Source organism: Pseudomonas kermanshahensis, from assembly GCF_014269205.2.
Lineage (GTDB): Bacteria > Pseudomonadota > Gammaproteobacteria > Pseudomonadales > Pseudomonadaceae > Aquipseudomonas > Aquipseudomonas kermanshahensis.
The window spans coordinates 5,245,859-5,361,201 of record NZ_JABWRY020000001.1 but is presented as its reverse complement, the minus strand read 5'-3'; the positions used below and the strand labels follow the sequence as shown (position 1 = coordinate 5,361,201).

Below are 115,343 nucleotides of genomic sequence, written 5' to 3'. Positions count from 1 at the left end.
CACATCGACAACGGCAGCTGGCCGCCTCATCACCGGGTCCCTTCGGAAAGCGAACTGGTCAGCCAATTGGGCTTCAGCCGCATGACCATCAACCGCGCCCTGCGTGAGCTCACGGCCGAAGGTTTGCTGGTGCGCATGCAAGGGGTCGGCACGTTCGTCGCCGAGCCCAAGAGCCGCTCGGCGCTGTTCGAGGTCAACAACATCGCCGACGAAATTGCCGGGCGTGGCCACCAGCATAGCTGCCAGGTGATCACCCTTACCGAAGAAGCGGCCGGCTCCGAGCGCGCACTGGCGCTGGACATGCGCGAAGGCCAGCGGGTGTTCCATTCGCTGATCGTGCACTACGAAAATGGCATCCCGGTGCAAATCGAGGACCGCTACGTCAACGCAGCGATCGCCCCTGATTACCTCAAGCAGGATTTCACCCGGCAGACGCCTTACGCCTACTTGTCCCAAGTCGCCCCGTTGACCGAGGGTGAGCACGTGGTCGAGGCGATCCTAGCCGAGCCGCACGAGTGCCAGTTGCTGCAGATCGAGCGGGGCGAGCCATGCCTGCTGATTCGCCGCCGCACCTGGTCCGGTCGCCAGCCGGTCACCGCTGCGCGGTTGATCCACCCCGGTTCCCGTCATCGCCTTGAAGGACGTTTCAGCAAATGAGCCAGATGCAGGTGTTGCGTGCGCAGGGGTACCCGCGCATGCCGTGGAAGAACGGCGGTGGCTTTACCGAGGAAATCACCCGCGACAGTGGCGAGGGCCTCGATGGGTTCGGCTGGCGTCTGTCGATTGCCGATATCGAAGAGTCAGGCGGGTTCTCGTCGTTCACCGGTTACCAGCGGATCATCACCGTGCTGGAGGGTGATGGCATGCGCCTGTTGGTCGATGGCCAGGCCAGTCGGCCGCTGTTGCCGTTCGATGCCTTTGCGTTTGCTGGCGAAAGCCAGGTCAGTTGCAAGCTGCTAGGTGGGGCGATTCGTGATTTCAACCTGATCTATTCGCCGCAGCGGTATCGGGCGCGGTTGCAGTGGCTCGATGGTACCCACCGGCTGTTCAGCTCGGCGTCGACGCTGTTGTTGTTTGCGTCCAGTAGCCAGGTCGAAGTGGCAATGGCGGGGCGTGAGATGCAGCGGCTGGGGTTGTATGACTGCCTGCGGCTTGAGGGTAACGATGAGTTGCTGGGGCTGGAGGTTCAGGGGCGTTTTTGCCTGATAGAGCTGACAGCGCGCTGAGGGCTCGCCAGTAGATTTTTGGCGCCTGTGAGATCGAGCGCCGCCCGCGCGGCGCATCGCGAGCAACGCTCGCTCCTACGTTTGTTTTTGGCCAGTAACACCTGTAACAGACGCACGCGATCGCCTTTGCGCATGGCGCGATATCGCGTCGAACAAACAAGGCGGTCGCGCGCGTTTGCCCCAGGAATAATTGGCCCGAAACAAACGTAGGAGCGAGCGTTGCTCGCGATGCGCCGCGCGGGCGGCGCTCGGTCTATGCACCACCGCACAACTCAAGCCAGGAGCGAACAGGTCCAAATATTTTGGTTGTCCATGCTTGTACATACAAGTAAAGGTGTGTTTGTATATTGACCACGACACACCTGCCCGCGGACGACCGCAGAGGACCCTTCCCGTGACCGACAACAACAAATACCGTGACGTTGAAATCCGTGCCCCACGTGGCAACAAGCTGACCGCCAAAAGCTGGCTGACCGAAGCGCCACTGCGCATGCTGATGAACAACCTCGATCCGCAGGTCGCCGAAAACCCGAAAGAACTGGTGGTCTACGGTGGTATTGGTCGCGCTGCCCGCAACTGGGCCTGCTACGACAAGATCGTCGAGACCCTGACCCGCCTGGAAGACGACGAAACCCTGCTGGTGCAGTCGGGCAAGCCGGTCGGCGTGTTCAAGACCCACAGCAACGCCCCCCGCGTACTGATCGCCAACTCCAACCTGGTGCCGCACTGGGCTAACTGGGAACACTTCAACGAACTGGATGCCAAGGGCCTGGCCATGTACGGCCAGATGACCGCCGGCAGCTGGATCTACATCGGCAGCCAGGGCATCGTCCAGGGCACCTACGAAACCTTCGTCGAGGCCGGCCGCCAGCACTACGGTGGCAGCCTGAAAGGCAAGTGGGTACTGACCGCAGGCCTCGGCGGCATGGGCGGCGCCCAGCCACTGGCCGCGACCCTGGCCGGCGCGTGCTCGTTGAACATCGAATGCCAGCAGAGCCGTATCGATTTCCGTCTGGAAACCCGCTACGTCGACGAGCAGGCCACCGACCTCGACGACGCCCTGGCACGCATCGCCAAGTACACCGCCGAAGGCAAGGCCATCTCTATCGCCTTGCACGGTAACGCCGCTGAAATCCTGCCTGAGCTGGTCAAGCGTGGCGTGCGCCCGGACATGGTCACCGACCAGACCAGCGCCCACGACCCGCTCAACGGCTACCTGCCGGCCGGCTGGACCTGGGAGCAGTACCGCGACCGCGCGCAGACCGAACCGGCTGCGGTGGTCAAGGCTGCCAAGCAGTCCATGGCTGTGCACGTACAGGCCATGCTCGATTTCCAGAAGCAGGGCATCCCGACCTTCGACTACGGCAACAACATTCGCCAGATGGCCAAGGAAGAGGGCGTGGCCAACGCCTTTGATTTCCCAGGCTTCGTACCGGCCTACATTCGCCCGCTGTTCTGCCGCGGCGTAGGCCCGTTCCGCTGGGCCGCGCTGTCTGGCGAAGCCGATGACATCTACAAGACCGACGCCAAGGTCAAAGAACTGATCCCCGACGACGCCCACCTGCACCGCTGGCTGGACATGGCCCGCGAGCGCATCAGCTTCCAAGGCCTGCCAGCGCGTATCTGCTGGGTCGGCCTGGGCCTGCGCGCCAAGCTGGGCCTGGCGTTCAACGAAATGGTCCGCAGCGGCGAGCTGTCGGCGCCGATCGTGATTGGCCGCGACCACCTGGACTCCGGTTCGGTATCGAGCCCCAACCGCGAAACCGAAGCCATGCGTGACGGCTCCGACGCCGTCTCCGACTGGCCGTTGCTCAATGCCCTGCTCAACACCGCCAGCGGCGCCACCTGGGTGTCGCTGCACCACGGCGGCGGCGTAGGCATGGGCTTCTCGCAGCACTCCGGCATGGTCATCGTCTGCGACGGTACCGATGAAGCCGCCGAGCGCATCGCCCGCGTGCTGACCAACGACCCAGGCACCGGCGTTATGCGCCATGCCGATGCCGGCTACGACATCGCCGTCGATTGCGCCAAAGAGCAAGGCCTCGACCTGCCAATGATCACGGGCTGATCGCTGCACTTTGAGAGATACTGAACAACAAGAAGGGGCCTGCGGGCCCCGACAGAATGGAGTAGCGAAGTGACCGAACTGACCCTCAAGCCTGGCACCCTGACCCTGGCCCAGCTGCGCGCGATCCACGCCGCACCCGTGCGCCTGCGCCTGGATGCCAGCGCCGACCAGCCGATCAACGACAGCGTTGCCTGCGTCGAACAGATTCTTGCCGAAGACCGCACCGCCTACGGCATCAACACCGGTTTCGGCCTGCTGGCCTCGACCCGCATTGCCAGCCATGACCTGGAAAACCTGCAGCGCTCGCTGGTGCTGTCCCACGCCGCCGGCATCGGCGCGCCGTTGGACGACGACCTGGTGCGCTTGATCATGGTGCTCAAGATCAACAGCCTCAGCCGTGGTTTCTCCGGCATCCGCCGCAAGGTGATCGATGCCCTGATCGCCTTGGTCAACGCCGAAGTCTACCCACACATCCCGCTCAAAGGCTCGGTCGGTGCTTCCGGCGACCTGGCACCGCTGGCGCACATGTCGCTGGTGCTGCTCGGCGAAGGCAAGGCGCGCTACAAGGGCCAGTGGCTGTCGGCCACCGAAGCCCTGGCCGTTGCTGGCCTGGAACCTCTGACCCTGGCCGCCAAAGAGGGCTTGGCCCTGCTCAACGGCACCCAGGCGTCCTCGGCCTACGCCTTGCGCGGGCTGTTCTACGCCGAAGACCTGTATGCCGCCGCCATTGCCTGCGGTGGCCTCACCGTGGAAGCGGCGCTGGGCTCGCGTTCGCCGTTCGATGCACGGGTACATGCCGTGCGTGGCCAGCGTGGCCAGATCGACACCGCCGCGTGCTTCCGCGACCTGCTGGGTGAAACCAGCGAAGTCTCGCAATCGCACAAGAACTGCGACAAGGTCCAAGACCCGTACTCGCTGCGCTGCCAGCCACAGGTCATGGGCGCTTGCCTGACCCAGCTGCGCCAGGCTGCCGAAGTGCTGGGCATCGAAGCCAACGCCGTGTCCGACAACCCGCTGGTGTTCGCTGCAGAAGGTGACGTGATCTCGGGCGGTAACTTCCACGCCGAACCGGTGGCCATGGCTGCTGACAACCTGGCCCTGGCCATCGCCGAAATCGGCTCGCTGAGTGAGCGCCGCATTTCGCTGATGATGGACAAACACATGTCCCAACTGCCGCCGTTCCTGGTGGAAAACGGTGGGGTCAACTCCGGCTTCATGATCGCCCAGGTCACCGCTGCTGCGCTGGCCAGCGAGAACAAGGCGCTGTCGCACCCGCACAGCGTCGACAGCCTGCCCACCTCGGCCAACCAGGAAGACCACGTATCGATGGCCCCGGCGGCGGGCAAGCGCCTGTGGGAAATGGCCGAGAACACCCGTGGCGTGCTGGCCATCGAATGGCTGGGCGCTTGCCAGGGCCTGGACCTGCGCAAAGGGCTGAAGACCTCCGCCAAGCTGGAGCAGGCGCGTCAGGCGCTGCGCAGCGAAGTGCCGCACTACGACCGCGACCGGTTCTTTGCGCCGGATATCGAGAAGGCTGTCGAACTGCTGGCCAAGGGCAGTCTGACCGGGCTGTTGCCGGCTGGGGTTCTGCCTAGCCTGTAATGCCTTTGGGGCCGCGTTGCGGCCCATTCGCAGCACAAGGCTGCTCCTACAACGGCAACGCTTTCCCTGTAGGAGCAGCCTTGCGCTGCGAAAGGGCTGCAACGCAGCCCCCTCGATCTCACGACCACAAAAACAAAATTAGGACGTGACATGCAACAAGCTCAAGGTCTCAAGCGCGGGCTATCGGCCCGGCACATCCGTTTCATGGCGCTCGGCTCCGCTATCGGTACCGGGCTTTTCTACGGTTCCGCCTCTGCCATCCAGATGGCCGGCCCCGCCGTGCTGCTGGCCTACCTGATCGGCGGCGCCGCCGTGTTCATGGTCATGCGCGCCCTCGGCGAGATGGCCGTGCACAACCCGGTCGCCGGCTCCTTCGGCCACTACGCCACGACCTACCTCGGCCCTATGGCCGGCTTCATCCTCGGCTGGACCTACGCCTTCGAAATGGTCATTGTCGCCATCGCCGACGTGACCGCCTTCGGTATCTACATGGGCTTCTGGTTCCCTGAAGTGGCCCGCTGGATCTGGGTACTGGGCATCGTCTTCCTGATTGGCGGCCTGAACCTGTGCAACGTCAAAGTGTTCGGCGAAATGGAATTCTGGCTGTCGCTGCTCAAGGTCGGCGCCATCGTCGCGATGATCCTCGCCGGCCTCGGCATCATGGCCTTCGGCTTCAGCCAGGTGGGCACCGGGCATGCCGTCGGCTTGAGCAACCTGGTCGAGCATGGCGGCTTCATGCCTAACGGTGTCGGCGGCCTGATCGCCTCCTTCGCGGTGGTCATGTTTGCCTTTGGCGGTATCGAAATCATCGGCGTGACCGCCGGTGAGGCCAAGGACCCACAACGGGTCATCCCCAAGGCCATCAATGCCGTGCCACTGCGCATCCTGCTGTTCTACGTGCTGACCCTGTTCGTGCTGATGTGCCTGTACCCGTGGCCGCAGATCGGCAGCGAAGGCAGCCCGTTCGTGCAGATCTTCAGCAACCTGGGGATCGGTTCGGCAGCGGCAGTGCTGAACGTGGTGGTGATTTCCGCTGCGATTTCGGCCATCAACAGCGACATCTTCGGCGCCGGCCGCATGATGTATGGCCTGGCCCAGCAAGGCCACGCCCCGCGTGGTTTCAGCAAGCTGTCCAAGCACGGCGTGCCGTGGATGACCGTGGTGGTCATGGGCGCGGCGCTGCTGGTTGGGGTGTTGCTCAACTACCTGATCCCCGAGAACGTGTTCCTGCTGATCGCTTCGATCGCCACCTTCGCCACTGTGTGGGTGTGGCTGATGATCCTGGTCACTCAGGTCGCCATGCGCCGCAGCATGAGCCGCGAAGAAGCCGCGCAGCTCGCGTTCCCGGTACCGTTCTGGCCCTATGGCCCCGCCATGGCCATCGCGTTCATGGTGTTCATCTTTGGCGTGCTCGGTTACTTCCCGGATACCCAGGCCGCGTTGTTGGTCGGTGTCGTCTGGGTGGTGTTCCTGGTCGCGTCCTACCTGCTGTGGTGCAAGCCGCGGGCAGGGCAGGGCAAGGCGGCCCAGGCGCCGGCCGAGCTGCACCGCTAGTACAGGAGATTTGCAAATGAGAACCCTCTGGCAGCACTGCCATGCGGCAACCATGGTGGACGGGCGTTACGCGATCATCGAGGACGCGGCGATCGTCACCTGCGCCGGGCTGATCGAATGGATCGGCCCCCGCAGCGAGCTGCGGCCGGTCGAGGCTGAACGTACGGTGGACCTGGGCTACGCCTGGGTCACCCCTGGCCTGATCGACTGCCACACCCACGCCGTGTTCGGTGGCAACCGCAGCGGCGAGTTCGAGCAGCGCCTGCAAGGCGTGAGCTATGCCGAAATCGCGGCGCAAGGCGGCGGCATCGCCAGCACCGTGCGGGCCACCCGCGCGGCCAGCGAGGATGAGCTGTTCGCCAGTGCTCGCCAGCGGGTTCAGGCGTTGATGCGCGATGGCGTGACCACGCTTGAGGTCAAGTCCGGCTACGGCCTGGACCTGGCCAACGAGCGCAAGATGCTGCGCGTGGCCCGGCGCCTGGCCGACGAATTGCCGCTGGCGGTGCGCGCCACCTGCCTGGCGGCCCACGCCCTGCCGCCGGAGTACGCTGGCCGGGCCGACGACTACATCACCCACATCTGCGACGAGATGCTGCCGGCCTTGGCCGCAGAGGGCCTGGTGGATGCCGTGGATGCCTTCTGCGAACACCTGGCGTTCTCCCCGGCCCAGGTCGAGCGGGTATTCATCAAGGCGCATGAGTTGGGCCTGCCGGTCAAACTGCATGCCGAACAGTTGTCGTCGCTGCACGGCTCCAGTTTGGCTGCGCGCTACCAGGCGCTGTCGGCCGATCACCTGGAGTTCATGACCGAGGAAGACGCCATTGCCATGGCCGCGGCCGGCACTGTCGCCGTGCTGCTGCCGGGCGCCTTCTACTTCCTGCGCGAGACCCAACTGCCCCCGATGGAGGCCTTGCGCCGCCACGGGGTGAAAATTGCCCTGGCCAGTGACCTCAACCCCGGCACTTCGCCAGGGCTGTCGCTGCGCCTGATGTTGAACATGGGCTGCACGCTGTTCCGCATGACCCCCGAAGAAGCCCTGGCCGGCGTGACCACCCATGCCGCTACGGCCCTCGGCCTGGGCGACAGCCACGGCTCGCTTGAAGCCGGCAAGGTGGCCGACTTCGTCGCCTGGCACATCGAACGCCCTGCCGACCTGGCCTATTGGCTCGGCGGCGACCTGCCCAAGCGCGTGGTGCGCCGGGGCCATGAACTTTCCAACTGAGCGAGGCGCAATGGACAAGGTACTGAGTTTTCACCAGGGCCGCCTGCCCCTGCTGATCAGCATGCCCCACGCCGGGCTCGGCCTGACTCAAGCCGTGCGTGAGGGCTTGGTCGACCAGGCGCAGAGCCTGCCCGACACCGACTGGCACATCCCGCGCCTGTACGATTTCGCCCGTGAGCTGGGTGCCAGCGTGGTGGCGGCGGAGTATTCACGCTTCGTCATCGACCTGAACCGCCCGGATGACGACAAGCCGCTGTACGCCGGGGCCACCACGGGGCTGTACCCGGCCACGCTGTTCGAGGGTGAGCCACTGTTCAAACACGGCAAGGAACCCTCCGCGGACGAGCGCAAGGCCTACCTGGAACAGATCTGGCGGCCTTATCACGAGACGATCCAGCGCGAGCTGGCGCGCCTGCGCGAGGCGTTCGGCTACGCCTTGCTGTGGGATGCCCACTCGATCCGCTCGCTGATCCCGCACCTGTTCGACGGCAAGCTGCCGGACTTCAACCTGGGCACCTTCAACGGCGCCAGTTGCGATGCCGAGCTGGCCGAGCGGCTGCAGGGGGCGTGCGCTGAGGCACAGGGTTACAGCCATGTGCTGAATGGGCGCTTCAAAGGCGGGCATATCACCCGGCATTACGGTAACCCGGCCGAGCACATTCATGCTGTGCAGCTGGAGCTGGCGCAGAGTACCTACATGGAAGAGGTGGAACCCTTCGCGTACCGCGAAGACCTGGCGCAGCCGACCCAAGCGGTGCTGCGCGCGCTGCTTGAGACACTGCTGGCCTGGGGCCGGGAGCGCTACGGAAAGTAAGCGGATGTCGAGCGGCGCAGCGCGCCGCTCAACGGGGCGTCAAGCGTACCTGTAGCTTTCGGCAATGGTCAGTTCGCGTATCAGGTGGGCGACCTTTTGTTCGTATTCGAGCTTCAGGCGTTCGAACAGCGGCGCCAGTGCTTCCAGGGTCGGGCTGGCACCGCCGGGCTCCCGTGTTTCATCTGGCGCATCCAGCACGCGCTGTTGGTAGTCTTGCTCAAGTAAGGCGAACCGTTCTGCATAGGTTTCCCGCAGGTAGTCGACCCAGGCATCCTGCCGGGCGGCGAATAGCAGGAACGGGTCGCCATTTTCATCGGCAAGTACCTGCGCCCGAGCAGCATCCAGCTCTGCGGGGCTGACGTTGGCGCAGGCCTGGTAGAGCATCTTTTTGGGTGCCAGCGGCAGTTCCAAAGCCTCCGCCAGGTTCAGCTTGTAGGCCATGCGCACTTCGGCTTCGTCGCGGGTACCGGCCCGTTCGCGGGCGATGGTTTCGACGGCCTCCAGCCGATAGAGGCGCAGTACCAGCCGATACAGCGCCTGGCCGCGGGACTGCTCGGGCAGCGCCTTGAGTGCCTGCTCGGTGAACACTTTGATTTCCATCTGGTTGAACACCAGCCAGGCGCCGTCGTGGCAGGTCTGGTATAGCCCTTGACCATTGCGCTCGACGCCCGCGTGGGCCATGCCGTTGAACAGTGCACGTTCCTCGGCGCTGTTGCCGGCGACCTCCAGAATGCGCCAGACGCGCGCGACGAAATCGGCGCGGGTGCCCAGCGTTCGGTATGAGGCCGTGTGCGCCAGGCGGCCTACCAGTTCGAGCAATGCCGGCGCTTCGCCGCCCTGCTGCAGCGTCTCCCACACCGTGCGGTGCGCTTCGTTTTCCTCCACGCTTGCCAGGAGCCAGTCGTCGACGTCGGGGGCATCCATTTCAGGTTCCAGGGCGGGGCTGTGGGCATGGCCATGGTCGCCGGAACCGACGCTGTCATCATCGTCGCTGTCATCGGACTCGCTGTCCGAGTCGTGACGCTCGCGCCAATGCTCCTGAAGAATTTCGTCGGGCAGGTCCATCAGAAAACTGTACGACCTATTACGCGCTTCAGAGCCATGGGCGCGGGACATCGTGAAATCGCTCAGCGGGTTGCCACGCAGGGATATTTCCGTGTGCGCATGGTCATTGCGCGGGTTGTACAGGATGTTGTCCGGCAGGTTGACGATCTGGTTATCGTCGAGGTCCAGAATGTCCAGGGGCAGAAGGGTCTCTACCCACGCTGGCCACGCGTGCAGGCCGGTGTTGGACAAGGTGAGCCGGGTCAGGTGATCGCTCAGGGTTTGCAGGTTCTCATTATCGAAAGAGGCGGCCAGGCGGTTGCCTTCCAGATTGAGCGATTCTAACTGGGGCATGCGCGCGAACATTGCCATGGCCTGATCATCGATCTGACCGCCCTCTATACGTATTGTCAGGTGCTGTAGGTCCGGTAAGGACGCTAGCAAGTTAGGAAGCGCGCCAGTCGGTGCAACGTGGCCGTCGAGGGTGAGTGCCTCCAGTTGTGTGAAGTGCCCCAGGAGCCTATTGAGCTGCTCACGGGTGGCGGTCATGCGCAGCAGCTGTAGTTCGCGCACGCGGGCGTACAGGTGAGGCGGCAATTGCGGTGGAAAGTTAGCCAGCGAAATGTCGGTTAATTGCAACGGGCCCATGGCCCCCAGGAAGTCAGTGCGCATGAATGCGAGCCATGCCTCGCCGATTTGCCTTCTGGCTACGGTTGCCTGTTCGCTCAGGGGGTTGGACGAGCTTGAGGCATTGGCCCAGTTGTCGAAGATGGCCAGCACCTGCTGTTGATCTCGCCGGTAGGCCTGAACGCTTTGCTGAATGCTGGGAGGGGTGTCGAATGCCATGTCGAACTGTCTGGCCTCGGAGGGTTGATCTGCCAACAGCGTCAGGATAGTTCGACGCGACAGCAGGTTACCTTGCAAGGATATGCGCCGACGTGGCTGTGCAGTTCGTGGCGCAAGGGCGAGTTCGTCGGGCACGCTGGTCAGTGCGTTGTCACGCAGGGAGAGGTGATCGATCGTGGTGAGCGACTGACTGTTGAGCCAGGCAGGCCAATCCACCAGGCCCGTGCGGTCTAGCCCGAGATAACGTAAACGGACATTGCCGATGTGCGGCCTGTCGTCAACATAGTTGATCGGGCAGCCACTCAGGTCCAGCACCTCCAGGTTTGGGAAACGGTCACTCAACCCTGCGATATAACCGCCACTCAAGCCCAGGCGCGTGTCGTGTAGCCGCAGCTCGCGCAGTGTCGCAAACACCTGTCGGGGTTGCAGGTTCAAGGTGCTGTAGGTGAGCCCTTGAGGGCTGCTGACTTCCAGGGATGTGAGGTGCCGGAAGCGTTGCAGGAAGTTGTCTACCGCCTGCAGTTCCGGGCCGATGTTCGCGCCCAGGGTGTGTGAGTTCATAAGGCCCGTGCCTTGGTAATCAACCAGGTGCAAGCGCACGATGCGTTGCTCGAAAAAGGCGGGTAGCTGTGCGGGATAGTCGATCAGCAGGATGCGATCCAGGCGCAGCGTGGCAGCGCCCCGGCCGATTTCCGGTAGGTTGGTGGCCTGCCAATGCAGCCATAGCGCGTCCTGAATACGGGTTCGGCTGTCCAGACGCCTGTGCAGGTCGGGCAGCTCAAGGGCCGCGTCGCTCCAGGCGGTCAGGCTCTGGTCCAGGGCATCACGCTCGGCCATCAGCTCATTCAAGCGGTCGCTGATCTGCACGCGTGACAGCCCTGCGCCCTCCAGGGCGGCCAGCACCGCTTCGGCGCTCTGCGTGTCTTGCTCAAGCGCCAGCAGCCGAATCAGATACAGCAGGTCTTCCCTCAAAACTGTGCTGGCGAGCGAGCCGCGGCCGCTCAAGGGGTAGCCCACTCGCCCGTCAGCAAGGCGCATGGGCGAGTTTGCGCCTGGTTTAGCCGGTTGCATGTGGAGCACCTTGCGCAACTCGGGCCGTGGCAGTAACGGTAACTGCTGCACGCGCTGCTTGAGCGCAGGGCCCTCCCAGGTATTGGGAAAGCCTAATGCTGCCCGGTTCACGTCGGGCAATGCATGCAAGATGGCCGAGTAGATCGTGTCGCGCCCATGCAGTTCGTGCCCTTCGCCATCGTAGGTGTGGTAGCCATCGGCGTGTTGAGTCAGCACTTTGCGAACAGGCCCGTCTGGCGCGCCTACCTGATCGATCACGGGGCCGGTGAACCTGCCTTGGCGTAGCTCGATGCGGATTTCGTCAGCCCAGCCAGGCAAGCGCGCCACACTGTGCAAAACAAGCCTGTCGGTGTCCGGGTTGTTCACATTGTCGAGGTAGAGCCCCTCGTAGGCGCGCGCCAGGCGTACCTGCTGTTGGTAGGTATGGATTTCTTGAGCCAGACGCAACGGGACCTTGCCCGCCAGCAATTGCTCCAGCTCCGCTGGGCTGGCATGGCGCGCCAACTCATCCGCGATACCAACGGGCAGCGCGGGGTAGCGGCGGGTAATGGTCTGCGTGCTGGGGGCCTGATCGACGGGCGGTGTCTGGTAGCGCGCTTGAAAGGCAGTGATACGTGTGTTCGCGTCTGTGCCGGCCAAGTCCCGTGACACCTCATGGTCTAGCCTGAAGCGGCGCAGGGTGTCTTCCAGCAATGCTGGCGGGCGCTGGTTTTCGGTCAATACCTGGCGCAGGACGGTTTCATGGGTATCGCTGACGGCGAGGATGCGTCGGGCGGTTTCTTCAGAGAACCCGCTGGCCGAAGGCCCAAGTCGTCGGAACAGCGTGTGGCCCTGCCATTGGCGCGGGCGCTCGAACTCATGCTGCCAGGCACCGGCTTCGTTATGACGCAACAAGGGCTCGTAGCTGATGGCTTTGGTCGGGTGCTCGATGCGCTGTTGGGGTGGATTGCCTGGCGAGGTCTTGACCGAATAGACGCGGTCTTCCAGCGCCAGCCAAGTCTTGCCCTGATAGTGATAGAGGCCGAATTCGTCAGGCTTTAGCCCAGCAGGCAACAGGATGTCATGGGCAAAGGGCGTGATATTGGGCTTGATCAGGCGTGTCTTGCCATTGGCCAAGGTAACGCTTTGCAGCTCTTCGATGAACGATGGGGTTTCGACCGGTATACGCTCGAGGGCGGGCGTGGTGCCAGCACCGGCACCGGCGGCGCCGAGTGCGGCGAACAAGGCGATGTTCTCGACCACGTCCATGAGGTAGCCCAAGGCCTGCTCGCGCTCGCCACGGCTCCAGCTTTCGATACCCTCGTAACTTTCATAGGCCAGCTGAAAGGTGGTGACAACCATCATCACCTGGCCCAGCACGGGTACGAAGAAGGCGCCGATGTTCAGTGCCTGCAGCACCCCGCCAGCGAAATACGCGAGCCGCGCTTCCAGTGCCTTTTCGTCCATCACCGCGGTGGGCACGCCATGGTAAAGCGCATCCGTTTGCAGTTTTCGAACCTTGCGCAGGGTGAACTCGGTCAGGAATGACTGGCTGTAGTCGTGCATGCGCACGTGCAGCTTGGCCTGTCGGTCCGGGCGGCGAACCTTCAGTTGTCCGCCCTCGGCCCACACCAGCGGATAGAGGCGATCGGTAAGGGTGGCGAACAGGGCGTCGGCTTGCTCATCGGCCACCAGACCACGGAAAAAGTCCAGGTAGCCTGGGCTGAACATTCGGTCGCGCAAGTCGCTGACGAAGTCGAGCGTGGAGGCGTATTCCTTGAGAGGGCACACCGGGTCTTCCGGAATGTAGACAGTGAAGGGCCCGAGCAGGCCGCCTTGGTCGTCCGACGGGCCGATGGCTACCACGCCAGTCAGGTCGACATCCCGCAGTTGCAGGTTACGGCTCAGCAGCGGGCTGGCGTCTTGCATAACGCGCTTGTTATCCGCAACGTCCAGCAGCAAACCGTACGTGCGTTCACTGATGTGCTTTTTCATGTATGCCACGCAGGCATGCAGCTTCAGCGTCGAGCTTTCGCACCGTTTGAGCAGGCCGAGCTGATTGAAGGCGGCTGCCCCCGGTGCTTGGTCGGCCGAAGAGGTGGGGTTGAACACGGCTTCGAGGGTTTTCTGGTACTGCGCGCCCAGGTCCAGTTCCCGGCACAGTGCGGCGAACTCATGGGGGGCGATCGCCAGGGTTTGGTCCTCATTGGCGGGGTCGTAGATGACTGCTTTCATACGCCTCAGGTCCATCCCCCCGGCCTGAGTGTCGCCAGCCACGAAGTTTTGCAGCGCGGCGGTCAGCAAGGGCTGGGTGGCTCGGCGCACGGCGGCGGCGGCCTCCACTGCTGGGTCTTTTGACAGGTTCGCGAAAGACCAGGGCGTTTCCGCAAGCCTGGGGTGGAACAGGACGGCCCGGCGAACGTCCACCTCCAGCCCAAAACGCTGTGTGATGGCTGTTTTGAGCAGGGGTTCGGCGAAGGCTTCAAGGGTGGTCAGTTGCCCCAAGGCGTGTTGCTTCTGGGATTCGAGCCAGCGGAAATGGGCATGCTCGGCGTGAAAGGTCGCGACGGTCTCCGGCATCTGCAGGCATGCCTGTTCATACCAGTCCAAAGGCTGCTGGGTAGCACTGCGCAAGGCCGCGTACTGGTGCGCCGGCAGTGCCTTGAACCAATCGGGGACGAGCCCTGTGATCAGTGAGTAGGCGGGGTTGATAGCGTCGTCGCCGACGATTCCGGCAGGGGCAGTGATGGCAGGCATGAGAGACTCCGATTGATTGGTCAGTGTCGGAGTCTGTCTGCGGGGGCTTATCGCCAAGTGGTAGTTAGTTACCTGTGGCGGTTGTCGGGTGGGGACTACTCAGTCGAGGAACGTGGCCTGCGGTCTGGATTGGCGAACGAGGTGAGTTCGCGAATCAGGCGTGCCTCGCGCGCTTGCTTGCTTCGCTCCAGGGCCGTGAATTCCTCGGTAAGGGTATCGAGGGGCCTGTCCGGAAACTGCTCCGGCAGGTCCACTACCTGAGCCTGGTAGCTTTGCTCGATTTCAGCAAAGCGACCGGCGTAGGCCTGCCGCAAATGTTGGACCCACTGAGCGTTGGCGGCGGCAAAATTCAGGAAATCCTCGCCAAGCTCGCCGCGCTGGACCTGCAGTTCAGCATGCGCCAACTCATCGATGCTGGCACTGATCGCGTAGCGCAGGGTGTCCTCGGGTTGGCCGAGGTCAAGCGGGGTGTTCAACTCGCGTCGGTAGGTGAGGCGCACCTCTGCTTCATCCCGGCGGGCAGTCTCGCTTTTGGCGATTTCATCCAGTGCCTGCAGGCGATACAAACGGCGCAGTTCCCGATAGAGGTTGCCCTCGGTATCTGCGGCATCGAACTGCAAACGCTGGTTGGCGATATACAGCTCGATATTCTGGAACACCAGCAAGGCGCCGTCGTGGCAGGTCTGGTCGCCGTTTTCCTGCAGCAGTGCCTCACTGGCCTGATGGTTGAACAGCGCAAGGTCGTCCGGGTTGACCACCGCACTCACCAGCACCTTGCGCACCCGTGCGCAGAACGCCACACGGCTTTTGCCATTCTGGTAAGGGGCGGCATTGCGCAGGCGGCCTACCAGCGCCAGAAGGTTTCCGGCATTGCCCGATGCCTGGAGGGCGTCCCAGCACTCTTTCAGGGCTTCGTTTTCGACGTCCGAGGCGAGCAGCCAGTCCTGCAGGTTGGGCGCATCGGCAGCGGGGTCCAGGAAGGGTAAGTGGAAATGGCCGCCCATCGCGCCTTCTGTCGAGGACTCGCTCATGCTGTCCGACAGGTCGATGCCAAAGGTAAAGCTGTGCTGGCTATCCGAGGACGCGCGAGCGCGCATGACGGCTTCGTCGCTGAGCGGGTTGCTGAACAGCAAGATCGAGCTGATGGGAAAGTTGTTGTCGAGGTTGGCCAGGATGTGCGCAGGCAATTCGGTGAGGCGGTTTTCACTGAGGTCCAACAGCTCAAGCGGCAGCAGGCTGTCCACCCAGCTCGGCCACTGCTCCAGGCCCATGGCGTTCAGGTCGAGGCGGCGCAGCGTTTGCAGCGCTGCCGGCGCCTGTGTGATCAGCCCCATGCGGTTGCCCGTGAGGTCCAGCGAGTTGAGCGTGGGCAAGCGCCCCAGCGTATTGATCACCTGCTGGTCGATCACCAGGCCAGCGTTGCGCAAGGCAATGTCAGTCAGCCCGGGCAGTCGTAGCAGGGCCGAAGGCAGTGTTTGCTCCGCCTGCTGGTAGGCATCTACAGACAGGCGCGTCACCTGTGGGAACTGACGGAACAGCCCGTCGAGCTGGGCGGTGGAGCCGCTTACCCGCTCAAGCGCAAGGTTATGCACCTGTTCGGTGAAAAATGCCGGCAACAGCCTGGGAAAATGCTCGAGCGCAATGTCGTTCAGGCGCAGGGCTGCCCGCGTCAGACCGATCTCCTGGTAATGCCAGAACTCGTTCAACGCCGTTGCCACACGGGTCCTGGTGGCCATCACGGCTTGGCTGACCGGTGCGCTGGAACTGGAGGCGTTCACGTAGTCGTCGATGGCGTTGCGTAGTAGCTGGCGACGTTCCAGCCGAAGGGCCAGGCGGGCGCTGAAGTCTTCGCTGCGGTCCACCTCAAAGCGGGAGGCGCGGCCATCTTCGCTCATCATCACGCGCAGCAGGTCATCCTCGAACAGGTCATTGCCCTGCAGTGAGAGCACAGCGTGATCGGCGAGGTTGATTCGGTTGTCCAGCAAGAAGCGTGGCAGCATCGTGATCTGATTATTGCGCAGCCCAATGTGACGTATTTGGGTCACGGCGTTGAAGCCCAAGCCTTCTGGCCAATGGTCCAACGCCAGGTTATCCAGGCCCAGGTAGTCCAGTGCGATTTCGTTGAAACGCGGCGGATACTGCTCGGACAATCGGTTGCCGCTCAGGTCCAGCCGGCGCAGGTGAGTGAGCCCGGCCAGGCTGTCGAGGTCGGTCGATGACAGCGAGATGTTCTGATGGGTCAGGCTCAGCGATTCCAGCGCTGGCAGGTGTTGGGCAATCACCGGCAGGCTGAACTGAAACGGCGAAGGCAAGGCCTCAGGCCGGTAGGCGCGGCTGATCTCCAGCGACCGAAGGTTTGCAAACTGTCGCAGCAGGGCATTGAGGTGGGGGCCGTGGTGGCTCCAGCCGGCGAAGTTTTCGGGGGCTGTTTCGATCAATTGCAGGCCAGTGACGCTGGACGTGAAGAAGTCCGGCAGGCTGAGCGGGAAGTCGTTCAGCGACAGGCGTTCCAGGCGAAGGGGGGGCGCGATGTCGGTGGGCGTCAAGAACGCGCGCTCGTACCAATGCTGAGCGATTGCATTCAATACTCGCTCTAAATCATCCGGGACCTGACGAGGCGTCAGTGCCGCTATTCGCCGCCAGTCGGCCAGCCGGCTGTGCAGCTCATCGCGTTGTTCCAGCAAGGTGCTGAGCCTGTCTGCGATCTCGGCGCGGGTGAGGGCCCTGTGCTCCAATGCGGTGAGAATCTGCTCGGCAGGCCGGGGGTTGGGGGCGTGTTGGCCTATCTGCCGAATCGAGCTGAGCAAGGTGTGCCGTGAAATGCTCGCGACGCGGGGGCGCATACCGCCGAGGGGATAGCCCAGCCGGCCATCGGCCAGGCGCAGGGGCGAGCGGAAGCCTGGACGCACGGCTTGCATGCCAAGCACCTTGCGCAAGGCCGAACGTGGCATCGGCGGGGCCTGTTGAACCAAGTGCCTGAGGCCTTGCTCGTCGACGATACTCAGCGCTTCGCGTTGAGCGGCAGTCAGTACCTCGAACAGCGCGCTGTACAGGGAAGTGTGCGCGACCACCCGTGCATCCGGTTGGTCATTGCCCAGCACGATATAGCCTGCTCTGGCGCTGACGATCGTGGTGTGGCCTAGCCCGTCCGGCCGCCCGATACGCGTGAGCTGGATGGGTGAGTGCTGGCGCTGTTCAAGCACGAGGCTGATCTCGGCTGGCCAGCCGGGCAGTTGCCCGAGCGTCTGCACGATCAGTTGATCGGTGTCCCAGTTGCGCAGGCTCTGCAGATACACCCCTTCATACGCACGCGTTAGCCGGACGTTCGCCTGATAAAGGTGGATCTCTTGCCCAATGCGCAGGGGCACTCGCCCGGCCACCAACTGTTGCAGCTCAAGCGGGTTGGCGTTGCGCAACAACTCTTGGGTGATGGCGTCGGGAAGCTGTGGATAAACGTGCTGGATCACACTGGCGCCAGGGGCCTGGGTGGCAGGTAGTTGGCGATAGCGGGTCTCGAACTCGGCACCTGGTAGGCCAGGCTCAGCATCCGCAGGCAATTGCCCGATCTGCTGGTCCAGGTTGAAACGGATCAAGGTATCTTCCAGCAGCGCGGGCAGGCGCTGGCTGTCAGCGACCGCCCTGCGCAACACCGCTTCGTCAATGTCGCAGGCCTGCAGGATTCGTGTTGCTGTGGCGTCATCGAACGCCCCAGAAAGGTGCCCGGCCCGCCGGAACAGCGCCAGGCCTTGCCACGCCAGGGGCCTGTCCAGCTCATGCAGCCAGGCGCCGGCGCCGTTGTGCTGCAAGGCAGGTGTGTAGGCCTGGGGCCTGCGCGGGTGTTCGATCCGGTATGCATTGCTCGGCTGGGCTTGCTTCACGGCATAGAGCTGGCCTTCCAGCATCAGCCAACGCTTGCCGGCATGGGTGTACAGCCCGGTTTCATCCGGCTCAAGGCCCTCCGGCAAGGGCGTATCGTGGGCGAAGGGCGCAAGGTCGGGCTTCCACAACCGAGTGTCGCCATCCGGCAAATCGACTTCTTCGAGTTCCTCGATAAAAGAAGGGGTATCCACTTCCGGAATTTCACGCACGGGAGCCTCTGGATTACCCGCCAACACAGCTCCGATCCCTTCTTTGACGACATAGCCCGCCGCCGCCCAGGCAGCCAGGGTAGCGGTGTTTTCCATCACATCGATCAGGTAGCGGTGGGCTTGCTCTCGGTCGTCGTTGGTCCAGCTTTCGATGCCCTCATAAACTTCGTAACCCAGCTGCGCGATGCACACTGCGAGCATCGCTTCGCCAAGGCCCGGGACGAAAAAGCCCGCGATGTTCAGCGTGGTCAGTACTTTCCCGGCGATGGCCTCGCGGTGACGCTTGGCAGACAGCAGGTCCACGGCCCAGGTGGGGACGGCATGGAAGAGGGCGTCCTTTTCATGACGGGCCACCTTTTGTGTCACCAAGGTACCTAGAAACGAGTACCTGGCCTTGTGCGGTATCGGTTCGAGCGTTGCCTGCGGGTCGGTGACCCGCTCATGCAGGCCGCGGGTGCTCCAGCCCATGGGGGTCAACCGGTCTTGCAGCTTTTGTTGGATCGACGGTTTGTCACGGGCCGCCAGGCAGTTGTCCAGGTAATGACTGTCGAGTAGGAGCGCGTCGCGCAAAGCGGCTTCCAGTGTGTCTAAAGACGCGTATTCCTTCAGCGGGGCGTGCGGGTCGTCGGGGTTGTACAGTGCGACCCTGGCGTTTTGCGAGCCACTGTCGGGCTGCAACTGCAGCACTGCCATGCCGACGATTTCGACCTCCCACAATGTCAGCAGGCTGAACGTGAGTGAGCTGCCTGTGTGCGGCAGAGGCGCGTCCAGCGGGGCGGCCAGCGCCGCGTCATAAAAGCCCTGGCTGATATGCCCCTGCAACCAGGCACTGTGCAGGCTTTGCCTGAACGCGGATTGCTCGGCACGGGCGAGTGTTTCGTACACCTGCAGGGCCGCCTCATGGGGCCCTTGGTCGCCGGTCGGGGCCGGGTAGTAAATGTCATAGACCTGTTTGTGATAGCGCCCACCGATGTCCAAGGTTCGGCACAGCTCGGCAAACGCGTGGGCGGGAATCGCCACGGTATTGGTCAAGGGCACGGTGCCCATGAAGCGCCGGTGGTCCAGTACCACCGACTTTTTCAGCAAGGCCTGCGGCGCATCCATGCCATCCGCTGCGCACGCGTCAGCATCAAAATTGTGCAATGCCCATTGCAGGAGCGACCGGGTTGCCCGGTCGACGGCTTGTCGGGCATCGATTGCGTGTTCGGTCTGGATCAGCCTGGCATCGACCAGGTAGGTGTTGGACACCTCAACATCCAGGTCGAAGCGTGCCTTGATGGCTTGTGTGAGTTGCTCGCTGGCGAAGGTGTGCAGGTCTGGCAGCGAGGCGAACAGCGCCTGGACCTGCGCCGCGTGGCTGCGGTGCTGGGCATGTTCCTGAGCCAGCGCGCGTGCGATGTCTGGTTGATCCTGCAGCGCTGCTTCAAACCACGGCGGTACCTTGCCCTGCGCGTCGCGTAGCGACTGGTACGCCTCGCTGGAGGCAGCCTTCAGCCATGGCGGGGTGGCTTGGCCTATCCGTGCGGCGTGCAAAGGCGTGTTGCGCGAGGGGGTAGGGGAAGACGGGTTCATACAAGAGCCTCCAAGCTTGGGTGGGCTCGCAAGTATGTTCAGCAGGCCGGGGCCACTGAGGTAGTTATGTGTTTTTGCCAGGCTGACGGGCGCCGCCATCCGTCTTGCGGATGGGATAGGACCAAGGATGGCAACAGGACATGCTCAAAGCGCAATTCAGGTTTATGATGCCCAACGGCAGACTTAATCCTCACACGGAGTGCGCAATGCAGACCCTCTACCCGCAGATCAAACCCTACGCCCGGCACGATCTGGCCGTGGAAGCGCCGCATGTGCTGTATGTCGACGAAAGTGGCTCGCCGGAAGGTTTACCCGTGGTATTCATCCACGGTGGCCCGGGCGCCGGTTGCGACGCGCAGAGCCGTTGTTACTTCGACCCCAACCTGTACCGCATCATCACCTTCGACCAGCGCGGCTGTGGCCGCTCCACGCCCCACGCGAGCCTGGAGAACAACACCACCTGGCACCTGGTCGAAGACCTGGAACGCATTCGCAAGCACCTGGGCATCGACAAGTGGGTGCTGTTTGGCGGCTCGTGGGGCTCGACCCTGGCCCTGGCCTACGCCCAGACCCACCCCGAGCGGGTGCACGGCCTGATTCTGCGCGGCATCTTCCTGTGCCGCCCGCAGGAAATCGAATGGTTCTACCAGGAAGGCGCCAGCCGCCTGTTCCCCGACTACTGGCAGGACTACATTGCGCCGATCCCGCCAGAAGAGCGCGGCGACCTGGTCAAGGCCTTCCACAAGCGCCTGACCGGCAACGACCAGATCGCCCAGATGCACGCCGCCAAGGCCTGGTCCACCTGGGAAGGCCGTACGGCCACGCTGCGCCCCAACCCGTTGGTGGTCGACCGCTTCTCCGAGCCGCAGCGGGCGCTGTCGATTGCCCGCATCGAATGCCACTATTTCATGAACAATGCGTTCCTCAAGCCGGACCAGCTGATCCGCGACATGCCCAAGATCGCCCACCTGCCGGCGGTGATCGTGCATGGCCGCTACGACGTGATCTGCCCGCTGGACAACGCCTGGGCCCTGCACCAGGCCTGGCCCAACAGTGAGCTGAAAGTCATTCGCGATGCTGGCCATGCGGCCTCAGAGCCCGGCATCACCGATGCCCTGGTGCGCGCCGCCGACCAGATGGCCCGGCGCTTGCTCGACCTGCCCCTGGAAGAAGCATGAAGGGGCTCTTGCAACGCGTGCGTGGCGCGCGGGTAGAGGTGGCCGGCGAGATCGTCGGCGCCGTCGACCAGGGCCTGCTGGTGCTGGTGGCCGTCGAACCTGAAGATACCCGGGAACATGCCGATAAGCTGTTGCACAAGCTGCTTAACTATCGCGTGTTCAGCGACGAACAGGGCAAGATGAACCTGTCGCTCAAGGATGTTGGGGGCGGTTTGCTGCTGGTGTCGCAATTCACCTTGGCGGCGGACACGCGCAGCGGCATGCGGCCGGGCTTCTCGACGGCGGCACCGCCTGCCCTCGGTGCCGAGTTGTTCGACTATCTTTTAGCGCAAGCGAAGGGCCAGCACGCCGAGGTGGCGAGTGGGCGCTTCGGTGCGGACATGCAGGTGCACCTGGTCAATGATGGCCCCGTAACATTTATGTTACAAATATGAGGTCAAAAACCCCTTGTTTGTAGGAGAACAAGGGGTTTTGTACGATAAATAGTTAGTCCAGCCTGATGCGTTGTCACGCGACCTGCTGGATAATCGCGCGCTGCATGGACCTGCGTTCGCAGGTTCGTTTCACTCTGACTCGAGCATTGTCTGGATCCGTTTGGGGAATCATTACGCCCTCACGGGGTCCGAACAGTGCTCGCCAACCCGGCATTAGTCGCTGGCCGTTGGTTTCATGATCTGTTTTCGGCGAGGGTTGCTCGTGATTGTTAGTCCCCATAAAGCATCAAGAATCCCCGGCATTCGGCTACGTAAGGCCCTGATGGCCAGTGTGGCACTGGTCGGCCTGATGAACGCGGGCCAGCTGTGGGCATTCAATCTTGACGATGTTGCAGCCAAGGCAAAGGATCTGGCCGGCCAGAAGTACGAAGCACCGAAGAGCAATCTGCCTGCGGTGTTCCGCGACATGAAGTTCGCCGACTACCAGAAGATTCACTTCCTGCAGGAAAAGGCCGAGTGGGCCAAGGACAAGACCCCCTTCAAGCTGTCGTTCTACCACCAGGGCATGCACTTCGACACCCCGGTGAAAATCAACGAAGTCACCGCCACCAAGGTCGAAGAAATCAAGTACGACCCGAGCCGCTTCGAGTTCGGTGACGTGCCGCACGACCCGGAAACCACCAAGAATCTGGGCTATGCCGGTTTCCGCGTGCTTTACCCGATCAACAAGGCCGACAAGCAGGACGAGATCATGACCCTGCTTGGCGCCAGCTATTTCCGCGTGGTCGGCAAGGGCCATGTGTACGGCCTGTCGGCTCGTGGCCTGGCCATCGACACCGCGCTGCCGTCGGGCGAGGAGTTCCCGCGGTTCACCGAGTTCTGGGTCGAGAAGCCGAAGGCTACCGACAAGCACCTGGTGATCTACGCCCTGCTGGACTCGCCGCGCTCCACCGGTGCCTACAAGCTGACCCTGCGTCCGGGCAGCGACACCGTGGTCGACGTCAAGTCGCGGGTCTACTTGCGTGACCACGTCAGCCGCCTGGGCATCGCGCCACTCACCAGCATGTACCTGTTCGGCCCTAACCAGCCTTCCCGGGTCATGAACTACCGCCCGGCCTTGCACGACTCCGAAGGCCTGTCGATCCATGCCGGCAACGGCGAGTGGCTGTGGCGCCCGCTGAACAACCCGAAACACCTGGCCGTGAGCAACTTCAGCGTCGAGAACCCGCGTGGTTTCGGCCTGATGCAGCGTCATCGCGACTTCAAGGACTACGAAGACCTCGATGACAACTACCAGAAGCGCCCAAGCGCCTGGATCGAGCCAAAAGGTGACTGGGGCAAGGGCACCGTCGACCTGGTCGAGATCCCGACTGCCGACGAAACCAACGACAACATCGTGGCCTTCTGGAGCCCAGAGACCCTGCCGGAGCCAGGCAAGCCGTTCGAGTACGACTACCGCCTGCACTGGACCATCCAGGAAGCCCAGTTCCAGGCCCAGGACCTGGCCTCGGTCACTCAGACAATGCGTTCCACGGGCGACGTCAAACAGTCCAACCTGATCCGTCAGCCTGACGGCAGCGTGGCGTTCATCGTCGACTTCGCCGGTGCCAACCTGGCTGCTCTGCCGGAAGACGCCGCGGTACGTAGCCAGGTCAGCGTTGGCGATAACGCCGAGGTGGTCGAGAACAACCTGCGCTATAACCCAGAAAGCAAAGGCTGGCGCCTGACCCTGCGGTTGAAGGTCAAGGAAGCCAACAAATCGACGGAAATGCGCGCTGCGCTGGTGCGCGACGTGCCTGTCGAGCCTGCCAAGCCTGCTGCCAAGGACGCCAAGCAGGACAAGGCCGCTGCCAAGCATGCCAAGGCCGAGAAAGACGCCAAGGCCGAACAACCTGCCGCCGATGCGGCGTCCACCAACGGTACCCCGGCCACCACCGAAAAAGTGCTGACCGAGACCTGGACCTATCAGTTGCCTGCCGATGAGTAACTCAAGCGCAAGGCCGGTATCGCTCGGCGAATACCTGGCCCACCTCCCACTGAGCGATGAGCAGCGCGCGGAACTCGCCAGCTGCACCTCGTTCAGTGAGCTGCACCAACGCCTGGCGGCCAACCCGGCCGCCAACGCCGCCGAGGCCGTGCAGGCTTCGGTGGGCCCGCGGTTGACCGTGGGCAGCGCCGCCGAACTCGAAGACGCCGAAATGCTCGGCGTCGACGGCAGCGGCCGGCTGTGCCTGAAAATCGCACCGCCGATCAAGCGCACCCGTGTCGTGCCCGAGCCTTGGCGCACCAACGTGCTGATCCGCATGTGGCGCCGCATGACCGGGCGCACCAACGCGCCGCAGCCAGAGCAGCGTGAGCTGCCCAAGGCCCGCTGGCGCACGGTCGGCTCGATCCGCCGTTATATCCTGCTGACCCTGATGATCGGCCAGACCATCGTTGCCGGCTGGTACATGAAGGGCATCCTGCCGTACCAGGGCTGGTCGTTCGTCGACCTCGACGAGGTGGTCAACCAGCCGCTGTGGGATACCGTCGTGCAGGTCTGGCCGTATGCCTTGCAGACGTCCATCCTGATTCTGTTCGGCATCCTGTTCTGCTGGGTGTCGGCGGGCTTCTGGACCGCGTTGATGGGCTTCCTCGAGCTGCTCACCGGGCGCGACAAATACCGCATTTCCGGCAGCAGTGCCGGCAATGAGCCGATCGCGCCCGAGGCACGCACCGCGCTGGTCATGCCGATTTGCAACGAAGATGTGCCGCGTGTGTTCGCCGGCCTGCGGGCAACGTTCGAGTCGGTGGCCGCCAGCGGCAACCTCGACCGTTTCGACTTCTTCGTGCTCAGCGACACCAACGACACCGACATCGCCGTGGCCGAGCAACAGGCCTGGCTGGACGTGTGCCGCGAGACCAAAGGCTTTGGCCGCATCTTCTACCGCCGCCGTCGGCGCCGGGTGAAGCGCAAGAGCGGCAACCTCGACGACTTCTGCCGTCGCTGGGGTGGCGAGTACAAGTACATGGTCGTGCTCGACGCCGACAGCGTCATGAGCGGCGAGTGCCTGAGCAGCCTGGTGCGCCTGATGGAGGCCAACCCGGACGCCGGCATCATCCAGACCGCGCCCAAGGCGTCGGGCATGGATACCCTGTATGCGCGCATGCAGCAGTTCGCCACCCGCGTGTATGGCCCGCTGTTCACCGCCGGCCTGCACTTCTGGCAGCTGGGCGAGTCGCACTACTGGGGCCACAACGCGATTATCCGCATGAAGCCGTTCATCGAGCACTGCGCCTTGGCGCCGTTGCCGGGTAAGGGTGCGTTCGCCGGTGCGATCCTCTCCCACGACTTCGTCGAAGCCGCGCTGATGCGCCGTGCCGGCTGGGGCGTGTGGATTGCCTACGACCTGCCGGGCAGTTACGAAGAGCTGCCGCCGAACCTGCTCGACGAGCTCAAGCGCGACCGCCGCTGGTGCCACGGCAACCTGATGAACTTCCGCCTGTTCCTGGTCAAGGGTATGCACCCGGTGCACCGTGCGGTGTTCCTCACCGGCGTGATGTCGTACCTGTCGGCGCCGTTGTGGTTCTTCTTCCTGGTGCTGTCGACGGCGCTGCTGGCGACCAACACCTTGATGGAGCCGCAGTACTTCATCGAGCCGTACCAGCTTTACCCGCTGTGGCCACAATGGCACCCGGAGAAGGCCGTCGCGCTGTTCTCCACCACCATCGTGCTGCTGTTCCTGCCCAAGCTGCTCAGCATCATCCTGATTTGGGCCAAGGGTGCGGTCGAGTTTGGCGGGCGCATCAAGGTCACCCTGTCGATGCTGATGGAGATGCTGTTCTCCATGCTGCTGGCGCCGGTGCGCATGATCTTCCACACCCGCTTCGTGCTGGCCGCGTTCCTCGGCTGGGCCGCGACCTGGAACTCGCCGCAGCGTGACGACGACTCCACGCCGTGGAGCGAAGCCGTGCGCCGCCATGGCCCACAAACCCTGCTGGGCTTTGCCTGGGCAGCGCTGGTGGCCTGGCTGAACCCGAGCTTCCTGTGGTGGCTGGCGCCGATCGTGGGTTCGCTGGTGCTGTCGATCCCGGTGTCGGTGATTTCCAGCCGTACCCGCCTGGGCCTGGCGGCCAAGGACGAGAAGCTGTTCCTGATCCCTGAGGAATACGCCACGCCGCAAGAGCTGCTGGCAACCGACCAATACACCCACGAGAACCGCTGGCATGCCCTGCATGACGGCTTCGTGCGGGCAGTGGTCGACCCACGGCAGAACGCCCTGGCCTGCGCCATGGCGACGGCTCGCCATGGCCAGGCAGCGCCGATCGAAGCGCTGCGCGCCGAGCGTGTGGCCAAGGCGCTGGAAGTGGGGCCGCAAGGGCTCGACCTCAGCACCCGCCTGGCCTTGCTCAGCGACCCGGTTGCCTTGTCGCGCCTGCATGAGCAGGTCTGGGCCGGGCAGAACGCGGCGTGGATCGATGTGTGGCGTGCGTCGATCGAAAACGACCCGCACTCGCCGTTGTTGCCGTTGCATCCAGAGAATGAAGGCCAACCGGCACTCGTCGGCGCCTGATAGACCCCGGGGCCGCTTTGCGGCCCATTCGCGACACAAGGCCGCTCCTACAGGATATGCATGCCTCTGTAGGAGCGGCCTTGTGCCGCGAAACGAGGGCGCAGCCCTCGCCAGCAATAGCCCCCTCTACTCGATTTTGGCCAACAAAGTCCCCCCCAGCTCTAGGTCCCCGGGCCGCCATGCGTTAGCATCCCTCTCCGATAGAACGCTTCGGCCGTACGGCCGTGCCAACAATAAGATTTGCTTCTTTTCTTGCTAGGGGACTTGGTGATGATCAAGAAATACCTTTCGCGACTGCTGGTCGGTGTCACCGCCCTGGTCGCGGTCTCGGCAGCCCAGGCTGGCGCCATCGAAGACGCGGTCAAGCGCGGCACCCTGAAAGTGGGCATGGACCCAACCTACATGCCGTTCCAGATGACCAACAAGCGTGGCGAGATCATCGGCTTCGAAGTCGATATCCTCAAGGCCATGGCCAAGTCCATGGGCGTCAAGCTGGAGACGGTCTCCACCGCCTATGATGGCATCATCCCAGCCCTGCTGACCGACAAGTTCGACATGATCGGCAGCGGCATGACCCTGACCCAGGAACGCAACCTGCGCCTGAACTTCAGCGAACCCTTCATCGTGGTCGGTCAGACCCTGCTGATCCGCAAGGAGCTGGCAGGCGAGATCAAGACCTACAAAGACCTGAACAACGAGAAGTACCGCATCACCTCCAAGCTCGGCACCACCGGCGAGATGGTTTCCAAGAAGCTGATCGGCAAAGCCAAGTACCACGGCTATGACAACGAGCAGGAAGCGGTAATGGACGTGGTCAACGGCAAGGCCGATGCCTTCGTCTACGATGCCCCGTACAACGTGGTGGCGGTGGAAAAGGCCGGCGCTGGCAAGCTGCTGTTCCTCGAAGAACCCTTCACCTACGAGCCACTGGCGTTCGGCCTGAAGAAGGGCGACTACGACAGCATCAACTTCATCAACAACTTCCTGCACCAGATCAAGCATGACGGGACCTACGATCGTATCCACGACAAGTGGTTCAAGAACAAGGACTGGCTGAAGGAAATGGAATAAGGCCCAGGCCACAAGCCCAGCCTTTGACCCCAACGCGCAGGCAAACCCTGCGCGTTCGCATTTACGGAAGTACCCCACGTGATCAAACACAAAAAAGCCCAGTGGCCCTGGCACGCGCTGACCGCGCTGGTGTTGGTGGGCCTGGCAGTCAGCCTGTACCTGGCCACCTCGATGATGTCTTACGAGTGGCGCTGGAACCGCGTCCCGCAATATTTTGCTTACCAGGCCGAAGAAGCCCAGCGCGCGGCCGGCTATGGCACCGTGCAGGACATCGTCGTTTCCGGTGACACTGCCCGCGTAACGCTGAAGGAAGAAGGGGGCGCCGAGCAGGTGCTCGACGTCGACAGCAACAGCCTGCTGCTGAGCCGTGGCGATGATGTGGCTGAGGGCGACCAGATCGGCGTGACCCGCCATTGGGCGGCAGGCCCGTTGGCGTGGGGCCTGTGGACCACGTTGTGGCTGTCGGTGGTGTCCGGTGCCCTGGGCCTGGTGATCGGCCTGTTCGCGGGCCTGTGCCGGCTGTCGAACAACCCGACCCTGCGTGACCTGTCGACCGTTTACGTCGAACTGGTGCGCGGCACACCGCTGCTGGTACAGATTTTCATCTTCTACTTCTTCATCGGCACTGTGCTCAACCTGTCCCGCGAGTTCGCCGGGGTGGCTGCGCTGGCGCTGTTCACCGGCGCCTATGTCGCCGAGATTGTGCGTGCCGGCGTGCAGTCGATTGCCCGCGGCCAGAACGAGGCGGCCCGTTCGCTGGGTTTGAACGCCAGCCAGTCGATGCGCCATGTGATCCTGCCCCAGGCCTTCAAGCGTGTGCTGCCGCCCTTGGCCGGCCAGTTCATCAGCCTGGTCAAGGACACCTCGCTGGTGTCGGTAATTGCCATTACCGAACTGACCAAGAGCGGCCGCGAGGCCATCACCACCTCGTTCTCGACGTTCGAGATCTGGTTCTGCGTGGCAGGCTTGTACCTGCTGATCAACCTGCCGCTGTCGCATTTGGCCAGCCGGCTCGAGCGGAGGCTTGCGCAAAGTGATTGAAGTCCGTGATCTGGTAAAAGTCTTCGACACCCGCGGCCACGTCGTGCGTGCGGTGGACAACGTCACCACGCGCGTGGCCAAGGCCGAAGTGGTGGTGGTGCTTGGCCCGTCGGGGTCGGGCAAGTCGACCTTCCTGCGCTGCCTCAACGGCCTGGAGCATTTCGACGAAGGCGTTGTCGCCATCGACGGCTTGCAACTGGCCGACCCGAAGACCGACATCAACGCCTACCGCCGCGAAGTCGGCATGGTGTTCCAGCATTTCAACCTGTTCCCGCACATGACCGTGCTGGAAAACCTGTGCCTGGCGCAAAAAGTCGTGCGCAAGCGCGGCAAGGCCGAGCGCGAGGCCAAGGCCCGTGCGCTGCTGGAGAAAGTGGGTATTTCGCAGAAAGCCAACGAGTACCCGTCGCGCCTCTCTGGCGGCCAGCAGCAGCGGGTGGCGATTGCCCGGGCCCTGGCGATGGAGCCGAAGGTGATGCTGTTCGACGAGCCGACCTCGGCGCTCGACCCGGAAATGGTCGGCGAGGTGCTGGACGTGATGAAGACCCTGGCCCAGGAAGGCATGACCATGGTCTGCGTCACCCACGAAATGGGCTTTGCCCGTGAAGTGGCGGACCGGGTGCTGTTCTTCGATCACGGCAAATTGCTGGAAGATGCCTCGCCGGCGCAGTTCTTCGATGCACCGAAGGACCCGCGCGCGCAGGCGTTTCTGCGTCAGGTACTGTAACGACAGCCCTGTAGGAGCAGCCTTGTGCTGCGAAGAGGCCGGTAAGCGCTGCGAAGATTATGGGTGGTTTACCGGCCTCTTCGCAGCACAAGGCTGCTCCTACAGGGAGGCGCATGAACACAAGCAGTTTTAAAGGCTGAACCGCCCCACCATCCCCCGCAACTGCCGCCCCAACTGCTCCAGCTCCCCGCTTGACGCCGCCGTCTGTTCGCTGGCCGCGCTGGTCTGGTCCGACACATCGCGCACATTCAGCACACTGCGGTTGATTTGCTCGGCCACCACGCTTTGCTCTTCACTGGCCGTGGCAATCTGCTGGTTCATGCCCTGGATACTCGACACCGTGTCGGTGATCTGCCCCAGCGCATGCCCGGCCTTGCGGCTCAGCTCCACGCTCTGCTCGGTCAGGCTCTTGCTGCTGTCCAGTAAACGGTTCACTTCGTCAGTACCGCTGTGCAGGCTGTCGATCAGCTGCCCGATCTCCTCGGTTGCCGTCGAGGTACGCTGGGCCAAACCCCGCACCTCATCGGCCACCACGGCAAAGCCACGCCCGGCTTCACCGGCCCGTGCGGCTTCGATCGCCGCGTTCAAGGCAAGCAGGTTGGTCTGTTCGGACACCGACTTGATCACATCGAGGATGCTGCCAATGCGTTGGCTCTCGCCCGCCAGGTGCTGCATGGCCGCCAGGCAATGGTCCATCTGCCCGGCCAGTTGCTCGATGCGGCCGATGGCTTCGGCCACCACCTGGTCGCCCATCTGCGCCTGCTGGTCGGCGTTGGTCGCGGCCATGGAGGCCTGCTCGGCATTTTGCGCGACTTCCTGCACCGTCGCGCTCATCTGGTTCATGGCGGTGGCGACCTGGTCGGTTTCTTCGCGTTGCTGGCTGATGCGCAGCTTGGTGTCTTCGCTGCTGGCCGCCAGCTGTGAGGCCGCCTGCGACAGGTGGCCGACGCCCTGGTCGATGCCGCCGATCAGCTCGCGCAGGCTCAAGGTCATGTCGCGCATGCTGGACTGCAACTGGCCCATCTCGTCGCGGCGCAGTACCGGCTCGACTTGGCTCAGGTCGCCCTTGGCGATACGGGCGGCCAAGGTCAGCGTCTGGCGCAGCGGTTGGGTGATCTGCAAGGTGATCAGCCAGGCGGCGAGCACGCCGACCAGCAGCGCCAGTACGGCCACGCTGGTCAGCAACGAGCGGGCGGCCAGGGCCTCGCTGTCGCGTTGTTCGACTTTGCGCTCGCCCAGCTCCACGCTGACGGCGCTGAGTTCATCGCCCATCTTTTCCATATTGCCTTGCAACTGCTCGACCCGTATGGCGACGCTGCGGTACTGGTCCAGGCTGGCGCGGTAGTTGGCCAGTTCGGTGCCGGGTTGTTCGGTCAATGTGCGCGACAGGCCCAAGGGCGCAAGGTCCTTGAGCAACTGCCCCAGGCTGCTGTCGGCGGCATTCAAGGCAGCGTCACCGACCTTGGCGAAGTCCTCGACGGGCGAGAAGGTATAGGCCGGCACCAGGCTCTGCTGGTTGGCAACGTCGACGTGACGGCTAAGGGTGTCCATCAGGCCCAATAGGCCGCTTTGCCGGTTATCGTCGGGCATCTTCAGCAAGGCTTGGGTCTGCAGCTCATCAATGACGTCGTTGAGCTTCTGTTCTTGTGCCTGCATCGCGTCGCGCCGCGCTTGGCGCTGGCCGACCAGGCGTTGCAGTTCAGCGAAGTCGTCGCGCACACGCTGCAGCAACTGCAGTTTCTGGGTGAGCATCTGGCGTGAGTCATCGACATTGCTGCGCTGCTGCAGGGTAGCCAACATGCCTTCCAGCTGATCGAGGATGCGCACGATACGCGACCTGCTGGCGTCATCACTGAGCACGCGGTAGGTGATGCGCTCTGCGCGGAGGTCTTTGACCAGGTCGTTGATCAGGCCGATTTCGCTGAGTTGTTCCGAACGGCTGATGGCGCCATCCAGCGCGCGCCAACCGCTGAGGGTGGTGGCCAGGGTAAGCAGCAAGACCACGGCGAAGCCGAGGGCGAGCTTAGCGCCGACACCGATGTTGCCGAGCCTGCGGTTAAGGTAACCGAGCATGGTGAGTCTCCGTCCATTTGAGAGAGGTCGTGCGGGCACAATGCCGGCATGACACTCCTGCCCATCGGCAGCGGAGGTGTAGGACTTGACCTGAAAATCAGGTAGGAAATTTCGCTGTAACTGGTAGGAAGGCTCTGCCTGTGGCGGCCTCTTCGCGGGTGAACCCGCTCCCACAGGCTTTGCGCTGGCTTTGAGGGTAGCGCTGTACCTGTGGGAGCGGGTTTACCCGCGAAGAGGCCGGCACACGCGCCGAAAATCGCTGATCAGAGCCGGAACCGTCCGACCAACCCCTGGAGGTGCGTACCCAACCGCGCCAACTCGACACTGGAACTGGCCGTCTCTTCACTGGCCGCCGACGTCTGGTCAGAGATGTCCCGCACATTCATCACGCTGCGGTTGATCTCCTCGGCCACGGCCGTCTGTTCCTCTGCCGCTGTGGCTATTTGCTGGTTCATCGCCTGGATCGACGATACCGTCCGGGTGATGGTCTCCAGCGAGCCGCCCGCGCGGCGGGTCAGTTCGACGCTGCTGTCGGTCAGCTGGCGGCTGTTGTCCATCACGCTGGCCACGCGCTGGGTGCCGCTTTGCAGGCCGGCGATCAACTCTTCGATTTCTTCGGTCGACTGTTGCGTGCGCTGGGCCAGGCTGCGCACTTCGTCCGCCACCACGGCGAAGCCCCGCCCGGCTTCACCTGCGCGTGCCGCTTCGATTGCCGCGTTAAGGGCCAGCAGGTTGGTCTGCTGGGCCACCGACTTGATCACATCAAGGACGCTGCCGATCTTGTCGCTCTCGGCCTTGAGCTGGTTCATCGCTTCGCTGGAGTTGGCCACTTCGCAGGCCAGGCGTTCGATCTGCGCCACCGCTTCACCCACCACCCGGTCGCCCTCGCGGGCCTGCTGGTCGGCCATCAGAGCCGCTTCCGAGGCCTGCTCGGCGCTACGCGCCACCTCGTGCACGGTGGCGGTCATCTGGTTCATGGCCGTCGCCACCTGGTCGGTCTCGACCTTCTGGTTGTTGACCCCGGCGCTGGTCTGCTCGGTGACCGCCGACAGCTCTTCGGCAGCGCTGGCGATTTGCGTGACGCCGTCGCCGATGCCGCCGATCAGTTCGCGCAAGCCTTGGGTCATGCGCTGCATGCTGGCCTGCAGTTGGCCCAGCTCGTCGCGGCGCTGCACCTGCAGGTCATGGCTTAGGTCGCCATTGGCCACGCGCTCGGCAGCGCTGAGGGTCTGGCGCAGCGGGATGATGATCTGCCGGGTAATCGCCCAGGCCGCCAGCAGGCCCAGGACTAAGGCCAAGGCGGTGGCGGCGGCGAGTAAGGTTTTGGCCTGGGTGGCGCCAGCGTCGCGCACTGCGGTTTGCGACGTGGTCATCGCCTGGCTGGCTTGCAGCAACACCGTGCCTTGGTCAGCCATGTGTTGCAGCGCTTGCTCGCTGGCCGTCTGCGCGTTGCTGAACTGGTTGACCGCATCACGGTAGCCGGCCATGGCGGTGGCGGCATCGTCAAGGCTGGCGGCATGCTCTGCCGGCACCTTGGCGGGCAGTGCCTTGAGTTCGGCCAGGGCTGCGTCGATGGCCTTCAGTGCGGTCTGTTGGAACTTGGCGTTGCCGCTGTAGGTGTAACCGCGGACCTGGAAGCGCGCCTGTTGCAGCAGCGCACTTACCTCGACCGCATACTGGTATTGCGCGATGTCGCCCCCTTTCAGCAGGCCCCGCTGCACGCGGGCGACCAGCTCGACGGCCTTGTCGGCACTGTCGCCGAGCACACTACGGCTGGCCTCGCGGCGCTGGCCGGCCTGCTTCAGGTCGTTGAACGCTTGCTGGTAAATGCGCACCGCCTCGCGTTGTTGTTCGAGGCGCTGACGGTCGGCGGGGTGGTCGATCTGGCCCAGCATCAACGTCACTTGGCGATCGAGGTTGGCCAGGGCCTTTTCCAGCTCGGCGACGGCGGCGTCATCGCGGTTGCGCTGGTAATGCTGGCGGGCGATGCGCAGTTCCTGGGTGTACTGCTGGATCACCGAAATATTGCCCAGCTTGTCACCGCGGTCGATGACGCTGTCCAGGCCGTGCCAGCCGGTCAGGGTAATGGCCAGGGTCAGGAGCAATACCAGGCCAAAGCCTAGCCCTAGCTTGCGATTGACGCTTACATTCCCCAGCGAGTGGGCTAACCATCGGTACATGTTCGACTCTCCGGTAACTTGGCAGCACGGATAATTATTGTGTTGCCAAGGCATCGGCCCGGGAGAGAGAAACTTGATGGGGGAAAAGACTGACTGATGCGTCAGAAAATGCGCGACAGCAGCGCGGTCACGGCAGTCTCTACGCGCAGGATGCGCTCGCCCAGTTGCACCGGTGCCAGGCCAGCCTTGCCCAGCAGCTCGACCTCGTAGGGGATCCAGCCGCCCTCGGGGCCAATGGCCAGGGTGACCGTTTGTTCGACGGCGCGCGGGCAGGCGGGGTAGGGGCCCGGGTGGCCCACCAGGCCCAGCGTGCCTTCGGCAATGGCGGGCAGGCGGTCTTCGACGAAGGGCTTGAAGCGCTTCTCGATGATCACCTCGGGCAGCACGGTGTCGCGTGCCTGCTCCAGGCCCAGGATGAGGTTTTCACGAATGCTGTCGGGGTTGAGGAACGGCGTTTGCCAGAAGCTCTTCTCGACCTTGTAGCTGTTCACCAGAATCAGGCGCGGTACACCCAGCGTGGCAATGGTCTGGAACAGCCGGCGCAGCATTTTTGGCCGCGGCACGGCCAGCACCAGGGTCAGCGGTAGCTTGGCGGGCGGTGGCTGGTCGAAGCCGACGTGCAGTTCTGCCTCATGGCCTTCCAGGCGCACCACGGTGGCGCGGCCCATCAAGCCGTTGACCTGGCCGACGCGCAGGCTATCGCCCACCGCGACCTTGTGGATCTCCTGCATGTGGGTGAAACGCCGGTCGGCCAGCACCACGCGGTCGGCCGCGATGAAATCGGCTTCTTCAAGTAGCAGCAGGTTCACGGTTGCGTCGCTGGCGGCTGGTCGTTGTGATCGTTGGCCGCTTCATCGTGCGCGCCGCGCTTGCGGATCAGGCTGCCACACAGCACGCCGACCTCAAACAACAGCCACATGGGCACGGCCAGCAGGGTCTGCGAGAAGATGTCTGGCGGGGTCAGGACCATGCCGACCACGAAGCAGCCGATGATCACGTAGGGGCGAACCTTCTTCAGGTACTTCACGTCGACCACGCCGATCCACACCAGCAGCACCACGGCGACCGGGATCTCGAAGGCGACGCCAAAGGCGAAGAACAGGGTCATGACGAAGTCGAGGTAGCTGGCGATGTCGGTCATCATCGACACACCCTCGGGCGTGGCGCTGGCGAAGAAGCCGAAAATCAGCGGGAACACCAGGAAATAGGCGAAGGCCATGCCGGCGTAGAACAGGAAGATGCTCGACACCAGCAGGGGTATGGCAATGCGTTTTTCGTGGCGATACAGGCCAGGTGCGATAAAGCCCCAGATCTGCTGAAGGATGAACGGGATCGCCAGGAACAGCGAAACGATCATGGTCAGCTTGAACGGCGTGAGGAACGGCGATGCCACGTCGGTGGCGATCATCGTTGCATTGGCCGGCAGGTGGTCGCGCAGCGGCGCGGACACCAGGGTGTAGATCTGCTGGGCGAAGGAGAACAACCCGGCAAATATCAGGAAGATGACGGCGACACAGCGCAACAGGCGGGTGCGCAGTTCAGTCAGGTGCGAGACCAGCGGCATGGGCTGGTCGTGTTCCGGATTTTCGCTCATGGGGCTCGCGGCGGTTGTGGCGGTTCAGAGGGGGCGGCCGGCGCTGTCGGGGCGGCCGGCGTAGCGTCTGGCGTGGCTTCGAGCCCAGCGGGCGGCTGCACCGTGGCCGTGGTGACAGGGGGCTGCACCGGCGGCGTCTGGGGGTTGAGGATGCGCCGGGCTTGCTCTTCCATTTGCAGGATGTGCTCGTTGTGCAGCTGGCGACGGATATCGTCGGCACCGATCTCGCGCTCGACTTCCATCTTGATGCTGTTGAAGCTGCGCTTGAGGCGGCCGATCCACAGCCCTGCCGTGCGGGCGGCGCCCGGCAGGCGCTCGGGGCCGAGCACCAGCAAGGCGACAAGGCCTACCAGCAGCAACTCACTGAAACTGATGCCGAACATGGGTCAGTCTTTCCGCTGCGGCTCTTGGACCGGTTGGGCCTGGCCTTCAATGGTGTGGCCCTGGGGCTGTTGTGCAGTGTTCTGCACCGGTGGCACGGGCTGGGCAGGCGGCGGGGTCTGCTCGGCCGGCTTGTTTTCTTCGTCGTTCATGGCCTTGCGGAAGCCTTTGATCGACTCGCCGAGGTCGCTGCCGAAGTTTTTCAGCTTCTTGGTGCCGAACACCAAAACGACGACGACCAGCAGGACAATCCAATGTTTCCAGTCAAAGATACCCATGTTGCTCTCCTAGAATTCTATACAGTCAGGCGGAAGGTTGACGCGCAGCCTTCTCGTCATGCCCGGAAAGCCCGAAACGGCGCTCCAGTTCATCGAGCACGGCCTGTGGGTGTTGCCCCAACGCGCTGAGCATGACCAAGCTATGAAACCACAGGTCGGCGGTTTCATAGATGACATCGCTGTAATCCTTGCTGACAGCGGCGTCCTTGGCGGCGATGATCGTTTCGATGGACTCTTCGCCGAGCTTTTCGAGGATCTTGTTCAAGCCCTTGTGATGCAGGCTTGCCACGTAGGAGCTGTCGGGTGCCGCGTGCTTGCGTTGTTCCAGCACGTCGGCCAGGCGGTTGAGGGTGTCGCTCATGTCAGTGTCCTGCGCTATAAATGGCGTCCGGGTCCTTCAGGACCGGGTCGACGGTTTTCCACTGGCCGTCTTCGAAGACGCGGTAGAAGCAGCTTTCGCGGCCGGTATGGCAGGCGATATGGCCCAGTTGCTCGACCATCAGGATGATCACGTCGGCATCACAGTCCAGGCGCATTTCGTGCAGTTTTTGCACATGGCCAGATTCCTCGCCCTTGCGCCACAGCTTGCCACGCGAGCGCGACCAGTAGATGGCGCGTTGCTCGGCGGCGGTCAGGGCCAGGGACTCGCGGTTCATCCAGGCCATCATCAGCACGCGTCCGGTCTTGTGGTCCTGGGCAATGGCCGGTACCAGGCCGTCGCTGTTCCACTTGATCTCGTCCAGCCAGTCTTTCATCGTCCACTCCAAAACGGGCCCGCTCCTGTGCCGGGCCCTTTGCGCTAGTGTGCCAGCCAGCGGGCCGGCTGGCTATTGGCGCACGATCAGGTAAAGGCCGGCGGCCAGCATCAGCCAGGCTGGCCAAGCGGCCGGGGCGGCCAGGCTGGCGGCCTCGGCGGCGCCTGCGGCCAGCACCGCGCCCCCCCCGAGCAAACCTGCGCCCAGCAGGCGCAGCGCCCAGCGGTCACCTTGGCGGCGGCGCTCGGGCAACTGCGGGTCGTGCAGGTGCGGTTGCGACAGGCGCTCAAGCAGGTCGCGGGTCATGCCGGCCAGGTGCGGCAGCTGCTCGGCCTGGCTGTACAGGTTGCCGACCATGGCCTTGGGGCTGTAGCGCTCGCGCATCCAGCGTTCCAGGAACGGCTTGGCGGTGCTCCACAGGTCCAGGTCCGGGTAGAGCTGACGGCCCAGGCCTTCGATGTTGAGCAAGGTCTTCTGCAACAGCACCAGCTGAGGCTGGACTTCCATGTTGAAGCGCCGGGCGGTCTGGAACAGGCGCATCAGCACCTGGCCGAAGGAAATATCTTTCAACGGTTTTTCGAAGATCGGCTCGCACACCGTACGGATCGCCGCCTCGAATTCGTTGACCTTGGTGTGCGCCGGCACCCAACCCGAATCGATGTGCAGTTGCGCAACGCGGCGGTAGTCACGCTTGAAGAAGGCAAACAGGTTGCGCGCCAGGTAGTCCTGGTCTTCCGACGTGAGGCTGCCGACGATGCCGCAGTCGATGGCGATGTACTGCGGGCTCCACGGCTTGACCGTGCTGACGAAGATGTTGCCGGGGTGCATGTCGGCATGGAAGAAGCTGTCGCGGAACACCTGGGTGAAGAACACCTCCACACCCCGTTCGGCCAGCAGCTTCATGTCGGTGCGCTGGTCGGCCAGGGTCGCCATGTCGGTGACCGGCACGCCGTAGATACGCTCCATCACCAGCACCTTGGGCCGGCACAGGTCCCAGTACACCTGGGGCACGTACATCAGCTCGGAGGCTTCGAAGTTGCGCCGCAGCTGGCTGGCGTTGGCCGCCTCGCGAAGCAGGTCGAGTTCGTCGTAGATGGTCTTTTCGTAATCGTTGACCACCTCCACCGGGTGCAGGCGGCGGGCGTCGGCAGACACCCGCTCGGCGCCCTTGGCGATCAGGAACAACCAGGCCAGGTCTTGAGCGATGACCGGCTTGAGGCCCGGGCGGACCACCTTGACCACGACTTCTTCGCCGCTTTTCAGGCGGGCGGCGTGTACCTGGGCCACCGAGGCCGAGGCCAGTGGCTCGACGTCGAAGCGGCTGAACAGCTCGCCGACCTTGGCGCCGAGCTGTTCTTCGATCAATGCAACGGCCTGTTTCGGGTCGAACGGCGGCACGCGGTCTTGCAGCCCCATCAATTCGTCGGCGATGTCGGTGGGCAGCAGGTCGCGGCGCGTGGACAACAGCTGGCCGAACTTGATGAAAATCGGCCCCAGGTCCTGCAGCGCCAGGCGCAGACGCGCACCGCGGCTGAGCGCGGAGGGCTTGCGCGGCAGCCAGCGCCAAGGCATCAGCAGGCGCAGGCTCATCAGCCACCAGGGCAGGGGCAGGTCGAACAACAGGTCATCGAGACGGTAGCGGATCACCACACGCTGGATGCGAAAGAGACGGCGGACGGCGAGCAGCTTCATGCGTTATCGCTGGTATCAAGGGATCGGGAGAGGCGCTGCAGGCGCGCCTCGAGGCGTTCTATATCGACCTTCAGGGTATCGAGCTCGCTGAAGGCGGCTTCGGCTTCGCGTTTGCCGACCAGGGTGCGCGACTCTTCGGCCAGGTACTCGGAGAGGTTCTGGCTGAAGCGCGTCAGGCCCTGGCGGGTCCAGCGCGCGCGCAGGCGGAGGTGGCCGGCCAGCAACGCTGTGGCCACCGGGCCGAGCCAGCGCTGCAGCTCGTGCTCCCAGTCCAGTTCAAGGTCTTGCAGCACGCCGAACAGGTCGAGCAACACAGCGCTATCGCCATGCAGCTCGACCTGCGGGCTGTGCAGCACGGCGGTCTTGTCCTTGGCCAGGGCCAGTTGCGCCAGGCTGCCGGCAGGGGCGCGCAGGCTACAGTCGACCTCGCCCTCCCAGTGCGCGGCCAGCATCAGGCCGTCTTCATCGGGCAGGATGAACACCTGCAGGGCCGGCTGACGGCAATCGATCTCGATGACCTTGCCTTCGAGCGCGGCCAGCCGCGGCAGCGCCGTGCTGTCCATGCGCAGGACGCGGTTCAGGCCATGTTCGACGCTGGCGAGCAGCCCGGCCAGCAGCATCAGGGCTTGATTCCCCGGTGCACGGCGACGATACCGCTGGTCATGTTGTGGTAGGTGACGCGGTCGAAGCCGGCGTCGACCATCATGGCCTTGAGGGTTTCCTGGTCGGGGTGCATGCGGATCGATTCGGCCAGGTAGCGGTAGCTTTCCGAGTCGTTGGTGATCAGCTTGCCGGCCAGTGGCATGAAGGCGAACGAGTAGGCGTCATAGGCCTTGGACATCAGCTTGTTGGTCGGCTTGGAGAATTCCAGGATCAACAGGCGGCCGCCGGGCTTGAGCACGCGCAGCATCGAGCGAATGGCTTCGTCTTTGTGGGTGACGTTGCGCAGGCCGAAGGCGATGGTCACGCAGTCGAAGTGGTTGTCCGGGAACGGCAGCTTCTCGGCGTCGGCCTGGACGAACTCGATGTTGCCGGCCACGCCACGGTCGAGCAGGCGGTCACGGCCGACCTTGAGCATCGAATCGTTGATGTCGGCGAGCACTACTTGCCCGGTCGGGCCTACAAGGCGCGAGAACTTGGCGGCCAGGTCACCGGTACCGCCGGCGATGTCCAGCACGCGGTTGCCGCTGCGCACGCCCGACAGCTCGATGGTGAAGCGCTTCCACAGGCGGTGCATGCCGCCGGAAAGCACGTCGTTCATCAGGTCGTACTTGGCGGCCACGGAGTGGAACACCTCGGCGACTTTCTTCGCCTTTTGGCTCTCCGGGACGTCCTGGTAGCCAAAATGGGTGGTGGGTTCGGCGTGTTCGCCTTTGCGCTGGTCGTTCATATCGCTTCACCGGAAAAAATTACCGCCATTCTAGGGCGAATGGGCGGATTTGTCTTGGCGGGGTGTGCCAGGGGGCAGGGGCGGGCATAATGCTGATTATGTCTTCATACCCAGGATCACCCGCATGACCCAGATCAGCGTCGAACGCAAACATTCCCTCGGCCGCGAGGCTGCCCGCGCCAAGGCCGAGGCGCTGGTAGAAAAGCTCAGCCGCGAATATGACCTCAAGGCCACCTGGAACGGCGACCGCGTCGACGTCGCGCGCAGCGGCGCCAACGGCAGCGTGCAGATTGGCGAAGACACCATCCGCGTCGAGCTTAAGCTCGGCATGATGCTGTCGATCATGGGCGCTAGCATCAAGAGCGAGATCGAGCGGGCGCTGGACAAAGCCCTGGCCTGACACCAGGGCTGTGCTGTTGACCGGCCCGTCAGTGGGCCGGAAAGGGGATGATGCCCTCTATCTGGTCCAGGCGCAGGTCGCCGCGGTAGATGTCGATCCGTTCAGCCGCTGTATGGGCGTGCTCAAGCCTGACCTCGCGCGCCTTTTCGGCCCTGCTGGCACGCGCGGGGCGCGGCTCCCAGTGCTTCAGGTGGCCTTTGACGAAGGTGCGGGGCGCCGCGTCGGCGCTGCGGTAGTGGAAGTGAGCCTCCCACAGCACCGCATTGGGCACCTGCACGTCCTTGATCTGGTAGACGTCCAGGTAGTCGTTGGCAGTGCGCAGCGGCTTACGCGATGTGCTCAGGGCGATCTCTATCCGCTGTTGCTGATACAGGTAACGTAACGCACTGCTGTCCGGGTGGCGGGTGTTGAGGTAGGCGTCGGTGAGCAGTCGGCGTTTTTCGGTGTTCAGCGAGGCGATGGCATCGCGCAGTTGACTCGCCAGGCCTTCGGACGCCCTGTCATCGGCAGCGCTTACGTGCTGCTCGACCTTGCGCATGTCCTCGATCTGCCAATCCATGAGGTCGGCCAGGCTGTTCGGCTCGTTCGCGTAGCGCGCTGCCAGCGCGACCCGGTCATTCACGTGCGCCAGCAGGTGTTGCGCGCGACTGCGCAGCTGTGCGGTGTCTTGCGCGGCGGGGCGCTCCTCGCCTGGGACTTCGAACCATTGGCCATTGCGCCGCTCATAGGCGCCCCCAGGTTGCTCGGTGGCCGGGTTGCGCTGAACGGCATGATCGCCTTCCTGGTCACGTTCGACCAGCACCGCGCGTCCTCGGGAGGTTCGGATCAGGGTGCGTTTGCCGGCCCTGACGCGGTGGGTCAGCTGTCGCGCAGGGGACGATGAGCCCTGCTCGGCATTCATCAAGGCGGTGCTCAAGTCGGTTTCTGCCAGGCGTTCCAGGCCCGTCATCGCCTCGATGTAGGCCTGCAGCATCGTGGTGTCCACGGCGGGTGCGGTGAACGATTGCATGTACCTGGCCCTGCCGATGACGGCCCGGTAAACGCGCAGGGCGTTGCCCAGCACCTCCGCTTGTTGGTCGGCAGGCAGGTTGGCAGAGGCAACGCCATCGTGGCTCCACAGCGCTGCTGACAGGTCCGTGTCGCTCAGGCTGTTTTGCAAGGGCAGCAAGTCAATGGCCGCTTCGGCAGTGAGCAGGGTCTTGTCCAGTGTCAGGTAAGCCAGGTCGCTGACAATCTGTGCGCGGACGATCAACGACGAGTAAGGGCGCAGCTTGATGGCGCGTTCGATCTTGGCTTTCTTGTCTGGGTAGGCGATTCGGGCATCGCTGAGCACGTCGGAAAGCGTTTTATCCAGTCGCTCGCTGACCACGAGCAGGCGGCGGCTGACCTTCAGTGCGTCTCGGGTCGATTCGCGAAATACGGCGTGTCGGCCCCTCTGCTCGTCACTGTCTGGCACCCCACGCAAGCCCACTGATTGCTCCTGCAAGTGTTCGTGGTCGACCAGTTCGAGCAGGCGCCGCACCAGCAGCATGTCATTGTCGATGGCGGCTTCTGTCCAGTTGCTGAGCCGGCGTGCAGTGGCGCCCGAAAGGTCGTACTTCAGGTAGCGAGGCTCGAGCATCTGCCGGTAGAGGTCGGCGTTGGCATGCAGCAAGCTGGCCTGCTTTTCGAGGTACAGCGACCCCGCGGCGATCTGCGGTAGGTGCTGCCTGCGCATTTCCAGCACTGCCTGGCGCTGCACCCGGAGCGCCGGCGGAAGTGCCTTGACGTCGGGGTTGGGCAACGCTTTGAACGCCAGGCTGAACGCAGCCGCCTCGTCGTCAAAGGCTTCAAGCTCGATGCGGTTGCGCTCCATGAAGGGCTCGAGCTGGGTCAGTTTGTCCTGGTTGGCTTGACCGGTCGTTTGCAGTGCATCGTAGTGCTGGCGATTCTGCGCGGTGACGGCTTCGCGGGTTCTTGGCATGCCGCCGGCCAAGTGCAAGTCCAGGACCCATTCGTCATTCCAGCGCCGCAGCCAAGGGCCTTTACTGCGTTCGCGTCCGACGATGTAATAGCCGTCGGGCGCGCCGCCCCAACGTGTGTGCCATTCGCCTTGGCTGGTGTCCGGGCCGATGATCTGGATTCCGCCCCAGGTTTCCTGCACCTCGTAGGCCACGTCCTGCAGGTTCACGTAGAGCCGCTCTTGCACCTTGTACAGCCCGCGCAGGCGGCCTTGTGTTTCAGCCGCATGGCCTTGCAGGGAAACGCCTGCGCGCAGTTCGCCCAGGCGCTGGCGGGCGTGGGAGGGCAAATTGCCCACCCGCTGGCTGTTGTGCCAACGGCTCACACTGACGTGGCCGGGGCGTTGCGCCTGGTGGGGCTCGACCCAGTCCGCTGTCTTGGGTGCCTCAACGGTTACCGGCGTGGAGGGTGCTCTGCGGGCGGGGCCCTCCAGGGCCATGGCGTCCACCGCTGCCGAGCTGACCCCCGCATGCGTTGGGGCTGTGGGGCCCTGCATCAACAACAGGGCCAGGTTGGTCAGCACATCTGCCGCTGCCAAGGCCTTTTCCTCTGCGCTGCCATCGGACAGGGCGGGCAGGTCATCCTTGAGCGTTGCCACGGCGGCGACCAGCCAGGCCAGCATGGCCGCAGGGCCACGCAGCAGGGGCGTGACCGTGTTGAACAGAACCCAGCCGCCCTGCACGATCAAGGCCCAGCGCTGTTGCGCATTCGAGCGGCTCTGCCGGGAGGCCAGCAGTAGCATTGTCCGAATGCGTGCGTTGTAGAGGTGGTTGTCCAAATCGTCCAGCCAAGGTGTGTGAACGGCTGTAACAGGGACCCTGAGGCGTTCCACTAGCGTGTCTACCAACGCCGACTGCGTGCCAATCAAGTGCGCCAGGACCGACAGGCGGCTATGCAGGTGCGGACGTTCGAATCCGCCGTGCTGGTAGATGCCCCTGGCGTCGTCATCCATCCAGGCCAGCAGCTGTTGCTGCAACGCCTGATCAGCCCGTATCTGCGCCATCAAACTGTCCAGGCTGGCAAACTCCGCCACGGCGTCATCCGCGAACAGGGGGCGATACAGGACCCAGCGCTGGTTGGCCTTTACCTTGATCAGGAACATGCCATGCACCGTGTTGCCTTCAGAGGCACCCGGTGCAGGCAGAAACGCCAGCGGTGAAATGCTGAGCGCATCAGGTGACGCGTGATTGGCACGGCAGAAATCGACGATTGCCTGGCAGGCCTGTGCGCTGAGCTTGGTTTCGATCCTGGCCCTGAGCGCGGCGAACTGCAGGGTGCTGCGCCATTCCGTGGCATGGCGCTGGAGGCGGCTGGCCTTGAGCGTGGCGTCTTGCAGTTGGTGGGCAACATAAGCGGGGTAACGCCCGCCGACATCCACGGTCGAGATCAAGCGGTTGACGTAATCCAGGTTCAGCCAGCTGCCCAGAGGCCGTGCGTGGGTGTCGAGCAGGCCGGACGCCACTTCGTCGCTGCCCGTGTGCAGGCGTGCAATGGCCAGTTCCGTCAGGGTCATGCTTTTCAGGTAATTCAATTGCGCGGGGCCGGACGACGACAGCGGTACCACCACCGAGATCTGCACGAGCAGCTGGTCGGGGTCCTGTGGTGTTTCGGCTGGGAAGTCCGCGTGCATCTGTTCGCGCAGCCGGCGAGCGGCATAGCGGCCCAGGGGTTCTATCGCATCGAGGGACGTCCTGCCCTGGGCGTGGGCCTGGCTGGCGGCGAGCTCCAGCAGGGCTTCGGCGTACAGCAGGTGGCCGGTGCTGTCTGCTTGGTTCAGCCAGGTGGGCAGGCTTAGCAGTGGCTGCTCGGTACTTGGCAGGGGCAGGTCGAGGAAATGGGACGAAGGGTCGCTCAACGTGCTGAAGGCCTCCTCAAGCGCGGGGACGCTGGTGAGCGTGGACAACCGCAGGCGGCCGACCCTGTCGAGGATGCCATTGAGTAGTTCAGTGGACTGGAAAGCGAACGGGTCTGTGTTCAGCGGTTGCTGTGCCCAGCGCAGCGTGTCGAATTGATACTGCTGCGCCAGTGCGTCGCGAAGGGCCTCGGCGAAGGCCGCAAGGTCAACGTAGCTGCGCACCGTGCCTGAAGGTTTGCACCACAGCACCATCCCAGCCTCGGCGATGATCAACAGGTCCGGTAAGGCCTGGGGTGGATGCTCATCGAGGGTGACCTGCAGCCGGTTGATCGCCAGGGCGCTGGCAGTGCCGTTGACCACGCCATACAGCACGGCTTTCACCGGTTCGGACAAGCCCTGCCGTTCCACGCCTAGCAGCAGGGCGGCCTTCAAGGTCTGCGCCAACCTGTGCACATGGGATAGGCCCGATGTGGCGTCGCTTGCAGCCCAGAAACCAATCTGCGCTTGCTGAAAGGCTTCGGTCAGGGCCGCTAACAGTTCATCGAAGTCGCGGTTGAGGTTGGCCATGTTCAGGCTGACTTCGGGCTGGGCGTTTGGGCCGACACCTGCTGCCTGCGGCAGAAAGGGCAGGGGCGGCGCAATGCTGAGCACGTCTGTGCGCGTGAGGGCCATGCCTTTGCCCGTCAAAAAATGGTCGAGCAGGGTGTTTACCAGGGAGACCTGTGCCGGTTGCTTGCCTGCGCTGTGGATGAGCGTGAAGGGCTCGAGGGACTGCAACTGCGGGTGGTTGCGGGTGATCCAGGGGTAGCGGTTGGCCAGGATCGTCAAGCCGGCCTTGGCAACCACCTCGCGCAGCGTGGGGCGTTGGGCGAATTGGCTGGCTACCCGTTGCTTGAACGTGGTGGGTTGCAGGGGCGGGGACGCAGGCATGAGGTGTGAGCTCCGGTGGCGGGAATGCTCGCACGCTAGCGCCGATGCCTGCGGCGGCGGCGGTACATGTTTGGCCCCCTTATGCCGCGTGAGCTTAGGGTGAGGTTTCTAATTTTCTTCCCTACCTTATGCTCAAGCCCAACCTCCATGGGCAGTTCCTCTCCACTCATGAGCATGAGGTACAGAGCATGGCCAAAGTGAATGTGAAGAAAAAGGACGATGCCCCAGGCACCCTGGGCGAAGTGCGCGGTTATGCGCGCAAGATCTGGCTGGCAGGTATCGGCGCCTATGCCCGCGTCGGCCAGGAAGGTTCCGAGTATTTCAACGAGCTGGTCAAAGCCGGCGAAGGCGTTGAAAAACGTGGCAAGAAGCGCATCGACAAAGAGCTCGATGCGGCCAATAACCAGCTGGATGAAGCGACCCAGGAAGTCAGCCGCGTACGCGGCAAGGTCGAAGTTCAACTCGACAAGATCGAAAAAGCTTTCGACGCACGGGTTGGTCGCGCCTTGAATCGCCTTGGCATTCCGTCTAAACATGACGTTGAGGCGTTGTCCATCAAGCTTGAACAGCTGCACGAGCTGCTTGAGCGCGTCGCGCACAAACCATAAGGAGAGCAGGATGGCTGGCAAGAAGAATTCCGACAAAGAAAGCAGCTCCTGGGTCGGCGGGATCGAGAAGTACTCCCGCAAGATCTGGCTGGCGGGCCTGGGGATCTATTCGAAGATCGACCAGGACGGCCCGAAGCTGTTCGATACGCTGGTGAAGGACGGCGAGAAGGCCGAGAAGCAGGCGAAGAAGACCGCCGAAGACGTGGCTGATAGCGCCAAGGCTTCGACCACGTCGCGCGTGTCCGGCGTGAAAGATCGCGCGCTGGGCAAGTGGAGCGAGCTTGAAGAAGCCTTCGACAAGCGCCTGAACAGCGCCATTTCGCGCCTGGGCGTACCAAGCCGCAATGAGATCAAGGCGCTGCACCAGCAAGTGGACAGCCTGACCAAGCAGATCGAGAAACTGACCGGTGCCTCGGTCACGCCGATCTCGAAGGCGGCAGCGAGCAAGGCCGCTGCCAAACCACTGGCCAAGGCGCCTGCCAAACCTGCTGCGAAAACCGCAGCAGCCAAGCCGGCGGCCAAAGCGGCTGCGGCAAAACCAGCGGCTAAACCTGCTGCGAAAACCGCTGCTGCCAAGCCTGCGGCCAAACCTGCTGCCAAACCCGCTGCCAAGCCTGTTGCGGCCAAGCCTGCAGCGGCGAAGAAACCGGCAGTGAAGAAGGCCCCGGCCAAACCGGCCGCCGCCAAACCGGCAGCACCTGCGGCCAGTGCGGCACCGGCTCCGACTGCTACAGCTGCAGCGCCAGCGCCAAGCGCGGCCCCGGCCAGCAGCACACCGTCGGCAGCGACCGGCACCGGGACCCTGATCTAGTCCCGCGTCGCCTTCTTCGCGGGGCAAGCCCGCTCCCACAGATTCAGCTCAGCTTGCAAACCCTGAGCTGGGTCTCTGTGGGAGCGGGCTTGCCCCGCGAAGAGGGCACCGCCGATGCGGCACTACCCCTCCAGATACCGCACCGCCAACTGCTCCGCCGCCGCCCGGGCCTGGGCCTGCAGGTGCGGCGCCACCAGCATCATCACCTGGTACACCACGATCCCCACATCCCCCTCCCGCCCCAGCACGCGCTGATAATCCAGCGAGAACATCAGTGTCAGGGTGATCTGCTCCACCAACTGCCCCAGCGCCTGGGTTTCGCTCACCACTTGCCCCTGGCCCTTGAGGCTGGCCAGTAACGCGGCAAGGGTTCGCTTCAGTGCGTTGATCAGGCTGCGCATGCCGCGGGCCAGCTTCGGCAGGCGCCCGGTCAGGTTGGACAGGTCCTGGAACAGGAAGCGGTACTGGGCCATGCGCTCGACGATCAAGTGCAGGAACAACCAGTAGTCCTCGGCCTCCAGGCGCACTTCAAGCGGTGGATCGAGCAGCGGCATCAGCGCCTCTTCGAAACGCTCGAAAAGCCCCAGCACCACAGGTTCCTTGCCATGGAAGTGGTAGTACAGGTTGCCAGGGCTGATGCCCAGTTCGTTGGCGATCTCCAAGGTCGAGACATTCGGTTCGCCTTGCTGGTTGAACAGTTGCAGGGCGCATTCAAGGATACGGTCGCGGGTCTTCATCCGGGCGGTGTGCTCATCGGGTCAGGACATAGGTGCCTGGCGCAGGGCCCAGCGGCGGATATGTGGTATTGCCAAGCGTGGTGCGTGGCGCTTTCAGCGGGCCGGAGCGCGGGGTGACCCACTCCAGCCACAATGGCCACCAACTGCCTTCGCTGCGTTGCGCGTCGTGGAACCAGGCACGCGGGTCGCTGGACAGCTTCGGGTTGGCCAGGTAGTAGGCCTTGGGGTTGCCAGGTGGGTTGATGATGCTCTGGATATGCCCGCTGTTGGCCAGCACGAAGCGTCGGTCGCCGCCTAGCAGCATGGCTGAGCGGTACACGGCATCCCACGGGGTGATGTGGTCGTTGCTGCCGGCCACGGTGAAACTGTCGAGGTCGACCTGCTTTAGGTCGATGGGCGTGCCACACACCTCAAGGCCTGCCGGGTGGGTCAGCGGGTTGTGCTTGAAGAAGTCCAGCAGGTCGCCATGCAGCGCCGCCGGCAGGCGTGTGCTGTCGGCGTTCCAGTAGAGGATGTCGAAGGCGGGCGGGGTCTTGCCGAGCAGGTAGTTGTTGACCCAGTAGTTCCAGATCAAGTCGTTGGGCCGCATCCAGGCGAAGATCCGCGCCACCTCGGCGCCGTCCAGCACACCGCGCTGGTACGAGCGGCGCTTGGCCGCCTCGATCGTCTGCTCGTCGGCGAACAGGCTGGCGGGGCTTTCGAACTTGCTGTCCAGCAGGCTGACCAGGTACGTGGCGCTGCGCACTCGGCGCAACTGGTGCTTGGCTTGCAGGTGGCCTTGCAGCGCTGCCATGGTCAGGCCGCCAGCGCAGGCGCCCATCAGGTTGGGGTCGCGGTTGCCACTGATGCTGCGGCAGGCGTTAAGCGCCTCTTCCAGGGCCTGAACGTAGCTCGACAGCCCCCACTCGCGGTGCCGTGGGTCGGGGTTGCGCCAACTGACCATGAACACCTGCAGGCCGTTCTTGAGCATGTACTGGACAAAACTGTTGGTCGAGCTGAGGTCGAAGATATAGAACTTGTTGATCTGCGGCGGCACCACCAGCAGTGGGCGGGCGTGCTGTTTTTCGCTCATCGGCTGGTACTGGATCAGCTCCAGCAGTTCGTTGCGAAACACCACGGCGCCGGGGGTTGCCGCGACGTTGCCACCCACTTCGAAGGCGCGTTCGTCCACCTGGCGAGGCAAGCCATCGTTGTGGCGCAAGTCGTCAAGCAAGTGCGCCACGCCACGCACCAGGCTTTGCCCGCCGGTGTTGAGCAGCTCCTTCACGGCCAGTGGGTTGAGCAGCGAATTGCTGGGCGCCAGGGCATCGTTGATCAGCGTGAACAGAAACTGCGCGCGGGCGCGGTCATCGTGGTCCAGGTGGCTTTCATCGATCCACAGGCGGGTCTGCTTCTGCCAGGCCAGGTAGGCTTGCAGGCCGCGCCGGTAGAACGGGTTCTGGCTCCAGGTGGGGTCGCTGAAGCGGGTGTCTCGCGGGCTCGGCTGGTAAGGGGTGTCGCCGAGCATCACGCGGCCCAGCTGGCCACTCAGGGCCAGCAGGTGGCGGGCGGTATGCAGTGGGTTGCGCAAGCCATGACGGCCGACACTGCGCAACGTGGAAATCAGGTCGCGACCGCGCAGGCCGAGGATGGCGTTTTGCACGTTCATGCTGGTGGCGGGAAGCGTTGGCGTTCCTTTGGCCGGTTTGTCTTTCATGGCAACACTCCCTCGTCTTGACCCTTGGCGCCTGCTGGCCCCGTCGCGGGCGAACCCGCCCCTACACGCCCGAAGCCGGGCGCGGATGCATGACCGCGCGCTGACGCTCTTGCTGGAGGAACTTCATGATGATCGGGGCGACGGCCTCGGCCCGGGTGATCAGAAACAGATGGCCGTCGTCGATAATGTGTAGCTGGGCATTGGGAATTCGCCAGGCCAGCAGGCGCATGTTGATCAGCGGGATCAACGGGTCGTCGTCGCCAGCCAGTACCAGGGTGGGCTGCTGGATCTTGTGCAGCCAATGAATGCTGGTCCAGCCAAGCCCGGCGAACAGTTGCCAGTAATAGCCCAGCTTGCCGCCGGAGCGCACCTTGGCTGCGTGTCGCATGGCCAGGTCTGGGTCGCGGCGAAAGCCACCGCCGTAGATCAGCGGGGCGATGCGGATGACATGCGAAGGCTGGATGTAGCGCCGGGGGCTGGCCATCATCCACAGCACCTTGGGCTTGCCCGGCACCATCACCGCGCCGGCGGCCGTGGCCGCCAGCACCAGCTTCTTGCAGCGCTCGGGGTAGTCGTGGGCAAACTGCTGCGCCAGGGCGCCGCCCCACGACACGCCGATCACATTCACCTGGCCGTAGTCGAGGTAATCGAGCATGCGTGCCGTGAGCTTGGCCAGCCCCGGAAAGCGATAGGGCTGGCGTGGCGTCGACGAGCCGCCTACGCCCGGTACGTCGAAGGCGATGACTTCCAGGTCCGGGTCCAGCGCCTCGATGAACGGAAACACCAGCTCCAGGTTGGCGCCGATGCCGTTGAAGATCAGCAGCGGCGTCAGGTGCGGCTTGCCCGGGCGCACGGCAGTGCGGATGGACTGGTTGTCCAGTTCGACGGTCCTGAAGATATAGGGTGACGGCATGCGCGTGGCTCTGTGGTGAAGTGAACACCGTGGCCCACCCGCAGGTGGCCACGGCGCTGCAACTCAACGTTCGTGAACGTAAGTGCCCGGAGATGCCTCGCCAGCGGCATAGGCGCGGTTGCCCAGCCGGGTCGGCGCTTTTTTCAGGTCGCCGGCACGTTCGCCCAGCCAGTTTTGCCAGTGCAGCCACCAGGAGTCGGCATGCTTGGTCGCGTTTTCCTGCCAGGCCACGGGGTCGCCCGGGCGATCGGCGCCGGTCATGAAGCGCGCCTTGGGGTTGCCCGGTGGGTTGAGGATGCTCTGGATGTGGCCGCTGTTGGACAGCACGAACTCGATCTTGCCGCCAAACAGGTGCGCCGAACGGTAGCAGGACGGCCACGGGGTGATGTGGTCGTTGGTGCCGGCCAGGCTGTAGATGTCGCAGGTGACCTGCTTCAGGTCGATCGGCGTGCCGCACACTTCCAGTGCACCGGGGCGGGTCAGTGGGTTGCTTTTGAACATCTCGATCAGGTCGCCGTGGAAGGCGGCCGGCAGGCGCGTGGTGTCGTTGTTCCAGAACAGGATGTCGAACACCGGCGGCTCGTTGCCGAGCAGGTAGTTGTTGACCCAGTAGTTCCAGATCAGGTCATTGGGGCGCATCCAGGCGAACACCTTGGCCATCTCGCTGCCTTCGAGCACGCCGGCCTGGTAGGAGTGGCGCTTGGCGGCTTCGAGGGTCTGTTCATCGACGAACAGCGCGACCTGGGTGTCCATGGTGGTGTCCAGCACGCTGACCAGCAGGGTCAGGGCATTGACCTTCTTTTCGCCCAAGGCGGCGTAATGGCCCACCAGGGCAGTGCAGGTGATGCCGCCGGAGCAGGCGCCGAGCATGTTCAGGTCTTTGCTGCCGGTAATCGCCAGCACGGCGTCGACCGCTTCCTTGAGCGCATCGATGTAAGTCGACAGGCCCCACTCGCGCTGGGCCTTGGTCGGGTTGCGCCAGCTGATGATGAAGGTCTGCTGTTGTGCGCGCAGGCAGAAGCGCGCCAGGCTTTTTTCCGGGCTCAGGTCGAATACGTAGAACTTGTTGATTTGCGGCGGCACCACCAGCAGTGGCCGCGCGTGCACCTGTTCGGTGATGGGGCTGTACTGGATCAGCTCCAGCACGTCGTTGCGGAACACCACGGCGCCGTCGCTGGTGCCCAGGTTCTTGCCCACTTCGAAGGCGTCCATGTTCACTTGGCTGGGCATGCCACCGTTGTTGACCACGTCCTTGGCCAGGTTGGACAGGCCATCGAGCAGGCTTTTGCCACCGGTTTCGAAGAAGCGCTTGACCGCGGCCGGGTTGGACAAGGTGTTGGTCGGCGCCATGGCCTCGGTCATCAGGTTGATGACGAACTGCCCGCGGCTGATGTCCTGGGGTGACAGCTCGCTGTTGCCGATCCACTCCTGCAGCTCCTTGCGCCAGGCCAGGTAGGTTTGCAGGTAGCGGCGGTAAAGGGGGTTGTTGCTCCAGGCCGGGTCGTTGAAGCGGCGGTCGTCGCTTTCGGGGGCGAGGCTGGATTTGCCCAGCAGCACGTTCTTAAGCTCCAGGCCGAAGTGCGCCACGTGCTTGGCGCTGTGCAAAGGTTGGCGCACGGCCTGGCGCAGCACGGTGCGTGCCGAGCTCAACAGGTCCTTGCGGCGGATGCCGATGACCGGGTTCAGCCCCAGGGTGTTCTCCGAGGCCTGCCGCTGCAACTCATCGTTGTTCTTGTTACTCATCTGCGACGCTCCGTTGTCCAGAGACGAGTACCGGTTGCCTGTGGCGCTTGCACAGTCCAGAGCCCGGTACTGCTACTCGGGTGACCAGTGATAAGGAACAGCGGTGCTGCGGGCCGGATGCATTCGGCGATGAGCTGCGGGGAATTCTGCGTGTGAAGACAGCCTGCTTTCGCTCGCGACCTCTACATACCGGCCAGGCCCTGATTGCCTTCAAGGCGATGCAGGGAACTTGCCAGCTCCATTGGTTACCCGACTTTCATGTAATGCGCAAGACAGCCCGTCACTGAGCTGCCTGTAGGGGCATTCAAGCAGATGAGATTAGAAAATGCGCTCTAAACGTTCGAGGGCTTGCGCTAGAGCATGAGTTTCACGACCGATTCGGCCGGGTCGCGGGATTTTCCGGCCTTGTGCAGCTCGTCGAGGTACTCGGCCCACAGCTGTTCCTGGCGCAGGCACAGTTGCTCGAGGTACTCCCAGGTGAACAGGCCGCTGTCATGGCCGTCATCGAAGGTCAATTTCAGTGCATATTGGCCGGCGGGTTCGAGGCCAGCGAGGCCGACGTTGACCTTGCCAACTTGCAGGATGGGGTTGCCGTGGCCCTGGACCTCGGCGGAAGGGGAGTGCACGCGCAGGAATTCGGCGGGCAGGTGGTAGACCTCGTTGGGGCCGTAGGTAAGGCTCAAGGTCTTGGAGGCTTTGTGCAGGTTGATGGCGGTGGGCAGACGGGCCATGGGCTGAATCTCTCGGGAGCTGATGCTGCAAGCTTCCAGCTTCTGAGTGAGGGATTCAAGCTTGATTGGGGCTGCTTTGCAGCCCATCGCCGGCAAGCCAGCTCCCACCGGGATAGCACAGTGCTTGAATACTGTGGGGTACCTGTGGGAGCCGGCTTGCCGGCGATGGGCCGCAAAGCGGCCCCATACGGTCTTACAGGATATAGCGCGACAGGTCTTCGTTCTGCGCCAGCTCACCCAGGTGGCTGTTCACATAACCCGCATCGATCTGGATCGGCGTTTCATCGTGGGTGCTGGCCAGGTCACCGGCACTGAACGACACCTCTTCGAGCAGGCGCTCAAGCAGGGTGTGCAGGCGGCGGGCACCGATGTTCTCGGTTTTCTCGTTGACCTGGTAGGCGATCTCGGCCAGGCGCTTGATACCGTCGGTGAGGAACTCGATGTTCAGCCCTTCGGTTTTCAACAGTGCCTGGTACTGCTCGGTCAGCGAAGCGTGCGGCTCCTGCAGGATGCGTTCGAAGTCTTCTGGGGTCAGTGCCTTGAGTTCGACACGGATCGGCAGACGGCCCTGCAGCTCAGGCACCAGGTCGCTTGGCTTGCTCAGGTGGAATGCACCCGAGGCAATGAACAGGATGTGGTCGGTCTTGACCATGCCCAGCTTGGTGTTGACGGTGCAGCCTTCGATCAACGGCAGCAGGTCGCGCTGTACACCCTCGCGGGACACATCGGCGCCGCCGACATTGCCACGCTTGGCCACTTTGTCGATTTCGTCGATGAACACGATACCGTGCTGTTCAACAGCTTCCAGGGCCTTGGCCTTGAGTTCTTCTTCGTTGACCAGGCGGCCCGCTTCTTCTTCACGGACCATCTTCAGCGCTTCCTTGACCTTGAGCTTGCGCGCCTTGCGCTTGCCCTTGCCCATGTTGGCGAACAGGCTCTGCAGCTGGTTGGTCATCTCTTCCATGCCAGGCGGCGCGGCGATTTCGACACCTACGGCGTCAGCCACTTCGATCTCGATTTCCTTGTCGTCCAGCTGGCCTTCGCGCAGGCGCTTGCGGAACAGCTGGCGGGTGTTGGAATCGCTGCTGGTCTGCGCGGCTTCTTCGCTGAAGCTGGTGACCCGCGCCTGCGGCAGCAGGGCATCGAGGATGCGGTCTTCAGCGGCATCTTCGGCGCGGTGGCGCACGCGGATGATTTCTTGCTCGCGGAGCATCTTCAGCGCGGCATCGGCCAGGTCACGGATGATCGATTCGACATCACGGCCGACGTAGCCGACTTCGGTGAACTTGGTCGCTTCGACCTTGATGAACGGCGCGTTGGCCAGTTTGGCCAGGCGACGAGCGATTTCGGTCTTGCCGACACCGGTCGGGCCGATCATCAGGATGTTTTTCGGGGTCACCTCGGCGCGCAGCTCGGTCGGCAGCTGCATGCGCCGCCAGCGGTTGCGCAGGGCGATGGCCACGGCGCGCTTGGCGTCGTCCTGGCCGATGATGTGGCGGTTGAGTTCGTGAACGATTTCGCGGGGGGTCATGGACATGATGAAAATGGTCCTCAAGCAGAGCAATCAGTGTGGAAAAGTCCCGCCCTGGGCGGGACGCCAAAACAACTGATCAGTCGGCCAGGTCCTGCTCCTCGATGGTCAGGTTGTGGTTGGTGAATACGCAGATGTCACCGGCGATGTTCAGCGCGGTCTCGGCAATTTCGCGGGCCGAGAGGTCGGTCTTGTTCAGCAGGGCGCGGGCGGCGGCCTGGGCGTAGGCGCCACCGGAACCCATGGCGATCAGGCCGTCTTCGGGTTCGACCACATCGCCGTTACCGGTAATGATCAAGGATGCGTCCTTGTTGGCCACGGCCAGCATGGCCTCCAGGCGGCTCAGGGAGCGGTCGGTACGCCATTCCTTGGCCAGCTCGACGGCGGCACGGACCAGGTGGCCCTGGTGTTTCTCCAGTTGGCCTTCAAAGCGTTCGAACAGGGTGAAGGCATCGGCAGTGGCACCGGCGAAGCCTGCAATGACCTGGCCGTGATACAGGCGACGGACCTTTTTGGCGTTGCCTTTCATCACGGTGTTGCCGAGGGAAACCTGGCCGTCGCCGCCCATGACGACTTTGCCGTTACGGCGGACAGAAACGATGGTGGTCAAGGGGAGAGTCTCCACGCAGCGGGGCGAAAGTGCCTGATGCAGACTCATATGGGGGTGGGGGGAAGGATTTCAACCTTGGGGGATGAGCGGTTGAGCTTGGCGGGCACATTTGTGCTGGCTCATTCGCGGGGCAAGCCCGCTCCCACAGGTTCTGCGCTTGCCTTGATGATTGCGAAGGTCCTGTGGGAGCGGGCTTGCCCCGCGAATGGGCCGCAGAGCGGCCCCTGGGGTTGGTCAGCCTTCGTGGCAGACGTGCCCATCGACCAAGGTATAACGCACAGCGCCAGGCAGGCAGTGGCCGATGAACGGGCAGTTCTCGCCACGGGACAGCCACTGCTCGCCGGCAACGGTCGAGGCTTTCGGATCGAACAGCACCAGGTCCGCCGCGCCACCTACCTTCAGTTCACCCGCCGGCAGGCGCATGGCGGCAGCCGGGCCGCTGGTCAAGCGTGCCAGCAAGGTCGGCAGGTCGAGCAGGCCGTCTTCGACCAAGGTCATGGCCAGTGGCAGCAGCACTTCGACACTGCTGATACCAGGCTCCGTGGCCCCGAAGGGCGCCAGCTTGGCATCGCGCTCGTGCGGCTGGTGATGGCTGGAGATCGCCTGGATCACCCCCGACTTGACGGCCGCGCGCAGGCCGTCGCGGTCGGCGGCGGTGCGCAGCGGTGGCTGCACGTGGTACAGGCTGGAAAACTCGCGCAGCGACTCATCGGTGAGAATCAGTTGGTACAGCGCCACGTCGGCGGTCACCGGCAGGCCCAGTTCCTGGGCCTGGGCGATCAAGCGCGCGCCGCGGGCGCTGGTGATCTGGGTGAAGTGCGCCCGCACGCCGCTCTGTTCGACCAGCAGCAGGTTGCGCGCCAAGGCCACGGTCTCGGCAGTCTCCGGGATGCCCGGCAGGCCGAGGAAGCTGGCCATGGCGCCTTCATGGGCCAGGCCACCTTGAGACAGGTCGCGGTCCTGGGAGTGGAACACCACGGTCAGGTCGAAGGTGGCGGCGTACTCCAGGGCACGGGCCAGGGTGCGGTTGTTGGGGATTTGCTGCAGGCCATTGCCGAAGGCCACGCAGCCGGTGTCGCGCAGGGCCACCAGCTCGGCCAGTTGCTCGCCTTCCAGGCCCTTGGTCAGGGCGCCGATCGGGTAGACCTTGCTGTTGCCGGCTTCACGGGCACGGTCGAGGATCAGCTCGGCCACGGCCGAGGTGTCCAGCACCGGTTTGGTCTGCGGCGGGCAGCACAGGCTGGTCACACCGCCGGCCACGGCGGCGCGGGTTTCGCTGGCGATGTTGCCTTTGCGGCTGTAGCCCGGCTCACGCAGAGAGACGTCGAGGTCGACCAGGCCAGGCGCTGCAATCAGGCCATCGGCCTGGATCGTGCGGCTGGCGCTGAAGCCGGCCGGCGCTGCGCCGATGGCGGCAATGCGGCCGCCGTCCAGGTGCAGGTCGGTGATCTGGTCCAGGCCGCTGTTGGGGTCGATGACCCGGGCGCCAAGAATACTGATGCTCACAGGGCGTTCTCCTGGTCGAGTTGGCGTTGCGCGTTTTGCCCGCTCATGGCCATGGACAGCACGGCCATGCGCACGGCGATGCCGTACGTCACCTGGTTGAGGATCACCGAGTGCTTGCCGTCGGCCACTGCCGATTCGATCTCCACACCGCGGTTGATCGGGCCAGGGTGCATGACGATGGCATCGGGCTTGGCACCGGCCAGGCGTGCGGTGGTCAGGCCGAACAGGCGGTAGAACTCGCCCTCGCTGGGCAGCAGGCCGCCGGCCATGCGCTCACGCTGCAGGCGCAGCATGATTACCACGTCGACGTCTTTCAGGCCTTCGGCGAGGTCGGTGTAGACCTTCACGCCGTATTGCTCGATGCCGATCGGGATCAGGGTTTTCGGGCCGATCACGCGGATGTCCGGGCAGCCCAGCGCCTTGAGCGCGAGCATGTCGGAACGCGCCACGCGCGAATGCAGGATATCGCCGACGATGGCGACAGACAGGTTCTCGAAGCTGCCCTTGTGCCGACGGATGGTCAGCATGTCGAGCATGCCTTGGGTCGGGTGCGCATGGCGGCCATCGCCACCGTTGATCACGGCCACATCGGGGCACACGTGCTCAGCGATGAAGTGTGCGGCGCCCGAATCGGAGTGGCGCACGACGAACATGTCGGCAGCCATGGCTTCCAGGTTGCGCAGGGTGTCGAACAGGGTTTCGCCCTTGCTGGTCGAGGAAGTCGACACGTTCAGGCTGATCACGTCGGCAGACAGGCGCTGCGCGGCCAGTTCGAACGTGGTGCGGGTACGGGTCGAGTTCTCGAAGAACACGTTGCAGACGGTCTTGCCGCGCAGCAACGGGACTTTTTTCACGGCCCGGGCACCGACTTCCAGGAAGGAGTCGGCGGTGTCGAGGATCTCGGTCAGCAGTTCGCGGGGCAAACCGTCGAGCGAGAGAAAGTGGCGCAGCTGGCCCTGATCATTGAGCTGCAGCGGGCGCTTGGCGTCGATTGGCGTCATCGCGGGGGACTCTTAAAGGGCGGAAGCGGAGGCGAGGTCCTGGCGCTCGAGGGCGAGCGGTGCGGGTCCGGTCAATTTTACCCGTTCATGGGCTGCCAGCGACAGGGTGGCACCCAGCACATTGGGGCGAATCGGCAGCTCGCCGGCATCCAGGTCGAGCAGGCAGACCAGGGTGACGCTGGCCGGGCGGCCGTAATCGAACAGCTCGTTGAGCGCGGCCCGGATGGTGCGACCGCTCATCAGGACGTCGTCGATCAGGACCAGGTGCTGGCCTTCGATTTCGAACGGCAGCTCGGACGGGCGTACTTGCGGGTGCAGGCCGTTCTGGCTGAAGTCATCGCGGTAGAACGACACGTCCAGGGTGCCCATGGGGCTGGTATCGCCCATTTCTTCCTGCAGGGCCTGGGCGACCCAGACGCCGCCCGTGCGGATGCCGATGAAGCGCGGCTCGGTGATAGCACGGCGGGCCAGGTGGGCGCGAAGGTCGACAGCCATCTGCCGGATCAGATCGGCGGGATTGGGTAGGCTCATTGCGTGCTCCTCGGGGGCCGCCGGCTCTGCCCGGCGGCAAAGATGATCAGGTATTGGCCTCCAGCCAGCCTTGCAGCAGCAGGGCGGCGGCAATGGCATCGACCGGGTTGTCGCGGTAGCTGCCGCGCTGGCCACCGCGGGTCAGGCGTTCGCCTTTAGCCTCGAAGGTGGTCAGGCGTTCGTCGTGGGTGTGCACGGGCAGGTTGAAGCGGCCGTTCAGGCGCCGGGCGAATTTCTCTGCGCGCGCGCTCATCTCGCTGGGGGTGCCGTCCATGTTCAGCGGCAGGCCGACGACGATGGCGTCGGGTTTCCATTCAGCGACCAGTTTTTCCACCTGGGCCCAGTCCGGCACGCCGTTCTGCGCTTTCAGGGTGCACAGCTCGCGGGCCTGGCCAGTGATGACCTGGCCAACCGCCACCCCGATCTGTTTGGTGCCGTAGTCAAAGCCTAGCAGCAGGCGTAGCTCGGCCATCAGGCGTGGCCCGCCTGGCTGGTCAGCAGGCTGAGGTTGATGCCCAGGCTGGCGGCGGCGGCGTTCAGGCGCTGGTCGCTGGCGAGGCCGAAGATGATCTCGGGGTCGAACGGGCAGTTGAGCCAGGCATTGTCGGCCAGTTCGGCTTCCAGCTGGCCGGCTTCCCAGCCCGCGTAGCCCAGGGTAATCAGGCTGTTTTGCGGCCCCACGCCCTCGGCAATGGCAAACAACACGTCCTGCGAGGTGGACAGCGACAGGCCCTGCAGTTCGACAGTGGCCTGGTAGGTGCACTCGCTGGAGTGCAGCACGAAGCCGCGATCGGTTTGCACCGGCCCGCCCTGGTAGATCGGCACGTGCAGCGTGCTGGCCGGGGGTTCGTCGTCCGGGCGCAACTGCTCGAGGATGTCGGCCAGGCTGAGCTCCTGCGGTCGGTTGACCACCAAGCCCATGGCGCCATTGGCGTTGTGCTCGACGATGTACGTGAGGGTCTGGGCAAAGTTCGGATCGGCCATGTGCGGCATGGCGATCAGGAACTGATGCTTGAGGTAGCTCGGGGCGAGGGTTTTCATGGGGGATAGTGTGGCGCCAGGTGGCGAGGCTGACAAGGTGGTTTATGTGTCGCCTGTACCGGCCCTTTCGCGGGCAAGCCCGCTCCCACAGGTGCGACGCTAGACTTGGAGGCTACACAGTTCGGGTGGGAGCGGGCTTGCCCGCGAAAGGGCCAGTACAGCCAGCAAATCAGTTACTGGACAACCGGTCCCCACGGGCAAAGCGCCAGGTACGGATGATCTCCAGCCGGTCGAATTCCGCCAGGTCCCCGGTAAACGGCGCAAACGGCGCCGCCAGCCTGACAATACGTTGCGCCGCTTGGTCCAGCACCGGTTGCCCGGACGATTCCAGCACCAGCACTTCGTACAGCGAGCCATCGCGGTTGATCGAGACCATCATGCGCAAGTTGCCGTAGATCTGCTGGCGCCGCGCTTCGTCAGGGTAATTGAGGTTGCCCACCCGCTCGACCTTCTTGCGCCATTCTTCCTTGTACCAGGCGCCCTTGTCGCGCATGGTCGAGGCGGCGTTGAGGCGGTGGATGCGCGGGCGTTTGGCATACAGCTGCTGTTCATTGGACAGCTCTGCCTCAAGGCTGGCGATCTGGCTGGACAGCTGCGAGCTGTCAAAATCAGGCGTAGGCGTTGCAGGCTTTGGCTGCGCCTTGCTTTCCTTGGGCTTGGGCTCGACTTTGTGAGGCTTGGCGGCCTTGGTCACCACGGCCGACTTCTCAGGCGTGGGCGGCGGCGCGACCTCGGGCTTGGCCGCAGGCGGTGGCGTGACCTTGTTGATCTTGCTGTCCTGGAAGGGGGCGAGTTCGGTGGTCTTGGGCATCGCCTTCTTCTCCAGGGTGCCGCTGCCTTGCTGGTTGTCCTGAGCCTGGAAATCGGCCTTCTCGGGCGCTTTCTCGCTTTTGAAGGTGGCCAGGGTGATGTCCATGGTATGGCGGATTTCAGCCGGCTTGACCACGGTAAAACCGACGCCAAGGATCAGCGCCAGGTGCACCAGGGCAGCCAGGAACAGGGTAAAGCCGAGCCGGTCCACCGGGCGAACGCGCGGTGGCAGCAGGTCGGAGGGGATGTCAGCGGGCAGCGTCATCAGGTATCCAGCAACCGCGGGGCGGGGCAGCAGGCCAAGTAAAAAGGACCCGCATCATACCCCACTCCGCGATTGTGCCGCGCGTTGCCGGTCAGCGCGCCTTCAGCTGGCGATCAATGGCGTCCATCAATTGCCCGCCGATGTCGGTGTTGAAGGCGTTGTCGATCTCGCGAATACAGGTCGGGCTGGTGACATTGATTTCGGTGAGGTGCTCGCCAATCACGTCCAGGCCAACGAACAGCAGCCCTTTCGCGCGCAGGGTCGGGCCGACCTGGGCGGCGATCCAGCGGTCACGTTCGGTCAGCGGGCGCGCTTCGCCACGGCCACCGGCGGCCAGGTTGCCGCGGGTTTCGCCACTGGCCGGGATGCGCGCCAGGCAGTAGTCGACCGGCTCGCCGTCGATCATCAGGATGCGCTTGTCGCCGTCCTTGATCGCTGGCAAGTAGGCCTGCGCCATGATCTGCTGCGCGCCCAGCGCGGTCAGGGTTTCGAGGATCACCGACAGGTTGGGGTCGCCGACCCGGTGGCGGAAGATCGAAGTGCCGCCCATGCCGTCCAGCGGCTTGAGGATCACGTCACCATGCTTGGCCGCGAATTCGCGAATGATGTCCGGGCGGCGGCTGACCAGGGTCGGTGGCGTGCACTGCGGGAACAACGTGGCGAACAGTTTTTCGTTGCAGTCGCGCAGGCTCTGCGGGCGGTTGACCACCAGCACGCCTTCGGCCTCGGCCTGCTCCAGCAGGTAGGTGCTGTAGACGAACTCCATGTCGAACGGCGGGTCCTTGCGCATCAGGATCACGTCCAGCTCGGCCAGGGGGCTGTCCTGCTCGTCGCCCAGCTCGAACCAGCGCGCCGGGTCGGCGAACACTTTTAGTGGGCGCATGCGTGCACGGGCCTTGCCTTCGCCCTGGTACAGGTCGCGCTGTTCCATGTAGAACAGGCTCCAGCCGCGTGCCTGGGCGGCCAGCAGCATGGCCAGCGAGCTGTCCTTCTTGTAGGAGATGGACGCGATGGGGTCCATGACAATGCCGAGGCGAACGCTCATGGGGTGGTTCCTCTTGGCGGCGCGCAGCCGCGATGGATCGAAAGAAAAGTGGCTCAGGGTGGCGCCGGGAGCGCCGATGGTCAAGGGGCGCAGCAGATGGAATGGCTACCCGGAGTGTGCTAAAAATGCGAGGCACAATGCTGCGCAAACCTGTAGGAGCGGCCTTGTGTCGCGAAAGGGTCGCAACGCGGCCCCAGCAATTCTGGCCTGAGCAGCGACGGTAGCCCAAGTGATGGAACAACCCCTGAAGGTCATGGTGATCGACGACTCACGCACGATCCGCCGTACCGCGCAGATGTTGCTCGGCGAAGCGGGTTGCGAGGTGATTACCGCCAGCGATGGTTTCGATGCCCTGGCCAAGATCGTCGATCACCAGCCACGCATCATCTTCGTCGATGTGCTGATGCCGCGCCTGGACGGTTACCAGACCTGCGCGGTGATCAAGCACAACAGCGCTTTCAAGGACATACCGGTGATCCTCCTGTCGTCGCGCGACGGCCTGTTCGACAAGGCCCGCGGGCGGGTGGTGGGCTCCGACCAGTTCCTCACCAAGCCATTCAGCAAAGAAGAACTGCTCGAGGCGATCAGGGCCCATGTGCCTGGTTTTGCCGAACACCAACAACACGCACCCTGACCGCGTCCGCCATGGCGCGGTCTTACTTTCCTGATGGGGAAACAGCATGGCCCGAGTTCTGATTGTCGACGACTCGCCGACAGAGATGTACAGATTGACCGAATGGCTGGAAAAGCACGGCTACCAGGTGCTCAAGGCCAACAACGGTGGCGATGGCGTGGCCCTGGCCCGTCAGGAAAAGCCCGACGCGGTGCTGATGGACATCGTCATGCCCGGCATGAACGGCTTCCAGGCCACCCGCCAGCTGAGCAAGGACAAGGAAACCAGCGCCATTCCGGTGATCGTGGTAACCACCAAGGACCAGGAAACCGACCGTATCTGGGCGACGCGCCAGGGCGCGCGCGACTTCCTGACCAAACCGGTCGAAGAAGACGCACTGATCGCCAAGCTCAAAGAAGTGCTGGGGGCTTGACCACCCGCCCTCATGGCGCGTCGCTGACCGCCTTCGAGTTGCTGCTGGACATCGACCGGCGCTGCCGCCTGCTGGTGGCGGACCAGCCCCCGCAGGACACCCGCCTGCAACAGTGGAGCGGGATCGGCTTTCGGATCGCCGGGCAATGGTTCGTCGCGCCCATGGGCGAGGTGGCCGAAGTGCTGCGCGAACCGCGCAGCAGCCGTGTTCCTGGGGTTCAGCCTTGGGTCTGCGGAGTTGCCAATTTGCGCGGGCGGTTGCTGCCGGTAATGGACCTGAGCAGCTTCTTCGGGCTTGGCCCGGCCGCCCCTGGCAAGCAGCGGCGGGTGCTGGTGCTGGACCATGAGGACCTGTTCGTCGGCCTGCTGGTGGACGAAGTACTGGGGCTGCAGCACTTTGCCCTGAGCAGCCTGGAACTGTCGCCCCCGCAGCCATTGATCCGCGCGGCCGCCCGCTTTGTGCAGGGGCACTTCCCGCGTGAACGCAATTGGGCAATCTTCAGCCCCTTCGCCTTGGCCCAGGCGCCGGGCTTTCTTGATGTGGCGTTATAGGACCTGCGAACGTGAACAAGCCTGCCACCAGCGCTACCGCAACGCCCATGGCTCCGCGTACGCGCAGCATCGCGCAGATCACCGTGCTGTTTTTGGTGCTGATCCTGTCGATCATCCTGTTGTTCGCCAATTTCGCCTACCTGAGCACCCAGTCCAACTACGACAAACAGTACATCGGCCATGCCGGTGAGCTTCGCGTGCTGTCCCAGCGGATTGCCAAGAACGCCACCGAGGCGGCGACGGGCAAGGCCTTGGCGTTCAAGCTGCTGTCGGATGCGCGCAACGATTTCGAGCGGCGCTGGAGCTACCTGCGCGAAGGTGACACGTCCACCGGCCTGCCAGCGGCACCGGCCACGGTGCGCGATGAGATGGAAGCCGTCCGCCAGGACTGGGAAAACCTGCGCAAGAACACCGATACCATCCTGGCCAGCGAGCAGACGGTGTTGTCGCTGCACCAGGTGGCGGCGACGCTTGCCGAGACTGTGCCGCAGTTGCAGGTCGAATACGAAAAAGTGGTCGAAATCCTGCTGCAGAGCGGTGCCCCCGCCAACCAGGTGGTCGTTGCCCAGCGCCAGTTGCTGCTGGCTGAGCGCATCCTCGGTTCGGTCAACACGGTGCTGGCCGGTGACGACACCGCGGCCCAGGCCGCCGATGCCTTCGGCCGCGATGCCGGGCGTTTTGGCCAGGTGCTGGAGGGCATGCTCAACGGCAACCCCGCGCTGCAGGTGACCCGCGTCGAGGACGCCGATGCCCGGGCGCGGCTGGCTGAAATCGCCGAGCTGTTCCAGTTCGTGGCCGGCTCGGTGGACGAAATCCTCGAAACATCGCCCGAACTGTTCCGCGTGCGTGAAGCTGCGGGCAACATCTTCAGCCTGTCGCAAACCCTGCTCGACGAGGCCTCGCACCTGGCCAACGGCTTCGAGAACCTGGCCGGCGGGCGTACCCTGGACACGGTCGGCGGCTACGTTCTGGGCCTGCTGGCGCTGGCCTCGATCATCCTCATCGGCCTGGTCATGGTGCGCACCACCAACCGGCAACTGCGCGAGACCGCAGAGAAGAACGAACGCAACCAGCAGGCGATCATGCGCCTGCTCGACGAGATCGAAGAGCTGGCCGATGGCGACCTGACCGTCACCGTGTCGGTCACCGAAGACTTTACCGGCGCCATCGCCGACTCGATCAACTACTCCGTCGACCAACTGCGCGACCTGGTCGCTACCATCAACCACAGCGCCGTGCAGGTGGCCGCTGCCGTGCAGGACACGCAGAACACCGCGCGTCAGCTGGCCAAAGCGTCCGAGCACCAGGCCGCGCAAATCAGCGAGGCGTCCGAGGCGGTCGGCGACATGGTCGAATCGATCGACCGGGTGTCGGCGCATGCCTATGAGTCGGCCAAGGTGGCCGAGCGCTCGGTGGCGATTGCCAACAAGGGCAACGAGGTGGTGCACAACACCATCAACGGCATGGACAACATTCGCGAACAGATCCAGGACACCGCCAAGCGGATCAAGCGCCTGGGTGAGTCGTCCCAGGAGATCGGAGACATTGTTAGCCTGATCGACGACATTGCCGACCAAACCAACATCCTGGCCCTCAACGCCGCGATCCAGGCCTCGCTGGCCGGTGAAGCCGGGCGGGGCTTTGCGGTGGTTGCCGACGAAGTGCAGCGCCTGGCCGAGCGTTCGTCGTCGGCCACGCGGCAGATCGAGGCGCTGGTGCGCACCATTCAGGCCGATACCAACGAGGCGGTGATCTCCATGGAGCAGACCACCGCCGAAGTGGTACGCGGCGCGCGCCTGGCCCAGGATGCCGGGGTGGCGCTGGCGGAGATCGAAGGGGTGTCGCAAAACCTGGCCGAGCTGATCCACAGTATTTCCGACGCGGCCCAGTTGCAGACGTCCTCTGCCGGGCAGATCTCCCACACCATGGCCGTCATCCAGCAGATCACCGCGCAGACGTCTGCCGGGTCCGGCGCCACTGCCGACAGCATCCGCCACCTGGCACGCATGGCCAGCGAGATGCGCCGGTCTGTTTCTGGTTTCACCCTGCCGGCACCTGCCGAGCCGCGCTGAGGAATGCCCATGGCTTCTGCCGCTGTAAGCCCCGAGCGCCACGAAACGGTAGCGCTGGCCTGGACCAAGGCCGCCATCCTCGACTGCCTGGGCCAGGCGCGACAGGCCCTGGAGCGCTTTGCTGGCGAGCCGGGCGATTTGTCCATGCTGGCGTTCGTGGTCGACAACCTGCACCAGGTACACGGTTGCCTGCGCATGCTCGAGTTGCGCGGTGCGACGCGCCTGGCTGAAGAGCTGGAGCTGTTCGCCCGGGCCTTGGCCGACGGCCAAGTCAGCCCACGCGGCGACTGCCTGGGGGCGCTGTTCCGTGGCTTGGAGCAACTGCCGTCGTACCTGGAACGGCTGCGCGGCGCGCGCCACGACCTGCCCTTGGTGATGCTGCCGTTGCTCAACCAACTGCGCGCCTGTCGCGGCGTGGAGCCGCTGGCCCAGGCCAGCCTCATCAGTGGCACTGCCCAGCGCTTTGCCGGCTCCGATGACCTGGCCAACCTTGACCTGTCGCTGGGCAACTGGCGGGAACAGATGCAGGCTGGGCCCGGCCGCGATGCCCTGCGCTCGGTGGTAAGCGCCCTGTGCGACGACCTGATGCGCATCAAGGAACGCCTGGACCAGTTCGTGCGCGGCGACCGCCAGCACAGCGAACAGTCCGAAGCCCTGCTCGCACCGTTGCGCCATGTCGCCGACACCCTGGCAGTGCTGGGCTTCCAGCAGCCGCGGCGGGTGATTATCGACCAGGTGCTGGCGCTGCAGGCCTTGGCCCCCGGCGAGGGCTCGGTGGATGACGCGGTCTTGATGGATGTGGCGGGCGCCCTGTTGTATGTGGAGGCGACCCTCAATGGCATGGTCGGCCCGCTGGAAGAAAGCGGGCAGGGCGGGATGCCGGGCTCGGACCTCACCGAGATCCGCCAGTTGGTGCTGAGCGAGTCGCTGGCCGTACTGCAGCAGGCCAAGGACTTGATTGGTGATTGCCTGGAGTCCGACTGGCCCCGGCAGCGCCTGCAGCCGCTGCCGGGGCTGCTGCAGCAAGTGCGCGGGGCGCTGGCGATGCTGATGCTGGCGGGCCCTGCCGACGTGTTTGCCGGCTGCGCCAGCTACGTGCAACGCTGGTTGCAGCACCTGGACGTCGAGCCGCCAGCCGATGAGCTGGCGCACCTGGCCGATGCCCTGAGCGCAGCCGAATGCTACCTGCAATGGCGGGTGGCCGACCCGCTTGCCGATGCTCAGCCCTTCATCGAAATGGCGCGCGCCAGCCTGGCGGCACTGGGTGTGGTCTGCGCGGTCAGCGAAACCGGCTTCGGCCAACAAGACTACAGCGATGGCATCGACGACGAGCTGCGCGACGTGTTCCTCGACGAGGCCGGTGAACTGCTGCCGGAAATCGAGCGCCACTGGCTGCGCTGGCGAGCCGACAACCAGCAGCGCGAGGCACTGCTGGAAGTGCGCCGTGCGCTGCATACGCTCAAGGGCAGCGGGCGCATGGTGCATGCCGAGGCGGTGGCCGAGCTGGCCTGGGGCGCGGAGCACCTGCTCAATCGAATGCTCGAAGGCCGAAGCGTGCTCACCCCGGAAGGGGTGGTCGCCTTGCAGCAAGTGTTCGTCCACCTGCCTGACCTGTTGGCCGACTTTGCCGCCGGGCAGTTACCGCAGCTGACCGAAATCGAGCAACTGGCCGGGCATCTGCATGCCCTGGCCGAAAACGATGCGCCACCCGCTGCTGAGGTGGATGGCCTCGATCCGCACCTGCTGGACATCTTCCGCAGCGAGGCGCACGGCCACCTGGCCAGCCTCGAGGCATTCTTGCAGGGCGCCGACGGCCACGACACGCCGGTCAGCGACAGCCTGCAACGCGCCTTGCACACGCTCAAGGGCAGCGCCGCCATGGCAGGCGTGATGCCCGTCGCCGAACTGGCCACCGCCTTCGACCGCCTGGCGCGTGAGTACAAGGGCCACCAGTTGCCCCTGCAAGTGGCGGAGATCGAATGGCTGGAGACCGGGCGTTCATTGTTCCACTTGGGCCTGGCACAGCTGGAAAGCACGCCGCTGGCGGCCATCCCGGGTGCCGCCGAGTTGATCGAACAAGTGGGCCAGGCGGTGGATGTGCGCCTGGCCAGCCTGCATGAAGACCCGCAGCATGCGCGCCGCAGCAAGCGCGACCCGCAATTGACCGCCAGCTTCCTGGCCCAAGCCATGGACATTCTGCTCGACGCCGAGTCGTTGCTGTCGCGCTGGCAAGAGCAGCCGGGGCAGCGCCAGGCGCTGGACACCCTGCTCGATGAGCTGACCAGCCTGGGCCACGCGGCGCACCTGGCTGACCTGTGGCAGATGGACGACGTCTGCGAGGCCCTGCTCGACGTCTATGGTGCCGTGGAAGAGGGCAGCCTGGCCGCCGACGCACGCTTTTTCGCCCAGGCGCAGGCAGGCCATGAAGCGCTGCTGGACATGCTCGACGAGGTGGCCGCCGGGCAGGAGATTTCGCCCAGGCCGGCGCTGATCGACAGCTTGCGCAGCCTCTTGGCGCAGGCCTTGGCACCTGAGGCCACGGGCCTTGTGGGCATTGATACGGTCACCCCGTTGCACCCCGACATGGACCTTGGCCTGGGGCCGTCGCGCAACCTAGCGCTGCCGCCAGCGAGCGAGCCGTTGACTGAAGAGCCTGAGAGCCCAGGCGACAAGGAGCTGCTGGAAGTCTTCCTGGAAGAAAGCTCGGACATCGTCGAAAGCGCCGCTGCGGCCCTGGCGCGCTGGCAGGCCGACCCGCGCAGCAGTGTCGAGGTGGATAACCTGCTGCGTGACCTGCATACCCTCAAAGGCGGTGCACGCATGGTCGAGATCGCCGCCATCGGCGACCTGGCCCACGAGCTGGAATTTCTTTACGAACTGCTCGCTGCCGGCCGCCTGCCGCCGAGCCCGCCGTTGTTCGCTTTGTTGCAAAATTGCCATGACCGCCTGGCGCACATGCTCGATGCGGTGCGCCTGGGGCAGCCGCTGCATGCCGCCACGGCGCTGATCGACTACATCCGCAACTTCAGCAGTGCGGCCCTGACCGACAGCGCGGCCGGCCAAGGTGCTGTCGAGGCTTCGGCCCTCGAAGTGCCTGCAGCCGCGCCGGAGCGAGCGGCGGGCGACATGGTCAAGGTCGATGCCGAACTGCTCGACGACCTGGGCAACCTGGCCGGTGAGCATTCGGTGATCCGTGGCCGCATCGAGCAGCAGGTCAACGACGCCCAGTTCACCCTCAACGAAATGGAAACCACCCTGGAGCGCATGCGTGACCAGCTGCTGCGCCTGGATGTCGAGACCCAGGGGCGGATTTCCAGCCGGCAGCCGTTCGAGAGCGACGCCTACGACGATTTCGACCCCCTTGAAATGGACCGCCACTCGCAGCTGCAGCAGCTGTCGCGGGCCCTGTTCGAGTCGGCCTCCGACCTGCTCGACCTGAAGGAAACCTTGGCCCAGCGTGCTCAGGAAGCCTACGGCCTGTTGCAGCAGCAGGCGCGGGTGAACAGCCAGTTGCAGGAAGGCCTGACCGCGACCCTGATGGTGCCCTTCGAACGCTTGGTGCCGCGCTTGCAACGCGTGGTGCGGCAGGTGGCCAGCGAGCTGGGCAAGCAGGTTGAACTGGTGGTGGGCAATGCCGAAGGTGAGCTGGACCGCAGCGTGCTCGAACGCATGGTGGCGCCCCTGGAGCACATGCTGCGCAATGCCGTCGACCATGGCCTGGAAAGCCGCGAAGCGCGCCTGGCTGCCGGCAAGCCGGAGCACGGCACGATTCACCTGAACCTGTTGCACGAAGGCGCCGACATCGTCATCGAGATGACCGACGATGGCGCCGGCGTACCCTTGGAGGCCGTGCGGCGCAAGGCGATCAAGCGTGGCCTGCTGGACCCGCAGGCGCACTTGAGCGATCACGAGGTCTTGCAGTTCATCCTGCGCCCCGGTTTCTCCACCGCCGAGAAGATCACCCAGATTTCCGGGCGTGGGCTGGGCATGGACGTGGTGCACGAAGAGGTCAAGCAGTTGGGGGGCTCGATGACCATCGAGTCGGCCCAGGGCAAGGGCGCACGCTTTCTGATCCGCCTGCCGTTCACGGTGTCGATCAACCGTGCGCTGATGGTGCACCTGGGCGAAGACCAATACGCGATCCCACTCAATACCATCGAAGGCATTGTCCGCGTGCCGCCTGCGGAGCTTGCGGCCTGCTACCAACTGGATGCCCCGCGTTACGTCTACGCAGGCCACACCTACGACCTGCGCTACCTGGGTGAATTGCTGCAAGGCCAGCCACGGCCCAGCCTGCTTGGGCAAAGCGTGCCGCTGCCGGTGCTGCTGGTGCATTCCCAGGAGCAGTCATTCGCCATCCAGGCTGACAGCCTGTCACCCAGCCGGGAGATCGTGGTGAAGAGCCTGGGCCCGCAATTCGCTGCGGTCGCCGGGTTGTCGGGCGCGACCTTGTTGGGCGACGGCCGCGTCGTGTTGATTCTCGACCTGCTGGGCCAGTTGCGTGGCCAGCAACGGCGCCTGGCGCGCTTGCCGGGCGGCGGCGATGCCCAGCGGCAATTGTTCGGCCCGGCGCCGCGCCGGTCACTGCTGGTGATGGTGGTGGACGATTCGGTCACCGTGCGCAAGGTCACCAGCCGGCTGCTGGAGCGTCATGGCATGAGCGTGCTCACTGCCAAGGACGGGGTCGATGCCATGGCGCAGTTGGAAGAGCATCGGCCGGATGTATTACTGCTGGACATCGAGATGCCCCGCATGGACGGTTTCGAGGTGGCTACGCGCATTCGCCGTGACGAGCGCCTGAAGGATTTGCCAATCATCATGATCACCTCGCGCACCGGGCAGAAGCACCGCGACCGGGCCATGGCCATTGGTGTCAACGAATACCTGGGCAAGCCTTACCAGGAGTCTGTGTTGCTGCAGAGCATCGCCCACTGGAGCCAAGCCCATGCTTGAACTGATCTCGGGCCAGCGCAGCAGCCTTACCGGCCTGTTGTTGCCCTTGGGCGACCGTACCTTGGTCTTGCCCAATGTCGCCGTGGCCGAACTGTTCGGCCAGCGCAACCTGGTGTGCCAGCGTGGCGAGCCCGCCTGGCACCTGGGCTGGATCGACTGGCGCAAGCAGCGTTTGCCACTGATCGGCTTCGAGGCCGCATGCGGTGGCGAAACCCCGTGTGGCGAGCGCGCGCGCATCGTGGTGCTCAATGCCCTGGGCGATACCGGGCTGCGCTACCTGGCGGTGCTGCTGCAGGACATCCCACGGTCGTGCAAGCTCGACAGCCAGCTCAATTATGTGGATGTGGCGCTGGGCAGCCTGGAGCTGGCGGCGGTGCAGGTGGGCGAACAGGTGGCGCGGGTGCCGGACCTGGTGGCCTTGGAACGGCTGGTGCGTGACGCGGATCTGCAACCTAACTCTGGATAATAAGGTGTTTGCTCTGGCCTCTTCGCGGGGCGAGCCCGCTCCCACAGGGATCGAATAATGCGGGGCAGAAGCTGTACCTGTGGGAGCGGGCTTGCCCCGCGAAGAGGCCAAAGCTGATTGTCTCAGGAACCCAGCCCCTCACAGGAGGTCTGTGTTTGCATGTATTACGGTGAACGCTTCAACGCCTGGACCCATTTGGTCGGCGCCATTCTGGCTTGTATCGGTGGCATCTGGCTGATCGTCGTCGCGGGCCTGCAGGGCGATCCTTGGAAGATCGTCAGTTTCTCCATCTACGGCGGCACACTGCTGCTGCTCTACAGCATTTCCACCCTCTACCACAGCACGCGTGGGCGGGCGAAGGTGATCATGCGCAAGCTCGATCACCTGTCGATCTACCTGCTGATCGCCGGCAGCTATACCCCGTTCTGCCTGGTCAGCTTGCGCGGGCCTTGGGGCTGGAGTTTGTTCGGGGTGGTCTGGGGGCTGGCGGTGATCGGCATGCTGCAGGAGATCAAGCCCCGCTCCGAGGCGCGGGTGCTGTCGATCATCATCTATGCGGTGATGGGCTGGATTGTCCTGGTGGCGGTCAACCCGCTGCTGCGCAGCCTCGGTACCGCCGGCTTCGCCTGGTTGGCGGCCGGCGGGGTGTTCTACACGGTGGGCATCATCTTCTTTGCCTTCGACAGCCGCTTTCGCCACTGGCACGGCATCTGGCACCTGTTCGTGATCGCCGGCAGCCTGCTGCACTTCATCGCCCTGTCGTTCTACGTACTTTAGGCGCAGGGTTAAAAATCGCCCCACAACTGCTGTGCCACCGACAGCGCCACCACTGGCGCGGTTTCGGTGCGCAGCACGCGTGGGCCGAGGCGCGCGGCGTGGAAGCCGGCGGCTTTGGCCTGGTCGACTTCCGCGTCGTTCAGGCCGCCTTCTGGGCCGATCAGGAAGGCCAGGCGTGACGGTGTTTCGTGGCTGGTCAGTGGTTCGGCCACCGGGTGCAGGACCAGTTTCAGGTCGGCTTCGGTGGTTTTGATCCATTCGGCCAGTGTCACCGGCGGGTGGATCACGGGCAGGCTCGACCGGCCGCACTGTTCACAGGCACTGATGGCCACCTGGCGCCAGTGGGCCAGGCGCTTGTCGGCGCGTTCGTCCTTGAGGCGCACTTCACAGCGCTCGCTGACGATCGGGGTGATTTCATTGGCGCCCAGTTCGGTGGCCTTTTGAATGGCCCAATCCATACGCTCGCCACGGGACAGGCCCTGGCCAAGGTGGATGTGCAGCGCCGATTCGGCCTGGCCAGCCAGGGCCTGGTCCAGCGTCACGCGCACGGTTTTCTTGCCGACTTCGAGCAACTGGCCACGGTATTCCTGGCCGCTGCCGTCGAACAGCTGCACGGCGTCACCGGGTGCCATGCGCAGCACGCGGCCGATGTAATGGGCCTGGGCTTCGGGCAGGTCATGCTCGCCAAGGCTCAGGGGGGCGTCGATGAAGAAGCGGGACAGTCTCATGGTTCAGCTCGGACGAAAAGGGATCATGTGACCCTGTGGGAGCGGGTTCACCCGCGAATGCGAAGGTGGGGGCAACATCGCATTCGCGGGTAAACCCGCTCCCACAGGGTCGGCGGCGGGCTTTCGGGCCTAGCCCGGGTCGCGGAAGTCGGGGTGGAAGTTGGCCGGTACGGCAACACTTACGCTATCGCGGGTGGCGATGTCGATGCCTTCGCTGGCCACCTCGGCGAGGAAGTCGATCTGCTCGGGCGTGATCACATACGGCGGCAGGAAGTACACCACGCTGCCCAGTGGGCGCAGCAGCGCGCCGCGGGTCAGGGCGTGCTCGAAGACCTTCAGGCCGCGGCGCTCCTGCCAGGGGTAGGCGACCTTGCCGGCCTTGTCCTGGACCATCTCGATGGCCAGGGCCATGCCGGTCTGGCGGATTTCGGCGACATGCGCATGGTCGGCCAGGTGCGCGGTGGCCGTGGCCATGCGCACGGACAAGGCCTTGTTGGCCTCGATCACGTTGTCCTGTTCGAAGATATCCAGGGTCGCCAGCGCTGCGGCGCAGGCCAGCGGGTTGCCGGTGTAGCTGTGCGAGTGGAGGAACGCGCGCAGGGTCGGGTAGTCGTCGTAGAAGGCCTGGTACACGGTATCGGTGGTCAGGCACGCGGCCAGCGGCAGGTAGCCCCCGGTCAGTGCCTTGGACAGGCACAGGAAGTCTGGGCGGATGCCGGCCTGTTCGCAGGCGAACATCGTCCCGGTGCGGCCGAAGCCCACGGCGATTTCGTCGTGGATCAGGTGCACGCCGTAGCGGTCACACGCTTCGCGCAGCAGTTTCAGGTAAACCGGGTGGTACATGCGCATGCCGCCTGCGCCCTGGATCAACGGTTCGATGATCACCGCACTGATGGTGGCGTGGTGCTCGGCCAGGGTTTGCTCCATGGCCTGGAACAGGTTGCGCGAGTGTTCTTCCCAGCCCATGCCCTCAGGGCGCAGGTAGCAATCGGGGCTGGGCACCTTGATGGTGTCGAGCAGCAGCGCCTTGTAGGTTTCGGTGAACAGCGGCACATCGCCCACCGACATCGCGGCAATGGTTTCGCCGTGGTAGCTGTTGGTCAGGGTGACGAAGCGCTTCTTCTCGGGTTTGCCGATGTTCTGCCAGTAATGGAAACTCATCTTCAACGCGACTTCGATGCAGGATGAGCCGTTGTCGGCGTAGAACACCCGGTCCAGCCCGGCTGGGGTCATGGCGACCAGGCGCTCGGACAGCTCGATCACCGGCTGGTGGCTGAAACCGGCCAGGATCACATGCTCCAGCTGGTCCACCTGGTCCTTGATGCGCTGGTTGATGCGCGGGTTGGAGTGGCCAAACACGTTAACCCACCAACTGCTCACGGCGTCCAGGTAGCGCTTGCCTTCGAAGTCCTCCAGCCACACCCCTTCACCACGCTTGATCGGGATCAGCGGCAACTGCTCGTGGTCTTTCATCTGGGTGCAGGGGTGCCACAGGACCTTGAGGTCACGTTGCATCCACTGATCGTTGAGGCCCATGGGTACTTCTCCTGGCTTTGCTGCTGGCTTGGACCGCGTAAGCCTAAGCAAAGCTGGAGGGCACCACAACCGCTGGCGGTCAATGTCGTCGGGTACCGGTCCATTCGAGCTTGCGAATGTGCACCGTGCCGGCCTGCGAGGTGGAGATGGTCAGGCGCCGGAAGGGGCCCTCGATGACCTGGTGATAGGGAAGCGTGGAGATGGGGCCTGGCAGAAGGTCGGTGAAGCCGCTGCCCTCGATGGTGAGCCAGTAGAAGTTGCGGGAGGCTGGCGCGACCAGATCGTAGTCGTAGTTCCTGGCATCAAACAGCATGTGCAGGTCGTCACAGAGAAAGTCGCTGACTACGTAGTATTCCAGCCGTAAACACTCGACCTCCTGGGAGAAGGTGATCTCCACATCGCTGTGTTCGCCAATCACCAGCTCCGTGCCGTCTTCGCCCTTGAGCGCTTCGTGAAAGCCTGTCCAGGACGTGCTGTTAGAGCGGATGCTCAGGCCAGATGCCGTGCAAAGTGTCTGCTTGTGCCACAGAAACTGTCGTTCGACATGATTGAAACGCTCCTCGAAGATCATGCGCAGGCCCTCCTGGCGGGCTTTTGGCCATTGTCGCCAGCATCGCCTGCATGCCTATGACACCGCTACTGGCAAAAATGTCAGTTGCCAAAAGGACTTGATGTCGCCGTGGTGGCAGGGTTGGCAGAGCTGACGTATTCTTAACGCATCGCCTCGGGGCATTCCTGCCTCCCTATTTTTCTGTAACGTCTGACTCGGAGTTCGCCGACATGGCTGCTGCTTGGGTGCGCCTGTGCGCGTTGGTATTGATTGGTGTGTCCAGCGGTGCCGCGCTGGCAAAGGACAAAACACCTACGGCTATCGTGGTGGGTGGGGGCCTTGCGGGCCTCACTGCCGCCTATGAACTGCAGAGCAAGGGCTGGCAGGTGACGCTGCTGGAGGCCAAGTCGGGCATGGGCGGTCGCTCGGGCCTGGCCACCAGTGAGTGGATCGGCAACGCCAAGGCACAGCCGGTACTCAACCAGTACCTCGACCGTTTCAAACTTGAAACACTGCCGGCGCCAGAGTTCGTGCGTACGCCGGGCTACCTGATCGACGGTGAGTACTTCAGTGCGACGGACCTTGCCACCAAGCAGCCCGCCACTGCCGAGGCGCTCAAGCGCTACGAGAAAACCCTCGACGACCTGGCCCGTTCGATCGACGACCCGCTGAACCCGCAGGCGACCAGCACGCTGTTCGCCCTCGATCAGATCAACGTGTCTTCCTGGCTCGACAAGCTGCAACTGCCGGCCACCGCGCGTCAGCTGGTCAACCAGCAGATCCGTAGCCGTTACGATGAGCCGTCGCGCCTGTCGCTGCTGTATTTCGCTCAGCAGAACCGCGTTTACCGTGGTGTCAGCGACCGCGATCTGCGTGCCGCGCGCCTGCCCGGTGGCAGCCCGGTGTTGGCCCAGGCGTTCGTCAAACAGCTGAAGACCATCAAGACCAGCTCGCCGGTCACTGCCATCGTGCAGGACAAGGACGGCGTCACCGTCAAGGTTGGCAGCGTGGGCTACCAGGCCGATTACCTGGTCATGGCCGTGCCGCTGCGCGCCCTGGCCAAGATCCAGATGACCCCGGGCCTGGACAGCCAGCACCTGGCCGCGCTCAAGGGTACCAACTATGGCTGGCGCGACCAGCTGATGCTCAAGTTCAACAAGCCGGTGTGGGAAAGCCGGGCCCGTATGTCCGGCGAAATCTTCAGTAACGCAGGCCTGGGCATGCTGTGGATCGAACCGGCGCTGAAGGGCGGCGCCAACGTGGTGATCAACCTGTCCGGCGACAACGCCCGCCTGCTGCAGGCATTTGGCGACAAGCAGATGGTCGACCAGGTGCTTATCCGCCTGCATGCGCTTTATCCACAGGCCCGCGGTTCGTTCACCGGCTACGAAGTCAAACGCTACAGCACTGACGCTGGCACCGGTGGCGCCTACCTGGCCTACGGCCCAGGGCAGATCAGCAAATACTGGCGCCTGTGGGAGCGCCCGGTGCAGCGCATCAGCTTCGCCGGTGAGCACACTGACGCGCTCTACCCAGGCACCTTGGAAGGCGCCCTGCGCAGCGGTCAACGCGCGGCGGGCCAGGTGCAGGACCTGCTGGCCGGCAAGTCGTTCGACCCGGCCAAGGCCGTACCGGTGGCGGCAGCAGCAGCAGGCGCCGCGGCGGCCAAAGACAAGGGCGGGTTCTTCTCCAACCTGTTCGGTGGTGCTTCCGACAAGGCTGAAAAGGGCGACAAGGTGGAAAAAGCCCCTGCCAAGGCCGAGCCGGTGAAAGAAGAGGCCAAGCAGGACAAGCCAGGTTTCTTCAAGCGCCTGTTTGGTGGGGCTGACAAGCCTGAGGTGAAAGCCCAGCCGATTGCCAAGGCCGACGAAGTGGCCCCGGCACCGGCGCCACAGGCCGCTCCAGAACCGGTTGCACCGGCGCCTGTGGCCAAGGAAGCCGCGGTAAAACCTGCTGCTGCCAAGCCTGCCGCGACCAAAACCGCGCCTGCCAAGCATGCCCCGGCACACAAGCCGGCGGCAAAACAGGCGCACAAGCCTGTCGAAGCGAAAAAGGCCACGGTCAAATCAGAGCCCGCGAAGAAGCCAGTGGCCAATACCCAGGCCAAGGCGGGTTGATTGATCGACAGTGCCGGCCTCCTCCTCCTGTAGGCGCAGCCTTGTGCTGCGAAGAGGCCGGCACTGGCAACCCTGAACTCACCGACTATCGTTAATGTTTCCTTAATAGGAAGCTTTCACAATATCCATCGGATTTCTCGATAATCCGAAGCAATTTTTTCCGCTTTTATTCGATACGTTACGCGTTAGTCTGTGCACAGCTTTCACGGGGAAACACGCCAACATGCAACTGCGCAACTCACCTTCTCGCTACGGCGTGGTCAGCATCATCCTGCACTGGGGTGTCGCGCTGGCAGTCTTCGGCCTGTTTGGCCTGGGGCTGTGGATGGTCGGCCTGGATTACTACGACCCTTGGCGCAAGTCGGGCCCTGACCTGCACAAGAGCATCGGCCTGGTGCTGCTGGCAGTGATGCTGCTGCGCGTACTCTGGCGTTTCATCAGCCCGCCACCGCCGGCACCGGCCAACCACGGGGCACTCACCCGCGTGGCCGCCAAGCTGGGCCATCTGGCACTGTATGTGGGGCTGTTCGCGGTGATGATCGCCGGTTACTTGATCTCCACTGCCGACGGCGTTGGTATTCCGGTATTCGGCTTGTTCGAAGTACCGGCTTTGGTCAGCGACCTGCCCGATCAGGCGGACCTGGCTGGGGTGATCCATCTCTGGCTAGCCTGGGGCCTGGTGATTTTTGCCGTGCTGCATGGCCTGGCAGCACTGAAACACCACTTCATAGACCGTGACGCGACCCTGATCCGTATGCTGGGCCGCAAAGCTTGACTCTCAACCTCAATTGCAAGGAATAGAAAGGATGTTGAAAAAGACTTTTGCCGCTCTGGCGCTCGGTACTGCACTGTTCTCCGCTGGCCAGGCCATGGCCGCTGACTACAAGATCGACAAGGAAGGCCAGCATGCGTTCGTCGACTGGAAGATCAGCCACCTGGGCTACAGCTTCATTCACGGTACCTTCAAGGACTTCGACGGCAACTTCAGCTGGGACAGCGCCAAGCCTGAAGCGAGCAAGATCAACGTCGACCTGAAAACTGCCAGCCTGTGGTCGAACCATGCCGAGCGTGACAAGCACATCGCCAGCAAAGACTTCCTGGACGTGAAGAAGTACCCGGACGCCAAGTTCGTGTCGACTGCCGTCAAATCGACCGGTGAGAAGACTGCCGACGTGACCGGTGACCTGACCCTGCACGGCGTGACCAAACCGGTCACCTTCAAGGCCACCTTCAACGGTGAAGGCAAAGACCCATGGGGCGGCGAACGTGCTGGCTTCAACGCCACCACCACGCTTAACCTGAACGACTTCGGCATCAAAGGCCCAGGCGCGACTTCGCAGACTCTGGACCTGGATATCAGCCTTGAAGGCGTGAAGCAGAAGTAATTGCGGTATAGCTGAAACCGCTGGGGCCGCTACGCAGCCCTTTCGCGACACAAGGCCGCTGCTACAGAGAAACGCATTCTTCTGTAGGAGCGGCCTTGTGTTGCGAAAGGGCCGCGCAGCGGCCCCAGTTTTTTACAATCAGCGATTGCGCGTCAGCAGCGCAGGTCGCTCGCCGCGTGGGCGGCTTGGCAGATCGTCCAGTTGCTCAGGCGTTGGGTAACGATCGAGCTTGGATTCCTTGCGGATGATCACAGGCTGGTTCTGCGGCTCACGCGAGCTGCGGACTGCAGGTTCCTGGCGCGCAGCATCATCGCGCGCCGGGCGACCGCGACCACCACCGTTGTTGTCACGGCGTGCACCACCGCCCGCGTTGTTGCGCGGTGGGCGTTTCTCGCCGCTGGCGCTGCGTGGCTGGCCACCCGTGCGAGGTTGGCCGCCGTTGTTGTTGCGTGGAGCCGCACCTTGGCCCTGGCTTTGACCTGCGCCAGTGCCACCGCCAGGACGGCGGTTACGCCCCTGGTTTTTGCCCTGGTACGGGCTGACGTAGTCAGCGCGGTTGCCAAAGTTGTCGACTTCGTCATCCAGGAACTCGTCCGGGGCACGGTCGGCCGGTGCTTTCGGTGTGCTGTTCTGGCTGGCTTGCTGCTGGCGTGGCTTGTTGTCACGCGGCTTGCGCTGTTGCGGCTTGTCGCCCGCCTTTTCCTTCTCGGCAGGCTTCTCGGCAGCGTGCTGCCGGGTCTTGCCCTTGTCCTTGCCTTTGTCTTTGCGGCCGCCGTTGGCGTCTTTGCCGCCTTCGCCGCGTGGCTGGTTGCGACCGCCACGGCCGGCGTTTTGCGGGCGTTCGCGCACTTCCGGCTTCTCGGCCTCGACCTGGCTTGCGTCGAAGCCCATCAGGTCGCCGTCAGCAATCTTCTGCTTGGTGACCCGCTCGATGCTCTTGAGCAGCTTCTCTTCATCAGGTGCGACCAGGGAAATGGCCTCACCCGAACGGCCGGCACGGCCCGTGCGGCCAATGCGGTGGACGTAGTCCTCCTCGACATTGGGCAGCTCGAAGTTGACCACGTGGGGCAATTGGTCGATGTCCAGGCCGCGGGCGGCGATGTCGGTGGCAACCAGTACCCGTACCGCGTTGGCCTTGAAGTCGGCCAGGGCTTTGGTGCGGGCGTTCTGGCTCTTGTTACCGTGGATCGCGGCGGCGGTCAGGCCGTGCTTTTCCAGGTACTCGGCCAGGCGGTTGGCGCCATGCTTGGTACGGGTGAAGACCAGCACCTGTTCCCAGGCACCCTGGGTGATCAGGTGTGCCAGCAGCGCACGCTTGTGGCTGGCGGGCAGGCGGTAGATGCGCTGCTCGATGCGCTCGACCGTGGTGTTCGGTGGGGTGACCTCGATGCGCTCCGGGTTATGCAGGAGCTTGTCGGCCAGGTCGGTGATGTCCTTGGAGAAGGTGGCCGAGAACAGCAGGTTCTGGCGTTTGGCCGGCAGGCGGGCAAGGACCTTCTTCACGTCATGGATGAAGCCCATGTCGAGCATGCGGTCGGCTTCGTCGAGAACCAGGATTTCGACGTGGGCCAGGTCGACCTTGCCTTGGCCAGCCAGGTCGAGCAGGCGGCCAGGGCACGCGACCAGTACATCGACACCTTTGGCGATGGCCTGGATTTGTGGGTTCATGCCGACACCGCCGAAGATACAGGCGCTGACCAGCGGCAGATCACGGGCATAGACCTTGAAGCTGTCATGCACCTGGGCGGCCAGTTCGCGGGTCGGAGTCAGGACCAGTACGCGAGGCTGGCGCGGGCCATGGCGCTGCGACTTGTCAGGGTGGCCACCCGGGAACAGGCGCTCGAGGATCGGCAAGGCGAAACCGCCGGTTTTACCAGTACCTGTCTGGGCGGCGACCATCAGATCACGGCCTTGCAACACGGCGGGAACAGCCCGCTGTTGCACCGGAGTCGGCTGGGTATAGCCCGCAGCCTCGATAGCGCGGACAAGAGCCTCGGAGAGACCGAGGGAAGCAAAGGACATGGGCAATCCTGTTCTCGTGTGGGCTGGGCCCGTTGGGATGTTCTGCCTGGCGCGACGGGCATCGGTGAGATGCGATCGCGTCCGGTCCAGCTTGGCTTTCACTGCACATCCAGGAAGCGGAGGGCTGACGCGATGGTGCGTCGTTGCCGATCGGGATGCCTGTTGCTAGGCCGAGCGTCCGGGCGTAAGCCTGGCGGGAAGGCCCGAGTATAACAGAGCTATCGCGACGTGCTGCTTTCCTGCTGCTCAACGGCGTTGAGAATGTTTCCGATGTCGCCTATGTAGCGGTGGCTGATGGCGGCGTACGCCGGTTCCTGCTTGAAACGTTGCAACTCTTCGGAAAACGCTTGGGCCAGTGCCTCTCGCCCGGGTTTGCGGGTCAGCCCCAGGTATTGCGTCTGTCGGCTGACCACCCATGGCAGCGCTTCGATCCGTTGTTCAAGGCCCAGCTGGCGCATCAGGTAGCGCCCGACTTTGCGGTCGGTAATCAGCAAATCGATACGGCCCAGCAGCAGTTTGCCGAAGTTGGCTTCATGGGTAGGGGCTGCTTCGCGGCGAAAACGCGGCGAATCATTAAATGCAGCGCCATAGGTGTAGCCGGGCGATGTGCCGACGGTCAGGCCCGCAAGATCGTCCAGCCCGGTGACGGCATGGCGGCGGTTACGCGCCTGAAATAGCACGAACTCGACATCCGACATGGGCTCCGTTGGGTAGACCAGATAGGGCTTGCGCGTGTCGAATTGGAAGATATCCACAATACCGTCGGCCAGCCCTTGCTCGATCATCGCCAGGCAGCGCTTCCAGGGCAGGAACTGCCATTCCACTTCTACCCCCAGGCGCCTGAATACCTGGGTGGTCACTTCGTAGTCGATGCCCCGGGGTTGGCCGTCTTGCTGGTACACATACGGTGCCCAGTCGTCGGACACCAGGCGCAGGCGTTCGGCCAGGGCCAACGGGCTCAGGCAGGCGAGCAGCAGGATCCAGAACAGGCGGGTGGTGGCGAGCATGGGCCGCAGATTACGCGCTCGGCCTGCTCAAGGCCAGTGAAGCGGCGGCTGTTCAGGCCTGCGCCGGCTTGAGCAGGTGCGCTTCGATAGCTTTGCGCTGTTCCCCGAGCGACAGGCGCAGGCCCGGGTGGCGCAGGCACTGGCGCAGCTGTTCGGGTTCGATGCGGCCGTTGCGCGCATTGAAGTTCTCCAGAGCTTTGTCCCACCAGGCCGATGCACAGGCCCGGTCGAACTCGTTAGGGTAGGGGTAGCTGCCATACAGTAATTCGCGGGCAAATTGCCGCTCGTGGCTGGGCAGGGTCAGGCTCAACGCCTTGTAGCCCAGCCGATGCAGGGTCGGCGGCCGCGGCAGTTGATCATTGACCCGCGCAACATCGGCCAGCGCGGCTTCACACAGCGGCGCATCGCCATGTTTGCGCAGCCAGGCCTGGATCTTGGCGCGGAACTGGGCCTTGCGGCTCCAGTAGTGGTGGATGACGTCGGTGCACTCGGCCAGCTGCAGTTTGCGGTAGGCCGCCACGGCCAGGCAGAACTCTTCGAGGGTGTAAGCCTCGCGGGCCAGTGGGTAGAACTGGTCCATCATGGCGATGGAGTGGTCCAGTGCCTGCGCGTCTTCGGCGGTGAGCCCGATCACGCCCGAGTTGATCAGCGGCATCTGGCAATCGGCCAGGCCTTGGGCCTGGAGGACGGACAGCAGGTTCTTGTACAGCAGGCATTTCTGGTTGGCGCCGTAGCGCCCGCCGATGGCGTTGCACAGCAGATGGCCAGGCGCGACCCGCTGGAACAGCCGCATCGGTGACTGACGGAAGAAGGTATCGGTATCGATCAGCACCGCCATTGCATGCTGCGTCAGCACCTGGCGCAGCAGCACATGCTTGCTGCGAAAGTGATAACCATGCGGGGCATTCCACGCCGCGCGCGTGGCGTCGTCGAGCAGGTGCAGCGTGACCGGCAGCTTGGCATAGGGCGCCAGGTTGTCGGTATAGACCTGAATATCCAGCGCCTCGCCTGCCGACACGTCCAGGTGGGCAAGGGCACTGACGATGCTGAAGCAGGCTTCCTGATGGTAGGTGGCCGGGCCGAAAGCCAAGTAGACGAGCTGAGGGCGCGATGGCTGGGGATGCTGCATGTCAGGCAAGACCTGTTTAACCCGAAAATAAATAAGGCCTTAGTCTATGACCAAAGCCTTAATCATTTCTTAATCAGATATTGCCAAAAAGTTTCAGCGAGGCAGCTTCAGGTTGTTCCAGATCGCCAGGCTCGCTTCGGCCTGGTTCAAGGTATAGAAGTGCAGGCCCGGTGCGCCGCCTTGCAGCAGTTGTTCACACATGCGGGTGATCACTTCTTCGCCGAAGGCCTGGATGCTGGCGGTGTCGTCGCCATAGGCTTCCAGCTGCTTGCGGATCCAGCGCGGGATCTCGGCGCCGCAGGCGTCGGAGAACCGGGCCAGCTTGCTGTAGTTGGTAATCGGCATGATGCCGGGCACCACCGGGATATCGACGCCCAGTTTCTGCGCACGCTCGACAAAATAGAAATAGCTGTCGGCGTTGAAGAAGTACTGGGTGATGGCGCTGTCGGCACCGGCCTTGACCTTGTGCACGAAGTTGGCCAGGTCGATCTCGAAGTTACGGGCCTGGGGGTGCATCTCGGGGTAGGCCGCCACTTCCAGGTGGAAGTGATCACCGGTTTCCTGGCGGATGAATTCGACCAGGTCGCTGGCGTAGCGCAGCTCGCCGCTGGCCATGCCCATGCCGGAAGGCAGGTCGCCGCGCAGGGCGACGATGCGCTTGATGCCCGCGGCCTTGTACTCGGCAAGCAGGGCGCGCAGCTCTTCTTTGGTGTCGCCGACGCACGACAGGTGCGGTGCGGCAGGTACTTTCACTTCGCTCTCCAACTGCAGCACGGTGTTCAGTGTGCGGTCGCGGGTAGAGCCGCCCGCACCGTAGGTGCAGGAGAAGAAATCGGGGTTGTAGGTGGCCAGCTGGCGGGCAACGCCCATCAGCTTTTCGTGACCGGCATCGGTCTTGGTCGGGAAGAATTCGAAACTGTAGCGGCGTTCTTGTGACATCTCTGTTTCCTCAGCTGCAGGCCATGAGCCGCACGCTGCAAGTAAAAGCCAGGGCGGTGGGGGCCGGCCTGGCTTGGGCATCGATCAAGATTAAACGACTACAAGCGCCCGCCGGCATGCCGCCGGGCGCTTGCCGCTTAGTAGCGGTACGCGTGTGGCTTGAACGGGCCTTCGACAGTCACGCCGATGTAGTCGGCTTGCTGCTGGGTCAGTTGGGTGACCACGCCGCCGAAGCCGCGGACCATTTCCAGGGCCACTTCTTCGTCGAGCTTCTTGGGCAGCACTTCAACGGTCAGGCGTTCGGCTTTCTTCTCGGCCGACAGGTCGGCGTACTTCTGCTCGAACAGGAAGATCTGTGCCAGCACCTGGTTGGCGAACGAACCGTCCATGATGCGGCTTGGGTGACCGGTGGCGTTGCCCAGGTTCACCAGACGGCCTTCAGCCAGCAGGATCAGGTAGTCGTCATTTTGCGGGTCGAAGCTGCCAGCGCCGGTGCGGTGGATCTTGTGCACCTGCGGCTTGACCTCTTCCCAGGCCCAGTTCTTGCGCATGAAGGCGGTGTCGATCTCGTTGTCGAAGTGGCCGATGTTGCAGACCACGGCACGCTTCTTCAGGGCCTTGAGCATGTTGGCGTCGCAGACGTTGACGTTACCGGTGGTGGTGACGATCAGGTCGATCTTGCCCAGCAGCGCTTTGTCGATGCTGGCCTCGGTGCCGTTGTTGATGCCATCGATGAACGGCGAGACCAGCTCGAAGCCGTCCATGCAGGCTTGCATGGCGCAGATCGGGTCAACTTCGGTGACCTTGACGATCATGCCTTCCTGACGCAGGGACTGGGCCGAGCCCTTGCCCACGTCACCGTAGCCGATCACCAGGGCTTGCTTGCCCGACAGCAGGTGGTCGGTGCCACGCTTGATGGCGTCGTTCAGGCTGTGACGGCAGCCGTACTTGTTGTCGTTCTTGCTCTTGGTGACCGAGTCGTTGACGTTGATCGCCGGGACTTTCAGCTCGCCCTTGGCCAGCATGTCCAGCAGGCGGTGCACGCCGGTGGTGGTCTCTTCGGTGACACCGTGGACGCGGTCCAGAACGGCTGGGTACTTCTTGTGCAGCAGTTCGGTCAGGTCGCCGCCGTCGTCCAGGATCATGTTGGCGTCCCATGGCTGGCCATCCTTGAGGATGGTCTGCTCCAGGCACCACTCGTACTCTTCCTCGGTTTCGCCTTTCCAGGCGAACACCGGGATACCGGCGGCAGCGATGGAGGCAGCGGCCTGGTCCTGGGTGGAGAAGATGTTGCAGGACGACCAGCGCACTTCGGCACCCAGGGCAACCAGGGTTTCGATCAGCACGGCAGTCTGAATGGTCATGTGGATGCAGCCCAGAATCTTCGCACCCTTGAGCGGTTGCTCGGCGAGGTACTTGCGACGCAGGCCCATCAGTGCAGGCATTTCCGATTCGGCGATGATGGTTTCGCGACGGCCCCAGGCAGCCAGGGAGATGTCAGCGACTTTGAAATCGGTAAAACCAGCAGGCGTGTTTACAGCGCTCATGAGAGCCTCCATTCGTAGTGTGCGAATGGGCGCCGTTGTGCGTTGAGCGTCCGCAGGAGCGGACAACGCCCCATCCGAGCCTGACAGGCCTAGCCTGCTGCAGCGCCCCTCGGACAGGTGGCGGGCATGGCCGCCGCTGCGGGTGGCCAAGTGAAGCGGCAGGATTATAGCCGCGACAGGGACCTTCGCCCAAGGTTTTCTGTCGATTAATCGAGACGATAGTCGATGTTCAATGGAGCGGCGACGGCCGCTCTGCCATCATGAATGCACGTTAGCCAAGCAGGTTAGGAGTACCGATGAACTTTCACACCCGCAAATGGGTAAAACCCGAAGACCTCAACCCCAATGGCACCCTGTTCGGTGGCAGCCTGTTGCGCTGGATCGACGAAGAAGCGGCGATTTACGCCATCGTCCAGTTGGGCAACCAGCGTGTGGTGACCAAGTACATGTCGGAGATCAACTTCGTCAGTGCCTCACGCCAGGGCGACATCATCGAACTGGGCATCACCGCCACAGAATTCGGCCGCACTTCGATTACCCTCAAGTGCGAAGTGCGCAACAAGATCACCCGCAAGAGCATCCTGACCGTCGACAAGATGGTGTTCGTCAACCTCGGCGAAGATGGCATGCCCGCGGCTCACGGGCGCACCGAGATCAAATACGTCCAGGACCAGTTCCCGGACTCGGCAGTCGAGTAGATATTTTGGGGCTGCCTTGCAGCCCATCGCGACACAAGGCCGCTCCTACAGGAGAATGCGAATCCCGTGTAGGAGCGGCCTTGTGTCGCGATGGGCCGCAAAGCGGCCCCGGCAATCTCAGGGCTGGGCGCTAACCTTGCGCACCACCCGCCCGATGCTCAGCCCCTGCACCAGGATCGACGACAGCACCACGATGTAGGTGATCGACAGCAGCAGGTCACGTTCCTCACCCAGCGGCAGCGACAGTGCCAGCGCTACCGACACGCCGCCGCGCAGGCCGCCCCAGGTCAGTACCCGCACGGTGCCTTTCGGCACACTCCGCCAGCGTCGCAGCAGCAAGATTGCCGGGGCCACGGTAAGCAGCCGCGACAGCAGGACCGCCAGTGCCAGCACCCCGCCGGCCGCCAGGTGCATCCAGTTGAACGGCAGCAGCAGAAGCTCAAGGCCGATCAGCGCGAACAGCAAGGCGTTGAGCATGTCATCGATCAACTCCCAGAAACCGTCCATGTAGCGACGGGTCATGTCGTTCATCGCCAGGTTGCGCCCCATGTTGCCGATGATCAGGCCGGCGACCACCATGGCGATCGGTGCAGAAACGTGCAGTTCGTAGCACATTGCCGAGCCACCGATGACCAGCGCCAAGGTCAGCATGACCTCGACCTGGTACTGCTCGACGCTCTTGATCATGCGGTAGGTGGCGTAGCCGATCACGCCGCCGAACACCACGCCGCCAATGGCCTCGCGGGCGAACAGGACCGCCGTGTCATAGGCACTGGGGGTTTCGCCGAGCTGGATGATGCCCAGCAGCACGGTGAACACCACGACCGCGGTGCCGTCGTTGAACAGCGATTCGCCGACGATGGTGGTTTTCAGCGGCTTGGAGGCATTGGCGGTCCGCAATGCGCCGAGCACGGCAATCGGGTCGGTGGGCGAGATCAGCGCGCCGAACAGCAGGCAGTAGATCAGCGGAACCTGCCAGCCAAACATCGCGAACACCCAGTGCGACAGGTAGCCGATCACCACGGTGGCGATCAGTACGCCGATGGTCGCCAGCAGGCCGATCGGCCAGCGATAGCTACGCAGGTCTGAGAGGTTGACGTGCAAGGCGCCGGCGAACAGCAGGAATGCCAGCATCCAGTGCATCAGCAAATCGTTGAAGTCGATCTGGTTCATCAGGCCTTCGACGCGCTCTTCGAGGCCAGGGAAGCCAATCAGGCTAAGCCCTTGCAGCATCAACGAGAACAGCAGTGCCGTGACCATCACGCCAATGGCGGGTGGCAGGCCGATGAAGCGGTAGTTGACGTAGGTGAGAAGGGTGGTAAGGCAGATAAACGCGGCAACTAATTCAAGCATCCCAAATCCTGTAACAGTGGCTTCCAAGTCGTACCCGAATGACTCGGGCAGTTCTTTGATGACCTGGCGAGGGCTTCGGGGCACACCTTTGACCGGAATTGTTGGAATCGTTCATATGTAGGGCTTGAGTTGTGCGATGGTTTTGAGATGCGCCGCCCGCGCGGCGCCCGATTTCGTAAGCGCTGAAAATCTTCCGACATACGCACACCAGACTGAAGACGATATATTCGTGCCTCAATAACGTCACAAGGACTTGAAGGCGTGTTGGCAACTTCCTTGGTACTGGTCGCCGCCCTCCTGCATGCGACCTGGAACACCCTGATCAAATTCAGCGGCGAACGCTTGTTGGTGATTGCCAGCATGGACACGGTCGCCTTGGCTTTTGCCGTGCTGGCCGTGGCCTTTGTCGAGGTGCCTCCCGCCGAAATCTGGCCCTGGTTGATCGCCTCGGCGCTGGCCGAACAGTTGTACCGCTATCTGCTGATCCAGGCCTATCGGGTTGGCGACCTGGGGCTGGTCTATCCTCTGATGCGCGGGTTGTCGCCGCTGGTGGTGCTGGGCTTGACCCTGGCCTTTGCCGGGGAATCGCTGAGCCAGCAGCAGATCATCGGCATCCTGCTCATTCCGTGTGGCATGGCGTGCCTGCTGTGGCAGGGGGGCGGTGGTGATCGGCTGCCTTGGTCGATGTTGCCCGTGGTGGCGCTGATTGGCCTGTGCATCGGTTGCTACACCTGGTTCGACGGCCAGGCGGTGCGGCTGTGGGGCAAGCCTTGGGACTACCTGGTATGGCTGACCTTGCTCAGTGCCTGGCCCTTCCCGCTGCTGGCCAGTGTGGCGCGCCGGGCACCGTTTGTGCTGTTTTGGCGAACCCAATGGCGGCTGGGGTTGGCCGTAGGGCTTTGTGTGCTGTTCAGTTATGCCCTGGTGCTGTGGGCCATGCACCTGGGGTCGGTGGCCGAGGCGGCGGCGCTGCGGGAACTGAGCGTGATCCTGGTGGTGCTGTTGGGTATGCGCTACCTCAAAGAACCTTTTGGCGGGCCAAGACTCCTAGCTTGCGGGCTGGTGCTGGCAGGCATGCTGGTAATGAAGCTCTAACCTTTCGATTGAACAAGGAGTGCTGTCCATGACCGTTGCCCTGTGGTGCATCCTGATTGCCCTGATATTGCCGCCGCTTTGCGCATTGATCGCCAAAGTGAGCAGTGGCCGCTTCGGCCTCAAGGACAATCACGATCCGCGTGCCTTCCTGGACACGCTATCGGGCCTGCCACGCCGAGCCCATGCGGCGCAGCAGAATAGCTACGAAGCGTTTCCGGCGTTTGCGGCGGCCGTGCTGGTGGCAGATATCGTCGGCAATGCCGAGCAAGTGACGCAGGACGTGCTGGGCGTGATGTACATCACCAGCCGGTTGCTCTACATCATCTGCTACCTGGCGGACTGGGCAGCATTGCGGTCAGTGGTGTGGTTTGCCGGGTTGGCGTTGATCGTGGCGTTTTTCGTGGTTTCCGTCTGAAACCGAGTTGGCTTCTTCGCGGGCAAGCATGCTCCCACAGGGGATCGTGCATTATTTAGAGTTTGCACGATTACTGTGGGAGCGGGCTTGCCCCGCGAAGAGCCCAGCCCCGATCAAGGCACTTTCGGTACTTCAGGCAGCGGTTTGCCTTTAGGCCACAGCATCCAGATCTGCCCTTGCTGCTTCATGTTCCCGGCCAGCTCACCGGCTTCTGGCCCGGTCCCCCAGAACAGGTCTGCACGTACCTCACCGGCAATCGCACCCCCGGTATCCTGAGCGCCTACCGGCCGCACCACCGGGGTACCATCCGGGCGCGTAGTGGATAACCACAGCAGGCTGCCCAACGGAATCACCTTGCGGTCGATCGCCACGCTGTAGCCGGCCGTCAGTGGCACGTTGAGCGAGCCGCGCGGGCCTTCGTTACTGTCGGGGCGGGTGCTGAAAAACACGTAGCTAGGGTTGCTGGCCAGCAGCTCTGGTACCCGCTGCGGGTTGGCCTGGGCCCAGGCATGAATGCTGCCCATGCTGACGTCTTCCTTCTTCAACTGGCCCTGTTCCACCAGCCAACGCCCGATCGGCCGGTAGGGGTGGCCATTTTGGTCGGCGTAGCCCAGGCGCAGCTGGCGGCCATCTTCCAGTTGTACCCGGCCCGAACCCTGTATCTGCAGGAACTGCAAGTCCATCGGGTCGGTCAGCCAGGCCAGCACCGGGGCTTTTACGCCCTCACGGTTGATGACTTCGGCTGTGTCGTAAGGCTTGAGCACCCGGCCATCGAGTCGCCCGCGCAGGCGCTTGCCCTTGAGCTCTGGGTACACGCTGGCGAGGTCGACCACGATCATGTCGTCGGGCACGCCGTACACCGCTACGTGGTTGGTTTCGGTCGGTTTCAGGCTGCCCGGGTAGACCGGCTCGTAGTAGCCAGTGATCAGGCCGTTGGCGTTGTTCTCGGCCGAGCGCAAGCCATAGACCTGCAGGTTTTGCTGCAGGAAGGCGCGTATTTGCCGTGCATCGTCCGGCACGCTGGCAGCGGCCTCGCAGGTGGTGGCCCAGACGGCGTCGCGCTTGAGTTTTTCACAGCCATTGCGCCACGCGTGGAAGCCGGCAACCAGGTCGGTGTCGCTGACGCTGGGCAGGTCCTGCCAGGTGGCACTGGCATAGGTGGCAATGGCATGGGGCTCAGGTTTGGCGTTCTCGCCGCCGTTGCAGCCGGCCAGCAGGGCCAGTGCCGGGAGTGTCCAGGCCAGGTGGCGCAGGGCGAATTTCATAGGGGGATTCCTGTCAGGGCGAACATGAAGATTCGACCTTGTGTTTTATGTGGCTATTGGTCTTTGGCCCTTGGCCAGCGATACTGGCCGCCCATTTTCGTAGGCCGTAGTGACCGTGATGTTCAAGCGATTGACCGTTGTTCTGCTCGCAGCCCTTGCCCTGAGTGCCTGTGACCGTGTGGACCCGAACTCGCCGCTGGGCCAGCGCAAGGCGATCTTCAAGGACATGCTCAAGACCAGCGAGGACCTGGGTGGCATGCTGCGCGGCCGTTTGCCGTTCGACGGGGTGAAGTTCTCCGACGGGGCCGTGAAGCTCGACAGCCTGTCGCACCAGCCGTGGCAGCACTTCCCCCAAGCGCGCGATGGCGGTGACAGCAGCGCGCGAGCGGAGGTGTGGGAGCGTCAGGCGCGGTTCCATGACCTTGCCCGGCAACTGGAGGGCGTGACCGGTGAATTGGTCGATGCTACCCGGGGCCAGCCGCTGGAGGCGGCGCAGTTGAAGGGACCGATGGACAGGGTCGAGGCTGCGTGCAAGGCTTGCCATACTGAATTCCGCAATCATTGATCGCCTGTAAGGGTCTTATCGCCGGCAAGCCAGCTCCCACAGTAAACACACAGCCCTTGAGAGCAGTGGAGTACCCGTGGGAGCCGGCTTGCCGGCGATAAGGCGCTCACGGACGCTGCACCTCAGCGGTCGAGTTCGTCGACCGCTTCCTGCAGTTCTTTGCGCGACTCGGCGAGTTTGTCTTTACGCTTGTTTATCTTTTCAGCATCGCCTTTCTTTTCGGCCTTCTTCAGGTCTTTTTCGCGTTGCGCGACCTCATGGCGCGCATCGAGCACCTTTTGTTCACGCTCTTTGCGCAGGCTGGTTTCTGTACAGTTTTTTGCACCTTCCAGTGCCTGCTCGAGCCCCGCAACCTGGTCACTGTTGCCGTGTTCGCGGGCAATCTTCAGTTGGTTCTCGATGGCGCTGCGTTTGGCCGCGCAGCCAGTCAGGCCAGCATCCGGCTCGGCAGCCTGCACGGCGCCAGCAGCGAGGCCCAGTGTTGCGAGCAAGAAAAGAGTCGAAATACGTTTCATGAAAAGCCTCCTGAACGGGGCGGGGCAGAAAAGTTGGGGGAAATCCTGCCTTGGTTTTTCCTATTTAGAAACCCTTGTTGGTTTTTTATGGCCGAAACTCAGACTTTCCTTGCGTGGGATTTGGTAAAAAATCATTGCGCGAGCGGTTTGTTGCTGATTTGGAACGCGTTCACGCCGGCCTCGCTTAACTGCGCCGCAATGGCTTGAGTTTCGTTGGCCGTAAAAAACGCTTCCAGCTGACGCGCGCGCACTGCGCCGATACCCGGCATGGCGTGCCACTCATCGGCCGTGCGCGAGGACAGCTGCGCCCAATCACCGTCGAGCTGGATGCCACCCGGTACGGGTGCGCCAAGCGCGCGCAGCCAGCGGGAGAAGGGCTGTGATCGGGCGCCTTCGAAGGCGTGCAGCAGCTGCGTGGCGGTGGCGTCGCTGATGCCCGGTACCTGGCCCAGGCGCTGAGCATCGAGTTGCAGCCAATCCGTCATCGAAGTGACCAACCCAGCCCCGACCAGGCGTTGCCACGTACCTGGCCCGGTGCGCGGCATTGCCAGCCCCTGCTTGCCACTGAGCCACGTAAGCCGCGCAATGAACTGATCGTCGCAACCGTCGTCTGCGTGCCAGCAGCTATGGGGGTGGTAGCGCCCCGGTTGCGGCGCTGCAACCGGCTGGCGTTGGACCGCGCGGTGCACCACGTGCTCGAAACGCGGAATGGTCAGGCCGGCCAGGCTGATTGCTACCTGATCACCCGGCGCAATGTCGAGGCGCTGCCAGCGTGCCAGTGAGCCCAGGCTGACCTGTGTGATCAGCCGGTCGTCCAGCTTGACCGGGTGCAGGCGCAGCACCGGCGTGACCCTGCCCGTGCGACCGACTCGGAAGCGTACCTCACGTACCTCTGCCAAGGCTTGGGCGTAGGGGTATTTCCAGGCTGCCAGCCAGTAGGGCGGCTTGACCTGCCAACGCTCGGCAGGAGGCCGACTGCTCTGGCGCAGGATGACGCCGTCGGTGGCGAAGGGCAGAGGTGAGCGGTACCAGTGCTGGCGCCAGTGTGCGGCATCGGCGATGGAGTCGATGGCAACGCTGTAGCGCTGGCTGTCGGGGAAGCCCAGTTGTGCCAGCTGCGACAGGCGCTCCGCCTGGCTGCTGGGGCCCTGTGGCCAATCCCAGACGAACAGGCCGATGCTGGCGCCTTGTTCAGCGCTGAGCTGCTTGCGGGCGAGCAGCCCTGCCACGGTGCCCCGCGCCTTGGCGCTGCCCGCCTGGGCTTGCACGTGCTGGTCCAGGCGCAGATACAGCTCACCCTGCAACACCAGGTCAAGGGCCTGGGGCAGTTGCCGGGTAATGGCATCGAGGTGCGGGATGTGGCGGCTCCAGTCGTGCCCCTGGGCCCCGTCACCCCGGCTCAACAACTGTACGAGTTGCCCCTGTCGGTAGAGCAAGGATACCGCCACCCCATCGACCTTCGGCTGCACCCACAGGCCAGCCTTGCCGGCCATCCAGCGGCCGACGGCCTGCTCGTCGCCCAGCTTGTCGACGCCTGTATGCGGGACGGGGTGGGTAATCGGGCCGCGCGCCGTGGCCAGTGGCGCGGGTTGCGCCTGCAGGCCGAAGCATTGCTGCCAGTGTTCCAGGCGTTGCCGGCTCTGGTCATACAGTTCATCTGCTACCTGGGTGATGCCCAGGCGATGGTAGCCGTCGTCCCATTGGGCAATCGTGCTGCGAAGGTGGGTTACCTCGGCGTGGGCTTGTTTGGCGTCCCAGTCGGGGCAGGGGCTGGCGTGCGCCAGCGAGGTATGTAGCGATAGCAGCAGTGCGAACAACAGCATGAACGGCATGGCCAGCATCCTTGCATGGCGGGTGGGAACCCTCAGCCTAGGCAGGCTGGGTGCCGATTGCCGTGAACAGTTGTCAGCCGATATGTCACAAAAAAGCCCCTGCCGATTGCTCGGCAGGGGCTTTCGTCCAGCGCTGTAGGAAACTTACAGGCCGGCAGCGTCACGCAGCGACTGGGCGCGGTCGGTGCGTTCCCAGGTGAAGGTGGTGAAGGTGTCGTCGCCGACTGTCTTCTGCTGCGGGGTGCGGCCGAAGTGGCCGTAGGCCGCGGTTTCCTGGTACATCGGGTGGAGCAGGTCGAGCATCTTGGTGATCGCGTACGGACGCAGGTCGAAGCACTCGCGCACCAGTTGGACGATCTTGTCGTCGGAGACCTTGCCGGTACCGAAGGTGTTGATCGAGATGGAGGTTGGCTGAGCTACGCCAATGGCGTAGGAGACCTGGATCTCGCAACGCTCGGCCAGGCCGGCGGCGACGATGTTCTTGGCCACGTAGCGACCGGCGTAGGCGGCGGAACGGTCGACCTTGGACGGGTCCTTGCCGGAGAACGCGCCACCACCGTGGCGGGCCATGCCGCCGTAGGAGTCGACGATGATCTTGCGGCCGGTCAGGCCACAGTCACCCACCGGGCCACCGATGATGAAGTTGCCGGTCGGGTTGATGTGGTACTGGGTATCTTTGTGCAGCAGTTCGGCCGGCAGGGTGTGCTTGACGATCAGCTCCATCACCGCTTCCTGCAGGTCTTTTTGCGAGACCTCAGGGTTGTGCTGGGTCGACAGGACCACCGCGTCGATGCCGACTACCTTGCCATTTTCGTAACGGCAGGTGACCTGCGACTTGGCGTCCGGGCGCAGCCACGGCAGCAGGCGCGACTTGCGCGCTTCGGCCTGGCGCTCGACCAGACGGTGCGAGAAGCAGATCGGTGCTGGCATCAGCACGTCGGTTTCGTTGCTGGCGTAGCCGAACATCAGGCCCTGGTCGCCAGCGCCCTGGTCTTCCGGCTTGGAGCGGTCGACGCCCTGGGCGATGTCCACGGACTGCTTGCCGATGATGTTCATCACCGCGCAGGTGGCGCCGTCGAAGCCGACGTCGGAGCTGTTGTAGCCGATGTCGATGATGACTTTACGTACCAGTTCTTCGAGGTCGACCCAGGCGGACGTGGACACTTCGCCAGCGATGATGGCGACACCGGTCTTGACCAAGGTTTCGCAGGCCACGCGGGCGTATTTGTCCTGAGCGATGATGGCATCAAGGACAGCGTCCGAAATCTGGTCGGCGATCTTGTCCGGATGCCCTTCGGACACGGACTCGGAGGTGAAAAGGGAGTATTCGCTCATCTCGAAGGGTTCCTAAAATTTACCGATGGTGTATGTCGCCAGTCGCCCGCTGAAAATGGCGGACCTGTATCTGGAAACCGTTGCGCAAGCCCACATAGAGGCTGTCCCCGGGGACCAGCCCGGCACTATTGGCCCAACGGGCCAGGTCGTCCTGTTCGAAGCCCAGCCAGAGGTCGCCGCAGGCATCGCGCGCCCACCCCTGGTCATGGCTGCACAGTTCGGTGACCAGCAGGCTGCCGCCCGCTTTCACCCGTTTGGCCAGCTGGCGCAGGGCCAGGGCCGGGTCGCTGAAATGGTGCAGCACCATGTTCAGCACAACGCAGTCGGCTGCCACATCCGTTGCATTCAGTGCATCGGCCAACTGCAGGTTCACGTTGTCCAGGCGCTCACGCTGGCAGACCTGGCGGGCCAGCTCGAGCATGGTCGGGCTGTTGTCCAGGGCGGTCACCGTGGCGAAGCGCCGTGCCAGGTCCGGCAGGAAGCCGCCGTCGCCGGGGCCTACTTCCAGCGCGCTGGCGGTGGGCGCGAAGTTCAGCTTGTCGAGCAGCGCCAGCAGGCTTTCGCGGTACTGCGGCAGGCCGGCGATCAGGTCTTGCTGGGCGCGGAATTTTTCTTCCACGCGCAGGAAAAAGTCCTGGCTGGTGGCTGCGCGGCGTTGCTGCACCTGGGCGATGCGCGCCTGCACTGCAGGTGGCAAGGTCAGGTCGTCGACTTCTTCGAGCAACGCCGTGTGCAGACGCCCGCCCAGGCGTAGGCTGTCGGGCAGGGCGCGGCGGTAGAAAATCGCGTTGCCCTCGCGCCGGGTCGCCACCAGCTCGGCCTGGGCCAGCACCTTTAGGTGATGGCTCATGCCGGACTGGCCGATGTCGAAGATTTGCGCCAGTTCGAGCACGCCAAACGAATCGCTGGCCAATGCGCGCAAAACATTCAGGCGCAGCGCGTCGCCACTGGCTTTGCACAGGGCGGCCAGGGTGTCGCTTCGCTGAGGGATCGATTGCGCACGGAGGTTCATGGGGCGGCAGTCTAGACAGGCATCGTGGCACCCGCAAGGCCAATATCAAAAAGTTTTGATATTGGCGATGAGCTGCAAGGATAGAGCGGCCCCAGCCCATGCTTGCATGCACCTTGCCGCTTAAAGCGTGCCGCTTGACGCTTAAATGTTTGCCCCCAGCCCCCCAGTGGGCGAAAATGGCCGCCTTTTTTCGTATCACAACCTTTCAGCCCCAGGAGATCAGCGATGCCCAGCCGTCGTGAACGTGCCAACGCCATTCGTGCCCTCAGCATGGATGCCGTGCAAAAGGCTAACAGCGGCCACCCAGGTGCCCCTATGGGCATGGCGGATATCGCCGAAGTGCTTTGGCGTGACTACCTGAAGCACAACCCGAGCAACCCAAGCTTCGCCGACCGTGACCGCTTCGTGCTGTCCAACGGCCACGGCTCGATGCTGATCTACTCGCTGCTGCACCTGACCGGCTATGACCTGTCGATCGACGACCTCAAGGCCTTCCGCCAGCTGCACAGCCGTACCCCGGGCCACCCGGAATACGGCTACACCCCAGGTGTGGAGACCACCACTGGCCCACTGGGCCAAGGCCTGGCTAACGCCGTGGGCTTCGCCCTGGCGGAAAAAGTCCTGGGCGCACAGTTCAACCGTGAAGGCCACAACATCGTCGACCACAACACCTACGTGTTCCTCGGCGACGGCTGCATGATGGAAGGTATCTCCCACGAAGTCGCCGCTTTGGCCGGCACCCTGGGCCTGGGCAAGCTGATTGCCTTCTATGACGACAACGGCATCTCCATCGACGGCGAAGTCGAAGGCTGGTTCACCGACGACACGCCGAAGCGTTTCGAAGCCTACAACTGGCAGGTGATCCGCAACGTCGACGGCCATGACGCCGACGAGATCAAGACCGCGATCGAGACTGCACGCAAAAGCGATCAGCCGACCCTGATCTGCTGCAAGACCATCATCGGTTTCGGTTCGCCGAACAAGCAGGGCAAGGAAGACTGCCACGGCGCACCGCTGGGCAACGACGAAATCGCCCTGGCCCGTAAAGAGTTGAACTGGAACCACGGCCCGTTCGAAATCCCGGCCGACATCTATGCCGAGTGGGACGCCAAGGCCGCCGGTGCCAAAGCTGAAGCCGAGTGGAACCAGCGCTTCGACGCCTACGCCAAGGCGTACCCTGAGCTGGCTGCTGAGTTCAAGCGCCGTGACAGCGGCGAGCTGCCGGCTGACTTCTCCGAGAAGGCCCAGGCCTACATCAACGAAGTCGCTGCCAAAGGCGAGACCATTGCCAGCCGCAAGGCCAGCCAGAATGCCCTGAACGCCTTCGGCCCGCTGCTGCCTGAGTTCCTCGGCGGTTCGGCTGACCTGGCCGGTTCCAACCTGACCCTGTGGAAAGGTTGCAAGGGCGTCGACGCCCATGACGCTAGCGGCAACTACGTCTACTACGGCGTACGCGAGTTCGGCATGACCGCGATCATGAACGGCGTTGCCCTGCACGGCGGCCTGGTGCCTTACGGCGCGACCTTCCTGATGTTCATGGAATACGCCCGCAACGCGGTGCGCATGTCGGCCCTGATGAAGCAGCGCGTGATCCACGTCTACACCCACGACTCCATCGGCCTGGGCGAAGACGGCCCGACTCACCAGCCGATCGAGCAGCTGACCAGCCTGCGCAGCACGCCGAACCTGGACACCTGGCGCCCAGCTGACGCGGTCGAATCGGCCGTGTCCTGGAAAAACGCCCTGGAGCGCAAAGACGGCCCATCGGCGCTGATCTTCTCGCGTCAGAACCTGCAGCATCAGGACCGTAACGCCCAGCAGATCGCTGACATCAGCCGCGGTGGCTACATCCTCAAGGACTGCGCTGGCGAGCCAGAGCTGATCCTGATCGCCACCGGTTCCGAAGTGGGCCTGGCGGTTCAGGCCTTCGACAAGCTGAGCGAACAAGGCCGCAAGGTCCGCGTGGTTTCCATGCCGTGCACCAGCGTGTTCGACGCCCAGGACGCTGGCTACAAGCAGTCTGTACTGCCACTGGAAGTGGGTGCGCGCATCGCCATCGAAGCTGCCCACGCCGACTTCTGGTACAAGTACGTCGGCCTGGAAGGCCGTATCATCGGCATGACCACCTACGGTGAGTCGGCCCCGGCCTCTGCACTGTTCGAAGAATTCGGCTTCACCCTGGAGAATATCCTGGGCACCGCCGAAGAGCTGCTGGAAGACTGATACAGGCAAAGCGAGGGCCTTTGGCCCTCGTTCGCGGCACAAGGCCGCTCCCACAGGATCTGCATACGCCGCAGTACCCTGTGGGAGCGGCCTTGTGCCGCGAATGGGCCGTATGGCGGCCCCTTTCAACCGACGGATTTCAAGAGCCACCTATGCCCCACCCGCGTCCCTACAAAGTTGCACTCAACGGTTATGGCCGCATCGGCCGCTGTGTCCTGCGCGCGTTGTTCGAGCGGGGGGCGAAGGCCGGTTTCGAGATTGTTGCGTTGAACGACCTGGCCGATCAGGCCAGCCTCGAGTACCTGACACGCTTCGACTCCACCCACGGGCGTTTCCCTGGGGAAGTGAGGGTCGACGGCGACTGTCTGCATATTAACGGCGACTGCGTGAAGGTGATGCGCAGCGCCACCCCGGAAGGCATCGACTGGGCCGCCCTGGACATCGACCTGGTGCTGGAGTGCTCCGGCGCCTACAACACCCGCGCCGATGGCCAGCGTTTTCTTGATGCCGGCGCGCCACGGGTGCTGTTCTCGCAGCCCATGGCCAGCGAGGCGGACGTGGACGCCACGGTGGTGTACGGCATCAACCAGGCATGCCTGACGGGCAACGAGCGCCTGGTGTCCAACGCGTCTTGCACCACCAACTGCGGCGTGCCGCTGTTGCGCGTGCTGGACCAGGCGTTCGGCATCGAATACGTGCAGATCACCACCATCCACTCGGCGATGAACGACCAGCCGGTGATCGACGCTTATCACCACGAAGACCTGCGCCGTACGCGCTCTGCGTTCCAGTCGGTGATCCCGGTGTCCACGGGCCTTGCGCGCGGCATCGAGCGGCTGCTGCCGGAACTTGCCGGGCGAATTCAGGCCAAAGCGGTACGCGTGCCGACCGTCAACGTCTCATGCCTGGACATCACGCTGCAGACCGCCCGCGACACCAGCGCCGCCGAGGTCAACCGGGTGCTGCGCGAGGCAGCGCTGGAGGGCCCGCTCAAAGGATTGCTGGCCTATACCGAGCTGCCCCACGCCAGCTGTGATTTCAACCACGACCCGCATTCGGCGATCGTCGATGCCAGCCAGACCCGTGTTTCCGGCCCCCGCCTGGTAAACCTGCTGGCTTGGTTCGACAACGAATGGGGGTTCGCCAACCGTATGCTCGACGTTGCCGAACACTATCTGCACGTCGTTCAACCAACCCGCAACAAACAGCCCTGAAGGACTGCATTCATGACCGTGTTGAAGATGACCGACCTCGACCTGCAAGGTAAACGCGTACTGATCCGCGAAGACCTCAACGTGCCTGTGAAGGACGGTGTGGTAGCCAGCGACGCGCGTATCCTGGCAGCGCTGCCGACCATCAAGCTGGCCCTGGAAAAGGGCGCGGCGGTAATGGTCTGCTCGCACCTGGGCCGCCCGACCGAAGGTGAATTCTCTGCCGAGAACAGCCTCAAGCCGGTCGCCGACTACTTGAGCAAAGCCCTGGGCCGTGACGTGCCGCTGATCGCCGACTACCTGGAAGGTGTCGAGGTCAAGGCCGGTGACCTGGTGCTGTTCGAGAACGTGCGCTTCAACAAGGGCGAGAAAAAGAACGCCGACGAGCTGGCGCAGAAATACGCTGCCCTGTGCGACGTGTTCGTGATGGACGCGTTCGGCACTGCCCACCGCGCCGAAGGTTCGACCCATGGCGTGGCCAAGTTCGCCAAAGTCGCCGCTGCCGGCCCACTGCTGGCCGCCGAGCTGGATGCCCTGGGCAAGGCGCTGAAAGCCCCGGCCAAGCCAATGGCGGCCATCGTCGCTGGCTCCAAGGTGTCGACCAAACTCGACGTGCTGAACAGCCTGAGCACCGTTTGCGACCTGCTGATCGTCGGTGGTGGCATCGCCAACACCTTCCTGGCGGCTGCTGGCCACCCCGTCGGCAAGTCGCTGTACGAGCCTGACCTGGTCGACACCGCCAAGGCCATCGCTGCCAAGGTCAACGTACCGCTGCCGGTCGACGTGGTGGTTGCCAAGGAATTCGCCGAAAGCGCCGAAGCGACCGTCAAGGCCATTGCCGACGTTGCCGCTGACGACATGATCCTGGACATCGGCCCGCAAACCGCTGCCAACTTCGCCGAGCTGCTGAAGTCGTCGCAGACCATTCTGTGGAATGGCCCAGTTGGCGTGTTCGAGTTCGACCAGTTCGGCAACGGCACCAAAGTGCTGGCCAAAGCCATCGCCGAAAGCGCCGCGTTCTCCATCGCGGGCGGTGGTGACACCCTGGCGGCGATCGACAAATATGGCGTTGGCGCCGATATCTCCTACATTTCTACCGGTGGTGGCGCGTTCCTCGAGTTCGTCGAGGGCAAGGTCCTGCCGGCTGTGGCAATCCTGGAAGAGCGGGCCAAGGCCTGATGACGTTGGCGCTTGGCAAAGGGAGCGACCTGATGGTCAAGCAATTGCCTGTGATGATTCTGGCCGGGATGCTGAGCGCGTGCTCCAGCAGCCCGTCTTCGGATGAAGCCGCGTCGCGGTCGCCCAAGGGCGGCTGCTACCAGTCCGAGTGGCAGGCTGAGACCGTACCGGTCATCAACAAGCGCCTGGGTCCGGATGGCCTGGAAAAGTATGACGAAGACCACCAGCACAAGGCGCCCGGTTGCCCTTGATCGGGTTCTCGGGCACCTAAGCTGGGTTTGAAGGTCTTCAACACTGGGGCCGCTGTGCGGCCCATCGCCGGCAAGCCAGCCCCCACAGGCCTTGCACATGCCCTTAGGGGGGTGCGGTACCTGTGGGAGCCGGCTTGCCGGCGATGGGCTGCAAAGCAGCCCTTAGCGGAGTAATGAGATGAAAGCGCTTATGGCCATCGCGGCCCTGGCGACACTGGCAGGATGCTCACTGCTGCAGCCGGCGCAACCCGCCCCGGCAGACAACTGGACCCGTTGGGTCTGTGACACCCAGACTGAAGTGCTGTGGCGCTTCGCGGATGCACAACAAGATTCGGTCGACGTACGCCTTGGCGGCGGCGACCAGGTCTACCGGCTCAAATCCGAGCCGAGCGCGTCGGGCGCGATGTACAGCGATGGCGTGCTGGCCTTCCACACCAAAGGCGAAGAAGGCCTGGTGTACTGGGTGGCAACCAACGATCTGATAGGGCGGGGCTGCAAGGCACCGTGACTGGCCGGGCCGCCCAGGTGGCCCACACTACTTGAACAGCAACCGCCCCTGCGGCAGGCTTGCACGAAACAAACGACGCTTGTCGGGAGAGAGATACACAATGGCACTCATTAGCATGCGCCAGATGCTGGACCACGCCGCCGAGTTCGGTTACGGCGTTCCAGCTTTCAACGTCAACAACCTCGAGCAAATGCGCGCAATCATGGAAGCCGCCGACAAGACCGACTCTCCGGTCATCGTGCAGGCTTCGGCAGGTGCCCGTAAATACGCCGGTGCGCCCTTCCTGCGCCACCTGATCCTGGCCGCGATCGAAGAGTTTCCGCACATCCCGGTGTGCATGCACCAGGACCACGGCACCAGCCCTGACGTGTGCCAGCGCTCGATCCAGCTGGGCTTCAGCTCGGTCATGATGGACGGCTCGCTGGGTGAAGACGGCAAAACCCCAACCGACTACGAGTACAACGTCCGCGTTACTCAGCAGACCGTTGCCATGGCGCACGCCTGCGGCGTTTCGGTAGAAGGCGAGCTGGGCTGCCTGGGTTCGCTGGAAACCGGCATGGCCGGTGAAGAAGACGGTATTGGCGCTGAAGGCGTGCTGGATCACAGCCAGATGCTGACCGACCCTGAAGAAGCCGCCGACTTCGTCAAGAAGACCCAGGTCGACGCCCTGGCCATCGCCATCGGCACCAGCCACGGCGCCTACAAGTTCACCAAGCCACCGACCGGTGACGTGCTGGCGATCGACCGTATCAAGGAAATCCACAAGCGCATCCCTAACACCCACCTGGTGATGCACGGTTCCTCTTCGGTACCGCAAGAGTGGCTGGCGATCATCAACCAGTACGGCGGCGACATCAAAGAAACCTACGGCGTACCGGTTGAAGAAATCGTCGAAGGCATCAAGCACGGCGTGCGCAAGGTCAACATAGACACCGACCTGCGCCTGGCCTCCACCGGTGCCATGCGTCGCCTGATGGCCCAGAACCCAAGCGAGTTCGACCCGCGCAAGTTCTTCGGTGAAACCGTCAAAGCCATGCGTGACGTGTGCATCGCCCGTTACGAAGCGTTCGGCACCGCCGGCAATGCCTCCAAGATCAAGCCGATCTCCTTGGAAGGCATGTTCCAGCGTTACCTGAAAGGTGAATTGGCCGCCAAGGTCAATTGATTCGCTGGTAGTACTGAAAAACCCGCAGAGATGCGGGTTTTTTTATGCCTGCGATAACCCGTATTCACGGCAGAGCAACCGTTAGTCGGCTACCGTACAGTTTATGCACTGATAGCGTTCTGATTGCATTGCGAGTTACAGGCCCGGGTCTAGAGTACTTATCGGATCCAATCGTGATTTGAAGTCGGTCACACAATAGAGAAGCAGCATGGATGGCGCTCACCTTCAACCACAGCCACGGGATGGTGGCAGCTCGGTTCTACTGGTGGTAGATGATTACCCCGAGAACCTCATCAGTATGCGGGCCTTGCTGGCCCGGCAGGATTGGCAAGTATTGACCGCAAGTTCGGGGGTGGAAGCCCTGAGTGCTTTGCTCGAACATGACGTCGACCTGGTCTTGCTGGATGTACACATGCCGGAAATGGACGGTTTCGAAGTCGCCCGGCTGATGCGCGGCAGCCAGCGCACGCGGCTGACCCCGATCATCTTCCTTACCGCTAACGAACAGTCCGAGGCCGCTGTGCTGAAGGGGTACGCCAGTGGCGCGGTGGACTACATGTTCAAGCCGTTCGACCCGCAGATTCTCAAGCCCAAGGTCCAGGCCCTGCTCGATCAGCAACGCAACCGGCGCATGTTGCAGCAACTGACCCGCGAGCTGGAAACAGCCAGGGCGTTCAACGCTTCGATTCTGGAAAACGCCGCCGAAGGGATTCTGGTGGTGAATGCCGCCGGCACCATCAGTTTCGCCAACCCAGCCATTTCACGCTTGCTGGCAGCGCCAGTGGAGCAGTTGCAGGGCGCCCAGTTGCTTGACCTGGTGCAAATGGCCAACGCCAACCTGTGGAGCGAGTCGGATTTCTACCAGGCCTACTTGGGGCGGCAGATCTTCCGCGTGCACGATGCCCAGTTACGCACCCTGGGTGGCGAGTTGGTACCGGTCGCGCTGTCGTGTGCCCCCTTGCCGGCCGATCAGCAGGCGATGGTGGTGACGGTGCTGGACATGTCGGTGGTGCGCAACCTCCACCAACAGCTCGAGTACCAAGCGGTAACCGACCCGCTGACCGGCCTGCTCAACCGCCGCGGTTTCTACCAGGCCGCCGAGGGCGTGCTGCTGCGCAACGAGCGCTCGGACAAGGCGCAGGCGCTGATGTACATGGACCTGGATGGCTTCAAGCGGATCAACGACTCGTTGGGCCATGAAGCGGGTGATCGCGTGCTGCGCTGGGTCGCCGAGCAAATCAAGGACTGCCTGGGCAGCGAAGCACTGCTGGCACGGATGGGCGGTGATGAGTTCACGGCGTTGTTCGATAGCTTGCCTTACCCCGAGCAGGCCGGGCGTTACGCCGAGCGCTTGCTTGAGCGCATCGCCATCAGCCAGCAGGTGGAAGGGCTGGATGTGTGTCTTGGGGTCAGCATCGGCATTGCCACGTACCCCGACTGCGGCGCCACCGTCGAGGGCCTGCTGCGCGCAGCCGATGCGGCGATGTACGCGGCCAAGCAGGCTGGCCGCCAGCAATACCGCTTCTATGACCACGAGCTCAATGGCCGCGCACGTTCACGGTTAATGCTTGAAGACGGTGTACGGGCAGCGATCGAACAGCAGGACTTTAGCCTGGTGTATCAACCCCAGGTGGGCTTCGCCGATGGCCACTTGCGCGGTTTCGAGGCGTTGTTGCGCTGGCAGCACCCCAGCGTTGGCGATGTGCCGCCGGGGCTGTTCATCCCCCTGCTGGAAGAGGCCCGGCTGATCAACCGCCTGGCCAGCTGGATCTACCGTCAGGGGGCAGCGCAGCGCCAGGCCTGGTGCGATCTTTTCCCTCGCGACCTGGTGCTGGGTATCAGCCTGAGCCGTGCCCAGTTCGTCATGCCGGGCCTGGTCGAGGAGCTGCAGCGGGTGATCCTGGACTATCAACTTGACCCCGCGCAGCTTGAAGTCGAGGTCGCGGAGACGTCGCTGATGTACAACATCGACGCGGCGGTGAAGCAGATACACCGCCTGCGTGAGCTGGGCGTGCGGGTGGCGCTGGATGATTTTGGCGCAGGTGACTGCTCGTTGCGCATGCTGCGGGATTTACCGATCGATACCCTGAAGTTGGACCGCCACCTGGTGGCACGCCTGCCGGACTCAGCCCTGGACGCCGCGCTGGTGCGTAGCGTGGTGAGCCTGTGCGCCGACTACCGCATCACAGTGATCGCCGAAGGTGTGGAAACCCCGGCCCAGGCTGCGTGGCTGAAGGCAAACGGTTGCGCCTACGTGCAGGGTTTTCTGGTGGCGCACCCCATGACCGCAGCGGATGCCAGCGGCTTCCCGGCGATTTTCTCCTGGCCTCGGCCATGATTGGCTAGAATCGCCCTTCGTCACGCCGAATGCACTGCCATGACCGTATTACGTTACCTGCAAGCCTACCCGCCGCACCTGCAAGAGCAGGTGCGGCAGATGATCGACAGCGACCGCCTGGGCGAGTACCTGCAGCGTCGTTACCCCGACCGCCATGACGTGCAGAGCGACAAGGCGCTGTACGGTTATGCCCAGGCGTTGCGGCAGCAGTACCTGCGCAGTGCGCCCAACCTGGACAAGGTGCTGTTCGACAACCGCCTGGACCTGACCCACCGAGCGTTGGGGCTGAACACGGCGGTATCCCGGGTGCAGGGTGGCAATCTCAAGGCGAAGAAGGAAATCCGCATCGCCGCTTTGTTCAAGGAGGCCGCGCCGCAGTTTTTGCGCATGATCGTGGTGCACGAGTTGGCGCACCTGCGTGAGCGCGACCATAACAAGGCGTTTTACCAGCTCTGTCAGCACATGGAGCCGGACTACCATCAACTTGAATTCGACCTGCGCGTCTACCTGACCTATCGGGAGCTGCCGGGCAACTGTTAAGGACCATGCAGCATGGAAGTGAGCAAGACCAAGAGCAGCTTCTACCGCCGCCTGTACGTGGCCTGGCTGATCGACAGCCAGACCGCGACCAGCGTGCCGGCGCTGATGGAGGCCACCGGCATGCCACGCCGCACGGCCCAGGACACCATCGCCGCCCTGGCCGACCTGGACATCGTCTGTGAGTTCGAGCAGCAGGAAGGCGCGCGCAATCATGCCGGGCATTATCGCATTCATGACTGGGGCGCGATCGACAAGCAGTGGATCATTCGGCATTTGCGCCAGATCCGCGAAGTGTTGCGGTATCCCTGACCTGCTCTAAAGTCGTCCTGTGGAGATTGCCCAGCTTCTTGGCGTTGCGCTGCCGCGCAGAGACCAATGGTCATTGTGGGAGCGGGCTTGTCCCGCGAATGGGGGTACGCGGTGCATGGCACCGGCTTCGCCGGTGTTCGCGGGGCAAGCCCGCTCCCACAGCGCCCCGGGCCTTCTCAGCCTTTACGCATACCAATATGCGGAATGTCATCCTCAAGGTATTCCTCACCCACCGCTTCAAACCCATGCCCTGCATAAAAACCTTGCAGATGCGCCTGCGCCGACAGGTACACCGGCGTACCCGGCCAGCAATGCTCGGCCGCCTCCAGCCCTTTGAGCAGCAACGCATGCCCCAGCTTGAGCCCGCGCGCCGCAGGTGACGTGACCACGCGGCCGATGACCACATCGCCCCCTTGGGATTGCGGGTCGAGCAGGCGCAGGTAAGCCACCAGCTTGTCGTCTTGCCAGGCCATCAGGTGCAGGGTGTCGCCGGTCAGGTCCTGGCCATCGACTTCCTGGTAGCTGCAGCGTTGTTCGACCACGAACACTTCAGTGCGCAACTGCAGGATGGCATAGAGCTGCTCCTTGCCGAGATCAGTGTGGTGCTTGCAAAGCCAGTCAATGGACATGGGCAGGAACTCCTTGAATGATCCGTCGATCATCGCAAATCCCAAGGCTACCGACGAGTGGCTGATTGCTGCAGGCGGTGTCATGCAGCCTTCGGCCAAAATAGAGGCAAAATGACACTATTGTCCGCTGCCTTCGGCCGCAGCTTTGTGTACGCTCAGCGGCAGTTGTGGTGCAGACCGCCTACACAGTGTGTGCCCTCCATTGCGAAAGGACTTGAGCATGCGGCCACTGCTTTGTGTTCTGGGGTTGCTGGCAGTGATGCTGGCCTCGCCCGCCCAGGGTTACGGCAAGCTGCGGCTTGTGGCGGACAACTGGCCACCGTTTACCGACACCAGCATGCCCGGCGGCGGTTTGGCGACCAGCATCGTCACCACGGCGCTGGCCCGGGCCGGATACACCAGTGCGTTCGAAGAAGTGCCCTGGGCACGGGCCTTGATGGGCGTCGGCGAAGGGCGTTACGACGTGTTGATCAATGCCTGGCGCAACGACGCGCGTGCGCGCATCGGCCAGTTTTCCGACGCCTACCTGACTAACCGCATCCGCTTGCTCAAGCGCAAGGGTGAGGCGTTTGACTATCAGCATGCTGCCGATTTGTACCCCTACAGCATTGCCGTGGTGCGTGACTATGCCTACTCGCCCGATTTCGACGGCGACACCCGCTTGCACAAAGTGCCTGTGCGCAATTTCTCGTCAGCCGTGCGCATGTTGGCGGCAGGCCGGGTGAACCTGGCGGTAGAAGATGAATACGTGGCCCGTTACAACCTGCAGCGCGAACCGCAGGCGGTGCGTGATGGTGTGGAACTGATCGACCCGCCACTGGCGCAGAACAGCCTGCATATTCTGGTCAGCCTGAAACACCCGCAACACCAGCAGATTGTCGAACGGTTCGAACAGGCGATTGCGGCGATGAAAGCTGATGGCAGTTATGCGCGCTTGTTACGCCAGCATGGCTTTTGACCTCTAATGCCCGTGCTGGCCTCTTCGCGGGTAAACCCGCTCCCACACAAGCGATACCCATTTCCTGTGGGAGCGGGTTTACCCGCGAAGAGGCCGCCACAGGCCACATAGCATTTAGGCCGGCGCGCTTTCCTTGACCAGGTGCGCTGCCAGCGTGCGCAATGGCCCCAACTGCCTGCAAATCAGTGCCAGCTGGGTCTGCACCAACCGCTGGTGCTCATCCAGCTCTTCTGGCATCTGCTCCAGGTCGTTGGCCAGCGCTTCTTCGGCATCACTGTGGATCGCCACCGGTAGCCGCGCCGCCAGGCCATTGGCGATTTCATCCAGGCTGTTGGCCAGGCTTTGCCCCGCGCCCTCGATCAACAGCTCTTGCACCTCCGCCGGCAAGGCGGTGTCGCGGTGCGCGCCAAGCCCGGAGAGGTAGCTGAGCAGCGTGTGCGACAACACCAGGAAACGGAAGCCAACGTCCGCTTCCTTGCGGAAGTGCCCCGGTTCCATGAGCATGTTGGCCAGCGTGGTCGACAGCGCCGCATCGGCGTTGTGGGCATTGCGGCGGGCCAGGCGGTAGGCGAGGTCGTCGCGTTTGCCGTGGGCATACTGCTGCATGATCTGGCGCAGGTACACGCTGGCGCAGGCCAAGGTGTTGGCCAGCGCCTTGTTCAAGCGCCGGCCTTGCCAGTCGGGCAGGAACAGGAACACCGCCAGAATGGCGATCAGGCTGCCCACCAGGGTATCGAACAGGCGCGGCAGGAACAGGCCGTAGCCGTCGCCGATCTGGTTGAAGCAGAACAGCACCATCAAGGTGATCGCTGCGGTTGCCAAGGTGTACCGGGTGGTGCGGTTGACGAAGAACACCACCCCGGCGACCACAGCGAACATCGACTGGATGATCGGGCTGGGGAACAGGTCGAACAGGGCCCAGCCAACCGTCAAACCGATGGCCGTGCCGAACACCCGCTGCACCAGCTTGCGCCGGGTCGCGCCGTAGTTGGGCTGGCAGACGAACAGCGTGGTGAGGATGATCCAGTAGCCCTGGGTCGGGTGAATCAAATGCACCATGCCGTAGCCGATCGACAGTGCCAGCGACAAGCGCAGAGCGTGGCGGAACAGCAGCGAGGTCGGCGTGAGCTGGGTGCGCAGGCGGCTCAACACATCCTTCAGCGAGCGTGGCGAACGGTCGAGCAGGCTGCTGTCACTGGCATCGGCCAGGCTGTCCGGGTTGCTGGCGGCGCCCAGCAGGCGGTCGAGGGTGGCAAGGTTGGCGGCCAGTGCCCGCAACGACCGCAGCAGGCTACGCCAGGCCGGGTTGTTCTGGTTGCGCAAGTGCTCCAGAGAGGCGTTGAGGTCTTCCAGGGTGTCGGCAAACCGGCTGTCGAGCACGAACGGCTGGCGCAAGCGGATCGAGCGTGCCAGGTCTTGGCAGGCGGAGCCTTGATGGCGCAGCAGGCGCTGGCAGCGGAACATCACGTCGCTGTGGAAGAACGCTTCGGCCAGGGCGTTGTACGGGTAATGCGAGGCGCTGACGCGCTCGTGAATATCCTGGGCCAGAAAGTACAGTTTCAGGTAACGGCTGACCTTGGAATTTGGCTGGCTGTTGCCGACCCGGTGCAGGATGATTTCCTTGGCAGCGTTGAGCGCCGCGACCACCTTGCCGTTCTGCTGGGCCAACTCCAGGCGGCGGGCCTCCAGGTCGAGGTTGCGGATGGGTTCAAACAGGTTGGCCTTCAGCTTGAGGTAGCGCCCCAGCTCGAAAAACAGTTTGGCCAGGCTTTGCTGCACCGGCTGATTGGAGAACAACGCTTGCCACAGCACCGACAGCAGGCCGTACCAGGCTGCGCCCGCCACCAGCAGCATTGGCTCGTGCCAGAAGTCATTCACCTGGCCGCCGCGTTGGTCCACGCCGATCATGGTGTACACCGATAAAATCAGCGTGGCTGAAGCGATCGCACCATAGCGCTCGCCCAGTGCACCGAGCATGGTCAGGCCGAAGGCCGCCAGGGCCAGGGCGCCGGCGAAGATCCAGGGGTAGGGGAACAGTAACTCGACTGACAGCGCGGCGATGGCAAAACACACCAGGGTTACCGCCAGCGCGCTGAGCCGGCCTTGCCAGCTGTCGTCGGTTTCGGCCAGGGCACTGGCGATGATGCCCAGGAACAAGGGGATCAGCAGGGCCATTTCATCCTGGTACCAACACAAGGCCATGCTGCCGGTGAGGGCGACCGTAACCCTGATGCTGTAGCTGAACTTGTCTTGGCCCCACAGGCGACGCAGTGACTGACGGAACGAGCTCGATGACATGATGGCCTTGGGCTGTGATCGAATGAATACAGTGCCGCACGGACCAGCAAGAAGCGTTCCGTGCTGCTGAATGGATTCTACTCTACACGAACTGCGCCGCAGCGTTAGCCGATGCCCATGCCCACTGGAAATTGAAACCGCCCAGGTGGCCGGTGACATCCAGCACCTCGCCAATGAAGTACAGCCCCGGGGCTTTGAGCGACTCCATGGTCTTGGACGACACCTCGCGGGTGTCCACGCCGCCCAGCGTCACTTCGGCGGTGCGATAGCCCTCGGTGCCAGCCGGTACCACTTGCCAGGCTGCCAGTTTTTCGGCGATCTGGGCCAGTTCTGCCGGGGTGTACTGCTTCATCGGCTTCGATTCGAACCACTGCTCGGCCAACAGGTTGGCCAGCTTGCGGGTGAACACCTCGCCAAGCACCGTCTTCAGTTCTGCGTTGGCGCGCTCAGCCTGCTGCTGTTGCAGCCAGGTCAGTGCATCGCGGTCCGGCAGCAGGTTGATCTCCACCGTGTCGCCGGCCTCCCAGAACGAGGAGATCTGCAGAATCGCCGGGCCGCTCAGGCCGCGGTGGGTAAACAGCAGGTTCTCGCGGAAGCTGGTGCCGTTGCAGCTGGCCGTGCAGTCCAGCGAGGTGCCCGACAGTTCAGTGCACAGTGCCTTGAGTTGGGGCTCGGTGATGGTGAAGGGCACCAGCCCGGCGCGGGTCGGCAGCAGGGTGTGGCCGAACTGGCGCGCCACCTGGTAGCCGAAACCGGTAGCACCCAGGGTCGGGATCGACAGGCCGCCGGTGGCGATCACCAGCGACTGGCAGGCGAACTGCCCGGCACTGGTTTGCAGCAGGTAGCCGTTTTCGGTTTTCTCGATGTGCGAGATGCTGGTGTCCATGCGCAACTCGGCACCGGCCTCGTCGCACTCGGCCAGGAGCATGTTGAGGATGTCGCTGGCCTTGTTGTCGCAGAACAGCTGCCCGAGCTTCTTCTCGTGATACGGCACGCCATGCTTGGCCACCAGCTCGATGAAGTCCCACTGGGTGTAGCGGGCCAGCGCCGACTTGCAGAAGTGCGCGTTGTGCGAAAGGAAGTTGGCAGGCTCGGTGTACATGTTGGTGAAGTTGCAGCGCCCGCCGCCGGACATGAGGATTTTCTTGCCTGGCTTGTTGGCGTGGTCCAGCAGCAGTACCCGGCGGCCACGGCGGGCGCTGAGCTGGGCGCACATCAGGCCGGCGGCGCCGGCGCCGAGGATGATCACGTCGGTGGTGTGCACGGGTTACCTCTTGAAGATTGCTGGGGCTGCCTTGCAGCCCTTTCGCGACACAAGGCCGCTCCTACAGGGGATCGCGTAACCCGTGTAGGAGCGACCTTGTGTCGCGAAAGGGCCGCAAAGCGGCCCCAAAAGTTTTTTAAATGATGCGGACTTTCAGGGCCCGGCCTTTGATCTTGCCGCTGTTCAGGCGCTGCATCGCCTGCTTGGCCAGTGCCCGTTCCACTGCCACGAAGGCCTGGAAATCGAAGATGGCGATCTTGCCCACCTGCTTGCCCGGGATGCCGGCATCGCCGGTCAATGCGCCGAGGATGTCACCCGGGCGCAGTTTGTCCTTGCGCCCGGCAGCGATGCACAAGGTGCTCATCACCGGCAGCAGCGGCTCGCCGCCTTTATTTTTCAGGCTGTCCAGCTGGTCCCAGCGCAGCGGGCTCTTCTGCAGCGCTTCGATGGCCTGGGCGCGGTGGCCTTCGGCCGGGGCCACCAGGCTGACCGCAACGCCCTTCTCGCCGGCACGGCCGGTACGGCCGACACGGTGCACGTGGATCTCGGCGTCACGCGCCAGCTCGACGTTGAGCACCATGTCCAGGCCGTCGATGTCCAGGCCGCGCGCGGCCACGTCGGTCGCCACCAGCACCGAGCTGCTGCGGTTGGCGAACATGGCCAGCACTTGGTCGCGGTCGCGCTGTTCGAGGTCACCGTGCAGGGCCTGGGCGACGATGCCTTTGGCCGTGAGGTGGGCGACCACGTCTTCGCACTGCTGCTTGGTGAAGCAGAACGCCACGCACGATTGCGGGCGATAGTGGCCGAGCACGCGGGTCACCGCTTCGAGGCGCTGTTGCGCGTCGATTTCGATGAAGCGCTGTTCGATCTGGTTGTCGGTGTGCAGGCTTTCGACCTTGACCTGCTGCGGGTTGCGCATGAAGTCTGCGGCAAGCTGCTTGATGCCGGACGGGTAGGTGGCCGAGAACAGCAGGGTCTGGCGGCGGGCCGGAGTCTTGCCGATGATGCTGGCGATGGCGTCGAAAAAGCCCATGTCGAGCATGCGGTCGGCTTCGTCGAGGATCAGCGTGTTGAGCCCGTCGAGTACCAGGGTGCCTTTATCCAGGTGCTGCTGGATGCGCCCCGGGGTGCCGACGATGATGTGCGCACCGTGCTCCAGCGACGCGATCTGCGGGCCGAGCGAAACGCCGCCGCAGAGGGTCAGGATCTTGATGTTGTCTTCGGCGCGCGCCAGCCGGCGCAACTCTTTGGCGACCTGGTCGGCGAGCTCGCGGGTCGGGCACAGGACCAGCGCCTGGCAACCGAAATAGCGCGGGTTGATCGGGTTCAGCAGGCCGATGCCGAACGCAGCGGTCTTGCCGCTGCCGGTCTTGGCCTGGGCGATCAGGTCCTGGCCCTTGAGGATGACCGGCAGGCTCTGGGCCTGGATCGGCGTCATCGAGGCATAGCCGAGGGCGTCCAGGTTGGCCAGCATGGCGGCGGACAGCGGCAGGGTGGCAAAGGCGGTGGATTCGGTGGTCACGAGGCGGGCCTGTGTGGCGAAGCGAAAAATGCCGCACAGTCTACCAGCCTCATGGCCATTCGCCCTACGACTCCATGTGTTGTTCCGGACGACGGGCACGCCTTCCGTCTGTCGGCGCCAGTTGCAGGAAGATGGCTGCGGCCAGCATGGCCATGATGCCGATGGTCACGAAGGTCAGCTGGAAGGCGCCCAAGGTGCTTTCCACCCCCTCGGCGCTGCCGGCCGCCGTGAAGCCGCCCAGCAATGCACCCGCGCAGGCCACACCCAGGCTCAGCGCCAGTTGCGCGACCACCGACAGCAGGCTGTTGCCGCTGCTGGCGCTGGCATCGTCGAGGTCGATCAGGGTCACCGTGTTCATGGCCGTGAACTGCATGGAGTTCACGGCGCCGAGCAGGCCCAGTTGTATCAGCAGCACGGCGTAGGGCGTCTGCTCGTCGACCAGGCCGAGGCTGGCCAGCAGCAGGCCCAGCAGCAGGGTATTGCCGGTGAGGATGATGCGGTAGCCGAAGCGCTCGATCAGCGGCCGGGCGATGGACTTGGCCAGCATCGCCGCTGCAGCCAGCGGAATCATGCTCATGCCTGCCTGGGCTGGCGAATAGCCCAGTGCCACCTGCAGCAGCAAGGGCACGAGGAAGGGCAGGGCGCCGCTGCCCAGGCGCGCGAACAGGTTGCCGAGGATGCCGATGGCAAAGGTGCGCACGCGGAACAGGCTGGGCGAGAACAGCGGCTCGGGATCGCGCCCGGCCCGCAGCCAGTAGGCGGCCAGGCAGGCCATGCCAGCGAACAGCAGCAACATCACCCGCAAGTGCGGCAAGTGCAACTCGCCCAAGCCTTCCATGGCGATGGTGATCAGCACCATCGCCGCGCCGAACAAGAGGAAGCCCGGGCCATCGAAGCTGGTGCGCTCTGCGCCGCGCAGGTCAGGGATGAACTTCCACACGGCATAACAGCCGATGGCACCGACCGGCAGGTTGAGCAGGAAGATCCAGTGCCAGCTGAGGATTTCCACCAGCCAGCCACCGACCGTTGGGCCGAGCAGGGGGCCGAGCAGGCCGGGGATGGTGATGAAGCTCATGATCCGCACCAGCTCGGTGCGGGGGTAGGCGCGCAGTACCACCAGCCGGCCGACCGGCAGCATTAATGCGCCGCCCAGGCCTTGAACGACTCGGGCCATGATCAGAAAACCGAGGCTGTCGGCGGCGGCGCATAGCAGTGAGCCGAAGCTGAACAACAGGATCGCGCTGAAGAAGATGTGCTTGGTACCGAAGCGGTCGGCGAGCCAGCCGGAGGCGGGGATCAGCAAGGCTACGGTGAGCATGTAGGCGATGATCACGCCTTGCATGCGCAGCGGGTCCTCTTCCAGCGAGCGCGCCATGGCCGGCAGCGCGGTGTTGAGAATGGTGCCGTCCAGGGACTGCATGAAGAAAGCGATGGCCACGACCCAGGGGATCCAGCGGGCGGTGACGGGGTCCAGCGGTGCACGATCAGGCATGACGTCCTCTTTTGTCTGTGCCGGCCTCTTCGCGGGGCAAGCCCGCTCCCATAGGATCTCCACTGCCCTCGAATGGGGTGACATCGCTGTGGGAGCGGGCTTGCCCCGCGAAAGGGCCGGTAATGCCTATCACAATGTCAGGGTCAGGCCTTTGACCAGCGCCCCTGGCAAATGACTCGACCCAGTACTGCGCTGTCCATAGGTACTGGTAGACAAGATCATCTCGCGCTCGCGCGTCAGGTCCTCCAGCTGGCTGCCCAGCAAACTGTACAGGCTGTCATCGAAGCGCATGGTGCTTACCGGCCCCTGAATCTGGCCATTCTCCACCCAGAAGGTGGCAAAACGGGTCAGGCCGGTCATGCGTGCTGCTGGCAGGTCCGAGTAGTTCAGGTACCACAAGTTGCTGATATACAGCCCGGTGCCCAGCCGTTCGAGGATTGTTTCACTGGCCAGGTTGCCCGCCGCGAGGCTCAAGGCGCAGGGCGACTCGTAGCTGTCGGCACCATTCGCCACCAGCGCGAACTCGGCCGCACTGCGTGCGCTGATCAAGCGCTGCACGGCTTGGCCTTGCTGGATCAGCGGCACATCGAGGCGGGGTGACCCCTCATCCGAAAACGCCGGGCTCAGCGAACCGCTGACTTGCTCGTCGAAGCTGACCAGCGGGCTCAGCTGCGCATCGCCGTTATACAGGCGCTGCAGGGCGCTGTTGCCAGTGGCCAGGGCCTGCGCAGAAAACCCGCCCCAGCACAGCATGCCGGCGATCTCGTCCATGGCCGCTGGCGCCAGGTAGGCGCGGTAACTGCCTGGTTTCAAGGTGATGGCAGGGCGGCCCAGGAACGCCAGTTGCTCGCGGGCCAGGCGCAGGCGCGCGACGAACTCGTCAGCGCTCCAGGCCTGCCCGGCATAGTTGGCTTTCACGGCCTGGCCGTTGCTGTGGAACAGGCTCCAGTCCATGTTGAAACTGTTGGCCTGGTGCCAGCCAAAGGCCCCGAACGAGCTGGCGAAGCCGCGACAAATCGGCCCGGCGGCGTAGATGCCGACCAGGTCCTGGTCGCCGGCTTCCTGTTCGATCAAGGCCAGCACTTCATCCAGTTCCGGCAGCGTGTGGTCTTGCTGGCTGTGGCTGTTCCACGGGGTTTCGTCCAGGCGCAGGTAGGGGTCGACGGCCAGCAGGGGCAGGGTCTGGCGCAGTTGGCCTAGGGCATCGGCCAGGCGCGCGCGGTCCAGCACGGCATCATCGCCCAGGGTGATCAACTGCTCGGCCTGGCGGCCATCACAGATCAGGCGCAGTTGCACACTGGCCTGGCTCACCTCGCCGGCCTGGCGCACCTTGGCATGGTTGAAGCGCACGAACTGTGACTGCTCGGCGCTGTAGCCAAAGGTGAACTGTTCGCCCGGCTGCAGGGCATCGCGCAGGGCGCCAAGCAGGCTTTCGAAACGGTGTTGGGGTGTGGCGCTCATCAGGCGTCGCCTCCGAAGACATCGATCTGGCTGAACACGCAGGCCGGCGAAGCATGGCCGACCCGCACCACCTGGTTGGGCTCGCCTTTGCCGCAATTGGGCGTACCGAGCACCTGGAAGGTGCTGGCGTCGCCGACGGCGGACAAGTTGCGCCAGAACTGCGCCGAGATGCCGCGGTAGTTGGGGTTCTTGACGATGCCCTTGAGCTCGCCGTTTTCGATCAGTTGGCCCCACTCGCAGCCGAACTGGAACTTGTTGCGGGCATCGTCGATGGACCAGGACCGGTTGGTGCGCATCAGGATGCCGTGCTCGATGCCCTTGACCAGTTGCGCCAGCGAGCGGTCGCCCGGCTCGATGTTGAGGTTGGCCATGCGGTCGATCGGTGCGCGGTTCCAGCCACAGGCACGGCTGTTGGCCACGCCGTCCAGGCCGGAGCGGAACTGCGAAAGGGCGCCGCCCAACGGGCGCAGTAGCACGCCATCGCGGATCAGGAACTGCTTGCTGGCCTGGGTGCCGTCATCGTCGTAGCTGTAGCTGGCGAGTTCTTCGCCGATGGTCGGGTCGAAGGTCACGTTGAGCAGCTTCGAGCCGTATTGCAGGTGGCCGAAGTCACTGGCGTTGACGAAACTGGTGCCGGCGTAGTTGCGCTCGTCGCCGAGAATGCGGTCCATCTCCAGCGGGTGGCCGATGGACTCGTGAATCTGCAGCATCATCTGGTCGGGCATCAGCAGCAGGTCACGCGGGCCGCTGGGCGTATTGGGTGCCAGCAGCAGTTGCAGCGCCTCGTCGGCGACCCGGCGGGCGGCGCCGACCAGGCCACAGCGCTCGATGACCTCGAAGCCCCCCTGCTGGCCAAAGTTGTCCCGGCCCAGGCTGCGGCTCTGGCTGTCTTGGCCGTCGCTGGCCGTCACGCTCAGGCCTGGGAACAGGAAGCGCTGGGCGTGGCGCAGTTCGGCGCCGGCGGAGTTGAGGTAGGTTTGTTCGACCAGGGTGATGTCCAGGCCGGCCTGCCAATCCACCAGGCGGCTGTCCTGGGGCACGCTGGCCGACTCGGCGGCAAGCAGGCCCAGGCAATCGGCGAGGTTGGGCAGTGGCTGGTCGAAGTTGGGCGAGACATGGTCGTGGCGTGCGCTGGTCACCGTTTGGTCGCGCAGGTCCAGCAGGCTATGCCTGGCGATCTGCCGGGCCAGCGCTTCGGCGCGTTCGAGCGCCTGCTGCAAGCCTTGTTGGGACAGGTCGGCGGTGGCCGCATAGGCCTCAACGCCGTTGACCCGCACGGTGAGCATGGCGCCCTCGTCCTGGCTGAAGAAGGGCGGCTCGGCCACATTGCGACGCACAGACAATGCCTGGTACGACTGCTTCACATGACGCAGGGAAAACAACTCGGCCGTGCTGCGCAGCCCAGCAAAGCGCTGGCGCAACAGGGCGCTGGAATCAAACATGCGGGAACCTCCGAGTCAGTGGTGGCTCCCCCTAGAACCACGCCACTCGCATGCCTAGGCCTGTATCGTCACGGGCCACGAGCAATGCCAGCTCATTATGGCAGCCAGGTACTTCCCTGGTCAGGAAATAACGCGGGCCGTTCAACCACCGCCCTCCCAGCAATGGGGCGGCGTTGTTACGCCCACTTTCTGGATGGCGGCCTTCAACATAGCATTCAGATGCGCTGCGACATGGTGCGAGGTGTCCGTTAGCAAGTAGACGTGGTGCTTTTCGAGGTCGGGCAAGCCCAGCCCTTCCACGTACGCGAGTGAGGTATCCGTGCTATCCAGCCCTTCGACAATGCCCACGGCCAGGCCACTTCTCATGCAGGCCAGTACCGCGTGCCAGTTGGCGCTTTCCAACAGCACACGGTACGCAATGCCGTGGGCTTTCAGAGCCTGCAACGCCGCCTCCCGGTACGGGCAACCCTTCAACTGCAGTGCCAGCGGCAAGGGGCGACTGGGGTCATGGCTGAATCCAGGCGCTGCGGCCCAGCGCGGCTGAGTCGAGCGAAGCCACTCGCCTTGCTGCCAGCCGTCACTGCTGACCGCCACTGCCAGGTCCAGCCGCTGTCGCGCAAACAGGTCGATGAGCTCTGCGCTGGATCGCGCTACAGCCTCCAACTCCAGCTTCGGGTTATTGGCGACGAACACCGGCAGAAAGTCGCTCATGAGGTTGGCGGCATAACCGTCGGGTACGCCTATGCGCACCTTGCCGGTCATCTGCTGTGGCGACAGCGTGGCCAGTAGCCTGTCGTGAGCCATCAAGAAACGTGTCGCTTCGCCCATCAGCTGACGGCCCGCAGGGGTTAGCTCCACCGACTGGTTACTGCGTGTGAACAATTGTTGCCCGATCTTTCCCTCCAGCTTCTGAATCTGCGTCGTCACCGCCGATGGGCTGCGGTGGACGTAGTCGGCCGCCGCCTTGAAACGGCCTAGCCGGGCCACTGCCTGGAAGGTTCTCAGTACATCGATGTCGAGGCCTTTGCCCATGGAGCCACCTGATTTGGTCGGATCGAACCAGCGCTTCGATTTAATCAACTGTACAGCCTTTATACCCACTCTTACTGTGGGGTCGAAGCCCGCATGCCCCCTGAATTGCAATGGAATGATACGGATGAGCCTGAATGACTTCGTGGTAGATGCACTCGTGCGCAACCCCGCTTACCAGCACGCACGACTATGGACTGTCGAGAACCACGAGAAGTACTCGACATTGGCCCAGCCTGAGCTGGGACCTGAAAGCGACCACCGTTTCAACCACGAGATATTTCTGCTTATGCGCGCCTTGAATGAGCAAGGCGTAGGTCAGAGCGGGCTCTGTGCTGATGCAGAGGGGCAGGGGGCGCTCAAGGCCGTCATCGGGGACGTTGCCGAGCGGTTGGCAGCACTGAGTAGTGGGCGCCGTGTGCACTATGTGGAGCTGGGCCCGGAGCCGATCAAGAGCGCCTGCTTGCTGAAGCGAATGGTCGAGACGTCCAGCTCCATCCGCTACACCGCCATCGATATCAACCAGACTTCAGAAGCCGCGATGAGCGATGCCGTGGGGCCCATCGTGCGCGAGGATGGCAGTTTCAATTACATCGCCGCTGATTACCGCACCGTAACCCATGAGGATTTGCGTCACGATCAGGAGCTCACTCTCATCA

92 protein-coding genes, 3 pseudogenes and 1 riboswitch (2 of these 96 running past the window's edge) are annotated in these 115,343 nt (G+C 63.7%); of the genes and pseudogenes, 42 read left to right on the top strand and 53 right to left on the bottom strand.

The features are described from left to right. The 7 genes from hutC to hutG all read left to right on the top strand — a co-directional run. Window positions 1-657, top strand: partial view of a histidine utilization repressor gene (hutC, locus tag HU764_RS23980; RefSeq protein WP_172960436.1) — the 3' portion only. The gene continues 54 nt to the left of window position 1, outside the view; the window shows 657 of its 711 coding nt (coding positions 55-711); its start codon lies beyond the left edge, outside the window; its stop codon occupies window positions 655-657. Then, window positions 654-1,226, top strand: coding sequence for a HutD/Ves family protein (locus tag HU764_RS23975; RefSeq protein WP_186702436.1), 573 nt, complete (start codon window positions 654-656; stop codon window positions 1,224-1,226). Before hutC ends, HU764_RS23975 begins: the two co-directional genes overlap by 4 nt. A 394-nt stretch (window positions 1,227-1,620) precedes the next feature. Continuing rightward, window positions 1,621-3,294, top strand: a complete 1,674-nt coding sequence (gene hutU, locus HU764_RS23970; RefSeq protein WP_186677180.1) for a urocanate hydratase — start codon at window positions 1,621-1,623, stop codon at window positions 3,292-3,294. A 69-nt stretch (window positions 3,295-3,363) separates the two neighbouring features. Continuing rightward, window positions 3,364-4,896 carry a histidine ammonia-lyase gene (gene hutH / locus HU764_RS23965; RefSeq protein WP_027592396.1) on the top strand — a complete coding sequence of 511 codons (1,533 nt, stop codon included), beginning with the start codon at window positions 3,364-3,366 and terminating at the stop codon, window positions 4,894-4,896. Between the two features lie 150 nt (window positions 4,897-5,046). Next, window positions 5,047-6,450, top strand: coding sequence for an amino acid permease (locus HU764_RS23960; RefSeq protein ID WP_027592397.1), 1,404 nt, complete (start codon window positions 5,047-5,049; stop codon window positions 6,448-6,450). A 16-nt stretch (window positions 6,451-6,466) separates the two neighbouring features. Beyond that, window positions 6,467-7,672 (top strand): imidazolonepropionase, encoded by a 1,206-nt coding sequence (gene hutI, locus HU764_RS23955; protein ID WP_186702435.1) that lies wholly within the window; start codon window positions 6,467-6,469, stop codon window positions 7,670-7,672. A gap of 10 nt (window positions 7,673-7,682) precedes the next feature. After that, window positions 7,683-8,486 carry an N-formylglutamate deformylase gene (gene hutG, locus HU764_RS23950; protein ID WP_099455569.1) on the top strand — a complete coding sequence of 268 codons (804 nt, stop codon included), beginning with the start codon at window positions 7,683-7,685 and terminating at the stop codon, window positions 8,484-8,486. Window positions 8,487-8,525: 39 nt separating this feature from the next. Here the strand turns inward: hutG and HU764_RS23945 are convergent, their stop codons facing one another. After that, complete coding sequence (locus HU764_RS23945; protein WP_186702434.1) at window positions 8,526-14,183, bottom strand: NEL-type E3 ubiquitin ligase domain-containing protein; 5,658 nt, start codon at window positions 14,181-14,183, stop codon at window positions 8,526-8,528. Window positions 14,184-14,278: 95 nt separating this feature from the next. Next, a complete protein-coding gene (locus HU764_RS23940; protein ID WP_186702433.1) occupies window positions 14,279-19,843 on the bottom strand; it encodes a dermonecrotic toxin domain-containing protein in 5,565 nt (1,854 codons plus the stop codon). A 206-nt stretch (window positions 19,844-20,049) separates the two neighbouring features. Here HU764_RS23940 and pip point away from each other — a divergent pair, with 206 nt between their 5' ends. The 7 genes from pip to HU764_RS23905 all read left to right on the top strand — a co-directional run bounded on the left by pip (window position 20,050) and on the right by HU764_RS23905 (window position 28,847). Then, entirely contained in the window at window positions 20,050-21,021 is a 972-nt protein-coding gene (gene pip, locus HU764_RS23935) for a prolyl aminopeptidase (RefSeq protein WP_099455566.1), read from the top strand. Beyond that, window positions 21,018-21,455, top strand: coding sequence for a D-aminoacyl-tRNA deacylase (gene dtd, locus HU764_RS23930; RefSeq protein ID WP_186677192.1), 438 nt, complete (start codon window positions 21,018-21,020; stop codon window positions 21,453-21,455). The genes pip and dtd overlap by 4 nt, the downstream gene beginning before the upstream one ends. 262 nt (window positions 21,456-21,717) lie before the next feature. Further along, on the top strand, window positions 21,718-23,442 hold the full coding sequence (locus HU764_RS23925; RefSeq protein ID WP_216642503.1) for a glucan biosynthesis protein G: 1,725 nt from the start codon (window positions 21,718-21,720) through the stop codon (window positions 23,440-23,442). Further along, the gene (gene mdoH / locus HU764_RS23920) at window positions 23,435-26,008 is read left to right on the top strand and encodes a glucans biosynthesis glucosyltransferase MdoH (RefSeq protein WP_186702432.1); all 2,574 of its coding nucleotides are present in this window, start codon (window positions 23,435-23,437) and stop codon (window positions 26,006-26,008) included. Before HU764_RS23925 ends, mdoH begins: the two co-directional genes overlap by 8 nt. A 273-nt stretch (window positions 26,009-26,281) precedes the next feature. After that, on the top strand, window positions 26,282-27,079 hold the full coding sequence (locus tag HU764_RS23915; RefSeq protein WP_099455914.1) for a transporter substrate-binding domain-containing protein: 798 nt from the start codon (window positions 26,282-26,284) through the stop codon (window positions 27,077-27,079). Between the two features lie 78 nt (window positions 27,080-27,157). Next, window positions 27,158-28,120 (top strand): amino acid ABC transporter permease, encoded by a 963-nt coding sequence (locus HU764_RS23910; protein ID WP_027592406.1) that lies wholly within the window; start codon window positions 27,158-27,160, stop codon window positions 28,118-28,120. Continuing rightward, window positions 28,113-28,847, top strand: coding sequence for an amino acid ABC transporter ATP-binding protein (locus HU764_RS23905; protein ID WP_027592407.1), 735 nt, complete (start codon window positions 28,113-28,115; stop codon window positions 28,845-28,847). Before HU764_RS23910 ends, HU764_RS23905 begins: the two co-directional genes overlap by 8 nt. A 129-nt stretch (window positions 28,848-28,976) precedes the next feature. Here the strand turns inward: HU764_RS23905 and HU764_RS28230 are convergent, their stop codons facing one another. The 13 genes and pseudogenes from HU764_RS28230 to ubiE form a co-directional block, all read right to left on the bottom strand. After that, window positions 28,977-29,681, bottom strand: coding sequence for a methyl-accepting chemotaxis protein (locus tag HU764_RS28230; RefSeq protein WP_412765962.1), 705 nt, complete (start codon window positions 29,679-29,681; stop codon window positions 28,977-28,979). A gap of 198 nt (window positions 29,682-29,879) precedes the next feature. Next, window positions 29,880-30,920, bottom strand: a pseudogene (locus tag HU764_RS28225) (methyl-accepting chemotaxis protein); the annotation flags it as partial. Window positions 30,921-31,183: 263 nt separating this feature from the next. Further along, window positions 31,184-31,897, bottom strand: coding sequence for a methyl-accepting chemotaxis protein (locus HU764_RS28220; protein ID WP_412765961.1), 714 nt, complete (start codon window positions 31,895-31,897; stop codon window positions 31,184-31,186). 141 nt (window positions 31,898-32,038) lie between these two features. Then, window positions 32,039-33,100: pseudogene (locus tag HU764_RS28215) on the bottom strand (methyl-accepting chemotaxis protein); the annotation flags it as partial. A 101-nt stretch (window positions 33,101-33,201) separates the two neighbouring features. After that, complete coding sequence (locus HU764_RS23890; RefSeq protein ID WP_027592410.1) at window positions 33,202-33,909, bottom strand: 16S rRNA (uracil(1498)-N(3))-methyltransferase; 708 nt, start codon at window positions 33,907-33,909, stop codon at window positions 33,202-33,204. Continuing rightward, entirely contained in the window at window positions 33,906-34,694 is a 789-nt protein-coding gene (gene tatC, locus HU764_RS23885) for a twin-arginine translocase subunit TatC (RefSeq protein WP_027592411.1), read from the bottom strand. Before tatC ends, HU764_RS23890 begins: the two co-directional genes overlap by 4 nt. After that, complete coding sequence (gene tatB / locus HU764_RS23880; protein ID WP_027592412.1) at window positions 34,691-35,077, bottom strand: Sec-independent protein translocase protein TatB; 387 nt, start codon at window positions 35,075-35,077, stop codon at window positions 34,691-34,693. Before tatB ends, tatC begins: the two co-directional genes overlap by 4 nt. Window positions 35,078-35,080: 3 nt before the next feature. Then, window positions 35,081-35,353 (bottom strand): twin-arginine translocase TatA/TatE family subunit, encoded by a 273-nt coding sequence (locus HU764_RS23875; protein WP_033693915.1) that lies wholly within the window; start codon window positions 35,351-35,353, stop codon window positions 35,081-35,083. A 25-nt stretch (window positions 35,354-35,378) separates the two neighbouring features. Further along, window positions 35,379-35,714 (bottom strand): phosphoribosyl-ATP diphosphatase, encoded by a 336-nt coding sequence (locus HU764_RS23870; RefSeq protein WP_027592413.1) that lies wholly within the window; start codon window positions 35,712-35,714, stop codon window positions 35,379-35,381. Window position 35,715: 1 nt separating this feature from the next. After that, window positions 35,716-36,108, bottom strand: a complete 393-nt coding sequence (gene hisI, locus HU764_RS23865; protein ID WP_027592414.1) for a phosphoribosyl-AMP cyclohydrolase — start codon at window positions 36,106-36,108, stop codon at window positions 35,716-35,718. A 72-nt stretch (window positions 36,109-36,180) separates the two neighbouring features. Then, complete coding sequence (gene ubiB / locus HU764_RS23860; RefSeq protein WP_186677229.1) at window positions 36,181-37,800, bottom strand: ubiquinone biosynthesis regulatory protein kinase UbiB; 1,620 nt, start codon at window positions 37,798-37,800, stop codon at window positions 36,181-36,183. After that, a complete protein-coding gene (locus HU764_RS23855; protein WP_099430645.1) occupies window positions 37,797-38,420 on the bottom strand; it encodes a ubiquinone biosynthesis accessory factor UbiJ in 624 nt (207 codons plus the stop codon). Before HU764_RS23855 ends, ubiB begins: the two co-directional genes overlap by 4 nt. Further along, on the bottom strand, window positions 38,420-39,190 hold the full coding sequence (ubiE, locus tag HU764_RS23850; protein ID WP_012312396.1) for a bifunctional demethylmenaquinone methyltransferase/2-methoxy-6-polyprenyl-1,4-benzoquinol methylase UbiE: 771 nt from the start codon (window positions 39,188-39,190) through the stop codon (window positions 38,420-38,422). The genes HU764_RS23855 and ubiE overlap by 1 nt, the downstream gene beginning before the upstream one ends. 124 nt (window positions 39,191-39,314) lie before the next feature. On the opposite strand from ubiE, the gene HU764_RS23845 reads away from it, so the two are divergent. Then, window positions 39,315-39,590, top strand: a complete 276-nt coding sequence (locus tag HU764_RS23845) for a polyhydroxyalkanoic acid system family protein (protein ID WP_027592417.1) — start codon at window positions 39,315-39,317, stop codon at window positions 39,588-39,590. A 28-nt stretch (window positions 39,591-39,618) separates the two neighbouring features. Here HU764_RS23845 and HU764_RS23840 read toward each other — a convergent pair whose 3' ends face one another. Further along, a complete protein-coding gene (locus HU764_RS23840; protein ID WP_186702429.1) occupies window positions 39,619-44,376 on the bottom strand; it encodes a dermonecrotic toxin domain-containing protein in 4,758 nt (1,585 codons plus the stop codon). A 188-nt stretch (window positions 44,377-44,564) separates the two neighbouring features. On the opposite strand from HU764_RS23840, the gene HU764_RS23835 reads away from it, so the two are divergent. Together HU764_RS23835 and HU764_RS23830 are read left to right on the top strand one after the other, a co-directional pair. After that, window positions 44,565-44,984 carry a phasin family protein gene (locus HU764_RS23835; protein ID WP_027592419.1) on the top strand — a complete coding sequence of 140 codons (420 nt, stop codon included), beginning with the start codon at window positions 44,565-44,567 and terminating at the stop codon, window positions 44,982-44,984. A 10-nt stretch (window positions 44,985-44,994) separates the two neighbouring features. Continuing rightward, entirely contained in the window at window positions 44,995-45,795 is an 801-nt protein-coding gene (locus tag HU764_RS23830) for a phasin family protein (protein WP_186702428.1), read from the top strand. Between the two features lie 122 nt (window positions 45,796-45,917). Here HU764_RS23830 and HU764_RS23825 read toward each other — a convergent pair whose 3' ends face one another. The 14 genes from HU764_RS23825 to gshB all read right to left on the bottom strand — a co-directional run bounded on the left by HU764_RS23825 (window position 45,918) and on the right by gshB (window position 59,955). Continuing rightward, entirely contained in the window at window positions 45,918-46,532 is a 615-nt protein-coding gene (locus HU764_RS23825; protein WP_027592421.1) for a TetR/AcrR family transcriptional regulator, read from the bottom strand. Between the two features lie 13 nt (window positions 46,533-46,545). Next, complete coding sequence (gene phaC, locus HU764_RS23820; protein WP_186677235.1) at window positions 46,546-48,228, bottom strand: class II poly(R)-hydroxyalkanoic acid synthase; 1,683 nt, start codon at window positions 48,226-48,228, stop codon at window positions 46,546-46,548. A 61-nt stretch (window positions 48,229-48,289) separates the two neighbouring features. Further along, on the bottom strand, window positions 48,290-49,141 hold the full coding sequence (gene phaZ, locus HU764_RS23815) for a poly(3-hydroxyalkanoate) depolymerase (RefSeq protein WP_099430640.1): 852 nt from the start codon (window positions 49,139-49,141) through the stop codon (window positions 48,290-48,292). Window positions 49,142-49,204: 63 nt separating this feature from the next. Continuing rightward, complete coding sequence (gene phaC / locus HU764_RS23810) at window positions 49,205-50,884, bottom strand: class II poly(R)-hydroxyalkanoic acid synthase (RefSeq protein ID WP_186702427.1); 1,680 nt, start codon at window positions 50,882-50,884, stop codon at window positions 49,205-49,207. A 353-nt stretch (window positions 50,885-51,237) separates the two neighbouring features. Beyond that, on the bottom strand, window positions 51,238-51,615 hold the full coding sequence (locus tag HU764_RS23805) for a gamma-butyrobetaine hydroxylase family protein (RefSeq protein ID WP_099430638.1): 378 nt from the start codon (window positions 51,613-51,615) through the stop codon (window positions 51,238-51,240). A 193-nt stretch (window positions 51,616-51,808) separates the two neighbouring features. Further along, entirely contained in the window at window positions 51,809-53,152 is a 1,344-nt protein-coding gene (gene hslU, locus HU764_RS23800) for an ATP-dependent protease ATPase subunit HslU (RefSeq protein WP_099430637.1), read from the bottom strand. Window positions 53,153-53,225: 73 nt separating this feature from the next. Further along, the gene (hslV, locus tag HU764_RS23795) at window positions 53,226-53,756 is read right to left on the bottom strand and encodes an ATP-dependent protease subunit HslV (protein ID WP_003249309.1); all 531 of its coding nucleotides are present in this window, start codon (window positions 53,754-53,756) and stop codon (window positions 53,226-53,228) included. 234 nt (window positions 53,757-53,990) lie between these two features. After that, window positions 53,991-55,262 (bottom strand): dihydroorotase, encoded by a 1,272-nt coding sequence (locus HU764_RS23790; protein ID WP_099455552.1) that lies wholly within the window; start codon window positions 55,260-55,262, stop codon window positions 53,991-53,993. Further along, on the bottom strand, window positions 55,259-56,263 hold the full coding sequence (locus tag HU764_RS23785; RefSeq protein WP_027592428.1) for an aspartate carbamoyltransferase catalytic subunit: 1,005 nt from the start codon (window positions 56,261-56,263) through the stop codon (window positions 55,259-55,261). The genes HU764_RS23790 and HU764_RS23785 overlap by 4 nt, the downstream gene beginning before the upstream one ends. 12 nt (window positions 56,264-56,275) lie before the next feature. Continuing rightward, the gene (gene pyrR, locus HU764_RS23780; protein ID WP_027592429.1) at window positions 56,276-56,794 is read right to left on the bottom strand and encodes a bifunctional pyr operon transcriptional regulator/uracil phosphoribosyltransferase PyrR; all 519 of its coding nucleotides are present in this window, start codon (window positions 56,792-56,794) and stop codon (window positions 56,276-56,278) included. 46 nt (window positions 56,795-56,840) lie between these two features. Beyond that, window positions 56,841-57,266 carry a Holliday junction resolvase RuvX gene (ruvX, locus tag HU764_RS23775; protein WP_027592430.1) on the bottom strand — a complete coding sequence of 142 codons (426 nt, stop codon included), beginning with the start codon at window positions 57,264-57,266 and terminating at the stop codon, window positions 56,841-56,843. Further along, window positions 57,266-57,835, bottom strand: a complete 570-nt coding sequence (locus HU764_RS23770; protein WP_027592431.1) for a YqgE/AlgH family protein — start codon at window positions 57,833-57,835, stop codon at window positions 57,266-57,268. The genes ruvX and HU764_RS23770 overlap by 1 nt, the downstream gene beginning before the upstream one ends. Before the next feature lie 169 nt (window positions 57,836-58,004). Next, complete coding sequence (locus HU764_RS23765) at window positions 58,005-58,910, bottom strand: energy transducer TonB (protein WP_186702426.1); 906 nt, start codon at window positions 58,908-58,910, stop codon at window positions 58,005-58,007. Between the two features lie 91 nt (window positions 58,911-59,001). After that, window positions 59,002-59,955 carry a glutathione synthase gene (gene gshB, locus HU764_RS23760; protein ID WP_186677239.1) on the bottom strand — a complete coding sequence of 318 codons (954 nt, stop codon included), beginning with the start codon at window positions 59,953-59,955 and terminating at the stop codon, window positions 59,002-59,004. Window positions 59,956-60,187: 232 nt separating this feature from the next. Here gshB and HU764_RS23755 point away from each other — a divergent pair, with 232 nt between their 5' ends. The 7 genes from HU764_RS23755 to trhA all read left to right on the top strand — a co-directional run bounded on the left by HU764_RS23755 (window position 60,188) and on the right by trhA (window position 69,820). After that, a complete protein-coding gene (locus HU764_RS23755) occupies window positions 60,188-60,589 on the top strand; it encodes a response regulator (protein WP_027592434.1) in 402 nt (133 codons plus the stop codon). Between the two features lie 46 nt (window positions 60,590-60,635). Then, window positions 60,636-61,001, top strand: coding sequence for a twitching motility response regulator PilH (gene pilH, locus HU764_RS23750; protein ID WP_099455550.1), 366 nt, complete (start codon window positions 60,636-60,638; stop codon window positions 60,999-61,001). After that, window positions 60,998-61,552 carry a chemotaxis protein CheW gene (locus HU764_RS23745; protein ID WP_027592436.1) on the top strand — a complete coding sequence of 185 codons (555 nt, stop codon included), beginning with the start codon at window positions 60,998-61,000 and terminating at the stop codon, window positions 61,550-61,552. The genes pilH and HU764_RS23745 overlap by 4 nt, the downstream gene beginning before the upstream one ends. 47 nt (window positions 61,553-61,599) lie before the next feature. Further along, window positions 61,600-63,624, top strand: coding sequence for a methyl-accepting chemotaxis protein (locus tag HU764_RS23740; protein ID WP_189662490.1), 2,025 nt, complete (start codon window positions 61,600-61,602; stop codon window positions 63,622-63,624). Between the two features lie 9 nt (window positions 63,625-63,633). Then, entirely contained in the window at window positions 63,634-68,577 is a 4,944-nt protein-coding gene (locus tag HU764_RS23735; protein WP_186677257.1) for a hybrid sensor histidine kinase/response regulator, read from the top strand. Next, complete coding sequence (locus tag HU764_RS23730) at window positions 68,570-69,043, top strand: chemotaxis protein CheW (protein ID WP_099430632.1); 474 nt, start codon at window positions 68,570-68,572, stop codon at window positions 69,041-69,043. Before HU764_RS23735 ends, HU764_RS23730 begins: the two co-directional genes overlap by 8 nt. A gap of 159 nt (window positions 69,044-69,202) precedes the next feature. Next, complete coding sequence (trhA, locus tag HU764_RS23725) at window positions 69,203-69,820, top strand: PAQR family membrane homeostasis protein TrhA (RefSeq protein WP_099455547.1); 618 nt, start codon at window positions 69,203-69,205, stop codon at window positions 69,818-69,820. A gap of 8 nt (window positions 69,821-69,828) precedes the next feature. Here the strand turns inward: trhA and HU764_RS23720 are convergent, their stop codons facing one another. The 3 genes from HU764_RS23720 to HU764_RS23710 all read right to left on the bottom strand — a co-directional run bounded on the left by HU764_RS23720 (window position 69,829) and on the right by HU764_RS23710 (window position 72,655). Further along, complete coding sequence (locus HU764_RS23720; protein WP_027592441.1) at window positions 69,829-70,548, bottom strand: 16S rRNA (uracil(1498)-N(3))-methyltransferase; 720 nt, start codon at window positions 70,546-70,548, stop codon at window positions 69,829-69,831. Window positions 70,549-70,677: 129 nt separating this feature from the next. Next, window positions 70,678-72,084 (bottom strand): adenosylmethionine--8-amino-7-oxononanoate transaminase, encoded by a 1,407-nt coding sequence (locus HU764_RS23715; RefSeq protein WP_186702425.1) that lies wholly within the window; start codon window positions 72,082-72,084, stop codon window positions 70,678-70,680. Window positions 72,085-72,163: 79 nt separating this feature from the next. Further along, window positions 72,164-72,655 carry a hypothetical protein gene (locus HU764_RS23710; protein ID WP_186677262.1) on the bottom strand — a complete coding sequence of 164 codons (492 nt, stop codon included), beginning with the start codon at window positions 72,653-72,655 and terminating at the stop codon, window positions 72,164-72,166. 209 nt (window positions 72,656-72,864) lie between these two features. Here HU764_RS23710 and HU764_RS23705 point away from each other — a divergent pair, with 209 nt between their 5' ends. The 3 genes from HU764_RS23705 (at window position 72,865) to HU764_RS23695 (ending at window position 76,136) form a co-directional block, all read left to right on the top strand. Next, the gene (locus tag HU764_RS23705) at window positions 72,865-74,751 is read left to right on the top strand and encodes a flavin monoamine oxidase family protein (RefSeq protein WP_186702424.1); all 1,887 of its coding nucleotides are present in this window, start codon (window positions 72,865-72,867) and stop codon (window positions 74,749-74,751) included. A 223-nt stretch (window positions 74,752-74,974) separates the two neighbouring features. Next, window positions 74,975-75,526 (top strand): cytochrome b, encoded by a 552-nt coding sequence (locus tag HU764_RS23700; protein WP_099430628.1) that lies wholly within the window; start codon window positions 74,975-74,977, stop codon window positions 75,524-75,526. A 31-nt stretch (window positions 75,527-75,557) separates the two neighbouring features. After that, a complete protein-coding gene (locus HU764_RS23695; RefSeq protein WP_027592446.1) occupies window positions 75,558-76,136 on the top strand; it encodes a YceI family protein in 579 nt (192 codons plus the stop codon). A gap of 138 nt (window positions 76,137-76,274) precedes the next feature. Here HU764_RS23695 and HU764_RS23690 read toward each other — a convergent pair whose 3' ends face one another. From HU764_RS23690 to ahcY, 5 genes are all read right to left on the bottom strand, one after another. After that, window positions 76,275-78,158, bottom strand: a complete 1,884-nt coding sequence (locus tag HU764_RS23690; protein ID WP_186677267.1) for an RNA helicase RhlE2 — start codon at window positions 78,156-78,158, stop codon at window positions 76,275-76,277. Between the two features lie 218 nt (window positions 78,159-78,376). Next, window positions 78,377-79,165, bottom strand: coding sequence for a substrate-binding periplasmic protein (locus HU764_RS23685; RefSeq protein ID WP_186677268.1), 789 nt, complete (start codon window positions 79,163-79,165; stop codon window positions 78,377-78,379). A gap of 52 nt (window positions 79,166-79,217) precedes the next feature. Beyond that, window positions 79,218-80,294 (bottom strand): hypothetical protein, encoded by a 1,077-nt coding sequence (locus tag HU764_RS23680; RefSeq protein ID WP_186702423.1) that lies wholly within the window; start codon window positions 80,292-80,294, stop codon window positions 79,218-79,220. Between the two features lie 93 nt (window positions 80,295-80,387). After that, window positions 80,388-81,233: a methylenetetrahydrofolate reductase [NAD(P)H] gene (metF, locus tag HU764_RS23675; RefSeq protein WP_027592451.1), complete on the bottom strand. Its 846-nt coding sequence runs from the start codon at window positions 81,231-81,233 to the stop codon at window positions 80,388-80,390. Between the two features lie 137 nt (window positions 81,234-81,370). Beyond that, window positions 81,371-82,780, bottom strand: coding sequence for an adenosylhomocysteinase (gene ahcY, locus HU764_RS23670; protein WP_027592452.1), 1,410 nt, complete (start codon window positions 82,778-82,780; stop codon window positions 81,371-81,373). Between the two features lie 20 nt (window positions 82,781-82,800). Further along, window positions 82,801-82,897: riboswitch (S-adenosyl-L-homocysteine riboswitch) on the bottom strand. 179 nt (window positions 82,898-83,076) lie between these two features. On the opposite strand from ahcY, the gene HU764_RS23665 reads away from it, so the two are divergent. Next, entirely contained in the window at window positions 83,077-83,478 is a 402-nt protein-coding gene (locus HU764_RS23665; protein ID WP_027592453.1) for an acyl-CoA thioesterase, read from the top strand. Between the two features lie 117 nt (window positions 83,479-83,595). On the opposite strand, the gene HU764_RS23660 is transcribed toward HU764_RS23665, so the two are convergent. After that, window positions 83,596-84,831, bottom strand: coding sequence for a cation:proton antiporter (locus tag HU764_RS23660; RefSeq protein WP_027592454.1), 1,236 nt, complete (start codon window positions 84,829-84,831; stop codon window positions 83,596-83,598). A gap of 261 nt (window positions 84,832-85,092) precedes the next feature. On the opposite strand from HU764_RS23660, the gene HU764_RS23655 reads away from it, so the two are divergent. Continuing rightward, entirely contained in the window at window positions 85,093-85,926 is an 834-nt protein-coding gene (locus HU764_RS23655; protein WP_099430625.1) for an EamA family transporter, read from the top strand. Between the two features lie 28 nt (window positions 85,927-85,954). Continuing rightward, the gene (locus HU764_RS23650) at window positions 85,955-86,341 is read left to right on the top strand and encodes an MAPEG family protein (RefSeq protein ID WP_186702422.1); all 387 of its coding nucleotides are present in this window, start codon (window positions 85,955-85,957) and stop codon (window positions 86,339-86,341) included. 113 nt (window positions 86,342-86,454) lie between these two features. On the opposite strand, the gene mltA is transcribed toward HU764_RS23650, so the two are convergent. Then, window positions 86,455-87,606, bottom strand: a complete 1,152-nt coding sequence (gene mltA, locus HU764_RS23645; protein ID WP_186702421.1) for a murein transglycosylase A — start codon at window positions 87,604-87,606, stop codon at window positions 86,455-86,457. Window positions 87,607-87,724: 118 nt separating this feature from the next. Between mltA and HU764_RS23640 the strand changes: the two genes are divergently transcribed. Further along, window positions 87,725-88,171 carry a c-type cytochrome gene (locus tag HU764_RS23640; RefSeq protein ID WP_027592458.1) on the top strand — a complete coding sequence of 149 codons (447 nt, stop codon included), beginning with the start codon at window positions 87,725-87,727 and terminating at the stop codon, window positions 88,169-88,171. Window positions 88,172-88,293: 122 nt separating this feature from the next. Here the strand turns inward: HU764_RS23640 and HU764_RS23635 are convergent, their stop codons facing one another. The 4 genes from HU764_RS23635 to HU764_RS23620 form a co-directional block, all read right to left on the bottom strand. Then, window positions 88,294-88,686 carry a DUF1090 domain-containing protein gene (locus tag HU764_RS23635; RefSeq protein WP_027592459.1) on the bottom strand — a complete coding sequence of 131 codons (393 nt, stop codon included), beginning with the start codon at window positions 88,684-88,686 and terminating at the stop codon, window positions 88,294-88,296. 131 nt (window positions 88,687-88,817) lie between these two features. After that, the gene (ligB, locus tag HU764_RS23630; RefSeq protein ID WP_186702420.1) at window positions 88,818-90,518 is read right to left on the bottom strand and encodes an NAD-dependent DNA ligase LigB; all 1,701 of its coding nucleotides are present in this window, start codon (window positions 90,516-90,518) and stop codon (window positions 88,818-88,820) included. Window positions 90,519-90,662: 144 nt separating this feature from the next. Beyond that, window positions 90,663-91,853: a methionine adenosyltransferase gene (gene metK / locus HU764_RS23625; RefSeq protein WP_027592460.1), complete on the bottom strand. Its 1,191-nt coding sequence runs from the start codon at window positions 91,851-91,853 to the stop codon at window positions 90,663-90,665. Between the two features lie 19 nt (window positions 91,854-91,872). After that, window positions 91,873-92,865 carry an ArsR/SmtB family transcription factor gene (locus HU764_RS23620; protein WP_027592461.1) on the bottom strand — a complete coding sequence of 331 codons (993 nt, stop codon included), beginning with the start codon at window positions 92,863-92,865 and terminating at the stop codon, window positions 91,873-91,875. A 225-nt stretch (window positions 92,866-93,090) separates the two neighbouring features. Between HU764_RS23620 and tkt the strand changes: the two genes are divergently transcribed. The 9 genes from tkt (at window position 93,091) to HU764_RS23575 (ending at window position 102,589) form a co-directional block, all read left to right on the top strand. Continuing rightward, window positions 93,091-95,088: a transketolase gene (gene tkt, locus HU764_RS23615; RefSeq protein WP_186702419.1), complete on the top strand. Its 1,998-nt coding sequence runs from the start codon at window positions 93,091-93,093 to the stop codon at window positions 95,086-95,088. 152 nt (window positions 95,089-95,240) lie between these two features. Then, entirely contained in the window at window positions 95,241-96,302 is a 1,062-nt protein-coding gene (gene epd / locus HU764_RS23610; RefSeq protein WP_186677283.1) for an erythrose-4-phosphate dehydrogenase, read from the top strand. Window positions 96,303-96,314: 12 nt separating this feature from the next. Beyond that, a complete protein-coding gene (locus HU764_RS23605) occupies window positions 96,315-97,478 on the top strand; it encodes a phosphoglycerate kinase (protein WP_027592464.1) in 1,164 nt (387 codons plus the stop codon). Beyond that, the gene (locus HU764_RS23600) at window positions 97,478-97,729 is read left to right on the top strand and encodes a hypothetical protein (RefSeq protein ID WP_099430618.1); all 252 of its coding nucleotides are present in this window, start codon (window positions 97,478-97,480) and stop codon (window positions 97,727-97,729) included. Before HU764_RS23605 ends, HU764_RS23600 begins: the two co-directional genes overlap by 1 nt. Window positions 97,730-97,907: 178 nt before the next feature. Next, window positions 97,908-98,237: an MliC family protein gene (locus HU764_RS23595; RefSeq protein ID WP_027592466.1), complete on the top strand. Its 330-nt coding sequence runs from the start codon at window positions 97,908-97,910 to the stop codon at window positions 98,235-98,237. 100 nt (window positions 98,238-98,337) lie between these two features. Further along, window positions 98,338-99,402 (top strand): class II fructose-bisphosphate aldolase, encoded by a 1,065-nt coding sequence (gene fba / locus HU764_RS23590; RefSeq protein WP_008093958.1) that lies wholly within the window; start codon window positions 98,338-98,340, stop codon window positions 99,400-99,402. Window positions 99,403-99,610: 208 nt separating this feature from the next. Further along, a complete protein-coding gene (locus tag HU764_RS23585; protein ID WP_186702418.1) occupies window positions 99,611-101,740 on the top strand; it encodes a putative bifunctional diguanylate cyclase/phosphodiesterase in 2,130 nt (709 codons plus the stop codon). A 39-nt stretch (window positions 101,741-101,779) separates the two neighbouring features. Continuing rightward, complete coding sequence (locus HU764_RS23580; protein WP_186677289.1) at window positions 101,780-102,280, top strand: M48 metallopeptidase family protein; 501 nt, start codon at window positions 101,780-101,782, stop codon at window positions 102,278-102,280. Window positions 102,281-102,292: 12 nt separating this feature from the next. After that, window positions 102,293-102,589: a winged helix-turn-helix domain-containing protein gene (locus HU764_RS23575; protein WP_186702417.1), complete on the top strand. Its 297-nt coding sequence runs from the start codon at window positions 102,293-102,295 to the stop codon at window positions 102,587-102,589. A gap of 176 nt (window positions 102,590-102,765) precedes the next feature. On the opposite strand, the gene HU764_RS23570 is transcribed toward HU764_RS23575, so the two are convergent. Further along, the gene (locus HU764_RS23570) at window positions 102,766-103,218 is read right to left on the bottom strand and encodes a GNAT family N-acetyltransferase (protein ID WP_186677292.1); all 453 of its coding nucleotides are present in this window, start codon (window positions 103,216-103,218) and stop codon (window positions 102,766-102,768) included. 220 nt (window positions 103,219-103,438) lie between these two features. Here HU764_RS23570 and HU764_RS23565 point away from each other — a divergent pair, with 220 nt between their 5' ends. Beyond that, the gene (locus tag HU764_RS23565) at window positions 103,439-104,176 is read left to right on the top strand and encodes a substrate-binding periplasmic protein (protein WP_085272282.1); all 738 of its coding nucleotides are present in this window, start codon (window positions 103,439-103,441) and stop codon (window positions 104,174-104,176) included. 114 nt (window positions 104,177-104,290) lie between these two features. On the opposite strand, the gene yccS is transcribed toward HU764_RS23565, so the two are convergent. From yccS to HU764_RS23530, 8 genes and pseudogenes are all read right to left on the bottom strand, one after another. After that, the gene (gene yccS, locus HU764_RS23560) at window positions 104,291-106,474 is read right to left on the bottom strand and encodes a YccS family putative transporter (RefSeq protein WP_099455528.1); all 2,184 of its coding nucleotides are present in this window, start codon (window positions 106,472-106,474) and stop codon (window positions 104,291-104,293) included. Between the two features lie 82 nt (window positions 106,475-106,556). Next, window positions 106,557-107,738 carry a BaiN/RdsA family NAD(P)/FAD-dependent oxidoreductase gene (locus HU764_RS23555; RefSeq protein ID WP_099455527.1) on the bottom strand — a complete coding sequence of 394 codons (1,182 nt, stop codon included), beginning with the start codon at window positions 107,736-107,738 and terminating at the stop codon, window positions 106,557-106,559. A 136-nt stretch (window positions 107,739-107,874) separates the two neighbouring features. After that, complete coding sequence (gene dbpA / locus HU764_RS23550; protein ID WP_238348789.1) at window positions 107,875-109,212, bottom strand: ATP-dependent RNA helicase DbpA; 1,338 nt, start codon at window positions 109,210-109,212, stop codon at window positions 107,875-107,877. A 112-nt stretch (window positions 109,213-109,324) separates the two neighbouring features. After that, entirely contained in the window at window positions 109,325-110,752 is a 1,428-nt protein-coding gene (gene mdtD, locus HU764_RS23545; protein ID WP_099455526.1) for a multidrug transporter subunit MdtD, read from the bottom strand. Between the two features lie 129 nt (window positions 110,753-110,881). Further along, window positions 110,882-112,213 (bottom strand): TldD/PmbA family protein, encoded by a 1,332-nt coding sequence (locus HU764_RS23540; RefSeq protein WP_186702416.1) that lies wholly within the window; start codon window positions 112,211-112,213, stop codon window positions 110,882-110,884. After that, window positions 112,213-113,655 (bottom strand): TldD/PmbA family protein, encoded by a 1,443-nt coding sequence (locus tag HU764_RS23535; RefSeq protein ID WP_186702415.1) that lies wholly within the window; start codon window positions 113,653-113,655, stop codon window positions 112,213-112,215. Before HU764_RS23535 ends, HU764_RS23540 begins: the two co-directional genes overlap by 1 nt. Before the next feature lie 31 nt (window positions 113,656-113,686). Continuing rightward, window positions 113,687-113,800, bottom strand: a pseudogene (locus HU764_RS28210) (hypothetical protein); the annotation flags it as partial. Further along, window positions 113,797-114,687 (bottom strand): LysR family transcriptional regulator, encoded by an 891-nt coding sequence (locus HU764_RS23530; RefSeq protein WP_186702414.1) that lies wholly within the window; start codon window positions 114,685-114,687, stop codon window positions 113,797-113,799. The pseudogene HU764_RS28210 and the gene HU764_RS23530, both read right to left, overlap by 4 nt. Before the next feature lie 124 nt (window positions 114,688-114,811). On the opposite strand from HU764_RS23530, the gene HU764_RS23525 reads away from it, so the two are divergent. Beyond that, window positions 114,812-115,343: the 5' portion of a hypothetical protein gene (locus HU764_RS23525; protein ID WP_186702413.1), read on the top strand. The gene runs 449 nt beyond the window's last position; 532 of the gene's 981 nt are visible here — the first part of the coding sequence; the start codon lies at window positions 114,812-114,814; the stop codon falls past the right edge of the window.

Coding starts and splice junctions, on each gene's coding strand:
- HU764_RS23730 (WP_099430632.1), top strand. CDS start 68,570: ATGCTTGAACTGATCTCGGGCCAGCGCAGCAGCCTTACCGGCCTGTTG.
- HU764_RS23840 (WP_186702429.1), bottom strand. CDS start 44,376: ATGCCTGCGTCCCCGCCCCTGCAACCCACCACGTTCAAGCAACGGGTA.
- HU764_RS23690 (WP_186677267.1), bottom strand. CDS start 78,158: ATGTCCTTTGCTTCCCTCGGTCTCTCCGAGGCTCTTGTCCGCGCTATC.
- HU764_RS23650 (WP_186702422.1), top strand. CDS start 85,955: ATGACCGTTGCCCTGTGGTGCATCCTGATTGCCCTGATATTGCCGCCG.
- HU764_RS23605 (WP_027592464.1), top strand. CDS start 96,315: ATGACCGTGTTGAAGATGACCGACCTCGACCTGCAAGGTAAACGCGTA.
- yccS (WP_099455528.1), bottom strand. CDS start 106,474: ATGTCATCGAGCTCGTTCCGTCAGTCACTGCGTCGCCTGTGGGGCCAA.
- HU764_RS23845 (WP_027592417.1), top strand. CDS start 39,315: ATGACCCAGATCAGCGTCGAACGCAAACATTCCCTCGGCCGCGAGGCT.
- HU764_RS23530 (WP_186702414.1), bottom strand. CDS start 114,687: ATGGGCAAAGGCCTCGACATCGATGTACTGAGAACCTTCCAGGCAGTG.
- HU764_RS23765 (WP_186702426.1), bottom strand. CDS start 58,910: ATGACGCTGCCCGCTGACATCCCCTCCGACCTGCTGCCACCGCGCGTT.
- epd (WP_186677283.1), top strand. CDS start 95,241: ATGCCCCACCCGCGTCCCTACAAAGTTGCACTCAACGGTTATGGCCGC.
- HU764_RS23830 (WP_186702428.1), top strand. CDS start 44,995: ATGGCTGGCAAGAAGAATTCCGACAAAGAAAGCAGCTCCTGGGTCGGC.
- HU764_RS23785 (WP_027592428.1), bottom strand. CDS start 56,263: ATGACGCCAATCGACGCCAAGCGCCCGCTGCAGCTCAATGATCAGGGC.
- HU764_RS23710 (WP_186677262.1), bottom strand. CDS start 72,655: ATGATCTTCGAGGAGCGTTTCAATCATGTCGAACGACAGTTTCTGTGG.
- HU764_RS23875 (WP_033693915.1), bottom strand. CDS start 35,353: ATGGGTATCTTTGACTGGAAACATTGGATTGTCCTGCTGGTCGTCGTC.
- HU764_RS23665 (WP_027592453.1), top strand. CDS start 83,077: ATGAACTTTCACACCCGCAAATGGGTAAAACCCGAAGACCTCAACCCC.
- HU764_RS23695 (WP_027592446.1), top strand. CDS start 75,558: ATGTTGAAAAAGACTTTTGCCGCTCTGGCGCTCGGTACTGCACTGTTC.
- HU764_RS23600 (WP_099430618.1), top strand. CDS start 97,478: ATGACGTTGGCGCTTGGCAAAGGGAGCGACCTGATGGTCAAGCAATTG.
- HU764_RS28220 (WP_412765961.1), bottom strand. CDS start 31,897: ATGAACCAGATGACCGCCACCGTGCACGAGGTGGCGCGTAGCGCCGAG.
- HU764_RS23685 (WP_186677268.1), bottom strand. CDS start 79,165: ATGCTCGCCACCACCCGCCTGTTCTGGATCCTGCTGCTCGCCTGCCTG.
- HU764_RS23640 (WP_027592458.1), top strand. CDS start 87,725: ATGTTCAAGCGATTGACCGTTGTTCTGCTCGCAGCCCTTGCCCTGAGT.
- HU764_RS23540 (WP_186702416.1), bottom strand. CDS start 112,213: ATGAGCGCCACACCCCAACACCGTTTCGAAAGCCTGCTTGGCGCCCTG.
- dtd (WP_186677192.1), top strand. CDS start 21,018: ATGAAGGGGCTCTTGCAACGCGTGCGTGGCGCGCGGGTAGAGGTGGCC.
- HU764_RS23715 (WP_186702425.1), bottom strand. CDS start 72,084: ATGGGCCTCAACGATCAGTGGATGCAACGTGACCTCAAGGTCCTGTGG.
- HU764_RS23595 (WP_027592466.1), top strand. CDS start 97,908: ATGAAAGCGCTTATGGCCATCGCGGCCCTGGCGACACTGGCAGGATGC.
- tatC (WP_027592411.1), bottom strand. CDS start 34,694: ATGAGCGAAAATCCGGAACACGACCAGCCCATGCCGCTGGTCTCGCAC.
- HU764_RS23740 (WP_189662490.1), top strand. CDS start 61,600: ATGGCTCCGCGTACGCGCAGCATCGCGCAGATCACCGTGCTGTTTTTG.
- HU764_RS23945 (WP_186702434.1), bottom strand. CDS start 14,183: ATGCCTGCCATCACTGCCCCTGCCGGAATCGTCGGCGACGACGCTATC.
- HU764_RS23575 (WP_186702417.1), top strand. CDS start 102,293: ATGGAAGTGAGCAAGACCAAGAGCAGCTTCTACCGCCGCCTGTACGTG.
- HU764_RS23585 (WP_186702418.1), top strand. CDS start 99,611: ATGGATGGCGCTCACCTTCAACCACAGCCACGGGATGGTGGCAGCTCG.
- HU764_RS23620 (WP_027592461.1), bottom strand. CDS start 92,865: ATGAACCTCCGTGCGCAATCGATCCCTCAGCGAAGCGACACCCTGGCC.
- ligB (WP_186702420.1), bottom strand. CDS start 90,518: ATGCCGTTCATGCTGTTGTTCGCACTGCTGCTATCGCTACATACCTCG.
- mdoH (WP_186702432.1), top strand. CDS start 23,435: ATGAGTAACTCAAGCGCAAGGCCGGTATCGCTCGGCGAATACCTGGCC.
- HU764_RS23580 (WP_186677289.1), top strand. CDS start 101,780: ATGACCGTATTACGTTACCTGCAAGCCTACCCGCCGCACCTGCAAGAG.
- HU764_RS23660 (WP_027592454.1), bottom strand. CDS start 84,831: ATGCTTGAATTAGTTGCCGCGTTTATCTGCCTTACCACCCTTCTCACC.
- dbpA (WP_238348789.1), bottom strand. CDS start 109,212: ATGCTGGCCAACCTGGACGCCCTCGGCTATGCCTCGATGACGCCGATC.
- HU764_RS23635 (WP_027592459.1), bottom strand. CDS start 88,686: ATGAAACGTATTTCGACTCTTTTCTTGCTCGCAACACTGGGCCTCGCT.
- pilH (WP_099455550.1), top strand. CDS start 60,636: ATGGCCCGAGTTCTGATTGTCGACGACTCGCCGACAGAGATGTACAGA.
- phaZ (WP_099430640.1), bottom strand. CDS start 49,141: ATGCCGTCACCCTATATCTTCAGGACCGTCGAACTGGACAACCAGTCC.
- HU764_RS23720 (WP_027592441.1), bottom strand. CDS start 70,548: ATGAGACTGTCCCGCTTCTTCATCGACGCCCCCCTGAGCCTTGGCGAG.
- HU764_RS28230 (WP_412765962.1), bottom strand. CDS start 29,681: ATGAGCGCGACGGTGCAGGAAGTCGCGCAAAATGCCGAGCAGGCCTCC.
- HU764_RS23870 (WP_027592413.1), bottom strand. CDS start 35,714: ATGAGCGACACCCTCAACCGCCTGGCCGACGTGCTGGAACAACGCAAG.
- HU764_RS23835 (WP_027592419.1), top strand. CDS start 44,565: ATGGCCAAAGTGAATGTGAAGAAAAAGGACGATGCCCCAGGCACCCTG.
- HU764_RS23570 (WP_186677292.1), bottom strand. CDS start 103,218: ATGTCCATTGACTGGCTTTGCAAGCACCACACTGATCTCGGCAAGGAG.
- phaC (WP_186702427.1), bottom strand. CDS start 50,884: ATGAGTAACAAGAACAACGATGAGTTGCAGCGGCAGGCCTCGGAGAAC.
- HU764_RS23975 (WP_186702436.1), top strand. CDS start 654: ATGAGCCAGATGCAGGTGTTGCGTGCGCAGGGGTACCCGCGCATGCCG.
- pip (WP_099455566.1), top strand. CDS start 20,050: ATGCAGACCCTCTACCCGCAGATCAAACCCTACGCCCGGCACGATCTG.
- hutG (WP_099455569.1), top strand. CDS start 7,683: ATGGACAAGGTACTGAGTTTTCACCAGGGCCGCCTGCCCCTGCTGATC.
- HU764_RS23940 (WP_186702433.1), bottom strand. CDS start 19,843: ATGAACCCGTCTTCCCCTACCCCCTCGCGCAACACGCCTTTGCACGCC.
- HU764_RS23825 (WP_027592421.1), bottom strand. CDS start 46,532: ATGAAGACCCGCGACCGTATCCTTGAATGCGCCCTGCAACTGTTCAAC.
- HU764_RS23565 (WP_085272282.1), top strand. CDS start 103,439: ATGCGGCCACTGCTTTGTGTTCTGGGGTTGCTGGCAGTGATGCTGGCC.
- mdtD (WP_099455526.1), bottom strand. CDS start 110,752: ATGCCTGATCGTGCACCGCTGGACCCCGTCACCGCCCGCTGGATCCCC.
- mltA (WP_186702421.1), bottom strand. CDS start 87,606: ATGAAATTCGCCCTGCGCCACCTGGCCTGGACACTCCCGGCACTGGCC.
- fba (WP_008093958.1), top strand. CDS start 98,338: ATGGCACTCATTAGCATGCGCCAGATGCTGGACCACGCCGCCGAGTTC.
- HU764_RS23705 (WP_186702424.1), top strand. CDS start 72,865: ATGGCTGCTGCTTGGGTGCGCCTGTGCGCGTTGGTATTGATTGGTGTG.
- HU764_RS23680 (WP_186702423.1), bottom strand. CDS start 80,294: ATGCAGCATCCCCAGCCATCGCGCCCTCAGCTCGTCTACTTGGCTTTC.
- ubiB (WP_186677229.1), bottom strand. CDS start 37,800: ATGAAGCTGCTCGCCGTCCGCCGTCTCTTTCGCATCCAGCGTGTGGTG.
- ahcY (WP_027592452.1), bottom strand. CDS start 82,780: ATGAGCGCTGTAAACACGCCTGCTGGTTTTACCGATTTCAAAGTCGCT.
- ubiE (WP_012312396.1), bottom strand. CDS start 39,190: ATGAACGACCAGCGCAAAGGCGAACACGCCGAACCCACCACCCATTTT.
- HU764_RS23700 (WP_099430628.1), top strand. CDS start 74,975: ATGCAACTGCGCAACTCACCTTCTCGCTACGGCGTGGTCAGCATCATC.
- metF (WP_027592451.1), bottom strand. CDS start 81,233: ATGTCACAAGAACGCCGCTACAGTTTCGAATTCTTCCCGACCAAGACC.
- pyrR (WP_027592429.1), bottom strand. CDS start 56,794: ATGAGCCTACCCAATCCCGCCGATCTGATCCGGCAGATGGCTGTCGAC.
- HU764_RS23960 (WP_027592397.1), top strand. CDS start 5,047: ATGCAACAAGCTCAAGGTCTCAAGCGCGGGCTATCGGCCCGGCACATC.
- HU764_RS23735 (WP_186677257.1), top strand. CDS start 63,634: ATGGCTTCTGCCGCTGTAAGCCCCGAGCGCCACGAAACGGTAGCGCTG.
- HU764_RS23805 (WP_099430638.1), bottom strand. CDS start 51,615: ATGGCCCGTCTGCCCACCGCCATCAACCTGCACAAAGCCTCCAAGACC.
- phaC (WP_186677235.1), bottom strand. CDS start 48,228: ATGAAAGACAAACCGGCCAAAGGAACGCCAACGCTTCCCGCCACCAGC.
- metK (WP_027592460.1), bottom strand. CDS start 91,853: ATGAGCGAATACTCCCTTTTCACCTCCGAGTCCGTGTCCGAAGGGCAT.
- HU764_RS23535 (WP_186702415.1), bottom strand. CDS start 113,655: ATGTTTGATTCCAGCGCCCTGTTGCGCCAGCGCTTTGCTGGGCTGCGC.
- HU764_RS23755 (WP_027592434.1), top strand. CDS start 60,188: ATGGAACAACCCCTGAAGGTCATGGTGATCGACGACTCACGCACGATC.
- trhA (WP_099455547.1), top strand. CDS start 69,203: ATGTATTACGGTGAACGCTTCAACGCCTGGACCCATTTGGTCGGCGCC.
- gshB (WP_186677239.1), bottom strand. CDS start 59,955: ATGAGCGTTCGCCTCGGCATTGTCATGGACCCCATCGCGTCCATCTCC.
- ruvX (WP_027592430.1), bottom strand. CDS start 57,266: ATGGCCGAGCTACGCCTGCTGCTAGGCTTTGACTACGGCACCAAACAG.
- HU764_RS23855 (WP_099430645.1), bottom strand. CDS start 38,420: ATGCTGCTGGCCGGGCTGCTCGCCAGCGTCGAACATGGCCTGAACCGC.
- hisI (WP_027592414.1), bottom strand. CDS start 36,108: ATGAAAGACTGGCTGGACGAGATCAAGTGGAACAGCGACGGCCTGGTA.
- tkt (WP_186702419.1), top strand. CDS start 93,091: ATGCCCAGCCGTCGTGAACGTGCCAACGCCATTCGTGCCCTCAGCATG.
- hutI (WP_186702435.1), top strand. CDS start 6,467: ATGAGAACCCTCTGGCAGCACTGCCATGCGGCAACCATGGTGGACGGG.
- hslU (WP_099430637.1), bottom strand. CDS start 53,152: ATGTCCATGACCCCCCGCGAAATCGTTCACGAACTCAACCGCCACATC.
- tatB (WP_027592412.1), bottom strand. CDS start 35,077: ATGTTCGGCATCAGTTTCAGTGAGTTGCTGCTGGTAGGCCTTGTCGCC.
- HU764_RS23770 (WP_027592431.1), bottom strand. CDS start 57,835: ATGAAAACCCTCGCCCCGAGCTACCTCAAGCATCAGTTCCTGATCGCC.